Source organism: Koromonas soli, from assembly GCF_059726265.1.
Genome location: NZ_AP040872.1, coordinates 4,210,041 through 4,325,383 on the forward strand (window position 1 = coordinate 4,210,041; position 115,343 = coordinate 4,325,383).

The following is a 115,343-nucleotide window of genomic DNA, read 5'->3' on the forward strand; positions in this document are numbered from 1 at the left end:
GCGTCGGAGTGGTCGTTTGCGGATGCGCCATTGCGCGGTGTATATGCGCGTAATGATGTGTATCGCGAGATCACGGGATGGGAAAGCTTCCAGCCGTGGCTGGGAAACATCGAAACCATGGACGAGCAGAAGATCTGGCAATGTGCGGAGGAGATTCCGACGGCGTGGTATGGCGAGAGCTCCGATATGGAACGGCTGGTGGAGCAACTGATACGGCGGCGCACAAGAGTGGCGGACCTGATAGCCCAGTTTAGGAATTCAAATCGGGAGCCGTTCCCGAAATGGGTGGACGTGGTCCACTGAGTAGAGGATTGGGAGCGGGCGTGAGCAAACGGACGGACCATTGCGGATAGAGTAGGTTGCGATGTCCGGATCGCGCGAACGAGTCAGATTGAGGATGAGAGAACGGCGACAATGCGAGTTCTTCCTGCTGCGGTATGTGCCGGACGCGGTGAAGGACGAGTTTGTGAATGTGGGCGTCGTGTTGTTTGAAGCAAACGGCGGCTGGGCCGACGTGCGTTTTACGCGAGACTGGAAGCGGGTGCGGTGCATTGATCCGGACGCGGATGTGGAGTTGCTGGAAGCATTCGAGCGCGAGATCAAGGAGCGATTGATCGAGGGCGGAGCCAGCCAGGAATGGCTGCTGAAACGCATGGAAGACACGTTCTCAAACGCCATCCAGTTGACACCGACGAAAGCGGTGCTGGCCGATTCGCCGCAGGAAGAGATCGGGCGGTTGGCTGAGATGTATCTGGAGCGAGCGAAGAGAAGCACGCGCACGGCGAGCGGCCGGGTGCAGATTTTTCAGACGATGCGCAGGGAGTTCGACCGGCAGGGTGTGTGGGCGCTGATGCGGCACAATGTTGCGGTGAGCGAGTACACGCACAAGGGCGATCCGCTGAAGATCGACGCGGCGTACAGGCCGAACGGCACAGTGCATATGTACCAAGCGGTTTCGCTTGAAACGGATGTGAATGCGGCGAAGGTGCTGGCCTTTAGCTATCCGAAGATACGTGAGGGCGTGATGCGGGCCGAGAAGGCGGAGACCGCTCTGACGGCAATTGTGGAGAGCGAGATTGATCGCGAAGATGATGTGACGATGTTTGCGCTGGATACGCTGGCGGCAAGCCATATTATGGTGGCAACAGTGGCGGATCTGCCGAGAATCGGGTTGAGTATCCGGCAGAAGATGGGGTTGCAGTAGGGTTCGAGTTTAGAAGTTTTAAGTATTTCAAGGTTGAGGAGGACGCCAGAGGGCGTCCTTTTTTGTTGCGCGGAGGATGAATGAATATAGCGGAGAAGATCTGGGAACCGGTACGGCGGGCGGGATTGCGGGCGCTTGGGGGAGAGGCACCAGGGCGCAGGACCGCGCCGCTGCCCTCGGTTCTGCAGACCTATGGAGGGTCGAGACCGGAGCTGCTGCCGAAGAAAACACCAGAGGCACTGCGACGGTTTGCCGAGACGCCGATTGCCCGCAAGGCGATTAACACGATCAAGGACCGCGTGGCGGGGATGAACTGGCGCATTCAGCCGCGACGTGGGCGCGTGCTGGATGATGATATGCGGCGTCGCATCCAGGTGCTGACCGAGACGCTGGAGCAGCCGAATCCCGATGACTCGTTCCGCTCGTTTGCCGAGCAGGTACTTGAAGACATTATCGTGGGCGGCTATGGCGCAGTAGAGATGCGGTTGACCGAGGATGAGACGAAGCCGCTGGCTCTGTATCCGGTGGATGGGGCGACGATCCAGATGCGGGCGGACTGGAACGGCCAACCGGATGCGCCGCGCTATGTGCAGGTGACATCAGCGGTGGGCACGGGTCAGAAGGTCGAACTCAAGGATTGCGAGCTGTCGTACATTCGGCTGAATGCGAGGAGCCATACGCCATTTGGGCTGGGGCGGCTTGAGGTGGCGTTTGAGACGATTCACGAGTTCCTGAGCGCGCATCGCTTTGCGGCGAAGCTGGCGAACAACTCCGTGGTGCAGTTTGCGCTGTGGATGCAGGAGCAGGATCCGACGCAGCATGAGCGGCTGATCCGCTGGTGGCAGGACGAGATCGAAGGCACGGGCAAGGTGCCGATTTTGACGGCGGAGAATAAGCCGGAGGTTTTGCGCTTCGGAGTAGGCACGGATGCGGATTTGCGACTTGCATGGCAGGAGTTTCTCATACGGGTGATTGCCAGCGCGTTCGATCTGCCTCCGTTGCTGCTGGGTGTAGAGGCGGATGTGAATCGGGCGACGGCCGAGCAGTTGTCGAAGTCGGCATTCAGGACGGCAATCGTGCCGACGGCAAGATTGTTTGCCGAGCACATCACGCGGGATGCGGTCGCGAAGCGATTGGGATGGGACGATCTGGAATTCGTGTTCCTGGACCTGGATGCGACGGACCCGCTGGAACAGGCACAGATCGATCAGATCCTGCTGAGCAGTGGAGTGCTGACGGTAAACGAAGCGAGGGCGTCGAGGGGATGGCCGGCATTGGAAAATCCGGGGGAGAAACGATGAGGATGCAGTGGGAGGCGATGGCGCTGGCGATGCCGCAGGTGGATGGGCATCCGAATCGGAGGGAGTTTCGCGGAGTGTTGACGCTGGCGAATACGCCTTCGGACCGGGCTCCGAGCGGCGCGCGTGGGCATCGGGTGATGCTGACGGCGCAGGCGACGGAGAAGGCGCTCCCTTCGCTGCTGGGGATGGCAGTGGATTATGCGCCGGAGTTGGACAGGCATGATGCACGGAGAAAAGTGGGCATCATCACCTCTGCGGATTTGAGCGCTACGGGTGGCAAGGGGCAGCGAGTCGATGTCGCCGGGTACTTGTTCGCGCGCGATTTTCCCGAGGTGATCGATGAGATGACGCGTCGCAAGGGGCAGCTAGGAATGAGCTACGAAATAGCGGATGTGCGCGTGGTCGATGCCGAGGCTCCGGTGTGGGTGGCGACGGATTTCACATTCACGGGCGCGGCGGTGCTGCTGCGACACAAGGCGGCGTACAAGGACACGAGCGTGGAACTGGCGTAACGCGTCAGGTTTCAGAGTCTCGGAGTTTTAAGGTTTTAAAAGGTTTCAAAGTTTCAAAGTTTCACGAAGACCAGGAGGTTCGGCGAAGTGCCGAGCCTTTTTCTATTTGGGAGAAGAAATGGACGAAGGAAATCAGATGAGTCCGATGGAGCAATGTGCGGCGCAGTTGAGCAGTGCAGCGCAGGCGCTGGAAGTCGTGATCGGAAAGCTGGAGGCGCAGTATCACGCGCTGAACCAGAAGATCGATCGCATTATCGCGACCGTGGAAAAGGCGGCAGCCGAGGAAAGCGGAGAGTCGGAGGTTGCGGCCAGTGCTGCGAGCGGCGAGCAGTTGGCACAACTCGAAAAAGAGAATCGCGAGTTGCGGCAGAGAGCGGGGCGAAAGACGCTGGTGCCTCTCGTGAGTACGCTGCTGGCGAAAAGCGGCGTGGGTGAGGGTGTGGAGATGGATGCCGGTGCGCTGGACAAGGCACTCGGCGTGTTGACCGTGGAACAGCGCATTGCGGTGAAGGCTGAACTGGCGAGGGCGGGAATGATCGGCTAAATGAGAGGCGGCTTGAGGGGAGATTCAAGACCCCACCCCTGACTGCAAAAGGTGCGGTTAAGAGTGGGGCACCCTCTTCCGTTTCAGCCTACGCGGGGAACTCGCAAGGATTTCAAGACCGGGGCACGGAAGGTGCGACGGATAACCGAGCCGGATGGATTCCGGCAGAGAAGGAAGAGATAGAGAATGAATACGCAATTTGTGGATTTGCATGCCGCAGCAGACTTCATGGCGCCGGGCGCAGTTGAAATTGAACGCTATCAGTCGGAGATTTTCGACATCGTGCGCCGACGCGGCGCCTTTGGACAGCGCATCAAGAATGTTCCGGCGACCGGGCATCCGTCGCGCTTCTTTGAGCAGACGGCGATTGCGTCTCCGGCTGCGGCTAATGCGTTTGTCGATCCGCGCAACATCGTTGCCACAGTGAATGCTCCGAGCCGCGTGGAACGCTCGGTTCCGCTGAAGGCCCTGGTGTCGCAGATCAATTACAACCTGTTCGACATCGAAGTGGGTCAGCAGCAGGAGCAGTTTGCTTTTCTGCAGGCGAAGGACCTGGCCGATGCAGTCGATGGCCTGATGCGGACGCATGATGTCGCGTTGTGGAACGGCAACGACACCTCGCTGAGCGCGCCGACGACCCTGCAGTATTACGGCGCGGCGCAGCAGATTGCCGATGGCGGAAACGTCTCGACGGTGCCCACGACGGAGAGCATTGTCGATGGTCTGAAATCGCAAGTCGCAGCGATGGTTTCGAACTCGAGCTTCGAAGTTCGTCCGACGGCGATCTATGCCAATCCGGTATTGCTCGACCTGATCGACCGCGAGATGAAGCAGGAGTTCAACCTCGTGCTGTCCACTACACAGATTGCAGGCGGAGTGACCGTAAAGACCCTTTCTACGCAGACCGGCGAGCTGCCTCTGATTCCGGAATGGTCGCTTCCGTACACGGGCACTCCGGGCAGCGGATCGGCCACGCTTCCGGCTTACATCGTTACGGAAGACCTGATCGAGTATCACTGGCTGACCGATGCGAATCCGCGCGTGTTCCAGCTCGGAATGAGCGGTTCGCTGGCTCGCCAGTTGGTGGTCGTGAAATTTGGCGGGGTTGTGGTGAAGGGCGCGGGATACGCACATGCCAAGGTCATTGTGAACCGCTAATAACGGCTCCACGCTTGCTGGGAACGGCAGAAGTGGAGCACGAGTGGATTGGTGCGGCGGGAGTCGCGTAATGCATGCGGGGGAGGGGTTCGATCCTCTCCCGCAGCGCGAAAGAAGAGCGGAAGATGGCATACCTATCGGCGGAGGAATACGCGCTGTTCGGGTTGGAGGATACGACTCCGGACAGTTTGGTAAGTGCAGCGTCAGATTTGATCGATGCGCATTGCCGAAGGAAGGGTTTCGGTATTGCGCAATATGTGGAACGGTTCCGAGTGGGGCGATCGCGGACGGTGAGGGTTTCTTATCTGCCCCTGGCATCGGCCGATGGTGTGTCGTCGCCGATTGTGCAGGCCAGGGGACGCTACTCGTCGTATGTGCGTGAGTGGGCGGGATGGAACGATCTCGCACTGGAGATGGCAAGGACATTCACGGTGCCCGACCGCTGGATATCGGTTTCGCCCGATGCGTTGGACATCAATGCGCAGAGCGGTGAAGTGATTGTGGGGGCAGGACTGCTTTCCCCGGTGTTGGGCGATCTGGAAGTCACGTACACGGCGGGATACAGCGAGGTTCCGCAGGCAGTAAAACAAGCCTGCGCAAAGCTGGTGAAAAATGCATTGGCAACTCCGGCTCTGAATGTTTCGAGGCAGAGGATCGATCGCATGTACCTGGAATATTTCAGCGACACGCTGATGGATGCAGATGTAAAGCGGTTGCTTGGGCCATTTGTTGCGCAGAGGTTGGCATCGTGAGGAACTCGGCGGCAGGGTTGGAGCAGGCAGCACAGGCGATGTTACGGACGCTCGGTGGGCAGAAGGTTTTGCTGCTGGTGCCGCAGCCGATGGTGGTAACGGAGCAGACCGGACTTGGACTTGTTGTGCCGCTGGTGAATGAGATTGCAATTGAACCCGTGCTACTGGAGCAGGCGACCACGAAAGACGGGCATGCGCGGTTGGCGATTGCAACGCGAGAAACCATCAGAAAGGCGCTGCAAGCGGCAGGCGCTGCTGGCACGCTTCAGACGCTCGAGGCCTGCATGCTGCGAATTGATGGCAAGCAATTTCGAATCAAGAGTGCGACGGTGAAGCAGTATGGTGGCAGCGAGCTTATATACGAAATGGAAATCGAGGTCTAGATGCAGGCTGCGAAGGATACATTTCTGAGGACGATGGCAGACCGGCTTGCGGAGGTGAATCCGAAGCGCACGATGCAGGTGGGCGGTGCAGCGCGTCCGGCGGTGATGGCGCTAGAGAACGAAATTGAGATGCCGGAGAGCGAGCGTTGCGAGACGTTCCAATTTGGTTGGGGCGCATCGGGCGAGGTGTCCGCGGGGTCGAGGCTGATGTACATGGATGCGAAGGTGAGCTATGGCAGCCGAGGAAGCGATGCGATGATGCGCACGGACCGAGGCCGAATCCTGACCGCGATGGACTGCGAACTGTTGCAGATGTGCCGACAGCGACGCGCCGCGAAGTACGATTACACGCAGACTCCGGCGGTTGCGCTTGGATCGAATGTCTTCTGGACTCAGCCGGTGATGGAAGCAACACGCGAGGTGGATGGAGTGTTGCAGAGGACGGCGACAGTGCGGGTGTTTTTCTTTCCGGAGGGCCAGTGATGGAGCGAGCGGGAATGCAGGAATACTTCGGACAGGTGCGCGCGTTTTTTGCACCGGTGGATCGAACGAAAGAGACAGGCACGGTGTTCGATCCCTCGATCAGCTTTGATTTGGACAGCCCTCGCGCGCCGTGGGTGGACTTAGGAGTGGTGCGCAACTTCAAGAGATCAGCGAAGACAGCGATTGGAGCGGTGCGCACTGGGGCTGCGGGAATTGTGCAATCGCAGTTTCGCAAGCTGGTGGATGCGCGAGTGAGTTTCGACTTTTGTGAATGGGGCAAGCTGCAGATGGCGCTGGCCGCGAGTTCGCAACATTTGAACGTGCTGGAAAGCGCAGGCGGCGACTGGAAGGCTTCGGGTGGAGCGGCGAAGCCCGGCACCGTCGTGCAGACGGGCTCGAGCGCATCGCTGATTTTGCTCGATCCATCGCAACTCGGGAACTACTTGGTGGGTGAGTTGGTGGTTGTCGATGTGGATTACATGCCAGGAACACAGAGTCTGGGTACGGGGATCACGGGCGGAGTAGCGAAGGCGGGCGCGGGGATGGAAGTCGATGCGGTGCGGCGTGTGAGCTACAACGTGGGGCGAATCGCTGCGGTGACAGAGACAGAATTGCAACTCGACGCTCCATTGTTGGGTGGTACGCCGGTGAGTGGTGCGCGTGTGCAGAAGGTAGTCGGATTTGTGGATCGGGAGGGAGCGAGTTTCTTCCAGGAATGGTCGGCACTGTTTGTAATGGAAGAAGAGAGCGGTGGACGAGTGTGCTTTCACTATCCGCGATTGCAATCGGCTTCTCCGGCAGAAGAGATGATCACACAATTGACGGACGCCGAAGGGAAGACGGCGGGGTTCGCACAGGTCGCGCTTCATGCGGAATTCATCGCGTTAGGAGCGGTCGATGCAAATGATGGCGAGAGTGTCGTGTGCTATCGGTCATACATTCCGGCAAACGGCACACCCGCGTATTGAGGCGCGAGGCCTAACGCTGGTTGAGCAACTGCATGAGCGCGAGCAGGTCGGGTTCGACGTCGGTGATGGCATCGCGGATCTCGTCGAGGTCGCACTTTAGAGAGACGCTGAGGCTCGCGATGGAATCGTTGTGTTCGGGAGAGATGCTGAGGAAGAGCGGCAGCGTGTGCTCGGCGAAGTTGCGGCCAAGCACGGAGATGTGTGCCAGGTGACGGCTCAGACTCTCAAGACGCGAGTCTTCCGGAAATCCGAGCGCGACGAGCCGCTGGCGCAGTTGAGTTTGCAGTGACACGATCGAAACGGTTTCAGAGTCAGACATAGCGAAAAGGGGGCGAGCATCTCGCCCCTGTTCTTTTGATGCGAGCCCTGGAGGCAGGGTGCGGGCGAGAGGCGAAATGAGATTAAAGATCGACAATTTGGACGGGACGGGCGAAAAGGATTACACCGCGTTGCTCGACGCCGAGGTGCCGCCAAAGATAGTGCGCAAACTTAACCAGGCATCCGCAATGGTGGTGAGGCTCGCATGCGAGGGAACGAGTGTTACGGCCGCAGCAGGCAGCAAAGTGCGGCTGTATCGCGATAACGGAGAGTTTTGGTTTAGCGGATATCTGATTAGCGAGCCGGTTGCTGAGGTGCTGGGGCGCGGCTGTGCATCGCCGGTTTACAGATTGACGCTGCAGGCAGTCGGCGAAATGCTCGCGCTCGATCGTCGCCCCCTGAGTGAGCATGCAGAAATGGGTGGGATGACTGCGGGATCCGCGATTGCGGAATTGACCAAGGAAGCAAATGCTGCAGTCGACACCTGGGGTTTACAGCCTGTTGCAATCGCCAGTACATGCAGGGTTGAGAGCGGTGAGGTGTGGACGGCAAGAGCGGCAGAGATCGCGAATAGTGCGCGAGCCGTGCTGGAAGTAGAAGAGCGCGCAGCGACGTTGAAGCCTGTGGGCTCGGTTGTACGGACACTTTCGGATGAAGATCCGGGATTCTGTCCGGAGGGCCTGAAGGTAGTTGTCGCTGCTCCTGTGGCGAACGACATTACGGTCGTTGGTGAAACGGAGCCAGCTATGTATGTGCGCGATTGCTTTACCGCGACAGGGAAGCAGCAAGGGTTTGCTATGTCTCGATTGCCGTATCGATTGGAGAAGGCTCTGCATGTGGAAGACGACTTCCAGGGGGCTGCGCTCGACAGCTTGAAATGGATCAGCGACTTTCCTGGCTCGCTTACGTTTGGCGAGAGTGGAGTCTCCTCGGCGGGGCCTATAGCACTGCGATATCGAGACCGCCTCGAGATGGGAGGATTGCTTCTTCTGGAGCAGACCGGGGTCAGCTACACGGCGGGGGAAGGTGTGGTAGGTGGATTGTTCAGCGGCGGATTTGCGCTGAATTACTGCGTCGCCGGAGTACTGCTGAGCAATGGGCAGATACAGACCATCATTAACGGCGTGACGAATGCGCCAGCTCATCAGGTCTCGTCAGGCAAGCGATATGAGTTCCGCACGATGTTGTTCCATCCGGAACCGATTCGCGCGGGGCAAGTGTACTCGAGCAGCGTTCGCAATCAGGATAACGCTCGAACATCGCAGTCGTGGCGCGGGACCACGCACGTCGTACTCACGATGCGCGAGATCGATCCGGCGGACGCCTCCACGACAAGCGCAGCGCAGGTGGTGCTCTATGACGGTACGCTGCAAGACGTTCCGGCCTATGCGGATTATGCACCGCTGTGGGGACTGGACCTGACTTGCACGCTGGGGCACGCGAGCGCGGTCAATCAAGGCGCTGTCTGGGTGCAGTCCGCGGCACCGGGGCAGCCTTGGCGTACACGATTGATCGGCGATATCGCCGCGGGTGCGGAGTGTTACTTCACGTCAACCCCGGAATTGCATTTCAGCAGCGCGGCGCAACCGGTCGCAGGTGAACAGATCGAGGTGTTCTATCGCGCTCGCGGATTGGCTTGCGGACGAGTGGTGGATTCGGGGAGCGTGCAGGCTGTGCGCAACTCAGAGGACGACGGAACACGGGGGATTGTTGTGCGCGTTGGCGCGCCTGCTCCGCGAACGTCGTTGGATTGTGAACAGGCGGCGAGGGCCCTGCTGGACGACCTGACGAAGCCACAGTGCAGCGGTGAGTACCACGGCTGGCTTTCGCTGCTTCCGCAAGGCGCTCAAGACGTGCGTCCGGGCGAGCAGTGGAATATTTCCGCAACGAACCGGGGCGTGAATTGCACGGTGCTTGTGCGTGAGGTGGAGATTGAATTTCAGGATCTCACCGATATGCACGCGCAGTTCGCGACCCGGTTTGCAAATGAAAGCGCAGAGTCGATTGCGTTGAACTGGGGACGTACAAAACACAATGCTTTGATTTCCGTTGTCTCTAGTGAGCAGACGGAAGATGTCTCTTCCCGGCCAGCAGGATTGCCGGATGCGCGAGTCACGAATTGGAGTACGAGCGCCGTAACAATCGATACGGGGGTTGATCCGCTGCCGGGAGGTGGATTCGAGGTTCGCGTCGAAGGTGATTGGGGATGGGGGTCAACGATGGATCGCAATTTGATTGGGCGCTTTACGGCACGGACATTTACGCTGCCCAGGACGACGGTCACGCAGGAATTCTACCTGCGGCAGTTTGATGGGAACACTCCGGCAAAGTACTCCCCGTACGCCTCAGTGCTGCACCTGGATGCATGACAATGACGAATTTCGAAGAGAAGGTACTTCGCGATCTTGGCGAATTGAAAACGCACATGCGTTGGATCGTTGGCAACGGCAACGAAGGGAAGATACAGGAATTGGAAACGCGGATTCAGCGGCATGAGTCGGCGCTGCAGCGCGCCGCTGGGATTGGCGTGGCAGCAGGGATCGTGCTGACGCTTCTGCATATCACGCTGGATTCAATCAAGGTGCTACATCACTGATGACGAAAAGAGAATTTTTGCAACAGGCCTATGAGGCTGCATTGGAGAGTTCGAAGCAGAGCGGAATGCCTGCGATGGTAACGGCGGCGCAGGCGGCGCTGGAGAGCAATTGGGGGGAGTCCAGATTATCGCGGGAAGCGAATAACTACTTCGGAATCAAAGCACATGGAAAGCATGATCGCGTGGATATGAGCACGAGAGAGTGCAGCAATGGCGTGACAGTTTCGGTCAAAGCGGTTTTTGCGAAATATGAGTCGATGCTCGAGTGCTTCCAGTGCCGGGATGGGATTCTCTCGCGCAGTGCGGTTTATGCGGATGCAAGAGCGAGTCGCGCTGACGAGGAAGCGTTCATTCGAGAGATTGCAAAACATTGGGCAACGGATCCGAAGTATGCCGTAAAGTTACGGGCGATGTTGGTGGAAGTGAAGCAGATGTTGCGGGTGGAAAACGTAAGCGCGTGACGGTAACCTCCTGTTCGGCGGCAGGCACTCGTGTCTGCCGCTCTTTTTTTAAAGAAAACGGCGAGCCGAAGCTCGCCGCATAGATCCTTCTCAATCGATTACAGAATCGGCTCGCTCCAGTTTTCGAGAATGTTCTTGATCACCATCATGAACTGGTCGGCAACAGCTCCGTCGACCACGCGATGATCGAAACCAATCGCCATGGTGATCATGGAACGAACACCGATGGTGTCGTTGCCTTCCTTATCGGTCAGCACAACAGGGCGCTTCACAATCGCACCTAGATCGAGAATCGCAACCTGCGGCTGATTGATGATGGGAAGTCCGAAGTTTGCGCCGAAAATTCCGGGATTGGTGATGGTGAATGTTCCCCCGGACACTTCTTCCGGCTTCAGCTTCTTGGTGCGTGCGCGTTCGCCAAGATCGTTGAGAGCACGCTGCAATCCCACAAAGCTCAACTCATCGGCATGCTTGATAACAGGCACCAGCAATCCCCAGTCTAGTGCGACGGCGATGCCGATGTTGATATCACGCTTGTAGTTGATGTTGTCGCCCTCGACCGACGAGTTCATGATAGGCCATGCGCGGAGGGCTTGTGCAACGGCGCGAATGAAGAACGGGGTGTAGGTAAGCTTCAATCCCGTTCCTTGCTGGAACTTGTTCTTGTTCTTCTCGCGCAGTTTGACGATGCGGGTCATGTCGGCGTCGAACACCGTGTGCACATGAGCGCTCGTGCGGCGCGACAGAATCATGTGCTCGGCGATCTTCTTGCGCATCACCGACATGGGCTCAACCACGCCCGGTGTTCCAGCGAATTTAGAGGCAGGAGCGCTGACGGGAGCAGTTGGGGCGATCCCGGTCGGCGCCGCGATTGACGCCGTAGGTGCAGTTGCTGTGGCAGGTGTTGCAACAGGAGCGCCGGTCTTCGTGCGCTCGATGAAGGCCAGGATGTCGTCCTTCGTGACGCGTCCGCCTGCTCCTGTTCCTGGAATGCGCCGCAAATCGAGATTGTGTTCCGCAGCCAATTTGCGCACGAGCGGAGAGGTTCGTACTTCTTCGCTGGATGTCGATTCCATTTCGCGCGTGGGTGCCTGAGGGCCGGTCGCTTCGGCCGATACAGCTGTGTCAGGTTCGGTCTTTGGCGCTTCGGGCGCTGGCCCCGCGGCAGCTTCCGCCGCTCCTCCAATCACCGCGACCACGCTGTTTACCTGGACGGTGGTGCCAGCCTGAGCCTTGATTTCGGAGAGAACGCCAGAAGAGGGAGCTGGAATTTCCGCATCCACCTTGTCGGTTGAAATCTCAAACAGTGGCTCGTCGCGCGTGACCTGATCGCCCACGTTCTTCAACCACTTTGTGATGGTGCCTTCGAAGATCGATTCGCCCATCTGGGGCATTACAACGTTGGTGGCGGGGCCACTCGGTGCCGACGTCTTCGGCGGCTGCGTTGGAGCAGCGTTTGCAACGGGGTTTGGCTCGGGCGAGCCGACAGCCGGCGCAGTGGTTCTTTCAGCCGCTTTGCTGCCACCACCTGATCCGTTGCCGCCCGTCGCAGCCTCGTCAATCACGGCTACTACTGAATTGACCTGCACGGTTTTGCCTGCTTCTGCGACAATCTGCTTCAGCACACCGGAGGCGGGTGCAGGGATTTCAGCATCCACTTTGTCTGTCGAGATTTCGAATAAAGGTTCGTCCCGGTTGATCTTGTCGCCGGGCTGTTTCAGCCACTTTGTGATGGTGCCTTCGAAGATGGATTCGCCCATCTGAGGCATAACTACGTCAGTCGGCATTCTCTTCCTTCCGCACTGTTTCTGATCCTGCAAAAAGCCCAAATTCAGATTATATACGCCACTACACGGCTGCTAGACTCGGCAAAAACTTCGCGGCCTCATTCCAGTAGAGGCCGCAAAGCGCGCGCAGGATTCGCATTCGAAAGTAAATCGTGCTATCGCTGGGCTACGACGATATAAGTCCATTCTGTGATTACATCGCTTTTTACCACGCCCCAGCCGCTCTGTTCCAGCACGGCTTCCAACTCGGGACGCGAGATGCGAAATTCCAGCGGAGGCCCAGGCGGGCGCGTCGCATCTGGACGCCAATCGATGATCGCCAGCTTGGCATTCGGCGCTGCGATCCGCGTGAACTCCCGCAATGCCGCCGCCTGATCGTCTATCTCGTGCCACACTGCCGAGAGGAAAATCAGGTCACAGGATGCATCCGGCAGCCCTGTTGCACGATCCTCTCCAGCTATGATTTCCACGTTCTTTGGAGCATTAGTTGCCGAGACCTTAGCGCGCAATGACTCGCGCAGTTCAGGAGCAACATCCACGGCGTAAACTTTCCCCGGAGCGACTCTTCGTGCTATGGGCAGGGTGAAATACCCGCTGCCGGCGCCTATGTCGGCTACGTTCAGCATTCCGCAGGCGCCCACGGCGTCCATGATCGCCTCCACGGGGAACTGCTGTCCCCTGTCCGGCGATTCGAGTTTATCCACGCTTTTCGGATCAAATCGACGTTCGTTGGTCATTCAGCCTCGCGCTTTCGGGAACTCTTCAGAGCACAAGATAAGGCGTTCCCGGGTCATTCAGGATCGCTCGCGCATCGTCCGCATCTTCTTGGCGCACCTTGAGCGCAATCCCGCTGGTTATGCCGTTGTAAATGCCACCAGTTATGCGGCTCAGATGTTCATTCGAACTAAAGCACTCGATGCCAGCCGACTCCAGACGCCCGCGTGCAAACAGAAATTCCTGCTCCATCAGGAACCGTGCCACTACTACCAAATCGGGCCCCTCCGCGCGACGCATCATACATCGATTCTCCCATGGACGCCTCCGAAGCCCCAAAGTTCCTGTGATTCCAATCACACACCCTCACCCTGCTCGGGACTATACTTTCTAAGTCATGGCCTTCCCAATCAATCGCCAGCGCCGCATGCGGCGCACTGAAGCCCTGCGCTCATTCGTGCGCGAAACCCGTCTTACTCCCAAAGGATTCGTCTATCCTCTGTTCATCTGCCCGGGCGAAGGCATCCGCAAAGAAGTGCGTTCAATGCCTGGTGTGTATAACCTGTCGGTCGATGAAGCCGTCAAGGAATGCCGCGAGGTTTACGCGCTTGGAATCCCTGCCATCATTCTCTTCGGACTGCCCGAAGTAAAGGATGAGATCGCCACAGGTGCCTGGGCTGAAGACGGCATCGTGCAGCGCGCCGCTCGCGCCATCAAGGCCGAGGTGCCCAACCTCATCATCATGGGCGATGTCTGTCTTTGCGAATACATGTCGCACGGGCATTGCGGCATTGTGAAGAAGGTCAACGGCGGCACGCCTGAAACCGAATACGAAATCGTCAACGATGCCTCGCTCGACATCCTCGCCAAGACCGCTGTATCGCAGGCCAAGGCTGGAATTGACATCATCGCTCCGTCCGACATGATGGATGGACGCATCGATGCTTTGCGCACTGCACTCGATGCTCACGGCTTCGAGAACACGCCGATCATGAGCTACGCCGCCAAGTTCGCAAGCGGCTTCTATGGACCTTTCCGCGAAGCAGCCGATTCTGCTCCGTCGTTCGGCGACCGCCGCAGCTATCAGATGGATCCGGCGAACGCCCGCGAAGCCATACGCGAAATCGAACTCGATCTCGAGGAAGGCGCGGATATGATCATGGTCAAGCCCGCCATTTCCTACCTCGACATCATTGCTGAGGCTCACGCCCGCTTCGATGTTCCTCTTGGCGCGTACCAGGTCAGCGGCGAATACGCCATGATCAAGGCTGCCGCCCAGAACAACTGGATCGACCACGACCGCGTCATGCTCGAATCGCTCCTTAGCATCCAGCGCGCCGGAGCCTCCATCATCCTCACCTACTTCGCAAAGGAAGCAGCGAAGCTGATCGGGTAAACAAAATCAGCTTATTACCAGACGGAAAGGCCGCCCTTGAGCGGCCTTCTTATTGCGGACCATTACTGAAGCAAATTGAGAGTGTTTGTACCGTCGTCCACGAAATAGATACCTGCGTCGGCAACTGCAACAAGTCCGAAGAGCGTGCCTGCTCCGGGAGGCGGTCCGCTTGTGTGGTCAACCAGTCTGGCGGCCACTTGTCTCCCTTGAGGCGTAGTTTCGACTATCCTTCCATCGTTTCCGTTCGTCGTCAGGATGTTCCCGTTGGCCGCAAGAGTGAGTGCCAGCGGGTCATTGAGGAATTTGCCACTACTCACCGTCGCCCCAGTCCCAGCCGAAGTGCTGCGGGTAGCCGCATTGCTTATAGCGGCGATTCTGTTATTGAGGCTGTCGGCGACGTACAGCACATTCTGATTCACATCGAAACCTACTCCGGTCGGCCCGATCACGAGAGCCGCCGGGTCCGTTCTCTCCGAGAGGCCGGAGGCGATCACTGTTGAGGAGACCACCGTCGGCATGCTTTGTGCAGTTGAAAGCAGGATTCGCACCACTGTCCCTTCGTTGGCCACGTTGGGGCTGACTGCCACGGTGTCATTCAGAACGTTGGTCACAAACAGAAACGCAGATTTACTCCCTTCCGCGACTGTCATGTCCCAGGGACCATTGATGTTATTACCCACGATTGTCTCAACGACAGTTCCTGTGCTGTTCAGAACCAGAAGACATCCTGACTTCGCTGTTGCCGAAGTGCCGTCTGATGTCGGCAGGCTACCTACAATCACCCATCCTGAGCGAAGCACTGCGAGCGCCGTCGTGAGTCCGACCCCACCAGGGCATGGGCCTGGCAGGGTGGTGGCATCTATCTGCGCGAACAGAGAGACCGAACCTCCCGGCGAAATCTGAACGATGGTCGTTCCCGTGCCTTGTAGATTCTGAGAATTGTTGAAGTTGCTGATCAGGAGATTCCCCTCATGGAGATTCCCAACCGAATTCGGGATCCTGACAATCCCATATGGATTCACATCGCCATTCGCCGGAACTGTTGACGCGATGACAGAAACATGGCCACCTAACGACGGCCCCGCTGCCAGTGCTGCACTAGTGACTAATAGGATCGCAAGTATGATGACGCAACTTCTCGCGATCCGTGCTGTTGTGGCGTGAGCAGTTTTGTGCACTCGGCACCTCCTAAAGAACAGTCGGTGGCACCTGCCATGACTGGTTCTACGTAGGCGCACGAAGGTATCGCCAGGCCGGTTTCTTTTTGTCACGATAATGTCACGGGCGTGTTAATTGCGTGCAACATCCGGTGTTAGACCGTAGCCCAAAGAGGGCCCGTCCAACTCTGGGCAGCGCTCACCTCTGCCATATCACAGCCCAGCGCGGCTGACTCTCTTACGCCGCCCTCTTCGTCCTTCGTGACCTGAACGGCAGAATCAGATTAAGCGGCAGCACTCGTTCACGGCGGCGTTCTGCTTCGAGGTTTTTCGTTCTCGCCGTGAGCAGGTCATCCAGCGAGATCATGCCTAGCAGCTTGCGCCCATTGTTGCGTTCGATCACCGGAAATCGCGTCAGTCCTGTCTCTGCCATGCGATACACAACCACTCGTAACGGCTCATCCGGATGCGCGACTTTGGCTTCTGTTCTGAGCAGTTGTGAAAGAGAGCAACCTGATCCCTGCTGGCACATCTCCGTCATCTCCTGCCGAGTCACCACACCGACAAGTTGCTTCTCGCTATCCACAACAGGATAGAGCCGCTGCCGCTTCGGATGCGTATTCTGACTCAGCACTCTTGATAGTTCGTCGGTTGTGATCTCTGCCGGGAGGGCAACGATGTTCGTCCTCATCACCTCGCGTACAAATAAAATCTCTAGTGGATCTACCGAGTACTCGCGGCTCAGGTGATATCCGCGCCGCGCCACTTTTTCGGTCAGGATCGAACGTCGCAGCGCAAGCACAGTGAACAAATGCGAGATTACGCAGGCAAGCAACAGCGGCAGCATCGCATTCAGATCGTGCGTTAGCTCGATGGCAAAGACCACACCAGTAAAAGGAGACCGCATCGTTCCGCCCAGGATCGCTCCCATTGCGATCAACTGCCAGAATCCCGCGCCTTCATACGGAAGAAATTGTCCGGCGACGCCACCCAGTAATAGCAATGGCGCTAGCACCCCGCCCGATGTTCCTGAGCCCAATGCGGTCGCCCAGATCACGGACTTGACCAGCAGTATCCCAAGCAGAATGCCAGCCGTAGCTTTTCCGGCAAGCAGCACCCCAATGGTGTCGTAACCCACTCCGAGCGCTTGCGGAAAGATCAGTCCCCCCGCGCCCACGACCAGCCCGCCGATTGCCGGCCACCACATCCAATGGATCGGCAGCTTTGCAAAGAGGTCTTCAGCTGCATACACCGCGAAAGTGAGAAGCGCTGATAGCGCTCCGGCCATCAATCCCACAAGCACACACCCGAGCAGTCCCTGCGGACCGATGAAGGTCGGGTGTGGCGGAGTAGGGAATAGCGGTCCCATTCCGATGATGTACCGTCGCGTTGCGGTCGCGGCCACGCTGGCCAGCGCGACAGGGACGAGGCTGCGAGGCTTCCACTCGAATAGCAGCAACTCCACCGACAGCAGCACGGCAGCCAGTGGCGATGCAAACGTTGCAGCCATTCCTGCCGCCGCTCCTGAAACAAGCAGCGTTCTGCGTTCGGTACTGGTCAGGTGAAAGAGCTGCGCTATGAGAGAGCCGAACGCCCCTCCTGTCATGATGATCGGACCTTCAGCTCCGAACGGTCCGCCTGAGCCAATTGAAATTGCGGCAGAGATGGGCTTCAGCACGGCCACTCGCGGTTCGACCTTCCCGCCCCTTAGCAGAATTGCTTCGATGGCTTCTGGAATCCCGTGGCCTCGGATCTTTTCCGACCCATACCGCGCGATGACGCCGATGATTAATGCGCCCACTACTGGCACGAACAACCCGAGCCATCCCAGACGATTTCCCGCCGGCGAGACCAGCGCCGTGCTCCATCGCTGATAAAAGAAAAGGTTCGTGAACAGGCCGATGAGTTTCAGCAGAGCCAGCGCGACAAATGCGCTGATGATCCCAATCACAATCGCGAGCCCCGATATCGGCAACACACTCCAGTTTGTAGTGAAATCGCCGAGGAGTTCCGATCCATTCTGCTTGCTGGTAATGTCTTCTTCAGGAATGTACTTGCGAGTTCCCGCCATTTCCCCAAATGACCCCTTTAACCAACTAAGATGCTGCGATTGGCGGCCGCAAACCGCCTCTGCTCCTGAGTAAGTGCTAACTCAGCGTCTTCCGATTACAGGACAGCCACTCGCCTGCTATTCCTCCTTTCTAAGTTTTCTTCTGCACCCTCCAGGCTCATCGCAATTCTTCGAAATTCGTCTGCGTTCACGGTTCACCTTCCACTTTTGATCCCCGCATTCCTTAGTGTTTTAATTGTGATTCACTCGCACTCGCCCTTGGAGGACGAATTGAACACTGCTCGCGCCCGTTGCCGCCGCCTGGCGGCGTTGTTGCTCTTCTGCACGTTTGCTCTGTTTTCTATTGCGCAGGCCACGCCTGAGAAAAAGCCCGACGAACTCGCCGAATGGATCAAGGACAACTACACCAAGTACGAATACCGCATTCCGATGCGCGACGGTGTTCATTTATTCACCAGTGTTTACGTGCCCAAGGACGCAAGCGAGCAGCACACCTATCCCATCCTGTTTGATCGCACGCCTTACACAGTCGCGCCCTATGGCGTCGACCAATTCAAATCCTCGCTCGGTCCATCCGAGTTGTTCACCCGTTCCAAGTACATCTTTGTCTATCAGGACGTGCGCGGAAAATTCATGAGCGAAGGCACGTTCGTCGATATGCGCCCCTACATCGCGGACAAGAAATCACCCAAGGACATTGATGAGTCCAGCGACACCTACGACACGATCGACTGGCTGGTGAAGAACGTTCGCTCTAACAACGGACGCGTCGGCGTCTGGGGTATTTCCTATCCCGGCTTCTATTCATCGATGGCCGCTATCGACGCGCACCCCGCGCTCAAGGCCGTGTCGCCGCAGGCGCCCATTGCTGACTGGTTCGTCGGAGACGACTTCCATCACAACGGCGCGCTCTATCTACCGCACATGTTCAACTTCATGTACACCTTCGGACAGCCGCGTCCCGAGCCCACCACCAAATGGGCCGAAAAGATCGAACACGGCACGCCCGACGGCTACAGCTTTTTCCTTAATAATGTCGAGCCGCTCTCCAACGTGGATGCAAAGTACTACCACAACAAGGTCGCCTGGTGGGACGAGATCATCCAGCACCCCAACTATGACCAGTTCTGGCGTGCGCGATCCACGCCGCAGTTCTTGCGCAAGATCAAGCCTGCCATGCTCACCGTCGGCGGATGGTTCGATGCCGAAGATCTCTGGGGCGCGCTGCACACCTACAAGTCTGCTAACTCGCAGAGTCCCGATGGTGACGTGAAACTCGTCATGGGACCATGGTTCCACGGTGGTTGGGCGCGCGGCGACGGAGACCATCTTGGGAACGTCTGGTTCAGCGGCAAGCAGAGCGCGTTCTATCGCGAGAAGATTGAGTTTCCCTTCTTCGAGCACCACCTGAAGGGCACTGCCGATCCGCAACTTCCCGAGGCCTACGTCTTTGAAACCGGAACCAATCAGTGGAAGCGCTACGACGCATGGCCTCCCAAGCAGGCCAAGACTGCCGCGCTGTATCTCGGATCAAATGGCCAGCTCAGCTTCGACAAGCCCACTGCTGCGACTGAATTTGACGAATACATCAGCGACCCCGCCAAGCCGGTACCCTTCACCACGGCCACCGAGACCGGCATGACGCGCGAGCACATGACAGATGATCAGCGACAGGCCGGACGACGCACCGATGTGCTTGTCTATCAGACCGCGCCGCTTACCGAAGACGTCACGCTTGCCGGACCTCTTCACCCCGAACTCTTTGTCTCCACCTCTGGTACCGATTCCGACTTTGTCGTGAAACTCATTGACGTGTACCCCGACAGCTATCCCGACAATGAAAACAATCTCAAAGACGTTCACCTCGGCGGTTATCAGCAACTCGTGCGCGGGGAACTCTTCCGTGGACGCTTCCGCAACAGCTACGAAAAGCCCGAGCCATTCGAGCCCAACAAAGTTACGAAGATCTCCTACGAAATGCCCGACGTGAACCATACCTTCCGGCAGGGCCATCGCATCATGGTCCAGATTCAGAGCACCTGGTTCCCGCTCGTGGATCTCAATCCGCAGAAGTTCATTCCCAACATCTATCTCGCCAAACCTTCCGATTTCCAGAAGGCTACGGAGCGCATCTACCACTCCGGCGCGCACGAGTCGCGGGTGAACGTCCTCGTCCTACCTCAGTAATCCCGCAACACACGGGTGCCCCATCCTAAACTCGCGTTCCGAGTTTAGGATGGGGCTTTTGTTTTGCTGTCGTTCTTGCTTTCGCCTTTCATGTGCCATCCTGAGCGAAGCGAAGGGGAGCCCTTCCCCTTCGCAGACGTGCCACCCCGCATCGTTTACCTCGCGGCGAGTATCCTATCTACAGCATGATCTCCGTCCTTAACCTCGGCCGCTGCGACTACGCCACCGCGCTCCACCTTCAAGAAACACTCGTCGAACTCCGCAAGCAGGGTCGTATTCCCAACGTCCTTCTCTTCGTCGAGCACTCTCCGGTCATCACCCTCGGACGTAATGCTCGCGAGTCGAACATTGTTGCTTCCCGCGAGTTTCTCGCTTCCAAAGGCGTTGAGGTCTTCGAGATCAACCGTGGAGGCGACGTCACCTTTCATGGTCCCGGACAACTCGTTGCCTACCCTATCTTCGACCTGCGATCCTTCACGCCCAAGCTTGGAGTTATCGACTACGTGCGTCGTCTCGAAGATGTCCTCATGCGCATCTGCGCGCAGTACTCCATCGAAACGCAGCGCATCGCTGGCATGACCGGCGTCTGGACTCACGCCACGCCTCCTCCTCGCCTCACCCCACGCCTCATGAACCGCGATTACGTCCCATTAGAGGTGGAGACGAATTCAGGTGGAGACGAGCAACCTGCTCACAGTACTCACCACTCCGAGCGCAAGATTGCCGCCATCGGTGTCCACGTCTCGCGCGGAGTTACCTCCCACGGCTTTGCGCTCAACGTCACCACCGACCTTGATTTTTTCAAGCTGATCGTACCTTGCGGACTCACCAAGCCCGTCACTTCGATTGAATTCGAAACCGGCCTGCGCCCCTCGCTCGATGAAGTGATGACCCTTGCCTCGCGCACTTTCGGCGAACTCTTTCGCTCGCAAATGCTCTGGCTCGAGTCCATCCACGACCTCCTGCCCGAAATCTCCGAACCCACATCGGACAATCAAGACACTCCCGCCCGCGCCCCCGAAAATGAGCGACGGATCGCAGGGGACGACATCCATCTCGCTTAGGTGCTCATTTTTCTTGTAGGTTGCTGCTGAGCTGAGTACCATTCCTCATTCGCCATGGACCAGCCTGCGGAAACACCAGCCGAAATCACGCCAGCTCCAGCCGAGCTATCGGTTCCCCAGTTTCTTGCTCCTGCGCCAAAGAAGCGCGCTTTGTGGAAGTGGTCTCTCGCAGCGACCGCCGCATTCCTGGCATTCCTCATGTGGCAATGTGGTTCTGCGCTGTATTCGGGACGCGAAGCGGATGTCGCGGCGGTGACAGACTTTCATGCTGCGTTCAACGAAGGCCGGTACCCGGACATCCTGAGGAATGCAGACGAGAAAGTGTTCAATTCTGAGCGACGTGACGAGTTCCTCAAGATCCTTCAAGCAGTGCACGCCAAGCTTGGCAATGTCGCCGGTGCCAGCAACGTGGAGCGCATCAACGTGAACGCAACTACCAGCGGAACCTTCATCACCACGGTGCACCGCACCACCTTTGAGCATGATGTTGCGGTCGAGACCTTCACATGGAAGAAGTCAGGCAGCACCTTGCACCTATACGGTTACAACATCCAGTCCAACGCATTGATTCTGAATTAGCCTGCCGGCGCCTCTTTGCGCCTGCTTTCCTGCCGCGCCCAACCTGCATCTGCGATAATGACCATAGAGAGGAAACGCTCGCTAGCGCAGCCGTTCGCCGGTCTCGACCTCGCGAAACCTCGCTCACCTTGCGCAACCTCGCGAAACTTTGAACATGCCCACACCGCTTCTCCATTCCAGCGCCACTGCCCTCGAGTTCGAGCGCCTTCGCGACATCGTTCGCGGCAGCTGCCAGTCCGAACTTGGCCAGCAGGCCGTCAACGCCCTCGTGCCCACCGCCGACGCCGAGTGGATCGATCGCCAGCAGCAGCTCACCGCCGAGGTGCGTGCCTTCCTTCGCGCCGGCGGACGCTTCGATTTCGGCGGACTCATCGATCCCACGCAACTCGTCCAGCGCGCGCGCATCAGCGGAGCCACACTCGAGACCACCGAGCTCCGCGACGTCATCCTTCTCATCGACCGCGCCGCCGAGTGGCGCGAAACCGCGACGCACCCACCGCAAGCCATGCGCGACCCGTGGCCCGCCATCGAAGAGCTCTCTGCCGACATTGCCGATTTCACGCCCTTGCTGCGCTATTTTGCCAACAAGCTCTCGCCCGACGGCACGCTGGATGACAATGCTTCACCCGCGCTCACCAGCATCCGGCGCGAAATTGAGAAGCAGCGCCGTTCCATCCAGAACTCCCTGCGCAGCTTTCTTCGCCGCCTCTCCGAAGGCGACGCGCTTCAGGACGAGCTGGTCACCATCCGTGGCGACCGCTTCGTCATCCCCGTCAAAACCGAGCAGAAGCGCCGCGTGCAGGGTGTCGTCCACGGAGCCAGTTCCAGCGGCCAAACCGTCTTCGTCGAGCCCCTCGAAACCATCGAGCAGAACAACGAACTCGTGCGGCTTCTCGAAGACGAACAGGCCGAAATTCAGCGCATCCTCGTCGAGATGACTTCACGCATCGGCCAGCAATCGGAAGCCATTCTCGCCTCGGTCGAAATCCTGCGCGAACTCGAACTCCAATTCGCCAAAGCGCGTTTCGCCGAGCAGTACCAGTGCACCCGCGTCAAGCTTCTCACCGAAGACAGCGCCAACTCGCTCATCCTCATCAACGCTCGTCATCCCGTCATGGAGCGCAATTTGCGCTCGCGTGGTAAGTCTGTCGTTTCGCTCACGCTCGAGATGGATCGCTTTCAGCGCCAGCTCATCATCAGCGGCCCAAACACCGGCGGCAAAACCGTTTCGCTCAAAACCGCAGGCTTGCTCGCTCTCATGGCTCAGGCCGGAATCCCCGTCCCCGCCGAGCGTGCCGATCTCCCCATTTGCGATGCCGTGCTTGCCGATATCGGCGACTCGCAATCCATCGAGCAGAATCTCTCGACGTTCTCCGCACACGTCACCAACATCGATTTCATCTCTCACACCGCCACCGCGCGCTCACTCGTTCTGCTCGATGAACTCGGCTCTGCCACCGATCCCGAAGAAGGTGCTGCGCTTGCCGTCGCCATCGCCGAACATTTCCGCCGTCGTGGATCGCTTACCATCATCTCCACCCATCACACGGCGCTCAAAATCTACGCCACCAACTCGCAAGGGGTAGTGAACGCCGCCGTCGGCTTCGACGAGAAAACTCTCGCACCCACCTACGAGCTTCGCGTCGGAGTTCCCGGCGCATCCGCCGGAATCAACATCGCGCAGCAGATCGGGCTCAATCGCGAGATCATTGCCGACGCCCGTCAGCGTCTCAGCACGCAAACGCAGGACATCGCCGGATTCCTCGACCGCCTCCATTCCGATCTGCGCGACATTCAGAACGAGCGTCTCGAAATTCGCCAGCGCGAGCAGGAGATCGCACGCGAGCGCGCCCGCCTCGAAGCCGAGGGCCTCAAGGAGCAGCGCGATAAAATTCGTGAGTTAGAGAAGAAGCTCGATTCGCTCATGCGCGACTTCGAGTACCACGCCCGCGAAGCCGTCGCTGCCGTGCAGGATCGCGCTGCCGCCCAAAAGTTAAGTAAAGAAGCCGAGCGTCGCATCGCCAAAGCGCGCCGCGAGTTCCGCGAGCAATTCAATCAAACCGTCGTTGCCCACACCACCGGAGCCGACCGCGGTGACGAAAACGCCCGCCCGCACGTTGTCTCACGCGTTACAGTGGGTGACACCGTCCATCTCAAGTCCATCGGACGCAGCGGCAAGGTCGTTCGCAAACTCGATGACGAAGCCATCGAAGTGCAGGTCGGTCCCATGAAGATGCGCGTGCCGCTCGATGACATTGCCGCAGTCATTGCGCAGGCCGCCAACAATCCCGTGCAGGCTGCGCGCAGCAAAGGCATCAATGTCCGCCTGCGCGACGAAGACGAATCCGCCCCCACTGAGCTCAACGTCATTGGACACAATGTTGACGAGGCTACTGCCGAGGTCGAGAAGTTTGTGGATCGCGCTTTCCTCGCCGGACTCTCGCACATCCGCATCGTGCATGGCTCCGGCATGGGAATCCTGCGACGCGCTCTGCGTGACTACCTCAAGCGCCATCCGCAAGTCGTCAACGTCACCGAGCCTCCGCAAAACCAGGGCGGCGGCGGTGCCACCGAAGTAGAACTCAAGGTATGAAATTTCAAAACCTGTACATCACCCCAAAATTCACAATCGGATAAAACCGCAGCGGGTGTAATTCGCGACTGATCTTTCTCCGCTCTGCCGCGAGATTCGTTTCAAAATCGTCATACGACACCACCGACGCGCACGTTCGCGGATTGGGTGAGTTGCACGCGCTGCCTTGCATTGTCAGGTCAAACTGCGGTGTTCCTGCAAACGCCACTCCCGCCTCGATAGGAAACGTGAAGTGTCGTTTGCTTCGCGGAATCGCGTTCCCCCAACCTACGCTCAAGGTCGGCGCCACTTTGCGCGACAGCACAACCCTGCCAACTCCATGCAAAGGATCTTTTGAGCTGCTGTAGTAGTCCACGTCGTTGAAAGTGATCGTGCGCCCGCCTGGAACGAATGCCACTGCCCGCGCATTCATCTGCTGAAACACCGCTATTCCGCTGCTGATCCTGAAACCGTGGAGGAACGGATACACGTCATACGACAGCCGCACATCTCCTGTGCGGAGCCTCCCGTTGTATCCCACACTATCTCTCTTCAGGTCTGCCGAGATGCTCAGGAAATGTCCGTCCAGACGCAGGTTCGAACGGTTGTTCAAGATCGTGACCAGCTCGAATCCCGGCCCCATCGTGCCTGCCGAGAATCCCAGCGCAAATCTCGAAAATGGACGAATTGACTTCGGCACGCCGGCACCAGTGCTGACGTTCACCGCAATTGCGGCGGCTGCATCGTTATCACCTGCATAGGCACGGGGAGAAGGGAGGCAAACAACCAGCAGAACAGCGAATAAGGTTCTGATCCCACCACCAACAGCGGTCTTGCAATCCATACAAGGGGCTTCCTCTGCGCACTCAACTTACAGACATCGCAGACTCGGTATGGATGAGTCGGAGCAATTTCAGGTTGGAACAGAGATCGGCAGAAAGCGTGCGCTTACAAATGAAAATAAACAGCGGGTGCTCTCACTTCAAACCATCCACTGAATACAAGTCTGTCAGTATGCGCACATAGCCGTATGCATAGTGTTTTCCGTCGGGCGTAATCTGAACTGGCCCAATGTTTATCAATCCTGCGCGGTCATCCGGCATAAATTGGCGCACTTCTTTCTCCCCGCCTGTCGTCAGGTTCACCGCCATCAGCCGCACTGGAACGTCGCTCGCGCGATACATGTAAACCGTGTTGTCGTCTTCCGCCCATCCGGCAAAGCGATCCAGTCGCTCGCTAACCGGAACTTCGCGCAGCTCTCCTCCCTCGACGGGAGTCACGATTAGTTTCCCCTGCATATCTCTCAGCAACACTCGTTTTCCGTCCTGCGATGCACCGATTGCGATTGAGCCTTCGGGCCCTATCGGCGAAGTCTTGCCTGTGTTTTCGTCCATCACAAATGGTCGATTGGCATGGCCCGGTTCTGATCCGTTGAATACGATCTTTCCTCCCAGCAGCCAGAACGCAAATGTCCCGTGATTCAGAGAATCATTTTTCGTGAGATGCCGTTCCTCGCCCACGCCCAGCGGCACAGCAACCAACTGTCTCGGGGTGGCCATCGTCGCTATCAGCACCCACTTTTTGTCAGGAGAAAATGACAACGCAAAACCCTCTGCCAGCCGTGTCGGCAGCGAGCCATCCATCTTGCGCACATACACCGAGTAGTTTGGTCCTCCACCCTCACCCTGCTCGTCAAACAGCAACATCGAACCATCGTTTGAGAGTGCTACATTGCGCGTCCAGTCCAGAAAGCTGTAATCGTGCTCCTTGTCATCATTCGCTCCGCGCGCCGAAACCGAGCGCCGCGATGCATCCACCGTCATCAGCAGCTGTCCGCTGCGGCTCACATCATGCAAAATCACTCGCCCCAGCGGGCGCAGTACCAGCCGCTGTTTTCCTTCGGGTGTCACCGCATAGAGCGAGCTGTTGATTCCCGTATCGCTCGCCGTAAACAAGATTTCGTTTCCCTTTGCGCTCCACGCCAGCCCAACTGCGCTTGACCAGTCGCGCGAGAGGTCATGCTTCTTTCCCGCACTGTCTATCAGTGCGACTCTCCCCTGATCATCGCCAAACAGCAAATGATCGAAGAATGCCACCGATTTTCCGTCCGGAGATACGCGCGGCGAACTAATCCACCCTTGCGTGCGATACAGAACTTTCCCCACCGGATACTCAAGTCGGCATTCATTGCCCACATAGCGCGCCACAGCATACGAGTTCCCATCAGGAGCCCAGTCTGCCTCCTGCACGTCCTCAAGAATTGGCCTCGGCGTTCCGCCCGTCATCGGCACCCGCGCCAGCGTCCCCGCCGATGCCCAGTAAGTCAGGATTTTTCGATTGAGCACCACCAGCAGTTCACCATTCGCTGAGACCGCAACCGCGTCCGCCTTCGGCAGCCCGAGCGATGTTGAACCGATCGCCTCCGGCTTGGTCGAGAATGATTCCGCTTCGTTGCCCTCCCACTTCGCCGTGTACACAATCGTGTGTCCGTCCGGAGCGTACCTTGCGTACACAATGCTGCCGCGCCGAAACGTCATGCGATGAAACCTCGGCTGCGACTCGGGAGGATTCGTGTACCGCCCCAGCAGAAACGCCGCAATTCCCACCAGCAACGCCGTGCCTATTACCGCCGGCACCACTCCGCGCCACCTTCTGCGCGCTCGCTTCTCTTCGGTCGCAACCGCGCTGCTGCTATGCGAAATCGATTCCAGCGTGTACGCAATATCCTGTGCCGATTGCAGCCGGTCTTCAGGATTCTTCTCTAGGCAGCGTTCGACAATACTCTCCAGCGCTGGCGACACATTCGGATTCGATTGCGTTAGCTCCGGCGGTTCCTGGTTCAAAATGGCGGACATCGTCTCGGCAGCCGAATCGCCTTTGAACGCGCGCTTCCCGCTTAACATCTCGTACAGAATCGCGCCAAACGCAAACAGGTCTGCACGCGCATCCACCGTCTTGCCCCGCACCTGCTCAGGAGACATGTATCCCACCGTGCCCAGCACCGTCCCCGGTTCGCTCCCTACGGTTCCCATCATGGTGGAGTCGTCCGAAAGCCGCTCCGGACCGATCAGCTTCGCCAACCCAAAGTCCAGAATCTTCACTCGCCGGTCGCGTGTAATGAAGATGTTTTCCGGCTTCAGATCCCGATGCACAATGCCTTTGCCGTGTGCCGCCGCCAGCCCTCGGGCAATCTGCTGTGCATAGTCGATTGCTTTCCTTATGGGCAGCGGTCCTGCTCGCAACTGCTCGCGCAGAGTCTCGCCCGCGAGCAATTCACTCACAATGTAGGGAGAGCCGTCCTGACGTCCCACGTCATACACGGCCAGAATGTTCGGATGATTCAGACTGGCTGCCGCTCGCGCTTCCTGCTCAAATCTCTGCAGCCGCATTCCATCGGAGTGGAGCGATGCGGGAATGACTTTGACCGCCACCTCGCGGCCCAGTCTCGCATCGCGTGCGCGATACACTTCGCCCATACCGCCCGTGCCGACAGTCTCGAGCACTTCGTATGGTCCCAGCTTCGTGCCAGTGTTGAGCGCCATCCTTCTCACTCCCGCGTAGCCGACATTCTACCCGCATCCCGAGTGGCCGAATTGAGCGCACTTCTCTTTGCTGCCCACTATCGTGCGACTTCGGATCAACTTTGCGTAACCAATCTTTTGGAAATTCGAAAGCCGAGGAAGAACTGGGGGAGGGGAAGTTTCGTTCTTGCGCGGCAGGCTCTCTTCCCGCCGCGCATTTTGACAACGTTAAGCCGCCTCGCTCCAGGCGTCCGAACCGTGTTGTTTCACCATTTTGTTGTAAACACCCAAAATCAGGAACGGCGCAGCCCACTGTCCTACGAACAGCGCCCAATCAGTCTTATGCAACGCCTTCAGCGCGGCTGAAACAGCAATCGATCCGATTGCCAACGCCAGATAGCCGCTCGACGGAACTTTCGAAGTCTGAGCTTCGATCGCTCCAGTCACGACATCTTCCCTTTGTCCTTGGTACACCTTTGATTGCATCTGCTTTGCACCACTCGTTTCGTTGAATTTACGCCCTCCGAAACACATCGTTCCGGTTATCGGCGCATTAAGTGGATATGACGACATCCGCCTCGACCGGGACCGGGGCTGCTCAAACTCGTTGTCGCAAGCGTTAAAACTGTTGTCCGCTCCTAGGCTAGTTCAGCTCTAACCGACACGCCAAAATGCGCCGAGATCGTTTTGCCTTGCAATCCAGGAAAAACGATGTGAACGCCTATTGTTTAAAATGTCCTTACCCATGACATCGCGACTCGATCAGCAGATCAATTTCATCCTCGAAATCGACAAGCTCAAACAAATCCTGCGGCAAACGCCCGTCAGCGGCGATATTCGCCGTCAGGAAAACAGTGCCGAGCACTCCTGGCACATCGCTATCATGGCCTCGCTGCTTGCCGAGTACGCTCCCGAACCGGTCAACGTTTCGCGCGTCGTTGGCATGCTCCTCGTCCACGACGTCGTCGAAATCGATGCTGGAGACACCTTCGCCTACGACACCGTCGGTTACAGTGACAAGGAAGAACGCGAGCGACTCGCTGCAGACCGTCTCTTCGGTCTCCTCCCCGCCTCTCAGTCCGCCGAAGTCCGCGCTCTCTGGGACGAGTTCGAGGCCTTCTCCACCCCTGAATCCCGTTACGCCAATGCCCTCGACCGCCTGCAGCCTCTTTTGCTCAATTCCCGCACCGGCGGAGGCTCCTGGCGCAGCCACCACATCACGCGCGACAAGGTTCTAGCCCGCATGGAACCCATCCGCACCGGCCTCCCCGACCTCTGGCCCGTCGTCATGTCCATCGTTGATGACGCCTGCACCCGCGGCTGGATCACCTGCTCCTAACTTGCCTCTGCTGTTGCTTTTGCCTTTGCTGTTGCTGTTTCAGTCGCTCTTGCAGTTGCTCTTGCTTTTGTTGTTGCTTGTGTTTTTCGGTGTCATCCTGAGGCGAAGCCGAAGGATCGGGGTTGCTCTTGGTTTTGCCTTTGCTGTCGCTGTTGCTCTTGCTTCTGCTCTTGTTCTGAAGGTGTCATCCTGAGGCGAAGCCGAAGGATCCCAGCGCCGACTGCCTCTCCTCTTCCGCCCCAGGTCACCTACCACGGCTCCTGCGTCGGCGCCCCTACTGCCTTTCCCTAACTTTACCCCTCAGCGAAAACATTTACATGCACCAATCAAGTCGCATTTTGCACACCCCCTTAGGGCGAAAAACCCTATAATCACAGCTTTTCCACACATCACCTTGGGGCAGACTATAGCTGTGGCTAACCCCGGAGACTTCGCATATCAGGTCAAGCAGCAGGCCGACATCGTCCGCATCATCGGCGAGTACGTAAAGCTGCGCAAAGCCGGTGCCCAGAACTTCTCCGGCCTTTGCCCCTTTCACGGAGAGAAAACCCCATCATTTTCCGTCCACGCCACGCGCCAATATTTCCATTGCTTCGGTTGCGGAGTCTCCGGCGACGTCTTCACCTTCATTCAGAAGATTGAAAACATCACCTTCCCTGAAGCCGTTCGCGCCGTCGCCCAAAAGCTTGGCATCGCCGCCCCAAAGGTGCAGTTCAGCTCCCCTCAGGAGGCCAAGGAGGCCCGCACCCGCGGTCTTCTGCTCGATCTGCACGAGGCCGCCTGCCTCTGGTTTCAGGAACAGCTTCGCCGTCCCGAGGGTGCCGCCGCCCGCGAATACCTCCATGGTCGCGGACTCGATGACGACGCCATCGCTCGCTTCCGCATTGGTTTTGCCCCCGAATCCGGCTTCCTCCTGCGTGACAAGCTCAAGGGTCTTGCCGACGAAGACGCTCTCCGCGAGAGTGGCTTGTTCAGCTGGAAAGACCGTGAAGACTCCCGCTCCAGCGAGCCGGCCCGTCCTACCCCTGCCGCGCTCTACAGCAAGTTTCGCAACCGGGTGATGTTCCCCATCTGCAACGAGAACGGCAAGGTCATCGCCTTCACCGGGCGCACCCTCGCCACCGACGAAAAAGCTGGCCCCAAGTACCTCAACTCGCCCGAGACGCCCATCTACACCAAGTCTCGCGTGTTGTTTAACTTGCACTTGGCCAAGGAAGCCATTCGCCGCCTCGACTACATCATCCTCGTCGAGGGCCAAATGGATTGCATCTCGGTCTTCAACGCCGGATACCACAACGTCATCGCCTCCAGCGGCACCGCCTTCACCGAGGCCCAGGCGCGACTCCTAGCCCGCTTCAGCAAGAAGATCGTCGTCAACTTCGATCCTGACACCGCCGGAGCCGCAGCCGCCGAGCGCTCACTCTCCTTGCTCGTCAGCGAAGACTTTGAGATCCGCATCGTCTCCCTCGAGCAGGGATTCGATCCCGACCTCTACGTCCGCAAGAAGGGAACCGCCGCCTACGGGGCCGCGCTCCAGTCTTCGCAGAAGTATTTCGACTACCTCATCGAACGCGCTCAGGCACAGTTCCCCCGCACCGCCGAAGGCAAGGTCAAGGCCGTCAACTACCTTCTGCCCCACATTCAGCGCGTCACCAGTCGCATCGTTCGCGACGAGCTGGCGGCCGATGTCTCGCAGAAACTGCAAATCGACTCCGCCGTACTCCGGCAGGAACTTCGCCATGTCGCCACCGCGCGCACTTCCACGCACCTCACGCCCCCTCCCACCTCGCCGATTACCGAGGCTGAACGCCTTCTCCTTCAGGCACTTACCTGTGGCCCCGAGGTTTCGTTCTCCTACACCGACGAGAACGGTCAGGAGCAGATGTACAACCCTGCCGAGCAGGCCTACTACTCCCTCAGCTCCGAGCAGTTGCACAAGGGCCTTCGCGCCGAGGCTCTTATCGATGCCATCCTCAAGGGCCTTGCCGACGGTGCCGACCTCATGTCGCTGCCCCTTTCCGATGAGGATCGCACGCTGTTCATGTCCGTTATCATGAAGGATCACGAATCCCTCACCGCCGAGCTTCTCCACGGAGCCATCGACGCCCTGCGCCGACGCCAGCTCGAACATCGCCAGCGCGACCTTCGCCGCCAGATCGCTGAAGCCGAGCGCAAGAACGACCCCGCCGCCCTCGCCCGCTTCCTCCAGGAAAAGCAGCAAGTGGACTCCGCCCTCCGCCAAGCCAAAACTGTTTGAAGAACCTGCTTGCATTCATAGCCAAAAAGGGCCAAAATTCCGCACCAGCAAACCTGTGGGGGTGAGCCAATGGCACAACTGTGGACAATGAGGCGGCAGGACCGCGCAACTGACGAGGTAGAGGCTCGTCAAATCCTTACCAATGGCGAGTACGGAATCCTCAGCACCGTCGGCCCTGATGGCGATCCCTATGGCCTGCCCGTCAGCTATGTGTTCCGCGACGACGCCATCTACTTTCATTCCGCCCCCGAGGGACGCAAGATCGAGCACCTCAACGCCGTTCCGCACGTCAGCTTTTGTGTTGTCGGACACACCGAGGTTCAGCCCGAAATGTTCAGCACTCGATACCAGAGCGCCATTGCCTCCGGCGATGTCCGCGAGCTTGAGGGCGAGGAGAAGATGGCCGCGCTGCGCCTGCTGATCCAGAAGTATTCCCCCGAGTTCTTGGAGCAGGGAATGGAGTACGTTGCTTCGTCCCACTCCGCCACCCGGGTATTTGCCATCCAGGTCGCCCATCTCACCGGCAAGCGCCGCCGCTAGACGACTTCCGGTCGAGTGGCCCCCACTCGATCTCTGCTTGCTTTTTTGTTCCTGGACATCAGCTTTGCCTCTTATTTCACCCCTCAGAACGTCGCTGGATTCATCACAATTCCTTGCTTTTCCCCCTTCTGTCTGCAAAAATGTTGAAGTTCCCGAACCTTGGGGAGTTCTCCGCCATCTAAAGGCTTAAGGCCTTCTCGCCCAGATAGGCGACTTTGCCCGTTGCGGAGCGGGCACTCGTGTATTGCGTGGTTAAGGATGAGGGTTGTTGCGGCTCTTTGTCGGTCGGAAAGCGACCGAGAGGCCGACTTGTGTGCTTTACGGGCTTCCCTCGGCCCGACCAAATGTTTTCTTTCGGCTGCCTATGGCGCCAGTGAAGGGTATTACTCTTGGCTCTCGACGATAAATACGAAGATATCCAAAAGTTGATCGATACCGGCAAGGAGAAAGGTTTCCTCACCTACAACGAGGTGAATGACCTGCTGCCGAACGATATCAACTCCCCCGACGATCTCGACGACCTGCTCGGAATGATCGGCACTCAGGGAATCAATGTCCTTGAGGACACCAAGCTTCCCTCTGAAAAGAAGTTCGATTCCGACGAAGATTCCGAAGACGTCGAGCTTGATCTCACTCCCGGTGCGCTGGAAAAGACGAACGACCCTGTTCGCATGTACCTGCGCGAAATGGGCACCGTCCCCCTGCTCACCCGAGAAGGTGAAGTAGAAATCGCCAAGCGCATCGAGCGCGGCCAGATACGCGTTCTCAAGTCTCTATCGCGCTCGGCCATTGTCATCCGCGAAGTTCTCGCCATCGGCGATGATCTCAAGCGTGGCGTGCGTTCCGTCAAGGAAGTGGTGGTCTTCGACGAAGAAGAGATCACCGACGAGGTCATGAACAGCCGCCTCAAGGAGATCACTTCCAAGATCGACGACCTCGGCCGCCATTACAAGAAGGGCCTTGGCTTCGCCGCCAAGCTCAACGAACTTGGCCCCGCCGGCAAGGACAAGAAGAAGGCAAAGGACTATCGCAAGCTGCACTGGGCTCTCGGACGCGCCCAGGTCGAGGTCAGCCGATCGATCCGCAACCTGCGCTTCACCAATCAGGAGCGCAAGCGCCTCATCGACCGCGTCAACAAGACGGTTGAGAACATGAAGGCCTTGGATCGCCAGGTCCTCAACCTCGAAAAGCGCTGCGAGTTCACCAAGAACGAAGAGCAGAAGAAGGAAATCCGCAAGCAGATCAAGACCGTGCGCACCGACATGGAGCGCATCGAGGTCGAGGCCGGAGCCGTCTTCAGCGAACTCAAGCGCACTCAGCGCGAAATCATCCAGGGCGACATGGATGCCGAGCACGCCAAGCGCGAGCTCATCGAGGCCAACCTGCGCCTCGTCGTCTCCATCGCCAAGAAGTACACCAACCGCGGCCTGCAGTTCCTCGATCTCATTCAGGAAGGCAACATCGGCCTCATGAAGGCCGTCGACAAGTTCGAGTACCGCCGCGGCTACAAGTTCTCGACCTATGCCACCTGGTGGATTCGTCAGGCCATCACGCGTGCGATTGCCGATCAGGCCCGCACCATCCGCATCCCGGTGCACATGATCGAGACCATCAACAAGCTCATCCGCACCAGCCGCCAGCTTGTGCAGGAACTCGGTCGCGAGCCAACCTCGGAAGAGATCGCGCGCCGCATGGACATCCCTGTCGCCAAGGTCCGCAAGGTCCTCAAGATCGCGCAGGAGCCCATCTCACTCGAAACTCCCATCGGCGAAGAAGAAGATTCGCACCTTGGAGATTTCATCGAGGATCGCGCCGTCGTCTCGCCCGCCGAGGCCGTCATCAACGTGAACCTCAAGGACCAGACCTCGCAGGTCCTGCGCACCCTGACCCCTCGCGAAGAGAAGGTCATCAAGATGCGCTTCGGCCTCGAAGACGGCTCCGAGCACACGCTCGAAGAAGTCGGCCAGTCCTTCGCTGTCACCCGCGAGCGCATCCGCCAGATCGAAGCCAAGGCCCTGCGCAAACTGCGCCACCCCTCGCGCTCCCGCAAACTCCGCGCCTTCATGGACGGCGTTCACGACTAGCGCAACATCGCTTCAGCAACACAAAGGGCACGGCTTCCGCCGTGCCCTTACTTTTTCATTTTATTTGAGGTGTCACTGAGCGAAGCGAAGGACCTCGGGGTTGCATTTGCTCTTGCTCTTGTTCCTGCCCTGCTCTTGCTCTTGCTCTTGTTCTTGCTCTTGAGGTGTCACTGAGCAAAGCGAAGGACCTCGGGGTTGCATTTGCTCTTGTTCTTGCCCCTACTCTTGCTCTTGCTGTTGTTCTTGCGCTTGCTGTTGTTCTTGCTCTTGCTGTTGTTCTTGCCCTTGCTGTTGTTCTTGCCCTTGAGGTGTCATCCTGAGCGCAGCGAAGGACCTCGGGGTTGCTTTTGATCTTGCTGTTGCTGTTGTTCTTGCCCTTGAGGTGTCATCCTGAGCGCAGCGAAGGATCCCAGCACCGCTCAAATATCCACCGCTGCCCAAAAGGCTTCTCGGCCTCCATCCCTACCCTCGCGAAACCTTGAAACCCCGCCCTACTCATACCGCAACGCCTCAATCGGATCTAAATTCGCCGCCTTCCATGCCGGATAAATCCCAAACACCAGCCCAATCACCGCCGACGAAGTAAACGCAAACACCGTCCACTTTACGCTCATCGTTGCCGGCAGAGAAGGCATCAGCGCCGCAATGATGTAGGTAATCACGCCTCCGATCATTATTCCGATCACTCCGCCCAGCGCCGTCAGCACCATGGCTTCCAGCGTGAATTGCAACAGCACATCATGTCTGCGTGCGCCCACTGCCTTGCGCACTCCAATCTCGCGTGTGCGCTCCGTGACGGAAACCAGCATAATGTTCATCACTCCTACGCCGCCCACAATCAGCGCCACGCTCGACACGGCAAACATGAAGATGAACACTCCGCCCGTCACCTGGTTCCACACCTGCACAATCGAATCCTGGCTGAACACGGCAAAATTATCCGGCTGATCCGGCTTGAGCTTGCGCTTTCGCCTCAGCAGATCCCGCATCTCGTCCATCGCCTTCGCCATATCCGGCTGCGAAGTCGCCTTCACCGAAATCCAGTTCTGCTTCATCTCCGGATGCAGCTTCTTGAACGTCGCATACGGGAACATCACGATGTTGTCTTCCGGATTCGACCCGCCACTGAACGCGCTCTTCTTCTGCTCGGCCACGCCGATCACCTGGAATAACTCGCCCTCGACATTCACTTCCTTGCCCACCGGGTCGCCGTCGCCAAACAGCTCCTTTGCCGTATCCGATCCCAGCACCACCACCGGCATGCGCTGGTCATCTTCCGCTTGCGTGAACCACCGTCCCCGCGCCACCGCGTAATCGAACACCTCGCGCGAATCCGGCGTATTGCCTTCGAGGATCGCATTCTTCGCCGTCCTACCCGCGTACTTCACCGAATAGCTGCCCACCCCGAATTCCTGCATCATGATGCGCAGCGAGGGAGCCACAGCCTTCACATGCGGCAGGTCTCGCATCGCAATCGCGTCTTCATACGTCAGCTCTTTCCTGTTGAGCATCTCCGCCGTCGGTCGCCCAAAGTTGAACACATCGATATGAAATGCGAACACGATGTTCGATCCCATCTGCTGCACCATGTTCTGCACATTGCTGTTGAGCCCGCGCACCACCGAAGAGATCGTGATCACCGTCGTCACCCCGATCACAATTCCGAGAATGGTCAACCCCGAGCGCATCTTATTGCGCACCAGCGTCGTGAACGCCAACCGGAATATCTCTCTGTAATCTCCGTGCGATGCCATCAATCTCTCTTCCGTACTTCCGATGTGTTTACGAAGGTGTCATCCTGAGCGCAGCGAAGGATCCCAGCCCAGCTCAAATATCAACTTCCGCGTGAGAGGCTTCTGCAACGGGTGCCCCATTCAACGTTCCTTTCGTTGAGTGGGGCTTTTCCTCTTGCCTTCGGCTTTGGTGCCCCACCTCTGCCCGTCGTTGGCAGAGGTGGGTGTTTTGCCTTTGCCTTTGCTCTTGCCTTTTCCTTTGCTCTTGCTCTTGCCTTTGCTCTTGCTCTTGCCTTTGCCCTCGCTCTCGCCTTTGCTTCTCGTGTCACCCTGAGCGAAGCGAAGGGCCCCTACTCCATCGCCCTACCCGCCAGTCGCCTTCCTCACAACTCAAACCTCAACGCCGCAATCGGGTCCAGCCTCGCCGCCTTCTGTGCCGGATACACTCCAAAGAACACGCCCACCGACCCAGCCATCACCAACCCTGCCAATATGGTCCAGAGCTCCACATTGCTCGGCATCCCAATCAGGATCGTGACAGTTTTCGCCACGACAATCCCCAGCGTCACTCCAATCGCTCCGCCTACCAGCGCCAGTGTCGAGGACTCAATCAGGAACTGCCGCATTACATCGCCGCGCTTTGCTCCCAGAGCTTTCCTTATCCCGATCTCCCGCGTTCGCTCCGTCACCGACACGAGCATGATGTTCATAATCACCACGCCGCCCACCACCAGGGAGATCGATGCCAGCGCCACCGCCACCATAAAGAACGATCCACTCAGGTTCGCCCAAATCGACAGAAAGCTCTGGTTCGTCTCCGCCACAAAACTATCCGGCTGCCCCGGAGCGTCGTGCCGCCGCGCCCGTATCACTACCCTCACCTGGTCAATCGCAGCTTCCAGCGGAGCTCCCACGCCATCGGCCTTTGCCCAAATGCTCAGCGACTTCTGAGAGCCAAATTGGCTGAACCAGCTTGTCAGCGGAATCACCACCCAGTTGTCCTGGCTCTGCCCCAGCGTCTTGCCCTTCGGCTTCGCCACGCCGATCACGGTGTACACCCGCCCGTTCACCCGTATCTCTTTGCCCAGCGGATCGATGCCCGACATCAGGTTCTCCGCGATATCGTTCCCGATCACCGTAATGTTTGAACCCGCGTTCACATCGGCTTCCGTCAGGTTGCGCCCCGACCGCAAATCCAGGTCATAGATCGCGCTCATTCCCGGAGTCCATCCGCGCGCGGTCGTATCCGTGCTGTTCTGCTCGTTGTACTTCACCTGCACATTGCCCTGCCGGATCGACGCACCTACGTTGCGGCATGCGGTGCACGCTTCCTGTACTGCCAGGAAGTCCTCGTAATGAAGGTCTTTTCGCTTTTGCGCTTCCAGGTATTGATCGACGTTTGTAATTACATTCGGAGCCTTCGAAACAATGAATACGTCCGCGCCAAGGTTGAAGATCTTCTCCGCCACGTAACCATTGATCCCGTTGACAAAGGTCTCCACGGCAATCACCGTCGCTACGGCAATCACCACCCCCAGCAGCGTCAGCACCGAGCGCAGCTTGTTAGCCCACAGCGATTGCAGCGCAATGCGAATAGCTTCCAGCGTATTCATAGAATTGAGTAAACGCAGTGTACGCCAGCCGGAAGCGAACCGGAAGTTTTCAAGCCCGACGAGGGCCCCGCCGACACATTCTCCTCTCCATCATTCGCGGTTCGGCTCTGCAGCCCGCCTATTCATACCACCAAAGTTTTAGGAAGCGAAATTTTTACCGGCCCTCCTGTTCTATTTATATTCTTTCGCCCTTAGATGTTCACCTTTCGGTGGTTTTTCCAGCTACACTCTCCGGAGTAGGGCACTTATTCCAAGTTCCCGAATTGACTCCCCCGAATCCCGAAAGCACATGGACTGAAGAGAGGGCTCCAACTATGTATAGTCGCCGAGATTTCCTGAAGACGGCCATAATGGCCGGTGCCGCCTGTGGACTTTCCGGTTGCGGAACCTCGTCCGCCCACGGTTCTTCTTCTCCCCTCTTCGCCCAAAGCCCCGCTCTCAGGAAGTTCCTGTTGCAGCTCCCCGGCCTCGGCACGGGACTGCCAATTGCGACGCCCAATACCACCGCTGTTCCCGGAGTCGATCTCTACAACTTTTCTGCCGTACAGTACAAGCAGCTCATGCACCCTGACCTCGTCAACCCCACCACTCTATGGGGATACATGGATCAGGCCACGGGAAAGCCTTCCTACCTCGGCCCCGTCATCGCTGCCCGGCGCGGGCGTCCCGTCATGATTCGCATGAAGAATGCTTTGCCCAACAAGCATCTTCTTCCGGTCGATACCAGCCTGATGGGTGCCGGGAGCGGAACTGCCCAGAATCGCATTACCGTCCATCTTCACGGCGGCCTCGTTCCTTGGACCAGTGATGGCGGGCCGCATTCCTGGTTCACCCCTGGCGGCACCGGACCGAATGCGAATGCTGGTGAGAGCTTCCTCAACGCCATGGCCGGTGCCACCGGCCATGGCGAGTATTACTATCCCAACGGTCAGAGCGCGCGATTGATGTGGTTTCATGATCACGCACTCGCAATTACCCGGCTCAATGTCTATGCCGGACTCGTCGCCCCTTATCTTCTGACCGACGACGTCTTCGACGCCCTTACCAATGCGGGAATCGTACCCGACCTCGCGCACACCGTGCCGCTCGTCATTCAGGACAAGACATTCAAGGCTGTTCACGACCAATATGGTGGACCTGGAGATCTCTGGTCGCCTTCGGTTTACCAGATCGACTCACCGGATAACCCATCTGGCCGTTGGGAGCGCAACACGCCATCGGATGGCTTTTCCGACCTCGGCCTGCCCCCAACGCCGTCCTGCGTTCCCGAATTCTTCTCCGACACTCCGGTCATCAACGGCGTCGCATATCCCTACCTTCCGGTTGAGCCGCGCCGCTACCGCTTCATCGTGCTCAACGGCTCGCAAGCTCGCTTCTACAACCTCAACCTGTTCTACGAGAGCAGTCTTACTCCCGGTGAGCCCGACTTCACACGTGGCGGCCCGGCCTTCATCCAGATCGGTAACGAAGGCGGCCTTCTTCCCGCTCCCGTCGTTCACAACGCGCCTCCCGTGCTCATCCCCACGGCCTCGGATGACAGTTGCGATCCCAACGGACCTCACAGTCTTCTCATGGCGCCAGCCGAGCGTGCCGACCTCATCATCGACTTCTCAGGATGCCGTCCCGGAGACAGTCTCATCCTTTACAACGATGCTCCCGCTCCATTCCCCGGCGGAGATCCGCGCAACGACTATTTCACCGGCGATGACGACCAGAGAGAGGCAGGCGGTGCTGCCACCACCCAACCCGGCTTTGGTCCGAACACTCGAACCCTGATGCAGTTCCAGGTCACAGCCCTCAAGGGTGCGGCTGACCCTCTGAATTTCACCAGCACGCTCAATGCTCTTCAGTCTTCCAATGGACTCGCCAAGGCCTACAACGACTCCCGCATTCCATTTGGAGAAGTAGATCTTGACCCGGCCGCTCCCAACGTCCTCTTCCAGAACAAGACGCTCAACGAGGATTTCGATTCCTACGGACGCCTCATCCAGCGCCTCGGGACCGACCAGTCTCTCTACAAAGAAACCTTCGCCCGCAATTACATGGACGACCCCACCGAGATCTATCAAAACGGTCAGGTCGTCGTCTGGGACGTTTACAACACCACTGGAGACACCCATCCCGTGCACTTCCACCTCTCCAACGTGCAAGTGATCGGCAGCGCTCCATTCAGCGAAGTTGGAACCCCCGACGGTCCATTCACTCCACCCGATCCCAATTACCGTGGCTGGAAGGAGACGGTGCGCATGAATCCCGACGAAGTCACGCGCGTCATCATGAAATTCTCTCTTCCTGCTAACGTCCCATTCTCCGTGCCGGGCAGCCCCCGCCCCGGCCTGTTGCACGGACACGAATACGTCTGGCATTGCCACATCCTCGAACATGAAGAGCACGACATGATGCGTCCCCTCGTCATCCTGCCCTGACGTTCCGCGCACCATTTCAACTTGTCGCCCTCTCAGGCCTGTGACAAGTCCCCAGCACTCGGTGCCGGTACCCGGTGCCCCACCTCTGCCTTCTTTTGGCAGAGGTGGGTGTTTTGCTCTTGCTCTTGCTCTTGCCCTTGCCCTTGCTTTTGCTTTTGCTTTTGCTGTCGCCTTTGCTTTTGCTCTTGTTCCTGCCTTTGAACTTCGTGTCATCCCGAGCGAAAGCGAGGGACCCCTACCCCCTGCAGAAATCTCCAACTTCCGGGTGGCCCACTCAACGCTCTTTTCGTTGAGTGGGGCTTTTGCTCCTGCTCTTGCTTTTGCTCCTGCTCTTGCCTTTGCTCCTGCTCTTGCCTTTGCTCTTGCTCCTGCTCTTATCCTTGTCTTTGCTTTTGAATTAAAACCCATCCCCGCAACGCCCCTCTATCACATTCTTCTGTGACGCAACCCTATTTCCCGATTCTCCTCCGTCGTGTATCACACCTACTAAGCAGAATCTTGTAGCGGACGAGTCAAATTGAGCCTGCTCGGTCCGTGTGCTACGATGCTCTGCTTTAGATGTTCTTCCATATGTACCGCGAGGTGCATGGAGTTTTGCTCTTCCGCCCCAGCTTTGTTCTGTGGCGCGTTGCGTCCCAGGCGCGCATGGGTGGTGGAATAGCTGAGTGCAGCTAGCTGGTGCAGCTGGATTGCGCAGTAAGACGCTCGCCGCCTTTTCAGGTGGGCGCCGTAGGCGAATGGTTCTGCAACGCGTTCTCGTGTTTGCCGCCGCCGCTTTCGACGGAAATCCGTGTAGCTCGATGCAGAGTGTTCGAATCAAAAGCTCTCGGGAGTTATTCTGTGAAGACCTACGATGGTGAGAATGTCCGCAATGTGGCCTTGATTGGCCACTCCCACTCAGGCAAAACCTCTCTTGTGTCGGCCCTGCTCTTCACCGCCGGCAGTACTCCCCGGCTCGGCCGGGTTGATGACGGAACCACGACCACCGATTACGACGAAGAAGAAATTTCCCGGCAGATGACCATTTCCGCCTCCCTCGCCGCCGTCGAGTGGGGCAAGACCAAGATCAATCTCATCGACACTCCCGGCTTCAACATGTTTGTCCACGAAGCCGAGCTCGCCATGCCTGCCGTTGACGCCGCTCTCGTCGTCGTTGATTCCGTTTCCGGCGTTCAGGTCGTTACCCAGAAGGTCTGGAACTATGCCGACGCTCTCAAGCTTCCTCGCATCGTTGTCTGCACCCGCATGGATCGCGAGCGTGCCGACTTCGAGCGTGTCATGGAATCGCTCACCTCCACCTTCGGACGCAGTGTTGTCCCCGTGCAGCTTCCCATCGGTGCCGAGAAAAACTTCAAGGGCGTCATCGATCTCGTCAAGATGAAGGCCTACTACTACGAGCTCAGCGGCAACGGCCGAGCCCGTGTCGAAGACATCCCTGCCGACATGGCCGACCGCGCCAAGGCCGCCCACGAAGCTCTCATCGAACTCGTTGCCGAAGGCGATGACGAGCTTATGAGCGAGTTCTTCGACACCGGCACCATCGGCGAGGAGCACATCGTAAGCGGCATCCACAACGCCATCCGTGAAGACCGCCTCTTTCCGGTCCTCTTCGCCTCCGGCCTCGGCAACATCGGCAGCGACGAAGTCCTCGACTTCATCGTTGACTACGTCCCCACAGCGGTCGAGCGCGGCACCACCTCTGGAGTGTCCACCGCCGACAATGGTGAACCGCCGCAGCGCAAGATTTCCAAGACCGAGCCTCTTTCGCTCTTCATCTTCAAGACCGTTAGTGATCCTTTCGCCGGACGCATCTCTTACTTCAAGGTCGCCAGCGGCGTCCTGAAGAACGACGCTTCCGTGACCAACTACAACCGCGGCACCCTCGAGAAGCTCTCCCACATTTCCGTCGTGCAAGGCAAGCAGCTCATTCCTGTCCCTGAGCTTTCTGCCGGAGACATCGGAGCCGTTGCCAAGCTCAAGGAGTCACTCACCGGAGACTCTCTCGGCGACAAGGCCGCGCCCATCAAGTACCCCACCGTCACTTTGCCCGAGCCGGCCATCACCTTCGCCATCGAGCCCAAGACCCGCGCCGACGAAGACAAACTCGGCGTTGGCGTCCACAAGCTGATGGAAGAGGATGCCATGCTCCGCTTCTATCGCGATCCTCAGACCAAGGACTTCCTCATCGCCGGAACCGGCCAGCAGCACATCGAAGTTGTGGTCAGCAAGTTGAAGCGCCGCTACCACACCGAGGTCGTGCTCAAGGCCCCCAAGGTGCCTTATCGCGAAACCATCCGCGGCACCGCCGACGTCCAGGGCCGCCACAAGAAGCAGTCCGGCGGGCACGGCCAGTTCGGCGATTGCAAAATCAAAATGTCGCCGCTGCCTCGCGGAGCCCAGTTCGAGTTCGTCAACGACATCTTCGGCGGAGCCATTCCGAAGAACTTCATTCCTGCCGTAGAGAAGGGAATTCTCGAAGCCGCAGCCCGCGGATTCCTCGCCGGATACCCAGTCGTCGATTTCAAAGTCAACCTCTACGACGGCAGCTATCACGACGTGGATTCCAACGAACTCAGCTTCAAAACCGCTGGCCGCATCGCCTTCAAGAAAGCGATGGAAGCTGCCAAGCCCGCCCTGCTTGAGCCCATCATGCAGGTGGAAATCACCGTCCCTGACGAGTTCGCCGGAGCCATCATGGGCGACATGAACTCCCGTCGCGGACGTATCCAGGGCATGGACAACAAGGGCGGCACCACCGTCATCCGCGCTCACGCGCCCATGTCGGAGATGTTGACCTACGGCACCGACCTCACCTCCATGACCCAGGGCCGTGGCTCATTCAGCATGGAAATGGATCACTACGACTTCGTCCCCGCCGTGCAGCAGGAAAAAATCATCGCTGCCGCCAAGGCCGCCGGCGCTGGCCTCGAAGAAGAGGAAGAAGAGTAGTTCCCGACCACAATCACAAAGGGCAGCCACTCGGCTGCCCTTTCCAATCTCAACGTCCAAGGTGGGCACCACGCTATACCAGAGCGGGAGCCCCTGGCCATCCCTGAGCGAACCCAAGCACCGCGGGTGCCCCATATACGCTCGCCTCTTCTGGCGAGCGCATGCGGGTACTATCGAAGAACGCGCGAAGCGCGTTCCTAAGGTTCTTCTTTTGTTCCTGTCGTTATTCTTGCTGTTGCTGATGACTTGCTGTTGCTGCTGACCTTATTCTTGCTCTTGCTTTTGCCTCTGGTGTCATCCTGAGCGCAGCGAAGGACCTCGGGTTTGCTCTTGCTGTTGCTGTTGTTCTTGCTCTTGCTTTTGCTTTCGGTGTCATCCTGAGCGTAGCGAAGGACCCCAGCCGCCGTCGGCGTCTTCATCGCCACCCCAGGTCACCTACCACCCCACCTTAAAACAACAAATTCTGCCTTCTCGGCATTTCCACCCCGAAATGCTTATACGCCAACTGAGTCGCCACCCTCCCTCTCGGAGTCCGATCCAAAAAACCGATCTGAATCAGAAACGGCTCATAAATTTCCTCAATCGCATCAGGCTCTTCCGCCAGCGCCGCCGCCAGAGTATTCACTCCCACCGGCCCACCTTGATACTTCTCAATAATCGTCAGCAGCAGTCTCCGATCTACCTCGTCGAATCCATGCTGATCCACCTCGAGCAGTTCCAGAGCCGACTGTGCCGTTGCCCGGTCGATATGCCCTGTGCCTCGCACCTGCGCGTAATCCCGTACGCGGCGTAGCAAACGGTTCGCAACGCGCGGTGTCCCACGACACCGCATCGCAATCTCCATTGCCGCATCGTCGTCGATCCCTACATTCAAAATCTGTGTCGAGCGATTCAAGATGATCTTCAGATCGTCGTGGGAATAAAATTCCAGCCGCAGCACCAGCCCCAGCCTCGAACGCAGCGGAGCCGATATCAGCCCGATCCTCGTCGTCGCCCCCACAAACGTAAACGCCGGAATCTCAAACGAGTGCGTCCGTGCCGAAGGCCCTTGCCCGACCATGATGTCGAGCCGGCAATCCTCCAGCGCCGAATACAGCAGCTCCTCCAGCGCCGGCTGCAGCCTGTGAACTTCGTCCACAAAAAGCACCTGCCGCGCCTGCACGTTCGTCAGGATTGCCGTCAGATCACCCTTGATCTGTAGCGTCGGCCCCGATGTCTGCTGAAACGCCGCATCCATCTCGTTTGCAATGATGGTCGCCAGCGTCGTCTTTCCCAGCCCCGGAGGCCCGTATAGCAGAATGTGGTCCAGCGCCTCGCCTCGTGCCCGCGCCGCCGCAATCGCCACCGCCAGGTTCTCTTTGACCTTTGGCTGGCCAATAAACTCCTGCAATCGCTGAGGCCTCAGCTTCAGCTCAAAACCTTCTTCGCCCTCTAGCGGCCCTCCGGCCACCAGTCGCGCCTTGTCTTCCCGATTTCCCGCCATACTCGCGATGTTATATCCCCCGCCCCCAACCATCAATTCCGAATCAGAACAAACCCAAGCACCGCGGGTGGCCCATATTAGCTCGCCTCTTTTGGCGAGCTTATGTGGGTTCTAATCAAGACGGCGCGAAGCGCCCTCCAAAGGTGATCTTGCCCCTGCCAAACGTACCCCATGCTGAGCGATCATCCAATCGCAGTAGGGAGAGCGGAGATGGGGAAGGGGAGACGGGCGCGGTACACGCTGGAGTACAAGCAGGAGGCGGTGCGACTGGTTGAGTCTGGCCAGAGTATCGCTTCGGCGGCGCGAAGTCTGGGTCTGATTGAGCAAACACTGTCCAACTGGGTAAAAGCGCACCGGGAGGGCAAACTCAAGGGCGCCGACCATGGCAAGGCGGTCAGCGCCGAGCAGATGGAGATTAGCCGTCTGCGGGCCGAACTGGCGCGGGTCAAGATGGAGCGCGACATCCTGGAAAAAGCGACGGCGTACTTCGCGAAAGGCCAGAAATGAAATACGCCTTCATCCAACGCCACCGGCGTGTCTGGCCGATCCGTGTGCAGTGCCGGGTACTGCGGGTGAGCGTGGCCGGCTACCATGAACACTTTGCCCGTCGACGCAACGCTCTCCGCCACCTGAGCGACGAAGCACTGCTGGTGCACATCCGCGCGGTGTATGCCGAGCATCGCGGAGCCTACGGGTGGCCGCGCATCTGGCGGCAACTGCGCGAGCAGGGCGTGCGCGTCGGCAAACAGCGGATCCAACGACTGATGCAGCAGCACGGCATTCGAGCCCGCGGCAAACGGCGCTTCCGAGTGATGACTACGAACAGCCGGCACAACCTGCCGATTGCGCCGAACCTTCTGGATCGTAACTTCGCGGCCGCCGCTCCGAACAAAGTCTGGGTTGGAGACATCACCTACATTCCAACCGACGAAGGATGGCTGTACCTGGCGGTGGTGATCGACCTGTTCAGCCGCCGTGTTGTGGGTTGGTCTCTGCGCGATCATATGCGGAGCGAACTGGTGATCGACGCTCTCGAAATGGCTTGGTTCGAGCGCTGTCCGGGCAAACACAGCGGGCTGATCTTTCATAGCGATCGGGGCTGCCAGTATGCCAGCGATGAGTTCAGTCAGCGACTGAAAGAGCATGGAATCCAAGCGTCCATGAGTCGCAAGGGCAACTGCTGGGACAACGCCGTGAGCGAAACCCTGTTTGCCTCGCTCAAAGTAGAGCGGCTGCACGGCAAACGCTTCGCCACCCATCGCCAAGCGAAAGATGAAATCCTGAACTGGCTACGGTGGTATAACCAAACCCGGTTGCACTCAGCTCTGAACTACCTCAGCCCGATTCAGTTCGAACAAACACGAACCAAAGCAGGCTATGGAAAAGCAGGAAAGCAAAAAACGCTTTCCAACTTTCCCACAGCCACGACGACTACGGGGTACGCATTCTGAGGGCAAGGTCAAGGTTCTTCTGTTGTCCTTGCCCTTGGTCTTGTCTTTGCTTTTGCTGTTGCCTTGCTCTTGTCTTTGCTTTTGCTTTTAAGGTGTCATCCTGAGCGCAGCGAAGGACCTCGGGGTTGCTCTTGCCTTTGTCCTCGAATCCGTTTCAGCCCGAACCCTCACCACTCCCTCACTCCCTCGGACTCCCATGTAACACCCATGAAACATCCACCTAACCTACTGATGTTCCGCGAGTTCTCCCCGTCACCGTAACTCACCTTGAATAAACTTGTGTATCCTTCGCCCGCACACCACAATTCCCGTGTTTCAGGTCAGCAGATTTTTCTGTCCACAGGGTCCATCACTGCATGAGTCCGAATTCATCATTCCGCAGACACGTCCTCATCCTCGCCATCATCGTCGCTCTTCTCCCGTCGGCCATCGCACAAGTGCGTGTCAACCAGCACGGCCTCGCTGCCTCCAACAAGGGCACCACCCTGGAAATCACCGCCCTCCGCAACGATGTCCTTCGCATCCGGCACTCGCGCACCCGCCTGCTGCCCGAGGATGCCTCCTGGGCCGTGCTTTCCTCCGCGCGCAACGCCCGCGCCACCGTCACCCCCGTGCAGAACGGATTCCGCACCGCGACCCTGCGCGTGACGGTTTCTCCCGACCTTCGCATCACCGTCTCCGATCTCGCCGGAAACATCATCCAGCAGGATGCCGAGCCGGTTCGCTGGAATGGCAATTGGTTCCGCACCTATAAGAAAATGGATCCCAACGCCCACTTTTTCGGCCTCGGAGACAAGCCTGGCCCTCTCGACCGCCTCGGCCAGAGCTACACCATGTGGAACTCCGACGCCTTCGGATGGGATCAGGCCAGCGACCCCATCTACAAAAGCATTCCTTTCTTCATGGAGTTTCATTCCGGCCGCGCCCTCGGCATTCTCTTCGACAACACCTGGCGCTCATTCTTCGATTTCGGACACGAGCTCCCCGACCGTTATTCCTTCGGCGCTCCCAACGGCCCGCTCGACTACTACCTGATGTACGGTCCCGACCCCAAGCAGGTCGTCCAGAGCTATGCCTGGCTCACCGGCCCCACGCCATTGCCTCCGCTCTGGTCCCTCGGTTTCCAGCAGTCCCGCTATAGCTACGAAACCCAGTCGCGCCTCATGGAGGTCGCCAATCGCCTCCGTTCCGACCAGATTCCCGCCGACGCGCTCTATCTCGACATCGACTACCAGGTGAAGAACCGACCCTTCACCATCGATCGCGAAAAGTTCCCCGACTTCACCGGCATGGTCAAAAAGCTTTCCGCCGACAACTTCCATCTTGTCGTCATCACTGACCTTCACATCGCCAAGCTGCCTAACCAGGACTACGCTCCTTACGACCTCGGCCTCGCCGGAGATCACTTCGTCAAGAACCTCGACGGCTCCCCATACGTCGGCCCTGTTTGGCCCGGACCCTCGGTTTTTCCAGATTTTACGCAGCAGCGTTCGCGCACTTGGTGGGGCTCGCTTTATAAGGATTTCGTTTCCACCGGCATCTCCGGCTTCTGGAACGACATGAACGAGCCAGCCGTCTTCAGGTATCCCTCCAAGACCATGCCCGACGATGTTCAGCACCGCATCGACGAGCCCGGATTCCTCAAGCGCACCACCAATCACCTTGAGGTCCACAACATCTACGGCATGCAGAACTCGCGCGCCACCTACGAAGGCCTCCTCGCTCTCCAACCCGACGAGCGTCCCTTTGTACTCACCCGCGCCAGCTTCGCCGGAGGCCAGCGTTACGCCGCCACCTGGACCGGCGACAATTCTTCCAAGTGGCACCACATGCGCCAAACCACTCCGCAGCTTCTCAATCTCGGGCTCAGCGGCTTCGCCCTCTCTGGTGCGGACGTCGGAGGCTTCGGTGGCTCACCCTCGCCCGATCTCCTCACCCGCTGGATCGAACTCGGTGCCTTCCAGCCCATCGATCGCGACCACGCCGCCAAAGGCACTCGCGACCACGAGCCTTGGGTCGATGGCCCCGAACATGCCGCCATCCGCCGCCGCTTCATCGAGGAGCGCTACCGCCTCATGCCTTACCTCTACACCGTCGCCGAGGAAGCTTCCCGCAACGGACTTCCCATCGTGCGCCCGCTCTTCCTCGAGTTCCCGCACGCCACCAGCGACGGCCACCCCATTGACCTCGACGCCTCCGACGAATTCCTCTTCGGCCCCAATCTTCTCGTGCTCACCGCGCCCTCGCCCGACGAGACCACGCCTCACGAAATCCAACTTCCTCCGGGCATCTGGTACGACTACTGGACCGGCGAGCGCATGACCCACTCCGCCGTCGAGTCGCGTGATCTCGAGCGCCGCGACCAGCTCCAACCTCTGCGCCTCACCGTCACCCCGCGCCTCGATCATCTTCCCGTTTACGCTCGCGGAGGCAGCATCGTCCCCATCGCACCTCTTACCCCGAGCACGGCGGTCACGCCCAGCGGACCTTTGACCCTGCGCGTCTATTTGCCTCAGGCTGATTCCAACTCCACCGCCGACCTCTGTCACGGCGAGGTCTATCTCGATGACGGACACACCTTTGCCTACCGTCGCGGCCAGTACCTGCGCGAGCGTTTCACCTGCCGTGCCAACTCCGATGGCTCATGGACGCTCCGCGTCTCCGAGCATGAAGGCACGTATCAATCCTGGTGGAAGACCTTGCGTTTCGAGGTGTACGGCCTCAAGCCGTCGCAGAAACTTGCCGCCACTACTCATGGCGATCTGCCCTTGCAGCAGTCCGGCTCCATCTGGACCGCCGAGGTACAGGACGATCCCCACGGCGTCGAAGTGACATTGCGGTAAGAGTTAGGAATTCATAGCAGCAGAGGACTGATCATGAACCGACCGCGCCGCACATCCTTGCAGATCCTCAACATGAGTGCCGGATTCTTCGGCATCCAGTTCGGGTGGGGCCTGCAAATGGCCAACATGAGTGCCATCTACGAGTACCTCGGAGCCAAGGCCGACCAGATCCCCATGCTCTGGCTCGCCGCGCCGCTCACCGGCCTTCTCGTTCAGCCGCTCATCGGTCATGCCAGCGACAACACCTGGGGACGCCTCGGCCGCCGCCGCCCCTATTTCCTCGCCGGAGCCATCCTCAGCTCGCTCGCTCTGCTGCTCATGCCGCGCTCCTCCGCCCTCTGGATGGCCGCTGGACTCCTCTGGGTTCTCGACGCCTCCATCAACATCAGCATGGAACCGTTCCGCGCCTTCGTCGCCGACATCCTGCCCGAAGACCAGCGCACCTCCGGCTTCGCCATGCAATCCATCCTCATCGGTGCCGGAGCCATCGCCGCCTCGTCGCTCCCCTGGTTCCTCGGTAAGTATTTTCATTTCGCCGCCGACACCACCGCCCACGCCATCCCCATCACCGTGCGCCTGTCGTTCTATATCGGAGCTGCCGCCTTCTTCGGGGCCGTCCTCTGGACCATCCTCACCACCAAGGAGTACCCGCCCGAAGACCTCGCCGCCTTCCGACAGCAAAAAGCCGTCGCAGCCTCCGCTGGTCTCATCTCACGCCTGTCCACTTCGGCCCGTGAAATCCTCTCCGCCATCCGCGAGATGCCCCAGGTCATGCGCCAGCTTGCCTCGGTGCAGTTGCTCACCTGGCTCGGACTCTTCTGCATGTGGCTGTATTTCCCCGTGGCCGTCGCGCACAACGTTTTCGGCGCCGTCGACACTACCTCGCCGCAATACACCCGTGGCATCGAGTGGGCAGGGAACTGCTTTGGCTTTTACTCTGCCATCTGCTTCGTTTTTTCGTTCACGCTGCCGGTTCTCGCCCGCCACCTCGGGCGCCGCACCACTCACGGCCTCTGCCTTCTATGCGGCGGTGCCGGACTGCTCTCCGTCGCCCTCATTCATCAGCCCATACTCCTGTTTATTCCCATGCTCGGAGTCGGCATTGCCTGGGCCAGCATCCTCTCCATGCCTTATTCCGTGCTCTCCGCCTCACTCCCACCCGCGCGCACCGGAGTGTACATGGGCATCTTCAACTTCTTCATCGTCCTGCCCGAAATCATCGCGTCGCTGTTCTTCGGCTGGGTCATGAACCACGTCCTGCACAATAACCGCATGTCGGCCGTCATCGCCGGAGGCATCTTCCTCCTCATCGCCGCCCTCCTCATGCAGCGTGTCCAGGACACCGCACCCGCATTCGCCAATACAACTGCGGAGGAAGGCTCAGAGCCCATACGCATCTGACATGCTTCTAAAGGTGTCATCCTGAGCGCAGCGAAGGATCCCAGCACCTTTTCATTCTCCCCTGATGCTTGAGGTCACCAACCACGGGATAGTTGCTTTTGCTCTTGCTTCTAAAAGTGTCATCCTGAGCGTAGCGAAGGACCCCTACACCACCGCCTACTTATGCACCGCCACCAAGCTCGTCTCCACCGGAACCCCATGCGAGATCCTGATCTTCAACAGTGCCTCAAACGGTTTCAAATCTTCCGCCTTCTGCACTCCGAGCCTCGACAGTAACTCTTCCAGCGACTCCTCATGGCACAGAAACTCCACCGCGCCCTGCGTGCCAAACGTCGTCGTCCCCGCGATCGACAATACCAGCCGCGACGACTCGACACCGTGCTTTAAGCCCACGATGGCGTAATCTTCCGTAAGTGGTTGTCCCCCCGGACTCGCCAGCGACATACTTGGCTCGCCTGCCTGCGGCGTCATCGTTGCAATCGCCAAGTCTCCACTTCTCGCCCCCGACGCCACTCGCTGGAAGACGTAGTGCGTCGTGCTAGGAATATCTCTCAGCGTCAGGTTTTCCGCCGGAGACCCGAGGAATATCAGGTTGTTCTGCTTCAGGTCGTCGAGCGAAAACAAGCTTCCGCGCTTCACTCTCACTCGCCCGTGCAGCGTCGAGAAAACCTCGTCGATATTGTGAACCGCCAACACCTCACCCACGCCCGTGTAGTGGTCGAACACCTGCTCTCGAGCGTCGTTTGAGGAATTCGCGTATCGCAGTCCCGTCTCCGGACGCCCTACGAATGCTGCGTTGCTGAACACCACCCAAGGCTCTTCCGGAGTCGTCATAAACTGACCCCAGAACAACTTGTATGCCGCCGGAGCCTTTGCATCCGGAGCCATTGGCGTCACTTTCGACGGCGTCCGGTTCACCACTAAGAAGATGATGGCCGTTACCGCCACCAGCAGCAGGGAACTCAGCACCGGCAGCGCCAGTCGAAATTCGCGTGCGCCTTCCTGCGGTCTTACGGTTTCTGTGACCGCCGCCGACGGCTTTGCTTCCACCGTCTCAGCCGTCTTTTGCGCGTTTCGGGGGTTCTCGCGGAATTGTACGGCGTAGCTTCCCTTGGGCAGTTCGACGATGATCCGGTCGTCCTCGCCTTCGGAACTGTAGTAGCTTGCGAGCTTTGTCCGCAGTCGTCCGGCCTGGACGCGAATCACCGAGTCGAGTTGTGGATCGAAGTCTTCCGAGCGGTGAAAGACCTCCGTCGCGATCTGGTATTCCTTGATCGCCGTTCCCGGATGCTCGAGTGACTGTTCGGACAGATATCGCAGCAGTTTGCGTAGCGCCTCGGAGTTGTGCAGGGCTGCACTCTTCGACAAGCGGTCGATCTGCTCCAGAATCTGTTCTCGTGTGAACACGCCAGCTATCTTGTCACATCATGTAACAAAAGGTGAAACATTTTGTAAGTCAAAGATTTTAGACGCATTGCTTTGGTTACCGTGACAAACCAGCGGAAACTTGCATTACTCTATCCAGAGTTTCAGACTCCCCTACGGTTTTGTAAATGATGCAGAGTTCGACCACGGCTCGACCCAGGTGCGGAAATGATCTGGGCGGCCGACAACCTTCTCACCGGATACGCCCCATGAGCGTGACCCGGTGGAAGACACAAAACTAATTTTGGCGAGAGACATACGCGACCGGGCCAGCTACAGGATTTCAACCGACCACGCCCACTGCGTCCTCTCTTCGAATGCATTTGCCGTAGGGTTTTGGATTTTTGTTTTTTTGGAGGAACTATGAAGCAGTACGCCAAGAGGTTTTTTCTGGTAGCTCTACTGCTGCTCGTAACAGGCATCGTGGCCGTAGCGCAATCGGATACGGCTCGCCTGATAGGCACCGTAGTAGATCCGTCTGGTGCCTCCGTCCCCGGTGCCACCATCGTTGTGGTCAACACCGGCACCAATCGCACGGTCACCACGCAGAGCCAGGCTGACGGCTCCTACGTCATCAACGCCCTGCCGGTCGGCCCCTATAAGGTCGAGGCCCGCAAGGCCAATTTCCGCACCGAAACTGCGAACATCAGCCTGGAAATTTCCCAGGTAAAGGAAATCAACTTCAAGCTGCAGATCGGCTCCGCCGGTGAAACCGTCAACGTAACCGACGAGGTCGCGCTGGTGGATACCGCAACCTCCTCGACTGGAGAAGTGATCCAGGGCCGCCAGGTTGTCGATCTTCCTCTCAACGGACGTAACTTCACGCAGCTCGCACTTCTTACCCCGGGCGTCAGCCGCGGTGCCTATGGCGATGCCGCCATGGGTGGTTCCAGCGGTACTTCTGCCGAAACCTGGCGTAACTCGAACTCCGGCGGCGCGTCGCTTTCCGTGAACGGATTGCGTGCCCAGGCCAATAACTACGTTCTCGACGGCGTTGACAACAACGAATCGCTCGTCAACTCCATCCTGCTCTATCCGCCGGTCGAAGCCATCCAGGAATTCCGCGTCAACACCAGCGTCGCCTCTGCCGAATTCGGACGCGCTGGCGGTGGCATCATTCAGGTCATCACCAAGCCCGGAAGCAACTCCTATCATGGATCTGCCTACTGGTTCCGTCGCAGCGGCGCTCTCGATGCCAAGCCGTGGAATCAGCCTGACGGCACCACCATGCGTCGCAACCAGTTCGGCGCCAGCCTCAGCGGCGCTCTCTGGAAGGACAAACTGTTCGGCTTCGTCGATTACCAGGGCTGGCGTCAGTCCATCCCGGTCAGCGATGGCGTCACCCACGTTCCCAGCGCTCTGATGCGCAAGGGCGATTTCACCGAACTGCTCGGTGGCAATCAGACCATGGCGCCCAACGCCGCCGTTTGCCCCAACCTCTACACCAATGGCGCGCTCAACACTCCTTTCAGCGGCAACAAGGGATACATCTATAACCCGCAAACCTGTCTGCCGTTCGGCTGGGATGCTGTCAACAACATCCCCGGCCCGACCATCAACATCGTGCCGACGGCCAGTCAGAACGCCGTAGGAGTCAAGTACCTCAACGCCTACCCGCTTGCCAACGTCGCAACCGCCAACATCGCCAACGGTGACGGAAACTTCCAGCCCGGACGTCAGGGCCTCACCAACATGGACGACTATGACGCGCGTCTCGACTACGTGCTCAGCAAGAAGGACACGATTTTCGCGCGCTTCAGCTCCGGTCAAGACGTTTACACCGTAACCAATCGCCTTCAGGATGCCGATCACTCCCTGCCTTCTGGTTGGGGCTCGGGCATCAACCCGCAACACCCGCGTCAGGTTGCGTTGGGCTACACCCGCATCCTGTCCAACAGCCTCATCAACGAATTCCGCTTCGCCTACAATCGCCCGTTTTACGGACAGCTTCAGCCCGGATTCGGCGACAACATGGCCGAGAAGATGGGAATTCCTAACGCCAACACCAGCAGTCTGCTCGGCGGCATGCCGCTCATCGGTGGCTGGAAGGGTCAGATCGAGTACGTCGGCGACTACGGCCCGTACACGGTCAAGCAGGGAACCCAGCAGTATGCGGATACTGTGAGCTGGACTACCGGACGCCACAATTTCAAATTTGGCGCCAACATCATTCACCGCGCGGTTGATTTCGCGCAGTCCAACGTAGCCAAGGGCTACTTCCTGATCGACGACAACAACGGTTCGCAGTGGGGCAGCGGCCTCGGCTGGAACTACTCCAACTACGGAACGTTCACCGGCAACGAAATCTCCGAGCTCATGGCTGGATTCATGGGCGGCTACCAGATTGGCGTTTTCAACGGCTACTACAAGACTCGTAGCTGGGAAAACGGCTTCTTCGCCCAGGACGATTTCCGCGTCAACCGTCGCCTCACCCTCAACCTCGGCCTGCGCTACGACCTCATGACGTGGCCCACCGAAACCAAGAATCGCCAGTCCAACTTCGATCCTTCCACCGGAACGCTCATCGAAGCCGGAACTGCTTCTGGCTGGCCTACTGCCCTCATCAACACGCCGAAGGGTGATTTCGGACCTCGCGTCGGATTCGCCTACGACCTCAGGGGCAACGGCAAGACCGTCATTCGTGGCGGCTACGGCCTGTTCTTCTATCCTGATCGCGGTGGCGTTGGCGTGCAGCTTTCCAACAACCCTGACTACAACGGCAGCCAGACCTACGCAGCCTGCCCCGTCGAGGGAACCTGCGCCAACGGCAACCGTTTCACCCTCAGCGGTGCCGGAGCCCCTGGCAGCCTCGATCCAACCAAGGCTACTGGCGCGCTGCCCGTAGGCCAGATCACCTTCAACCCCAAGAACCTCGCGGGCGCGACGGTCATCTACTATCCCAAGAACAGCCCCAACTCCCACATCCAGCAGTGGAACGTCCAGGTTGAGCACGCGTTGAACAACAACACGTCCTTGAACCTCGGCTACGTGGGCACCAAGATGGGCAATCTTGGAACCTACTTCAACGCTAACAGCACCCCGCTTGCTGGCGGAAACGCCTGGTTCCCGTCCATCAAGCAGATCAACGAGTATGCGTTCATCGGCTCGGGCAATTACAACGCCATGCAGTTGCGCCTGAACCGCAAGATGACCACTGGCTTCCAGTTCACGGCGGCCTACACCTACGCGCACACTCTCGATAACTCCAACACTGCTCTTAACAACACCACCGGCAGCCGCATCTGGGTCGGAGCCGAGGGCAAGCCGCTTCTCGACTACAACTACGGCAATGCTGACACCGATCAGCGTCACCTCTTCGTGGCCAGCACCATCTATGAGCTGCCCATCGGACGTGGCCGTTCACACTTCAACAACATCCCCAAGGTCGCCGACTACTTCATCGGTGGATGGCAGTGGAGCAACGTTCTCAACCTGTCCACTGGCACCCCGGTTGACGTGTACTTCAACAGCACCGGTCGCCCCGACTATCACGGCGGATGCACCATCAATGCTGGCAACCAGAAGTGGTTCTCCTGCCCGTCAACTGCTTTCACGCATGCAGCTAGCGGCACGGTTGGAACTCTGGCTCGCAACTACTTCCACGGTCCCGGATACAAGACGCTGGACAGCACCTTGTCCAAGTCCGTCACCGTCAGCGAGCGTGTAAAGACTGAGTTCCGTATTCAGGCTTACAACCTGTTCAATACTCCTCAGTTCCAGAACCCCACTGGCAACATTGAAGACTCCAACTTCGGCAAGCTCACCGCCATTCGTCAGGAATCCTGGCGCGACGTGGAACTCGCCCTCCGTATTTCCTTCTAACTTGCACCACCCTTTGGGGACAGGTTCGCCTGTCCCCATTTTTGTAATCCTTTGCCGAAACCCGAGGCATTGCCGGCCATGATTCGCCTGAAGATCAGCAAGCTCATCCTTCTTACCGCACTCTTATCTCTTTTCTTCTCCGTCGCCGTTGCTCAGCCCTCTGTTCAAAAGCTCGAACCACCCAACTGGTGGGTCGGCCTACCGCACGACCCCATGCTCCTCGTCACCGGAGCCAATCTCCAGCAAGCCAAGGTCACCACCCAGTACAAGGGACTTTCCGTCGTCCGCACCCAGTCCAGTGCCGACGGACACCACCTGTTCGTCTGGATCCGCATCGCGCCCAATACCGTCCCCGGCAAAGCCGAACTCAACCTCGCCACTTCCTCTGGCACTACTCACATCGCGTTCCCGCTTGAGCGCCGCGAAAAGACTGCTGAAACCGGCCATGGCGTCCACCCCGACGACGTTCTCTACCTCATCATGCCCGACCGTTTTGCCGACGGAGACACCTCCAACGACGATCCCGCGCAGGCCCGCGGCCACTACGACCGCACCAATCCCCGCGCCTACCACGGAGGCGACCTCAAAGGCATTCAGCAGCACCTGCCTTACCTCAAGGAACTCGGCGTCACCGCTCTATGGCTCACCCCATGGTGGAAGAATGACTCCCGCGCCGCCGACTATCACGGCTATCACGTCACCGACTTCTATTCGGTTGAAGATCACTTCGGCACCCTCGACGACCTGCGCCAGTTCGTCGCCGCCGCCCACGCTTCAGGAATCAAGGTTGTGAGCGATTACGTCGCCAACCACACCGGCCCCGATCATCCCTGGGCGACCAATCCCCCAACCCCCACCTGGCTCCACGGCACCACCGCACACCACATGGAGCCCAAGTACGACTTCTGGCCGCTCGTGGACGTTCACTCCGTCGCCCGCGACCGCCGCCCCGTCGTCGAAGGCTGGTTCGCCGACAAGCTTCCCGACCTCAACCCCGACGACCCCTTGCTCGGTGAATACCTCGCCGACAATGCCATCTGGTGGATGGAAACCGCCCACTTCGACGCCTACCGTCTCGACACTTTCCCCTATTCCTCGCGCCAGTTCTGGAGCCAGTGGCATCGCACCCTTCGCCAGTGCTTCCCGCAGGCCACCACCGTCGGCGAAGTCTTCAACGAAGACCCCGTCATCACCTCTTATTTCGAGGGCGGACGACCCATGCAGGGCATCGACTCCGGCACCACCACCGTCTTCGATTTCCCGCTCTACGGAACCCTCCGCTCCGTGCTTCTGAAAAACCAGCCCGCCTCCAAGCTGGTCAATCTTCTTCAGCACGACTACCTCTACCAGCGCCCCAATGGCCTCTATACCTTCATCGGCAACCACGACATCCGACGCTTCATGAGCGAGCCTGAAGCCACCACGCCGAAGCTCAAGGCTGCCTTCTCGCTGCTCTTCACCCTGCGCGGCATCCCCGGCCTCTACTACGGAGACGAGATCGCCATGGACGGCAAAGACGATCCCGACAACCGCCACGACTTCCCCGGAGGCTTCCCCGGCGATCCCTCCAACGCCTTCACCGCCGCCGGACGCACCCCCGAGCAGCAGCAGGTCTTCACTCACGTGCAGCAACTCGCACACCTGCACCGTTCGCACCCCGCGCTCCAGACAGGCGACCTCACCACCGTCGCCTCATCCGAAAACTTCATCGCCTACCTTCGCACCCAGGACACCGACCGCCTGCTCATCGTCTTCAACTCCTCCACCTCCGAGCAGATCATCGAACTCCCTCGTCCCGACACACCCCTCATCGACCTCAAATCCATCTCTCCGCTCCTCGACGCTGCCCCCGCCACCATCGAAGCGGAAAAGATAACCATGCGCCTCGCCCCCACCTCCGTAGCGATCTACACCGTCACGCCATGAGGGGTAGCAATTCCGGTCGCACTACGCATGCGGAAAGATGAGTAGACGTTTCCCTTCACCCCGAACCCAAGCACCGCGGGTGCCCCATATAAGCTCGCCTCCTTTGGCGAGCTTAGTGGGATCTAACGAAGACCGCGCGAAGCGCGCTTCAAAGACTCTTCTTTTGTTTTCGTTGTTGCAGTTGGTTTTGCTTTCGTTCTTGTCTTTGCTCTTGCTTTGCTTTCGTTTTTCTCTTTGCTCTTGTTTTGCTTTCGTTTTTCTCTTTGCTCTTACCTTCTGTTTTTGCTTTTCGTTTGTCGGTGTCACCCTGAGCGAAGCGAAGAGCCCCCTAAGAATTCCCTCCACCGTGACCTCCATGCGATACACTTTCCCTTTTGCCACTCTGGAGAAGTCTGAATGCTACGCCGCTATCTCGTCGCACTGGTCTTACTCGCCTGTCTTCCGGCGGTCGCCCAAAAACGTGCTTTCACCTTTGAGGACATGATGAACCTCAAGCGTGTCGGCGACTTCACCATTTCGCCCGACGGACGCTGGGTCGCGTTTTCCGCCGTCGATGTTTCACTGGCCGACAACACCCGCAAGTCGCATCTCTGGATCGCGCCTCTTGCCTCCGGTCCCGCGCATCGCCTTACCGAACCCACACCGGGAACTGAAGACCGTCTTCGCTTCTCGCCCGACGGCAAGCAGGTGCTCTACACCGCCACCCGCAACGGAGCCTCACAGCTCTACGTGCAGGAATTCCAGTCCGACACCGGAACTCTCATCGGCTCGCCGCGCCAGTTGACCAACATTTCGACCGAAGCCGATGGTGCCATCTGGTCGCCCAATGGCAAGCAGGTCCTGTTCATCTCCGCCGTCTGGCCCACCTGCAAAGACGATGCCTGCAACAAGACAAAGGACACCGCCGTCGAGAAGTCCAAGGTCAAGGCGCACATCTTCGATCACCTCATGTATCGCCATTGGAACGCCTACGACAACGGCAAGCGCTCGCACCTGTTCCTCATCGATGCTGCCTGCACCGGCGCGTGTTCCGGACGCGATCTCACACCCGGCAACCACGACGTGCCGCCTTTCTCCCTCGGCGGACAGGACCAGTACCAGTTCTCGCCCGATGGCCGTGAGATCGTTTTCACCAGCAACCTCGACGAGGTTCAGGCTACATCGACCAATAGCGATGTATTCGTCCTCTCGCTTGCCGGAGAGAATGCTCAGCCCCGCAACCTCACTGCCGAAAATCACGGCTCCGACTCGACACCGATGTATTCGCCCGATGGCCGCTACATCGCGATCCGTTCGCAGTTCCGCGCCGGATACGAGAGCGACCGCTTCCGTCTTCGCATCATCGAGCGCGCCACCGGAAAGATCGTCAATCTGACCGAGAGCTTTGACCGCTGGATCGACTCCATTGCCTGGGCGCCCGACTCCAAGGGCATCTACTTCACTGCCGGAGACGCTGGCGAATCGCCCATCTACAGCATCCCGGTCACCGGAGGCGCGCCCCGCGAGATCGTTCGCGGCTACAACGACTCGCCCACTCCCACCGCCGATGGCAAGACGCTCGTCTTCGCGCGCAACTCCGTCCGCTACCCGAGTGAGCTGTTTTCTATCTCCGCTTCGGCCACAACCAAAACCGCAGCTCCCGTCGCGCAGCTCACGCACATGAACGACGCTGTGCTCTCGCAGGTCCAGATGCAGCCTGTCGAGCCCTTCTGGTTTACTGGCTCTGAAAACAAGAGGGTTCAAGGCTTCATCGTCAAGCCTCCCAACTTCGATCCCGCAAAGAAGTATCCAGTGAAGTTCCTCATCCACGGCGGCCCGCAAGGCGCCTGGGGCGACGATTGGAGCTTCCGCTGGAACCCCAATCTCTTCACGGCTTCCGGCTATGTGGCCATCATGGTTAACCCACGCGGCTCCACCGGCTACGGCCAGCAGTTCGTCGATGACGTCAATGGCGATTGGGGCGGACGTCCCTTCCAGGACCTCATGCTTGGCCTCGACTACGCCGAGCAGAACTTCTCTTTCATCGACCGCGACCGCGAATGCGCCCTCGGAGCCAGCTACGGCGGCTACATGGCCAACTGGATCCTCGGCCACAGCGATCGCTTCAAGTGCATCGTCTCGCACGACGGCATGTTCAACCCCGAGTCCGCCTACGGCACCACCGAAGAGCTCTGGTTCAACGAGTGGGAATTCAAAGGCACCCCATGGCGCAATCGTGATCTCTATCGCAAGTGGTCGCCCGCCCTCGCTGCTCCCAACTTCAAGACGCCCACGCTCGTCATCCACGGACAGCTCGACTACCGCCTCGACGTCAGCGAAGGCTTCCAGCTCTTCACCACTCTCCAGAAGCTCAACGTCCCCAGCCGAATGCTCTACTTCCCCGACGAGGGACACTGGGTCCTCAAGCCTCAGAACTCTCAGCTCTGGTACAAGACAGTGACCGACTGGACCGACTGGTTCATCGGCACCCCGGGCAAGCATCCCCACGATGCTCCTCCCCCGGTGGACTAAAAACAGCCGTCATTAACAAAACAGGCACCCATCCCTGGGTGCCTGTTCACTTTTCTACCAATCCTTGCCCGCCCGCCTCCTGCCAGTTACAACCCTGTACCGATCCGGCGCCGAGCTATTAACTATCTACTTAACTTCCGCCTCTTCCTGCTGCGGCGTCATCAGCGACTGCCGTTCCGCCGTTCTCAAGTCCTGCGCCGAAAGATGCGCTCCCGCCAGCAATAGCAACCCCGAGAAGAACGCCCAGAAAATCAGCGTTACTGATACCGAAAATGGCCCATAAGCCTCCGGAAAATCCAGCAACGGCAGGCACGCCACATAGATCAGCTTTGCAATCTCCCACGCCACGCCCGTAATGATTGCCGACGGCAACACCGCTCTTGGCGGCACTTTTCCATTGGGCAGCAGCCAGTAGATCAAAAAGAAGATCAACACACTGGCGACCATTCCAAACGCTTTCAGCGCTACAAACTGGATCGTGACGTTCACCCGATCAATCATCGAATACACCACGCCGGTGCCGATGTGATTGCTCAACCACACCTGCGCCTCCGCTGCTGGAGCCCACACGCCAGCGGTTCCCGCCACGCTCAGCAGCGCAAGCACACCGCATCCCAGCGCCAGTCCCAGCGACACCACCTGGTTCATCAAGTAATTTCGGGACTTAAATCCCCAAACCGAATTCAGCGCCACTTCCAGCGGCTCAAACACGCCTGTGCAGCTTATGAACAGCATCACGACCGAAACCAGTTGGATCTTGTGAGTCGCCGACATCGAGTCAACGGTCGCCACGATGAAGCGCTGATTATCAGGCAAATACGCCATCAGCATGCGCTTGATCGCCTTCACCATCGCGGGCGAATGGAAGAATCTTCTGCTGATCGTCAGCAGCAGTACCGCCGCGGGGAAGAACGACAGGATCGCGTTCGCAGCCACGGAAAATGCATACGTATGCACTTCCGTCGTGCCCAGGTACTTCAGCGTTGACCATCCATTGCGCCGCAGTGTCTGCAGCATGGAGGTTCGCAGTTGTTGAACCGTATCGCTCGAGACGGGAATTTCAGCGGCTACGACCGCAGCCGCGCCAGATGTGCTATCGCTTGTCATGATCTTCTCAGGCCATTGTAGCGAATCCAGCTCACCTCCATGGCCGCACCCTTCTCTCGAAAAACCTGAGTTCTCGTCTTCAATCGCACTAACAGAGCGCAAAAAATCGCGATTCGAGGTGTGATTCCATAAAAATGATCGGTGTGCGGAAAGATTTGCTTGCCATAGCGGGTAAGTTGCTGTAAATATGCCATGCTCTCTGAGTTGCCGTTTCAATGTTGTTCTAGTGGTTATGCGGTGCTGTAAAGGAAAGTAGATGTTTGAATTAGCAGTCGGCTTCTGCAGTCAAATCCGGATTCCAGCATCTTTTCCTCATCGCGACCGAGAGCCGCGGGGCTTGATGAAAAGCTGCTGGAATCCGGATTTGTTTGGTAGGGGATTTTCGACTGGCGTGGAAACTCAAAGGGGGGTTCCGCGTGATCACTGTTTCTCTTGCAAGATGTGAAAGGAGTAAGTCGTGAAAGAAAAAGGTACTGTTAAGTGGTTCAATGGCGCTAAGGGTTATGGCTTCATTCAGCGCAGTACGGGTGAAGATGTGTTCGTGCACTATTCTGTTATTCAGGAAAATGGCTATCGCACTTTGAACGAAGGCGAGACCGTCGAGTTCGAATGCGTAAAGGGACCGAAAGGCTTACAGGCTCAGAATGTGAGCCGTGGGTAGCTTCTAATCCTTATTCAAAAGCAAAAGGCCCTCATCCCCCGGAGGGCCATTTTCTTGGCCGCGATTCGATCTATCGACATCCGTCAATGTATCAGTAGGTCTCCAGCGAGACTACGTCGCCCTGCTGAGTTCCGCTCTTCTTGTAGTTGATCGAGGCTTCCGTGCCGCGCATGCCGCAATCGAAGTGATCGGTACCGATCAGCACAATGTCGTGGCGGTCGGCGATATGCATGCGCCAGGTCCCTCCGCCGGAGTTCACAGTCAACTCGGCTGCCGGCGGCGCGCTGCATTGCACGCTCACGATCCGCCCCTTCAGAAACTCAATCTTGCGCGCGTCCTCCTTCACCGCGGTGACGTTCTTCTTGGCAGCGGCTTCCGCTCGCTCGTCTTCTTCGATTGCCTCCTGCAGGTTGTCATACTTGCTGTGCTTTACGTTGGCTTCAGTTGCGGGAGTCGATCGGTTCCCCATTGCTTCCCACTGCTTTTCTGCCTTCTTCTGCTTACCGATTTCGCCTAACGCGTCTTCGCATTCGCGAGCTACGGCAGCATCTCCACCCGCACGTGCATACAACAGGAGAGTGTGTGCGGTATCGTGATTGCCGGCCGCTTCGTAGGCACGCGCCAGATTCAGATAGTACCGATCATTGCGCGGGCGCAGCGCCGACGCTCGCTGCAGGTCGGCCAATGCCTTGGGCGATCCCTCGCTCAAATTCGCGAGGCCGAGCAACTCGTAAGCCGGAGCATAGTTCGGATCGCGGTCTAATGCGGCTTTCAATTCGTGGCTCAAGCGCGTGTGGGCCGACTCCACGCGGATCGAATTTTCCTCACCCTGATTGATCCAGCGCGCATACAGATAGTGCATCGAAGGTTCGGTGTCATCCAGCGCGAGCGCGCGCCGAATGTGCTCGATTGCATTTTCCTGGTCATGACGCAACATAAAGGCCCATGCCAGTGCGCGATGAACTGCGACATTCTCCTGGTTCTGTCGCATGAAGGCCACCAGTTCGCGCAAAGTGCCGTCCGAGCCAGGGCCGAACAATGTTAAGCTCGCGTCGATCACATGAATATCGGCTGCTGAGACCTTCTGCGGCTTGAACAGGTTTGCGTCAATGCGTGGCGCAGGCATGTCCTTGGGTGCAATCTGCGCGAGCGACTCACGCACCTCGCGGTCGAGATTCGCGAAGTCCATCGAGAACGCTTCGCTCAGCGCGCGCTCCGGGGATACGCCACGCGACCCCACGGCATTCAGATAGGCTCCGGCCTGCGCCAGTCTGCTGTTATCGATTAACCACCGTACGACGGCCCACGACTCAGCCTCGAAAACTTGCTTCTGTGCTGCACTGAGGGTTGTAGCGTCTTTCAATTCGAACAACTGCTTGAGTGGAACCCAATCGCTCGCTTTTGGCATGGCCATTCCGGGCGGAACCGCTCCCAGACGCATCTGCTCGCCGTTGAAGCGTACTCCGGCCAGGTAGTTCGCGATGCCAGAATCAAACCATGGCTGCGCGCGCGGATAATTGTCGTCGAGAACCAGCCCGGAAATAGCTTTAGCGGCCGCCGTCCATGATTCAGGTTGTGACACGTCCGCTGTCACGATATTCGCCATCGGAGTGCGCACAAGCACATTGCTGGAGGAGGAGTTGTGTACCGCCCGAATGCGCAGCGGCGTGGCGAGGCTCACATCCTTGCGATGAAAAACCTGCCCGAAGATGGAGATCAGTTGCTCTCCGCGAAGCGCAGCGTCGCGGGCGGCGTGATCGCTGCCTTCGGAAAAGCTCACGACATGATCGGATTGCACCTTGAACCATTGCTGGGCTACAGAAACCGTCGTCCACTGCAGCAGCATGAGTACCAAGAGCAACCATCGCGCACGCATCGCAAGCCTCTCCTGACCGCGGGCTCTTCGAAACCGAGCTCATTCGGCTACAACGTTGGATGCCGGATCGGACGCCTCAGTGTCGACAGAGTTCCTGGAGCACGAGGCGCTGTTTGGCTGTAGGGCGCAGAAACTGCAGGCCTATGCGGAATCCTGTTCGCCGAATCACCACCGCCTCGAGACACAGCGGCGAATTGTAGTCGGGAATTGGCAGGCAGAGCATCACCCTTACGCCTTCCGGGAGTTCATGCGTAACGGTCAGCCCTGCGCCGGTGTGCGACAGGTCGCGTGTCCGGCCATGGATGATGAGGCACTCGCCGGAGGAGCGCACGGCGACCAATCGCGCCCGCAGATCCAAAGTTCGACGCGCGTATAGACGGCTCGCATAGATTGATGAATGGCTATGTTGGCGCAACATCGGCGGCCTCCAGCCGTGCAATGGCCCAGCGCGCATGTTCGGCTACCGCCGGGTCTTCGTGGTCAGCGAGCTCGCGCAGGCGTGCGAGATAACGGCGGTCGCCACTATTGCCCATAGCGATGGCTGCACTGCGCAGCAGTCCTTTGAGCTTGGTACGCTTCACGGGCGAGCCTCGAAAAACCTGACGGAACTCGTCCATGTTCATACCTGAAATCCACTCCAGAGAGGGATTGACGAGTTCGGTACGCGGCGCAAATGCAGGGTCGGCGGAACCAGGAGCGCGACGATTCCATGGACAGACATCCTGGCAGATGTCGCAACCAAAGAGATGCCGTCCCATCATTGCCCGCAGCTCTTCCGGCACCGCTCCGCGCTGCTCAATCGTGAGATAGGAGATACATCGTGTTGCGTCCAACCGGCGTGGTTCCAGAAAGGCCTGTGTCGGGCAGGCATCGATGCATCGTGTGCAACTTCCGCAGCGGTCTGCTGCAGGGAGATCGGGCGGCAACGCATGTGAGCTGAGAATGACACCAAGGAAGAGCCACGACCCAAGCTGCTGGTTAATGATGCAGGCGTTCTTTCCCGTCCAGCCGATGCCTGCATTCTGCGCCAACACACGCTCGATAACCGGGCCTGTATCCACATAGCACCAGGTGCGCGGAGTGTCGTTGCCGCCGTCGACGATGCGCGAGATCATTCGCGCCTCTATTTTGCGGAGGCGTTTCAGCAGCAGGTCGTGGTAGTCCGCCTCGACAAATGCGTAGCGGGAAATCCACCCGCGCTCCGGTTCATTGCACTCGGTCGAGTGCGGAGCCGCCGAGTTGTAGTTCGCGGCACAAACTACGACGGAACGCGCCCACGGAGCGACATGGCTGAGGGCGGCCCGACGCAAATCTCCGGCGTCGTTCCTCTTGGCTAGATATTCCATCTCGCCGTGATGTCCTGCGGCAATCCACTCGGGAAAGTAGTCAAGCTCGCGCAGGGGCGCGGCAGGCGCTACGCCACAAAGAGAGAAACCCTCTTCGATCGCAGCCTGCTTCACGAATTCAGCGAGTGTTTGCATGATGTCCGATGAAAGGGAAGTGTACCTGAAGCGGGGCGGCTGCAATAAACAAAGCCCCGCAAGGCGGGGCTGAAGTTCGCGAGATATCAAAACCGGACTAAATTCCCAGCTTCTTAACCTCTTCGTTGTAATACTTGTGATAGAGAATGTTCCACTCGGGAGTGCCTTCGGGGATGATTCGGCGTTGGCTTTCGATCTTGAGCCGTGCAGCCTTGTCGAGCTTCTCCTCGTTCATCAGCAGCTCTTCGAGAATGCGGCGCAGTTCCTGGCGAATATCGTCGTAGCCTTCAAGGAAATCGACGTCTTTCATGGCTGCGAGTTGTTCGGTCGAGGTGGAGGCGAGCTTGTTCAGCTTTTCACGAGTGAGTCTCATAGCACCGCCTTGTACTTGCGCACGAGTTCGTTTTTCACTCGCTTGAACATTTCCTGGTAGTTAGCGCCGCGATTGCGCATCTCGTCGGAATACGCATCGAGAATGACGCGAACTTCATCATTGATGCGGTCTTCGAGGCTTAGTTCCTCGATCATCGTGTTCTGGACGCGCTCGATGACTTTTTCGGGCTCGTGCGTCTGAATGAAGTGATTGTCTTGTAGCCGTTTGACGACTTGCCGGGCGAGATAGCCCACGTATTCTTTCGAAAAGAGCATGATTGTGTGTCGAAGCTAGCGGTATGAACAAAGAAATTTTAGCATAGTTGGATTCCCGCTTACCTTAAGCATCCAGGGGAATCAGCACCGGCCGCAGCAAACGATTGCGGCAGACACACACAATTTCCGGACGGTGCAGCTCTGCTGTACTTCGAGCAGAAACGCCTCGGGAGTATCATGAGGTCAGACGCGGGGGTGAGTTGCAGCGCCCCAGCCCATTTGTTAGAAAAGCAAAGTGATGATAGACGACCTTTCCAGTATTCAAGACGACGTGAACGCCTTTACCCAGGGCCTCGGCCTGAAGCGATTTCACGGTTATATTCCGGACGAGATGCCCAGCGTGTTGTGGGACGCCGAAGATGTCACGGAAAGCTGGAAGGACTTTGTCGAACTGGCAAGAGCCTCCGGGGCTGCTTTCCTAACCATCAACTCGGTTCAACTTGAGGCCGAGGATGTGGATCTCCTCATCTCCGAGCTTCGCCGCTCCAGCTACAGCCGCGAAGAAGACCTCGAGACGGCGCGCCAGCTCCGTTCCTACTTCGGACGCATTGGATTTATCCAGCTAGGATTCCCGTATCAGGGCGTGATGTTCCTATGCGAGCTCTCGACCGAGTGGTACGAGGGGTACAAGGCTCTGCAGGAAATGGCAGATGATCTGGGCGGCATCATGATTGATGGCGGATCGGAAGGCTCCGATGAGGACGAGCGTTAAACGTGCGCTGGATTCCTCGGGCTCCCGAAGCAGCGACGGATAGCAGAGATCTTGAGCAAACAGCGCGAAATCTTGCGGCTGCTATGGATCTGCCGCCCATTGTCGCTGGACTGCTCGTTCGACGTGGCATTTCCTCGGTAGATGAAGCCAGCCAGTTTCTCCACCCTTCACTCGATCAACTTCACTCCCCCATGCAGATGTTAGGCATGCTTGCGGCCGTCGAACGGCTGGAGCGTGCCATCGCGCAGCATGAGCCCATGCTGATCTACGGCGACTACGATGTGGACGGCACGATGGCGACTGTCATTCTTAAGACTGCTATCGAGCTGCTTGGAGGCCAGTGCAGTTTCCATGTTCCGCACCGTCTGCTTGAGGGGTATGGCATGCGCGATGAGGTCATCGAGCGTGCTGCTGCCGACGGCGTACGGCTGATCATCAGCGTCGATACGGGCATTCGCGCCTTTGCCGCCGCTGAAACCGCGACTCGCGTGGGTGTTGACCTGATCGTGACCGATCATCACCTCGTGGCGCAATCCGAAGGCGTGCCGAAAGCGCTTTCCGTCCTGAATCCGAATCAAGCGGATTGCGGCTATCCGTGCAAAGACCTCTGCGGAGCGGGGGTGGCTTTCAAGGTAGCGCAGGCTTTGCTGGAGCGCGCCGGACGTCAGCGGCTGATCCCTTCTTTCCTGAAAGTCGTGGCCATTGCGACCATCGCCGACTCGGTCCCCTTGCTGGGCGAGAATCGTGTGTTCGTTTCGCTAGGCCTTGATGGGCTTCGACGCGTTGTGAATCCGGGCCTCAATGCGCTAATGCAAATTTGCGAGCTGGACCACGGACGCGGATTGAGTACGACTGAGGTGGCGTTCCGCATTGCTCCACGAATGAATGCCGCCGGGCGCATGGACGTAGCGAAGGATGTGGTCGAGCTCTTCACGGTGAAGGACCCGATTCGCGCTCGCGAACTTGCGCAGCGGTTGAACGAGCTCAATGTGCAGCGTCAGCAGGAAGAGCAGCGCATCTCCGAAGCCGTGCTGCAACAAATTGAGGGAGATCCCGAACTGCGCGATGCGGCCTGCATGGTGGTCGATGGAGAAGGCTGGCATCGCGGCGTCATCGGAATCTGTGCCTCGCGTGTGGTTGATCGCTTTGGCCGGCCCGCCCTCGTGATTTCGCGTAATGGTGACGAGGCACATGGTTCAGGCCGCTCCATCGCCGGATTCCATCTGCTCAATGCGCTCGAATCTGCGCCGGAGTTGTTTCTGCGCTTTGGCGGACACGCACATGCAGTTGGTTTTGCGCTTCGTTCTGAAAATGTACCGGAATTGCGGCGCCGAATCGGTGAGTACGCGCGACAAACGCTCACTCCGGAGGACCTCGAACCCGTGTTGGAGTTCGATGGCGAGCTTCAGGTCGAGCAGGTGACGCCCCGCTTCTGGGAGTCGCTGCGCGCGCTGCAACCTTTCGGAATGGGAAATCCGGAGCCGGTTTTTGCTGCCCGGGGCGTCACCATGATTGGCGAGCCCAAGGTGATGCGCGAAAAGCATCTCAAGCTCAAGCTGCGTCGCAACGCGCAGTCATCACAGTCCACCGGCTTCGCCCGAGGACTCGACGCACTTGGCTGGCGCATGGCGCACCGTCTCGAGGCCGAGCCCCTGGCAGGCGGCGACGCGCTTGATGTGCTGTTCCGCATCGAGCAGAACACGCATCCTGACTTCGGCGGAGGTCTGCAGTTAGTGCTGTGCGATTATCGGCACGCCGAAGTGGCGGCAGCGAACTCGGCAGCATCCAATTCTGTGTAGCTCGAGTTGCTCGACTCACCTCATGCCCAGATACATCGCCTTCCTTCGCGCCATCAACGTCGGCGGCCACGTCGTGAAGATGGAGCAGTTGCGCGCCCTGTTTGAGGGCATGAAGTTCAAGAGTATCGAGACGTTTATAGCGAGCGGCAACGTCATCTTTGACACCCCAACCAAGCCCGCAGGCGAGTTGGAGGCAAAGATCGAGGCCGCGTTGCAGAAGGCACTCGGGTACGAGGTTGTCACCTTCGTCCGAACCGAGAAGCAGTTGCAGGCGATTGCCGAATACCAGCCATTTCCCGCCGCGGATACCTCTTCGGCCCCCACTTTTTGCGCCGGGTTCTTGAAAGCTCCGCTCGACGCTCCCCGCGTGCAGCAAGTGATGGCGCTCTCCGGCGAAAACGACTTGTTGCATGTTCACGGTTCCGAAATTTTCTGGCTCAGTCGCATGAAGCAGAGCGAATCGGTTTTTTCGAATGCCGTCCTGGAGAAGGCCTTGAAACTCCGCTCCACCTTTCGCGGCATGAATACTGTCCAGAAGATGGCTGCAAAGTACGCGTCGCGAACCCCCTGAGGCGGCGAGCTTTCGACGCAATCCATTAGACGATTTCCTGAATTCCGAGACGTGCGGGAGAGCTGGCGCTCGCGTACACTGGTTCAGTAATGGCCGTTTCTATCCCTCGCCTGCGAATCTGGTTTGCCGTCATGGGCCTGGCCATTGTGGCCGTGGTGGCGGGTTTCTATATTTACGCCCGCATTCAGATGCGCATCGCCATCAAGAACCTGCCCGGCAAGGTCGGCATCGACATCCAGCAGACAACCGAGGGGTTCACGTTCTCGAAGAGCGAAGGTGGTCGCACGCTTTTCACCATCCACGCCTCAAAGGCGACGAAGTTTCGCCAGGACGGACGCGCCGAGCTGCACAACGTGAACATCATTGTTTACGGCCGCAAGTCCGATCGCTTCGATCAGATTTACGGGGATGATTTCGAGTACGATCAGCAGGCCGGAACGGTCGTTGCGAAGGGACAGGTTCACATCGATCTGGAAGGCAACGCCGAAGGACAGAAGCTCGATGACCAGGCGCCTCCGCGCGAGATGCAGAACCCGATTCATCTCGAAGTGCAGGGGATGACCTTCAATCAGAAGACGGGCCTCGCGGAGACGGATGGCACTGTCGAGTTCCGCGTGCCGCAAGCTGCGGGTACGGCGAAGGGCGCGACTTACGACTCCAAGAAGAATGAACTGCTGTTGCACTCGGCCATCGACATCCAGACCGAAGGCAGCAACCCCACTCACATTCAGGCAGAGCGGGGCACGATCAGTAAGGATCCCCGCGTACTCACACTCGATGCGGTGAATCTGGCAGGCAGCGACCGGACGATCCAGGCAAATCGCGCGACCGTGGATCTGACGCAGGAAAACGCAATCCAGCACGTAATCGCAACCGGGAACGTGCGCATGAGCGACCGCGACGGCCTGCAAGTGCGCTCGCCACGTGCCGAGTTGCAACTCGGAGCGCAGAACACAGTGCAATCAGCGGTATTCTCCGGCGGTGTCGATTTCGAATCCACCAAGCAGGAGGCGAACGGACGTTCCGGCGAACTATTGCTGCATTTCGTTCCAGGCAAGCCGGCGAAGACTAAGGTAGTTCCGGCGAAATCTCCGACACCAATGGCCGCGACCGCTGCGGCGGTGACCAGCAGCACTCCGGCGATTCTGCAAAGTATTCAGGCAAGGCAGGGAGTCGTCCTGCGCCGCGCCGGGCAGAAAGGCGGCAAAAATCCACAGGAGTTTTCGATTGCATCGCCGGCAATGACCTTCGCCATTGGCAACGGACGCCTGTTGACCTCGGCGCAAACCGAAGGCCCAGGGCAGGTAGTGATGAACGGCACAGGCGCAAAGAATGCCGGCGAGCAGACGAAGATCGATGCGCAGCACTTTACGGCGCAATTCGGGGAGCAGAACCGTTTAAGCGTGGTGCATGGAACCGGTGCGGTTCGCGTCGTCAGCCGCGTTCCCGGACAGCCGGACAAGGTGAGCACCAGCAATGCGATCGATGCGCAGTTTACGCCTGCGGGCGAAATCTCGCGCATCGTGCAGGAGGGCGGTTTCCGCTACGTCGAGGGGCAAAGCTCGAAGAATGAACCGGGCGGACGCACCAGCACGGCGGAGCGCGCGGTTTACTCTCCGACTGATGACTCACTTACGTTGCAGGGAAGTCCCCGGATTGTCGATGGCGGCATCACGGTGACCGCAGATAGTCTGCGTTTGGTGCGTCGAAGCGGAGAAGCCTTTGCCCAAGGCAATGTCAAGACCACCTACAGCGAACTGAAGGTACAGCCCAATGGCGCGTTGCTTGCCACCTCCGACCCCGTGCATGTCACGGCCCACGCGATGAACGCACAGCAGTTGACCGGGCTTGCGCACTATACCGGAGGCGCCAGGCTGTGGCAGGGTGCGAACATCGTGCAGGCGCAGACGATCGATTTCGATCAGAAGGCACGCACCATTGTCGCGCAAGGGGATCGGAAGCATCCGGTCAGCAGCGTGTTCACGCAGGTGGATGCTAAAGGTAAGACGACCACCATGCTTGTTACTGCACCGAAATTGAGCTACGCCGATCAGGATCGCCAGGCGCGCTACTCTGGTGGCGTGATGGCGCGCGGTGAAGACGCCGTGCTGACGGCAGACCACATTGATGTGTCCCTGAACCCTGCCAACGCAACCCGCGTCGGCGGACCCAGCCAGCTTGACCACATTACGGCCAGCAAGCATGTCCTCGTGCAGCAGCAGGAGCGTCGCGCCGAGGGCGAGCAACTGGTTTACACCGCCTCGGCCGGCAGCTTCGTTATGACCGGAGGATCGCCTCTGCTCAGCGATCCTGTGAACGGCACGATCCGGGGCGAATCGTTGACCTTCTACAGCCACGATGATAGGGTGGTCGTCGAGGGCAGCGGTTCCTCGCGTGCCGTCACTCGTACTCACGTTTCCCGCTAATGCAGACGCTTTCCACTGAAGAGATTGCCAAGTCGTACCGCGGCCGCCGCGTCGTCAACGGAGTTTCGTTGTCGGTCAATCAGGGCGAGGTCGTGGGACTCCTCGGCCCCAATGGCGCGGGCAAGACCACGAGTTTCTACATGATCGTGGGCCTGATTCCGCCTGATTCGGGACGCATTATGGTGGGCGATGCCGAAATCACCGACGTGCCCATGTATCTGCGGGCGCGGAATTTTGGCATCAGCTATCTGCCGCAGGAGGCCTCGGTTTTCCGCAAGCTCAGCGTCGAGGAAAACATCCTCGCCGTCCTGGAAACGCAAAGCTCCAGCGGTCAGGAGCGACGCACCAAGATGGAGAGCCTGCTCGACATGCTTGGCTTGGCTCACATCCGTAAGAACAAGGGATACGCACTCAGCGGAGGCGAACGCCGCCGCGTTGAAATCGCACGAGCGCTCTGCATCAATCCCACGTTTATCCTGCTCGATGAGCCGTTCAGCGGCATCGATCCCATCGCCGTACTCGATCTTCAGAAGATCATTTTTACCCTCAAAGAGAGCGGCATCGGCATTCTCATCACCGATCACAACGTCCGCGAAACGCTCTCTGTCACCGACCGCGCCTACATCATCAATGAAGGCCGCATCTTCCGAACCGGAACCCCGGAGCAGTTGGGAAACGATCCCGAAGTAAAAAGGGTGTATCTCGGCGAGAGTTTTACCTTAGTTTAGCTACTCTGCAGGGCGAAACGTCACATCTAAGCATTTTGATTGCCGAACCCCGGTGTGAAACAGAGTTTCTTAGTTTAGAATCACGTTGGGAAATATCCCGTTCATTACTAGCTCATGGTATCTCTGCAGACAAAGCTGAACCTCAAGGTCACTCAACGCCAAATCCTGACGCCGGGATTGGTGCAGATGGTTTCTGTCCTCGCGCTCAACAAGCTCGAGCTTAAGGACATGATTAACGAGGAGATGGTCGAAAATCCGGTGCTCGATGAGTACATCGACACCGTGCCGACCATCGATGAGATCGCGGCCCGCGAGGAGCAGCGCGAGCGTGACAGCTCCGCCGCCGTTGCAGAGGAACCCAAGACTACGCCCGAGGAGCGCGATCCCTTCGAAGAGGTCGATTTTGGCTCGTTTTTCAATGAGTACCTGGACCCCGGTTATCGCAGCAACTCCGAGCTGGAGTCGATTGAAAAGCCTTCATTCGAGAATTTCCTTTCCAAAGCAACGACCCTAACCGACCACTTAATGTGGCAGCTTGGCGCCGTGCACGTGAAGGATGATGTGCTTGCCGCAGCCGAACTGATCATCGGCAACCTGAACGAAGACGGCTACTTACTCGCGACCGACGAGGAATTGCTGGAGCTCGGTGCCGGATCGTTGAGCGCGCTTGAGGGCGGTGCTGCGCTGGAGCAGGAATTGAGCGCATCGGACACCGTTGCAGGTGAAGGTGCCGTCACTGACGATGCGGCTGTGCGCCCCAAGCTGTTGCAGAAACCGGAAGTTCCGTCAAAGGCACTCTTTGGTCGCGATGCATTGCATGAAGCGCTCGACCTTGTGCGCCAGATGGATCCGGTGGGAGTGGCTGCACGGGAACTGCGCGAGTGCCTGATGGCTCAGCTGAAGGACCTGTTGCGCGTCCACGATGAACGCGGCGGCGAGCCCGACATGCCGGAACTGCTCGAAGACGCGATGGTGATCGTGGATAAGCATCTGCACAGTTTGCAGAACAAGCAGATCCGTGAGATCGCCCGCGCGATGGGCAAGAGCATGGAGCGTGTCGAGCGCTGCGTGACCCTCATCCGCACGCTCGATCCCAAGCCCGGCCTGCGGTACAACGTTCCAGAAACGCGCCTGATCGAGCCCGATGTCGCGATCATCAAACAGGGCGATGAGTACCTGGTGGTGATGAATGACGACGATCTGCCGCAGCTTCGTCTAAATCCGACGTACAAGAAGCTGCTCACCCGCGAAGGCAACGAAAAGGACGTTCGCAACTACGTCAAGGAGCGCTACAAGTCCGCCATCCAGCTCATCAAGAACATCGAGCAGCGCAAGCAGACGATCCTGAAGGTCTGCTATGCGATCATCGGACGCCAGCAGGAATTCCTAGATTTCGGCATCGATTACCTGAAGCCGATGATGATCAAGGAAGTAGCGGAAGAGATTGGCGTTCATCCGTCGACGGTGAGCCGCGCCGTGGCAAACAAGTACGCGCACACGCCGCAGGGCGTATTTGAGCTGCGCTATTTCTTCAGCGAAAGCGTGAACGGCCCCGAGGGCGGAGCGACTTCGCTGCTGATCCTGAAGCGCAGAGTCAAAAAGCTGATCGAGGAAGAGGATCCCTCGCGCCCGCTGACGGACGAACAGCTCACCCGCATCCTGCAATCGCAGGGTATTCAGGTGACGCGCCGCACGGTAGCCAAGTATCGCGAGGACATGAAAATTCCCTCGACCCACCAGCGGCGGGTAAAGAAGTAAATACTTTCCAGAATCCACAGACTGGAAGCGCTTCCCCACATCTGATATAACCAAACGCCCACGAGTTTTTTCGCGGGCGCTGGGCGGAGGTGTCCTTCTCCACCTGGTTTCGCTTCAGGGCCGGTTCAATTCTGCCGATATTTTGGTGTTGGCCCTGAAAACGTGCACACCCCAGCACGCAGCATGCTGGACGGTTCAAGGAGGGGAATTCGAATGAACGTGGAATACACAGGTAGGCAATTCGACATCACTCCCAAGATTCGCGAGGAAGTAGAGACTGGCCTGGCGAAGCTTGTAAAGATTGTGGGCAACAACTGTAGTAGCAAGGTCATACTGACGGCCGAAAAGCAGCGCCGCATCGCCGAAATCACATTGACCCGCCGCACCAAGACACTGGTCGGCCACGGCGAAGCCACCGACGTCATGGCTGCTATCGACGAGGCGCTCGAGCATATTGAAAAGCAGGCTTTGAAACTCAATACCCGCAAACGCGACGGCAAGCGCGCGGAGAAGCCGACCTGGAAGCGCGAAGCTCTTGAGCCAGAGATGCCCGTAGCCGCCGTCGGAGTCGGAGCTGGGGCCGTCACAGCCGTGCCTGTCGTCGTGCATAAGTTCCCGGCAAAGCCCAAGGTGAGCGAAGCACACCTGGTAAAGAGTGAAGACTCAGTGGCGCTGCAGCCCATGACTATTGAGGAGGCTGTAAAAGAGTGCGAGTTCCGGGATCGTGGTGTATTCGTCTTCCGCGACAAAAAGGGTCTGATACACGTTCTGCATCGTCGCAAGGACGGCAAGCTGGAACTGATCGAAGTGCCGTAACGCGAGCTGAATCAGTCGCACTACAGGTTTCAAGAGCGTGCGGTCGGGGAAGGATCTCCGGCGCACGCTCTTCGTGTTTCTTTGGCCTAAAAGATTCTCGGATAGCGCTGTAAACCCCGGTAACCTTTCTCCAGATCACAGTCTACTGCTACAGTTACGTTTATGGCACGATCGGCTCGCAAAGCTCGTTCCAAGGCAACTCCCAATCCAGCGCTTCCAGAACTGGAGCGCGATGCACCGGCAGGCAAAGGCAAGCTGGTGATGATCACCGGGCTCAGCGGCTCGGGTAAGATCACTGCGCTTAAGGTTTTTGAGGATATGGGTTACTACTGCGTGGACAACCTGCCCGCGGAGTTGATCCCCAGCTTTGCCCAGCTCATTACCGACTCGCGCGATAACAAGAATGCTGCCATCGTGGTCGATATTCGCGAGGGGAGCCGACTGGAGCAGCTTCCGGCAATCATTGCGGACGTCAAGAAGAAGCTCGACGTTACGCTGATCTACCTCGACACCAGCGACAAAGTTCTCGTCCGCCGGTTCAGCGAAACTCGCCGTCCTCATCCTCTTGGCTCGGCTGCATCGGTTACAAGTTCCATATCAAGCGAACGCAATCGCCTGGAGCAGATTCGCAATATCGCCGATCTTGAAATTGACACCTCGAAATTCAATGTTCACGAGCTGCGCACGCATCTGGTTGAACTCTTCCAAAAGGGTGAAGAGCGCCAGCCAATGCTGATTTCCACCCTCAGTTTCGGGTTCAAGAATGGAGTGCCCGAGAGCACGGATCTGGTTTTCGACGTGCGTTTTCTGCCGAATCCGCATTTCATTCCTGAGTTTCGGCCCTACACGGGAAGGCACCCGCAGGTCGCGAAATACATTCGCTCGTTTCCGCAGACGCAGGAATTCATCGATAAGGTGATGGACCTGCTGCTGTTCCTGCTACCGCACTACATCGCTGAGGGAAAGAGCTACCTGACGATCGGTTTCGGCTGTACCGGCGGGCAGCACCGCTCGGTGTTCATGGCCGAGGAGATCAAGAAGCGGCTGGCCAAGGCCGACTTCCGTGTGAAAGTGGAGCACCGCGACAGCCCGCGATAAACTCTCGCGTTATGGATTAGGGCATTTCCGGGGCTCGTCACCGCTTTCTTTCTGCCAAGCTTGCAGCAGAATCGCTGACCAGCAATTCTGCTGGAGCTCTGTTTTCCCGCAGCTTCTTCCAGTAGAATCAATGTTTGCACCCCAATTTTCCATTTCGGATGGGCCGCCATCCTATGAGTAGTTCATGCGCCGACTGATCCGCCTGATGTGGTACGTCCGGCCCTACTGGCCTCAGCTCATTGCCAGTGTTGTGCTGTTTTCGCTGGTCGGACTTCTGGAAGCGTTCCGTCTGGCTCTGTTCCGCCCTATTTTTGACCGTGTGCTGACGCCGGAAACTCCGGGCCGCTCGATGGCCCTGCTGACGATTCCAATCAGCCATCACACGATCTACCTCGAACAACTCGTTCCCAGTCATTTCCGCAATCCCTGGACCGTGGTGGCGTTTGCACTCGTCTCGTCCGTGTTCCTCAAGGGAATCTGCGACTATATCGGCACCTACCTGGTGAACTATGCGGGATTCGGTCTTGTTACCGATCTGCGCAACGAGATCTACAGCAGTGTCCTGCGCCGCTCGGCTGCATTTTTCCAGAAGCACCCGACCGGCATGCTGGTTTCGGCCATCATCAACGACATTGACAAGGTTCAATTTGCCATGTCGAGCGTGCTTGCCGAATTTCTTCAGCAGTTCTTCATCCTGCTGTTCACCGCGGGACTGGTAATCTCCGCCGGAGGCAAGCTGGCGTGGATACTTCTCGCCTTTGTGCCGCTGATTGTCTTCAGCTCGCGCAAGATCGGACGCCAGGTACGCAGCACCACCCGTCGGGGCCAGGATAAGCTGGCCGAGATACAGAACATCCTGCACGAGACCCTAACGGGCAATCGCATCGTCAAGGCCTTCAGCACCGAGATTTGGGAAACGATGCGCTTCAAGGCCGCTGCAAAGCGGCTCTTCTCGGCCAATATGCGATCAGTTGTCGCGATGGCCCTGAGCTCGCCTCTGATGGACCTGCTCGGCGCCGTGGCAATTGCGCTTCTGCTCAACCTGGGACGCAATAGCATCAATCACGGCAAGATGACCATCGGCCTTTTCATGACTTTCATTGTGGCGACCATGAGTCTGTATCAGCCGGTGCGCAAGTTTGCGGGTTTCTACAACAATTTCCAGCAGGCACTCGGTGCCTCTGAGTCGGTCTTCCGCTTCATGGATGCAAAGGACGAAGTGCGCGAAAAAGCCCTGCCGCGCAAGCTGACGGGCTTCCACGATTCCATCAAGTTTGAAGACGTGCGCTTCTGTTACAGCGATGGCGAAGACGCGCGCGAGGTGCTGAAGGGCATCAACCTTGATGTGAGGGCTGGCGAAATGCTGGCCATCGTAGGCGGCAGCGGCGCAGGTAAGTCCACGCTGGTGCACCTGATTCCGCGCTTCTTCGACGTGACCGGCGGACGCATTCTGGTGGATGGCATTGATGTGCGCGATCTTTCGCTGGCCTCCCTGCGCAAGCAGATTGGCATCGTGGCTCAGGAAACCATGCTGTTCAACGACACGGTGCGCAACAACATCGCCTACGGTCAGCCGCATGTTTCGCAGGATGACGTCGAGGCTGCCGCTCGCGCTGCGCTGGCGCATGATTTCATCCAGCGCATGCCCGAGGGTTACAACACGGTGATCGGCGAGCGCGGATTCCGCCTCTCTGGAGGCGAACGTCAGCGTCTGAGTATCGCCCGGGCATTGCTGAAAAATGCACCTGTGCTGATTCTCGACGAAGCTACCTCGGCGCTCGATTCTGAAAGCGAGTCGCTGGTGCAGGCGGCCTTGCAGAATTTGATGGCTGGACGTACTGTGTTCGTCATCGCGCACCGGCTCTCGACCGTGCGCCGGGCCGACCGCATCATTGTTCTTGAAAATGGTCAGATTGCCGACGAGGGTACGCACGACGATCTGCTGTCGCGGCTGGGCACCTACCGCCGCCTGTACGATTTGCAATTTGTGGATATGGACGCGCCGAAGCAGAGCGCTCCCGTGGAAGGAGTCGGAGAGTAGCTTATGTCCATTCGCTCGATGACCGGTTTTGCGCAGGTCAAAGGTCAGCATGATCAGACTGCCTATACCTTTACGGCCAAATCAGTAAATCACCGTTTTCTCGATCTTCATTTGCGCCTGCCGGCCAAATCCGAACTTTTCGAGCAGCAGTTGCGCAAGCTGTTCAAGGAGAAGATGCATCGCGGCCACGTCGAGGTCACGCTTTCGCTGGAATACGCAGGAGCCGCGGGAATCAGCATCAATCGCGAACTCGTAACCAGCTATGTGAAGGCCTTTCGCGCGCTCTCGTCAGAACTCGAACTGCACGCCGATGTTGATCTGAATGCGATCCTCCGCCTGAATGGTGTTCTAACGGCGTCAAGCGAAATGCCCGAAACGGCTGAGTTGCAAGCGGTTCTGTTATCCGCCGCTACCGACCTGATCGACGGGCTCAACGCCAATCGCCAGCTCGAGGGCGACCACACGCGAGCCGAACTTGAGACGCGGATGAATCAGCTCGAGCGCAACACAAGCGAGGTCGAGAAGCTGCGCGGCACTGTTCTTCAGGCACATCTCGAACGCATTCGCGCGCGCATGGCCGAGCTGGTTGCGGATAAGGCCGATCCCGACCGCATTCTGCAGGAAGCTGCGATGCTGGCCGAGCGCAGCGATGTGCAAGAGGAGATTGTTCGCCTGCAGACTCACATCAAGCATTTTCGTGCGCTGCTTGAGGAAGGCGCTGATGTCGGCAAGAAGCTCGATTTCCTGGTGCAGGAGATGAATCGCGAAGCCAATACCATGCTCTCCAAGACGACGGGTCTGGCTGGAGATGCGATGCGAATCACCGAGCTTGGCCTGGCGCTGAAAAGCGATATCGAAAAATCCCGTGAACAGGTGCAGAACGTCGAATGAGTCTTGTCTTCATCATTTCCGCCCCCTCCGGCAGCGGCAAATCGACGCTGGTCAATGAGATCAAGAAAAGTGTCGATCGCCTGGAATTCTCCGTGTCCTATACGACGCGACTGCCGCGCGGCAGTGAGGAAAACGGCCGCGAGTACTATTACACCAGCCGCGAAGTATTCGAGCGCATGATCAAGAACGACGAATTTCTCGAATACGCAGATGTTTTCGGCAACTACTACGGTACGGCAAAGAAGTTCCTGGACGATGCCATCCTGCGCGGTCATGACCTGCTGCTCGATATCGATGTGCAGGGCGCGTCGCAGCTTCAGGCCCGTTTGCCGGGTGCAATCAGCATATTCATCCTCCCGCCCACCAAGCAGGAATTGGAGGCGCGCCTGCGCCGTCGCAGCTCGGCCGAACGCATGACGGACGAGGCTGTGATCTGCCGCAGGCTGGAAACTGCCACCCGGGAGATTGAAAAATACGACAAATACGACTACATTCTGGTCAACGACCGGCTCGAAGACTCGAGTGATGCGCTAAAAGCGATCATTTTGACCGAGCGTCTTCGCGAGACCGGGCGTGAACCTTCGCGGGCGGACGAGCAAAAGCTCGCAGAGCTGGCGAAGGCCCGAAAACTGGAAAATGTGAAGCCGCACCTCGGCCCCATATTGGAGAGCTTTCGGAAAACAACGGTGTAACAACTCAGGGGGAAATACAGTGGAACTTCATCACGGGTTCGACAGTAATTATCGTTACATTCTGGTCACCGCGCGCCGCGCTCGCCAACTTCAGTCCGGTGCACATCCGATGGTTGAGACGAACGTCACCAAGCCTTGCCGCATTGCCGCCCTTGAAATCGAGGCCGACAAGGTGAAGTGGGAAACCACTCCGTTGCGGGTTGTGTCCGACGCGGATCTTGAGTCGGGCGTAGCGTAACAATCGCTTTAGAACTGAGGTTTACGGGACCCGCTCTCTGCGACGGCAAAGGTGGGTTCCGGGCCGGGCAGCTCGCGCCAAAATCTTTGGCGCGTCCTGCGGCATCAAAGATGTGCCACACCAGCACCGAGCGCTTTTCGTGATGCGCGATTCGGCAGCTGGCTTGTGTGCGTTTCGGCTTTCTACGATGAAGATCGCACTGGGAGTTTCGGGCGGCATAGCCGCATACAAGGCCGCTGAAATCGCGCGCCGCCTTCAGGACCGCGATATCCGCGTGCAGGTGGTCATGACCGCGTCGGCGCAGGAGTTCGTGCGCCCACTGACTTTTGCTGCGCTTACGGGCGAAAAAGTTATTACCGAGATGTTCTCCCAGCGTGACTCGAATTCGACCCTCGACTCGTCGGTTGAGCACATTGGCGTCGCGCAGGCGATCGACGCGCTGGTTGTGGCTCCTGCCACAGCCGCTACGCTTGCCCGCTTCGCCCATGGATTGTCGGAAGATTTCCTCTCGACGCTGTATCTGGCCACGACGGCTCCCGTGATCGTCGCTCCGGCAATGAATGTGAATATGTGGCGGCATCCAGCGACTCAGGCCAATCTCGCGATCTTGCGCTCGCGTGCGGTAACCGTGGTCGAACCTGGCGAGGGGTATCTCGCCTGCGGTATGACCGGAGAAGGCAGACTGGCCGATACAGCCGATATTGTCGAGGCAGTTGTCGCCCGGCTGGAACAGTCGCAGGATCTCAAGGGTGAGCACCTTCTTATCTCGGCCGGTCCGACCTATGAGCCGATTGATCCGGTGCGTTTTCTGGGAAATCGCTCGAGCGGCAAGATGGGTTATGCCATTGCAGAAGCCGCCCTGCGTCGTGGCGCGCGCGTAACGCTGGTCAGCGGACCTACGGCTCTCACGCCTCCGGCGGTTGAGGAGCTTGTGAATGTCGAAACCAGCGCGCAGATGCGCGAGGCTTTACTCGCCCGCTTCGGCCACGCCAGTCTTGTGATCATGACCGCGGCTGTTTCGGATTTTGCTCCGGCCACGGTCGCCGCGCAGAAGATCAAGCGCGAAGCCGCGATGAGTCTTGCGCTCGAGCCCACGGCTGACATTCTTGCCGAACTCGGCTCGCGCCGCGCGCCCGGGCAACTGCTCGTTGGCTTTGCCGCCGAAACACAGAACGTGGTGGCCAATGCGCGACAGAAGCTCGCGCGCAAGCATCTCGATGCCATCGTCGTGAACGATGTTTCGCAAGCTGGTATCGGCTTTGCCTCCGACCGCAACGCTGGCGAAATCATTACGGCAGAAGACTCCACGCCCGTGCCCGAAATGTCGAAGCGCGAGATGGCCGATCGCATTCTCGATGTTGTAGTAAAGCTGCGCGCCCGCCAGCAGACTCCGAAGGTGACCGCATAAGCATGGCAAAAGTTTTGGACGAGCAGAGCAGAAAGGCTGTTGCGGCCGCTGTGCGCTACTACCGCGATCTCGGCATCTATGACCTCTACAAGCGCGAAGTTCCCGAGGGAATGACGTTCGGGCGCGCGCTTGAGCGCGAAGGGCTGGCTGAGATTTCGATGGAGCCAGAGACGGCTGCGATTGCGGTCGAGGTGACTCCAACACCCGTCGCCGAAACGTCTGCATCGCAGCTTGCAGCGATTCTCGCCGACAAGCCCGCCGCGCTCCGCGTCATTCGCGAAGAAATCGGCGACTGCCAGCGATGCAAACTCTGCTCTGCCCGCACCAACATCGTTTTCGGCGTAGGCGACCCGCAAGCTCGCATGATGTTTGTCGGTGAAGGCCCGGGCGCGGATGAAGACGCGCAAGGTGAGCCTTTCGTGGGCCGCGCCGGACAGTTGCTCAACAACATGATCCAAGCCATGGGAATTCGCCGCGAAGACGTGCACATTGCGAACGTCGTGAAGTGCCGCCCGCCTCAAAACCGCACGCCTGAGCGCGACGAGTGCGAAGCTTGCGGAGTCTTCCTCCTGCGCCAGATCTCGGTCGTGAGGCCGGAGATTATCGTGGCACTTGGCGCGACGGCTGCCCGCTTCCTGCTTGGTGTCAACGACTCGATGGCGAGCCTGCGCGGACACATCTACGACTTCACTCCTGCCACGCATCCAGTTCTGCGCGAGGCGGCGTCGGCTCCCGAGCGCGATTCGGAGTTTTTGACAAAGCTTGCCGTTACGTACCATCCCGCCTACCTGCTGCGCGATCCGCGCCAGAAGAAAGAAACGTGGGCTGACCTCCAGATGGTGATGAAGTACCTGCGCATGCCGCTGCCGCAGCGCGCGGCTGAACGTCCGCAAGAGGGCTGATGTCCGCGCCATCGGAAGCCGCGCAGACGTCGCTGCTTCCTGAAACCCAGACCGTCTATTGCGATGTGGCGCTTCCGGTGCCGCTCGATGCAGTGTTCACCTACGATGCGGGCGCACTTGAACCAATTGTCGGCGGACGCGTTGTAGTGCCCTTCGGCCGCGGTTCGGAAAAGCGCCTTTCAGGCATCGTGACGCGTGTTCACGGCGAGCGTCCCGAGACGCGCAACATCAAGCGCATCCTCCAGGTGCTCGACACCGCGCCGGTGCTCGACGAAACGCTGCTCGCGCTGGGGCGTTGGATCTCGCAGTACTATCTGGCACCTATCGGCGAAGTGTATCGCACCATGCTGCCGTTGCAAGCGGAGTTCCGCCAGGCTCATGGCTATCGCATTACCGAGCTTGGAGCCGAGGCGCTTTTTGAATCCGCCAACGCCGGTTCCTCTCGCCGCTCGCAGAAAGATGTCGAGCACCAGATGGCCGAATATGCCGTGCTCGACGCCTTGTCTGAAGGTGAACTGGTGCGCGAAGAGCGATTGCGCTCCGCCGCGGGCGCGACGCGTGAAGTTTTACGCACCTTGCTGCAGAAGAAATGGATTGTGCGCGAAGACCTCTCCGGTGTGCGCGACGCGCGAAGAATCGTGAAGTTCGCTGTTTTGCGCACGGATCAAAGCGCGGCAAGCAAGAAGCTCAACGCCGCCCAGCAACTCATCGTTGACATGCTGCGCGAAGCTGGTGGACGACTGCGCATGGAAGAACTGCGCGAGGCTGGAACGTCGCCAAGCTCGCTGAAGACGCTCATCAAGCATGACGTCCTCGAGATCGTGGAAGAGAAGGCTGAGCAGGCCGTTCCGCAGATGAAGCCGCGTACAACGCTGGAGGAGCGCTTCACTTCACGTCAGAAGGAAGCGCTGGCCGAGATTCGAAAGAGCGTGGATGAGCGCCGGTTTCAGGTTGCGTTATTGCATGGCGTTACGGGCTCGGGAAAAACCGCTGTGTATCTTGCGGCCATGCAGTCGGTGCTGGCTGCCGGACGCGGTTCTATCCTGCTTGTTCCCGAAATCGGGCTCACCCCCGGAGTTGCCGCCGATCTCTACAGTATCTTTGGCGAAGAGATTGCCATCCTGCATTCTTCACTCAGCGATGCCGAACGCGCCGAGCAATGGCATCGCATTCGTCGTGGCGAGGCGCGCATTGCGGTCGGCACTCGTTCGGCCATCTTCGCGCCTGTGCAGGAACTTGCGCTCATCATTGTCGATGAGGAGCATGACAACAGTTACAAGCAGGAAGAAACACCTCGCTATCACGGCCGCGACGTTGCCGTGATGCGCGCCAAGTCACTCGGCGCCACGGTCGTTCTCGGCTCGGCCACGCCGTCGCTGGAGAGCTTTCAGAACGCGTCGAAAGGGAAGTACGCGCTAATCGAACTCCCGGATCGCGTGCAGCAGCGACCATTGCCTGAAGTTGAGTTGATCGACATGCGGCAGGAGTTCCAGGAAACCGGGCATGAGACTGTGCTCTCGCGCAAGCTGATCGAGGAGACGACGGCGCGTCTCGAACGCGGCGAGCAGGCGATGATTCTTCTCAATCGGCGTGGCTACTCTGCCTGGGTCATGTGTCGCGCTTGCGGAGACACTCTGCAATGCCGCGATTGCGCTGTGGCGATGACGTATCACAAGAAGCAGCATCGGCTGCTCTGCCACTACTGCGGATATCAGGCTCCGGTTCCGAAGACGTGTCCCAAATGCGGCAGCGACTATGTGCAGTTCCTGGGTACCGGGTCGGAGAAGCTGGAAGACATGCTGCACAAGGCATTTCCGACGGCGCGTATCGGAAGGATGGATCGCGACACAGTGCGCGGGCACGATGATTTTGAACGCATGCTGAGCGAGTTTCAGGCTGGCGACATCGACCTGCTTGTCGGCACCCAGATGATCGCCAAGGGACACGATGTTCACGGCGTCACGCTGGTCGGCGTCGTTGGAGCGGATTCCGCACTTGCCTTACCGGATTTCCGGGCGGCCGAGCGCACGTTCCAGTTGTTGACCCAGGTTGCCGGACGCGCCGGACGCGGCGAGATGCCGGGCAAGGTCGTTTTGCAGACGCACTTTCCCGATCACTATGCCGTGCAGTTCGCTGCCCACCATGACTACCAGGGATTTGCCGAGAAGGAGTTGCGGTTCCGGGGTTGGATGCACTATCCTCCTTTCGATTCACTGGCAAATATCGTCGTACGCAGCGATAAGCAGGAAGAGGCATTGCGCTATGCTGGCGTGCTTGGGAATTGGTTCCAGGGTGCCCGACATGAAGGGGTGCGCGTCATGGGACCTGCTCCGGCTCCCATCATGCGGTTGAAGAAGGACTATCGCTTTCACTTCGTGCTCAAGGGTGGCAGTCGTGAGCGCCTTAATTCGGTTTTACGGGCAATGCTTGTTGCGGCACAACACCACAAAATAGCGCGAACAAGCATCATAGTGGACGTTGATGCAATGTCGCTGTCGTAGGGCCAGCGATGGCATTTGGGCAAACTTTTTAAGCGAAATCGGGTTTTTACTTAGAAGCTAAGCACGACCGACTTGAGAGAATACTGGTAATAATAGGGAGCCCAATTTGCCATCCCGCCCGCACATCACTCCGGAGGCGTCGACTGCGTCAACTCAGGCGCCAGATCCCGGGGGATTCTCACTCAAGCTGGAGCTAACCATACCGGCGCGGGCGTCTGCGATTTCTCCGCTCGTAGAATCTGTGATGACCGCGGTACGCCGTCACGCGAAGTCGAAAGAGATGGCGATCGAAACGGCGTTACGCGAGGCGCTTGCAAACGCGATCAAGCACGGCTGCTGCGACAATCCAAGTCTCTATGTGCAGTGCTCTGTCGTGTTTGAAAACGATCACAGCGTGGTCATTATCGTTCGCGATCCCGGCCCGGGATTCGACCCTAAACGCCTTCCCGATCCCACCGAAGGTGAGCATCTTTACGAAAACCACGGCCGCGGGATTTATCTCATCAACCACTTGATGGACGAAGTGCATTTCAGGCGCCGAGGCGCTGAGATCCATATGCGCAGCCGCATCAAGTGAAGGCGCGATTGTTTTGTCATCCTGCCGCCGCTACTCTGAAAGCAGCACGTGAAAATTAGTGACTTGGACGGAGAGCCGTTTGTAGCTCACTGATCAAGCAGAGGAGTCCGTTGTATTTGGCGGTGTTGCGCGCTTTAACGGCTCGGCTCTCAATGCGTGGCAGCACTGCGACAGCCGATTACCGTGCTTTGAACTCCCTTGCCACCTGCGGAAACGACTTGTTCGCCACCGGAGCGGGTGTGAACGTTAGCAGCAGCATCGCCAGTGCGAATAGCGCAAGCTTTTTGCGGCCTCGTCCGATAGTCGGCCATCTTGGAACGCTCGGCTGTTGCAGTCCGCTCAAGGCCATCAGCACCGCCCAGATCATCCATCCCACCCAGAAGAACCAGGCCATCACCACGAGTGCGATGACGATGCCCCATGAGAGGAATTTGTGCACTCGCGGCGAAACCGCATAAACCAGGTGTCCGCCATCCAGCTGCCCGCCCGGAAGCAGGTTCAGCGCGGTGGCCAGCATGCCGGCCCAGGCCGCCAGCGCGACAGGATGCAGGTAGTAATGCGACAGAGCGCCTCCGCCGTGATGCAGCAGTGCGTGGCCGATTTGGAATACGAGCGGATACCCGAATTGCAGGTCCGGATCGGGATTGCCGGTGAGCGGGTGAGAGAGGGCAAGGCCAATGAGCATTGTCGGCACAGCCACTGCAAAACCAGCGATCGGGCCGGCGACTCCGATGTCAAAAAGCGCGGCACGCGACTCGATGTAGCCGCCGATTCGGATAAACGCTCCCATCGTTCCGATCAAGGTTGGCGCGGGTATGAAATACGGCAGCGAGGCCCGGACGCGATAGTGACGACAGTAGAAGTAATGTCCCAACTCGTGCGAGAGCAGGATTCCCATGATGGCCAGCGAGAAGGGAACACCCAGCAGCAGTTGCCGCGGACTTCGCCAGATCCACTGCACCGGGAACAGCGGCACCACTTCGTCGTCGCTGGTTTCAAAGGCGTCGAGGTTGTGATTGAAGTTGTATTGCAGGCGCGAGCCTACCAGCACCGTGGTGCCGAAGGTGAGCACCAGAAGCAGCAGCGGCAGCCAGAATCTCACCTTGTGCGTGCGTTCGCGAGGAAGCACAGCGGAAGCGTCGGGCGCCTCCGCAGGGACGGAGTTCCCGGGCAGAGAATCAAAGCTGGGTTCAGACATCTAGGAGTTGACGCTCGAACTTAATCGATCGACTGGAGTTCCTTGCCGGGCTTGAAACGCACGGCCTTCCCCGGAGGGATATTCACTTCGGCGCCGGTGCGCGGGTTGCGGCCGATGCCGGTCTTGCGCGGGCGCACGTTAAACACGCCGAAGCCGCGCAACTCGATGCGGTCGCCCTCGGCCAGAGCTTTCTTCATACTGCCGAAAACGGTTTCAACCGCGCGCTCGGCTTTCGTCTTTGTGACTCCCGTGCGGTTCACCACTTCGTTGATGATGTCCAGTTTGATCAAGCCACGGCTCCCGGCTATGGATTTAAAATCAAGGGCTTACCACTGATGCTAGAAAAAGCGGCTGGCCTTGTCAACGTCGCTCAGGCTTCGCGCAAGCCCAGTGGCGCGATATTACCACGACTTCCTCGCCTCCATGAAAGCTGAATGCTAAGATGGCCCTACAGAGATAATGCTGCCCCGCCGCACTCATTATGTTCATACTGCCGGTTCGTCCGGTTGCGCGGGGGAATGAGGATGCTGAGACCAGATGGCAATCAAGAGCGATCGTTGGATCCGCGAGATGGCGCTAAACCACGAGATGATCAGCCCTTTCTGCGAGAAGCAGGTACGCGATGGCGTCATCAGCTACGGGCTTTCTTCCTATGGCTACGATCTTCGCGTGGCCGATGAGTTCAAGATCTTCACCAATGTGAACTCCGCCGTGGTCGATCCTAAAAATTTCGACGAGCGTTCGTTCGTCACCATTCACGCCGAAAGCATTATGGTTCCGCCGAACTCCTTCGCCTTGGCGCGTTCGGTCGAGTACTTCAAGATTCCGCGCGATGTGCTGACCATCTGCGTTGGCAAATCCACCTATGCCCGTTGCGGCATCATCGTCAACGTCACGCCGTTTGAGCCCGAGTGGGAAGGTTTCGTCACTCTCGAGATCAGCAACACGACGCCGCTGCCCGCGAAAGTGTACGCCAACGAGGGCCTTTGCCAGATTCTGTTCTTCCAGGGTGATGAGCCCTGCGAGACTAGCTACAAGGACAAGGCGGGCAAATACCAGAAGCAATCGGGCATCGTGCTGCCCAAGTTGTAAGGGCGCGATGGAAACACTGCGACTTCGCCTCAACTCCCCGGTGCTCGCCACCGACCCAGCTTTGCTCAAGGCCGCCGAGATCATTCGCTCCGGCGGCCTTGTCGCCTTCCCAACCGAAACGGTCTATGGCTTGGGCGCGAATGCTCTCGACAGTCGTGCCGTCGAGAAGATCTTCGAGGCCAAGCAGCGCCCCCATTGGGACCCCGTCATCGTTCATGTTTCCGACATCACACAGGCGCGCGGATTGGTTGTCGAGTTCCCAGACGCGGTTGAGCGGCTAGCTGAAGCTTACTGGCCCGGTCCGCTTACGATGCTGCTGCGCCGCGCTGCGGTGATTCCTGCCGTTTGCACCGCCGGGCGCGAAAAGGTCGGCATTCGAATGCCTGCCCACCCGGTTGCACGTGCGCTCATCGCCGCCGCGGGAGTGCCGATTGCGGCTCCGAGCGCCAATCGCTTTGGACACACGAGTCCCACCACCGCCGAGCACGTACTGGCGGACCTTGATGGGCGCATCGATGCCATTCTCGATGCCGGTTCCAGCGATATCGGTCTCGAATCCACCGTGCTCGACCCTGCGGCGGAGCCTCCGATCATCTATCGCCCGGGCGGCATTACCCCGGAGCAGATTCGCCGCGTGCTGGGGGATGTCACGGTGGCCGAGCGCAAGATTTCAGATGAGGTTCCGCCGGAATCGCTCGAATCACCGGGACTTGGCATTCGCCACTACGCGCCGCGGGCGCGGGTCATTCTCGTAGAGAGCCAGACCGAACTGGCGGACACCGTTTCGCGCGAGTCGGCCAGCGCGCGAGTGGGAGTGCTGCTTCCGTCGGGGTGGAATGCGCCCGGACGTGCCGCGGAGATTCTTCCCTGGGGAAATTGGGATGAGCCTGAATCCATGGCACGCGACCTCTATGGGCAGTTGCGCGCGCTAGACCAACGCGGTGTGGATGTGATTGTGTGTCCGTTACCGCTTGCCACGGGGATCGGCCTCGCCATTCGAGATCGTCTTCGCAAGGCCGCCAAATAAGAAAGCCCGCGCTTGGCGGGCTCCCCTCGTTCGGAATAGAACTGCTTATTTCGAGATCTCGCCTTCTTTATATAAGTACCGGATGCTGCTTTTATAGATCAAAAGATTTGACTGCCCGCCGGAGCGGTTGAGCTTGATGCAGCTCTTGTCGTACCACTCGATGATGCCGTGCAGTTCCTCGCCCTCGCGCGTGACCACCACCATCGGAGTCCGGCTCTGCATTTGCTTCTGATAGTAGAAATTTTCGGCGTGCGTCTGTTCCACGGGCGCTGCCTTTTTGGCCGGGGCACCCTGAGTTCTGTCCGCAGCACGGTCAGCGATACGCTCGCCCCCCTGCGGGCGCGCGGGCCGTTCGCGACGCTCCGCGGCGGCTTCGATTCCGCGCGTGTGTTCGCGGCTAAGCGATGGGCGAATCAGCTTACGATTCCCGAAGTTGTCTGCGTCCTCTGGCGCCCGAACCACAGCGGTCGAGTCAGGTCCGTTTCTCATTGAAATCCTCTCCCCAAAGCGGGAGCAACAAAACACGTTGCGCGAAGCACCCGTTGATTCCCCGGACGTAGTCCTGCCCGCACATCTCAAGCTGCGAGAGCTGATTTCCTGGAAGGGAATTGCAGTGATTCGTTTCCACACCCTACCACACGCACAGGGCCAAAAACAATAACTGTTCTCCAGTCGTTCGTACGAGCTCAGGTGTTCTTTGGATGCCGGACGGTACAGAAATGTAGCGATGAGGATTAGATTTCAAGCGAGCTGGAATAACCGTCGAGCGAGAGCGAGCGCAGCAGGTTGCGGCGCATTCCGTTCTGGACATCTCCCAGTCCTTCACTGGCACGCACGATCCACTCAAACCTCACCTGCCCTGCGATGCGGGCGAGTTCGCCCTGTAGGTCCTGGTTGTGCATCAGTTCCGCCGAGTTTGACTTGAGGAAGAGCAAATCTTCGAGAATTGAGTAGAGCACGGCGATCAGCAGGTCGGTCTTCTCCTTGCCCTCGCCTCCAGCGCGGTAGCTTTCTGTCGCTCGGAACAGTGCCGAGTGGTCTTCGTCGCCCATCGCGGTAGTCAGCAGCAGGAGCGCGTCTTTTCGCGCCGCAAGGTATCCGTTCAGGTCAAAGCTACGTGCCCTGCCGACCGCACCACCGCACAATCTGGCCACCAGCTTCTTCTGCGCGGCAGTCCATTCCGTGCGCGTGGAGAGATCGGCGGCAATCTCCTCCGCGCTGAGCGGAGCTAGCCTCAGGGTGATACAGCGTGAGCGAATGGTGGGAAGCAGGGAATTGGAATTCTCGGCCAGCAGAAACAGCGTGGCGAACTCCGGCGGCTCCTCGAGGACCTTCAGCAGAGCGTTCGCCGCTTCCTTCATGAAGTTGGATTCAGAGAAGATGTAGAACTTCTGCTGGCCCTCGGAGGGGCGATAATACATTTCGCCGATCACGTGACGCACCTGATCCACTTTCACCAGCATCTGCGGCGGATCGGGCGGAATGATGAGTACCTCTGGGTATGTTTGTATGAAAATGCGAGTTTCGCGCTTGTCTGTCTCGCGAAGGCCTTCGCGTGCCTGCACCGCTTCGTTGAAGCGCTCGTCCAAGGCGTCGGCCTGAGCGATGCGTTCGCAGTTGTGGCACTTGCCACAGAAATCCGGCAATCCGTCCTGTGCTGTCGGCTTGTTCACGCAGTTCACGGCCTTGGCCACCATCTGCGCCAGTGTGAACTTTCCCGAGCCTCGCGGTCCGGTCACGATGATTGCATGTGGCAGGTGATCGCGCGCGATCATTTCGCGCAGCCTGTTCACCGTAGCGGCATTTCCGTGAAACTGTTCGAATCCCATTACACCTGCTTCGCCATCAACCGCTCGCGGACAGCGGCCACCACCTGCTTGTGCACTGCTTCCAGCGGACGCCGCGCGTCGATCAACACCACGCGTCCCGGTTCACGTCGCGCTATGGTCAGGAATTGCTGGTGCACGCGCTCGTAGAACGCCCGGTTCTCCATCTCGAACCGGTTTTCGTCCCCGTTGCCTTCGGAGGCCTGGTTGCGCCGGCGCGCCCGTGCAAGGCTCGCGCCCACATCATTATCGAGCAGCAGCGTGAGGTCGGGTTGCAATCCAAGGCATATCACGCGATGCAAGGTCAGCACGGCATCTGCTCCAAGCTGCCGTCCTGCTCCCTGATAGGCTTCTGACGAATCGGTAAAGCGGTCGCACAGTACCCATGCACCGCGATTCATTGCGGGCAGGATCATTTCCGAAATCTGCTGAGCCCGGGAGGCAAACATCAGCGCCAACTCGGCCAGCGGAGCGAGCCCATGGGTCCGCGAGTCCACCAATATGCTGCGAATACGTTCGCCGATCTCGGTGCCGCCGGGTTCCCGGGTCGTTATGACCTCAAGGCCTTCGCCACGCAGTACCTCGGCGAGCCTTTCCAGATGCGTACTCTTGCCGCACCCGTCCAGCCCCTCGAAGGTGATGAACCGCCCGCTTTTTCCTGCTCGCTGCACAGGGGAATGATAACAAAGCACGAGCTGCTCTCATCCATTTCATTCGCCTTCCATCTGTTACACTCGAAAACTCATTGCGCAGAGCGGTTCGTGCTCGTGCAAATCGGCCAGCCGCGTTCACGCTTCAGGGGCGACACTTTGGCCGTCCCAACAATCCCGATCAGGAGTTGCAAGTGCGAAAGCTTTTTGGTGCATCGCTATTGGTGGTTCTGGGACTAGGTTCCGTATTTGCCCAGAGTGGCCCCGCCCAGAGCAGTACGATCAAGACCTCGGGCTTTGCCGTGCAGGAAACGATCTCGGTCGATGCCACCGAGGCTCCGCGCAAAATCTTCCATGCGCGTATGACGATTCCCGCCACACCCGGCGATTTCGTCCTGCTCTATCCGAAGTGGATCCCCGGCGAGCATGGTCCTACGGGCCCGGTCGTGGACACTGCCGGAATCTTTTTCCGTGCCAATGGCCAGACGCTTCGCTGGCATCGCGATCCTGTGGACATGTATGCATACCACGTTGAGGTTCCGGCAGGTGTGACCTTCATCGAGGCCACCACCGACTTCCTCAGCCCCGTCGAGACCCCCGGAGGATTCAGCGCAGGTTCTTCGGCCACCGAAAAGTTGGCCGTTGTTTCCTGGAACTGGTTTGTGCTCTACCCCAAGGGGCGTGGCTCCGACGAAGTCGGCGTGAAGGCTTCGATCAAGCTGCCTTCGAATTGGCAATTTGGAACCGCACTGCCTCAGTCTTCGGCTGCCGCCGGCACCGTCGAGTTCGCTCCGGCCTCGCTGACGACGCTGATTGATTCGCCTGTGATCATGGGGCAGTTCCTCAAGAAAGTTCCTCTACAGACGGGCAAGACCCCGGCGCACGAGATGGACATTGCAGCCGATTCAGCGGCGGCGCTGGAGATGTCCTCGCAGCAGTCGAAGGCTTTTGACAATCTTGTCGCCGAAGCTGGAGCTCTCTACGGCGCTCGCCACTATCGCGACTACCACTTCCTGCTCACGCTCAGCGACCACGTCGCGCATTTCGGCCTGGAGCATCACGAATCCAACGACAGCCGCGTCGGCGAAGGCTATCTGACCGATCCCGCTCAGTGGACTCTGAACGCCTCGCTCCTTCCGCACGAATACACTCACTCGTGGAACGGCAAGTATCGTCGTCCCGCCGGGCTCGCCACACCCGACTACGAGCAGCCGATGATCGGCAGCATGCTCTGGGTATATGAGGGCCTAACCGAATACTTCGGCTACGTGCTCACCGGACGCAGCGGTCTGCAAACGCCCGAGCAGTGGCGCGAGCAGATGGCTTTGATTGCGATGACCTACGCACATCGCCCGGGACGCAACTGGCGTCCGCTCGAAGACACTGCCACTGCGGCGCAAATTCTCTATGGAGCGTCCGAGGCTTTCGGCAACTATCGCCGCAGCGTTGATTACTACGACGAAGGCGCGCTTATCTGGCTGGAGGCTGACACCATCATCCGCCAGAAGAGCAACAACCAGAAGTCGATGGACGACTTCGCACACCTTTTCCATGGCGGCCAGAACACGCCTCCCGAGGTCAAGACCTACACCTTCGACGATGTCGTGAACACTCTTAACCAGGTGCAGCCCTACGATTGGCGAGGCTTCCTGACTGACCGAATCATCAAGGTTGCCGAGCGCGCTCCGCTTGGTGGCATCGCCAACTGCGGCTGGATGCTGGTGTACACCGACCAGCCCAACACCATTCTCAAGATGCGTGAGCAGCAGAACCGCGGAACCGATCTCACCGCATCGCTCGGCCTCGCTCTTACCAAGGAAGGTACCGTGGTTGACGCCATCGAAGACGGTGTTTCCGCCAAGGCTGGCATCGGCCCGGGTATGAAGATCGTCGCCGTTAACGGGCGCAATTACACGCAGGAAATTCTGCTGGCCGGGATGCGCGAGGCTCAGAAATCGAAGCAGCCGATTCAACTGCTGGTCGAGAATACTGAGTACTACCGCACCTTCTCGATTCCGTACTTTGACGGCCCGCGCTTTCCGCACCTTGTGCGCGACAACGCCCAGCCCGACCTGTTGGGCAACATCATCAGGCCCAAGGTCACCACTCTTCCGACGCCTGTCCCGCCCGCAGCGGAGTAGCAAGCAGAACACAACCTGAACTGAAGCGCCCCGGACTCACCTCCGGGGCGTTTCCTTTGCGCATCCATCTATTGCGCACTCGAATTGCAAAGCAAGAAACGGATGGCACCACCGCTTGGGTCTGCGTAACGTAGGACCATGACAATCGCAATGGACGAAACAAAACTCTGGCAGGCCGTAAAGGAACGCGACTCATCTCTCGATGGCCAGTTTGTCTATGGCGTGCTCACGACGGGAGTCTTCTGTCGCCCGGGCTGCTCGTCGCGCACTCCTCTTCCCAGCAACGTGCAGTTCTACGCAACCGCCGCCGAGGCCCAAGCCGCAGGACTCCGACCCTGCCTACGCTGCAAGCCGCTCGAGGCTCGCACCCAGCCGGGTGCCGCCGCACAAGAGCGATTCCGCCAGGTGTGCGCCTACATCCGGCGCAACATCGAGAACCGTGCTGCGTTGAAGCTTCCCGCGCTCGCTCAGCGTTTCGGCATGAGCCCATTCCACTTCCAGCGCACGTTCAAATCCATCGTGGGCGTCAGCCCGCGCCAGTATGCGGAAGCAATTCGAATGCAGGCACTGAAGGGAAACCTTCGCACAGGTGAATCGGTCACAGAAGCTATCTACGATGCGGGATTCGGCGCAAGCAGCCGTGCCTACAGCGGCATTGACCTCAACCTTGGTATGACTCCGCGCCAATACCGTCGCGGCGGCGAACACGTCGAGATCTCTTATGTCACCGTGGACACGCCTCTCGGATTCATCATGATCGGCGCTACCGATCGCGGCTTGTGCTTCCTCGAATTCGGCAACTCCTGCCAAGAATTGCTGGAGTCGCTACGTCAGGAGTACCCTTCCGCCAATCTGTCGCCCATGGCTGAGCCCTTCTCGGCGGAGTTCACGCTCTGGATGCAGTCGCTCGCTGCATATCTCGAAGGCGAGCGGGCGCTGGCCAAAGTGCCGCTTGCTCTGCACGGAACCGCATTTCAACTCAAGGTCTGGCGCTACCTGCAAAGCATTCCCACCGGAAGCGTCCAGTCCTACTCTGAAGTTGCTGAGGCCATTGGACATCCGAAGGCCACTCGCGCCGTTGCCAACGCCTGCGGCGCCAACCACATAGCCCTCGTGATCCCTTGCCACCGGGTAATTCGCGGTGACGGAGGTCTTGGCGGCTATCGCTGGGGGATTGACCGTAAACGTGCCCTGCTGGATGCAGAGCGCCGGGTCGGGAAGCCGCGGCGCTGATAAGCAGGGCGGACAAATCCCATCCGCCCCCACTAGCTTTCCTGCATCCTATGAGAGACACTGGACGCTTCTGTTTTCGCGTTCGACACAGGAGGTCTGTATGCTCAAGGGATTTCGCGAGTTCATACTGCGCGGCAACGTCATTGACCTTGCTGTCGCCGTGGTCATTGGCGCTGCGTTCGGTGCGGTAATCACATCGTTTGTCGCCAATATCCTTACGCCCTTTATCGCCGCCATCGTCGGCAAGCCTGATTTCTCTGCGCTCGCTATCACCGTTAACGGCAGCAACATTCAGTACGGCCTGTTCCTGAACGCCCTGATCTCCTTCCTGCTCATCGGAAGCGCCGTGTACTTCACCATGGTTGTTCCCATGAACGCCTGGAAAGCCCGGCAGGCCCGGGGGCAGGCGACGCCCGATCCCACCACCAAAACTTGCCCTGCCTGCATGGAATCCATTGCCATCGCGGCCAGCAAGTGCAAATGGTGTGGTTCGGATCAGGGTGTGGCAGAGCGGCAACTAAGATAGCGAGGCACTCTGGCCGCAGGCTATAAGCCGTTCGCTTGCCACTACGGCCAAGTTCCGCGATAATAGATGCTTGCTGCAAGTGTGTGCCTGACGTGTGTCTGGTCATTCCTTTGTGGTAGAGCCCGTGGCAGGTGTCAATCTGCCGATTGTGTCCTGTAGAAAGGCGCGGCGGGCACAGCGTTCGAATCAAGGCCGGTCTGCCGGTTGCGATTTCCGGTCCTCGGGAGCAAAGCTCACCGTGGATGTCGAGCGCTGGAGTGAAACGAAGAGAGGAAATAAGCCTGTGTTAATGATTCGTCTTTCGCGCCGTGGGGCGCGTAAGCAGCCTGTCTATCGCATTGTCGTCATCGAAAAGGACCGCGCGCGCGACGGTCGCTCGATTGAAGTTGTCGGTCTCTACAATCCGCGCACAACCCCTGCAACGGTCGAACTGAAGAAAGATCGCATTGATTACTGGCTCTCTAAGGGTGCCCAGTTCTCGCCGACGCTTGAGCGTCTTTACAAGAATGCGCCCGCAACCCCGGCTCCGACTGAGCCGGTAGCTTAAGGGGTGCCGACGGTCATGTCCGCCAATCTGCCTGAACTAGCGAAAGAGCTGGCAAAAGCTCTCGTGGATGCTCCCGAGGAAGTCGCGGTCGATGTTTCCGGTGACAGCGAGTACGTAAAGCTGGAACTGGAAGTGGCCGAGGACGACTTGGGGCGTGTGATTGGCCGTTCCGGCCGAACCGCACGTGCGCTGCGCACCATTCTTTCCGCTGCGGCGGATAAGAACGGACAGCGTTGTTCGCTCGACATCCTCGAGTAGCCATGGCGCTGCAATCGGACGCGGCATTTGTAACCATTGCGCGCGTCATTCGAGTGCAAGGCCGAGTAGGTGAAGTCCTGACTGAGCTGTACACCGACTTCCCCGAAAAGTTCGAGCAGCGGCGCACGCTCTACGTCTGGTTTGCAGAGAAGGATCAGCGACGCGAACTGCATCTTGAGGATTTCTGGCCCCACAAGGGCGGCATGGTTCTCAAGTTCGCGGACGTGGATTCCATCGAAGAAGCGGAAACGCTGCTGCGGTCGGAAATCCAGATTCCTGCCACCGAACGCGCCGAGTTGGAAGAAGGCGCGGTTTACGTGAGTGAACTGCTGGGATGCCAGGTGGTGGAACAAAGCCGGGCAGAGGACGCGATCGGAACCGTTGTAGATGTAAATTTTGGGGCTGGGACGGCCCCGCTGCTCATCGTGAAAAACGATAGCGGCAAAGAGTTCATGATCCCCTTCGTCGAGAGCTTCACTGCGAAGCTCGACTTGAAGGCGAAACGGATCGAAATGCAATTGCCGGAAGGCATGCTGGAACTCGACGCTCCGCTCAGTGCGGGGAATAAGGTTCGTCGGCAGCCCCCGGCGAAGAGACAACGATAGGACAGAGGCCAGGAAGTGCGGTTCGAGATCGTCACCATCTTTCCGGACTTCTTCCGTGGTCCCTTGGATTACGGCATTGTGCGCAGAGCGCGCAACGCCGGGCTCATTGAAATCGGACTCCACGACCTTCGGGCATTTACCCATGACCGTCACCGCACGGTGGATGATCGTCCATTTGGCGGCGGCGAAGGGATGTTGCTGAAACCCGATCCGTTGTTTGACTGCGTCGAATCGCTCGGTATCGCGCCGCGCGAGGAGCGCATGAGAAGCACCGCAAGGGAATCGGTCATCATGCTGTCGGCCTCGGGAAAGATGTTTACCCAGGCTATGGCTCAGGAACTCTCGCGGTTGGACCGCATTACGTTCCTGTGTGGTCGCTACGAAGGAGTGGATGAACGCGTGACCGAACATCTCGCAGACCGCGAGGTGTCGGTAGGCGACTTTGTGTTGAGTGGCGGCGAGTTGGGTGCCGCGCTCATTCTCGACTGCGTCACCCGGTTGTTACCCGGAGCGCTGGGCAACGAAGCTTCCTGCAAGACTGAAAGCTTCAGCCAGGTGGTGGCCGAGCCAAAGTTCGACGAGCGCGGACGCCTCGAGCCGGATTCCACGGTCCATACCGGTGGGTTGCTCGACTATCCGCACTACACGCGCCCCGCGGAGTTTCGCGGGATACCGGTTCCGGATGTGCTGTTGAACGGGAACCATGAAGAGATCCGGCGTTGGCGGCGCCGCCAGGCACTGGAAAAGACGCTGAGAAATCGCCCTGACCTTCTGCAGAAGGTGGCGCTCAGTCCAGAAGATAAGGCACTGCTTCGCGAGATCGAGTGCGAAGCCAAAAAGGTTTAAGAAGATTACGGGACCGTCCGCGGCTCGCCGCCCGGGCACCCGAGAAGAGAAGAGGAAATCGAAATGTCGTCATCTCCCATCATTACCCGGATGCTTGCGAAAGTGCAGCGCACCGACCTGCCCAACTTCGCCGTGGGTGACACGGTTCGCGTTCACGTCAAGATCAAGGAAGGCGATAAAGAACGCGTCCAGATCTTCGAAGGCATCGTCATCAAGAAGGCTAATGGCCAGCAGCCCAGCTTCACCGTCCGCAAGATGAGCTTCGGACAGGGCGTCGAGCGTATTTTCCCGCTTGGCAGCCGCATCATCGAAAAGCTGGAAGTGGTTCGCTCCGCCAAGGTGCGTCGCGCCAAGCTGTACTACCTGCGCGCCCTCCGTGGCAAGGCTGCCCGTCTGAAGGAAGTCGAGCGCACCAAGTAGTTGGTGCGTCCACATCTGCCCTGCTGTTGGCGAATGTGGAATGCAAATATGGCAACAAGATCGCACGCCAGGGGCGAGGTGCATCCTCGTCCCTGGCTTTGTGCTGCCTTGATGTACTCCCGAACTACACAGAACGCGTAATCAAGCCGGTGTTCCAACCCCCTCCTGGTTCTCACTGAAGTTCCCTCCCTCTATGCCGATGAAGTGATTAAGGCGGTTTATCCCGATGATCGAACTTACTCGGCTCAATGGCCATTCCATCCTCATCAACGCTGAGCTCATAAAGTCTGTTGAGCAGAGCCCTGACACGGTGATCACGCTCACCACCGGAGACAAGATGGTGGTGCGTGAGGAGGCGCCAGAGGTGATGCGCCGATTCGTCGCATACCGGCGCCGTTTGCTCAAGCAAGATGAAGCTTTGTCTGCACCGGAATCCGAATCGTGTTCCGTGCCGGAGGAGTAGGTCGTGGACAAGGGAACAGTCGCCGGGGTCGTCGTCAGCTTCGGAGGAATTACCGCCGGACTATTGCTCGAAGGCGGAAAACTCAGCCAAATCTTTCAGCCCACCGCTGCGCTCATCGTCGCCGGAGGCACTGTCGGCGCGGTTCTGCTGCAGTTCCCACTGGGCACGGTCCTCGCAGCCGTCCGCAATCTTGCGAGCGTGATGTTTGAGCCTCGTTCCCGCGCCCGTGATGAGATTCATCGCCTCACGAATTTGGCACAGAAGGCACGGCGCGATGGCATCATTTCGCTCGACTCCGAACTCCCCCACATCTCTGATCCATTCATGCGACGAGCTCTCATGCTCGCCGTTGATGGAACCGAGTCGAGCGAACTCCGCGCCATCATGCAATTGGAACTCGATGCCAGTGCCGAGGTCGAGGAGGAGTTGTCGCGCGTATACGAAGCCGCTGGTGGTTTCGCTCCCACGATCGGCATCATTGGCGCGGTTCTTGGCCTTATCCAGGTGATGCAGCATCTCGACAAAATCGAGGAAGTCGGACGTGGCATCGCCGTTGCATTCGTGGCGACGATTTACGGAGTGGGATTTGCCAACCTGATAGCACTGCCGATTGCTGGCAAGCTGCGCCTTCGCTTGAGGGCGCGCCAGATCGTGCGCGAGCTCACGCTCGAAGGGGTGGTTTCCATCCTGGAAGGTATCAACCCGCGCATGCTCGAAGCCAAGCTCAACGGGTTTCTTCAGGACAAGTCCGACAGCAGCCTCGATAGTGCGGCACAGTCAAGGGCGGCGGGTGCGCGATGAGGCGTCGTGTTAACCAGCATGCCAATAACGAGCGTTGGATGGTTTCCTATGCCGACTTCGTTACCTTGCTGTTTGCATTTTTCGTTGTGCTGTACTCCTCGTCGCAGGTGGACAAAGCAAAGCTTGCGAAGCTCTCGAAGGCAATCACCGAAGGCTTTCAGCAGCTAGGAGTCGGCTCCGGATCAGGCACGCCGGTGATTCTCGTACCCGGCACGACCACGATTGAAGCGGTCCACCCAGCGCGCGCCCAGGATACGGCCGAGGCGATTCGGCACAAGCTTGAAGCCGACCTAGCCGAAGAACTCAAGCGCCACACTCTCTCCTTGCGCGAAACACCGGAAGGTATTGTGCTGAGCCTGCGCGAGGTTGGATTTTTCGACAGCGGATCGGCCGCTATGCGCGCCAGTTCGCTCGAAACGTTCGATCGCATTGGCCACGTGCTGGCTTCGGTGGGAAGCAATCTTCGTATTGAGGGACATACAGACAACGTTCCCATTCATACGGTTCAGTTTCTATCGAATTGGGAACTCTCCACTGCACGCGCCACAGAAATCATCCGGCTATTACTCACGCGCGAAGGCATTGGCCCCGAGCGCCTCTCTGCCGCTGGATACGCCGAGTATCATCCCATTGCCGACAATGCGACGGAAGATGGTCGCCGCCTAAACCGGCGGGTCGATATCGTCATCATCGCGCCTCATCAACTCCGTCCCAGCGATGCTTCCGGTTCTGCCCAGGGCGTTCGCTCGTCTTCTGGCGTTAGCCGCTAAAGATACGCCTCGACTCGGCCGATGAATGGAATAAGCGAATCCAAGCACGGACTAACTGATTGCCGATGTTGTCACAAGCCGATTTCGAAGGACGCATTGCCGGGCTCAACGAACTGCCCCCGATTCCGGCAATCCTGTTTCCGCTACTTAGTCAGCTCGATGGATGCGCAAGCGAGTCTGATTTGCAGAAGATCGTTCAGCTTGTTTCGCACGACAGCGCACTCGCGACGCAAGTCATCCATATGGCCAACTCCCCCCTGTTCGGCATATGTGGACGCATTTCCAACTTGCGTGAAGCTGCGGTTGCGCTGGGCATGACCCGACTGCGCGACATCGTGACCTCCTGCTGTCTCATGCAGATCTCCCCCCGGCAGAGCGGTCTCGATGTCGCGTCTTTCTGGGAACATTCGCTGGCATGCGCGCTCATTTCGCGTAGCCTAGCGCGCAAATTGCAATACGCAGATCCCGAGCGGGCTTATCTTTCCGGGCTGCTGCACGATCTCGGCATCCTGGTGAACATGCTTCTAATACCAGGAGAGTTCACGCGTATTTTTCAGACAGCGGCTCAGACGCGTCGTTCATTACGCGACGTAGAACGCGAGCAGATTGGCGTGTCTCACGACGTAACTGGAACCATGCTCTGTGTTCACTGGAAACTGTTTGACTATCTCCCCGAGGTGATCCGATGTCATCACGATGTGGGCAAAGCTACAGACGACCCGGCGCTCGTGGCGATTGTCAATGTGGCAGACACGATTTGCCGAACCTCAGGCCTTGGGTACGGATATGAAGAGGGTCTGCAGGTAACGTTGCGCGACGAGTTCGCGTGGAGGATTCTCTCGCACGAGCAGCCCGGCCTGCATTCGCTTGATGCGTCGGGCTTCAGCAGTGATGTGGAGAGTTATGTGAGAGAAGTCAGGAAGCTGATCTCGGTCCTATTCCGACTGTAACCTCGTTGGAAAACACCTGCGCAAGCTTTCTCATGAGGGTGTCAAGTTTGAACGGCTTCTGGAGATATTCGAAATGCGATTGTATGCCGCTCTCATGCATCAACACATTTTCCGTGTAGCCGGACATGAAGACGACGCGAAGCTGCGGCAGTGTCTTCAAGATCTCATCGGCCATGTCCCGCCCGTTCATGCCGGGCATCAGAACATCGGTTAGTAGCAGGTCAATGTGGCCGTCGTAATTGTGGCAGGTATCGATGGCTTCCTGCGGATCAGCACAGGACAGAACGCGATAGCCGGCGCGCTCAAGCACCTCGCGCATGATGTCGCGGATCATCTTCTCGTCTTCTACTAGAAGGATTGTCTTCTGGGCCAGTCCACTCCTGTTAGCACATGCGATCGGCTGTTCCGCGGTTGCTGCGCTTTGCATTTCGTTATCTCCTGAGATCTTGCAGTACGGCAGTTGTTCAATGTCGTTATGTATTCTTCGAAAAAATCTTTCCGACTGCATCCTTTGCATTCCACTTTTCGGAATTCATTGGAACTATTAAGTCCAAAATGGCCTTTGTTCCCAATTCGGATGGAAATCTTCTTCCGCCTTTACTTTTCGTTACAGTCTGAGCGCGGCTGTCTTATCAACCTGCTGCTTACAGGTGCTAAGATTTCGCAATCCGGCAAACTCGTGTATTCCTCACGCGAGAATCCTCCCGCCGTATCGAGGTTTGATTTGATGAATCACCTTCGCCATCTGGGGCGAACCAGGCTTGCCATTTCTTCTGTTCTGCTGATTGCTGTGACCGTTGCACCTGTGTTTGCGGCCACTTCTACTAGTCAGGACGCCGTGGATCTTCAGGTCGTAACGCGCATCCGCCAGGAAGCTATTCAGCACAGCAAGGTGATGCAGACTCTCTCCGAACTCACCGACCGGATCGGCCCGCGCCTCGCCGGTTCGCAGAACCTGAAGAACGCCAATCTCTGGACGGAGAAGCAGCTCGCGGATTGGGGGCTGAGCAATGCGCACATGGAAGGCTTCAACTTCGGACGTGGCTGGGCGTTAGATTCCATCTCGCTGCGCATGACGTCGCCTGATACGGCCGTTCTCATCGGTTTTCCAAAGGCTTGGACGCCTTCGACGAACGGTGTGATCAAGGGTGAGGTAGTTCCGGTCAAGATCAAGTCGATGGAAGACCTCGAGAAATATCGTGGCCAGTTGGCGGGGAAGATCGTCCTGCTCGGGGAACCTCGGGAACTGAAGCCCGAAGCGGAAGCCGCGCTCCATCGCTACGATGATGCCAAGCTCAAGGATCTTGCCGAGTTCCAGATGCCGGGCGCGCCGTACAAGGACCCTACGGGACGCGTGTGGACGCGCGAAGAGATGATGCAACGCCGCCGCCTGGCACTTGCCACTGAGAAGTTCCTTCAGGATGAGAAGGTGGCTGCCTCCATCGAGGGCAGCCGTGGAGACGAAGGCCTGCTATTTGTGCAAGGCACACAGAACTACAAGCCGGGTTCCCCGGATGGCGTCCTGCAAGTCGTCATTGCCGCCGAGCAGTTCAATCGCATGTCTCGCCTGCTGGATCGCAATGTTCCTGTGGCGGTAGAGCTTGATGTGAAGTCGCACTTCGAGTCGCCCGACAACGGACAGGTCTTCAACACGATTGCCGAGATTCCCGGCGCTGAAAAGAAGGAAGAGCTGGTTCTCATCGGCGGGCACCTGGATTCCTGGCACGCTGGCACAGGCGCGACGGATAACGCTACTGGCGTCGCGGTCGCAATGGAAGCCGTCCGCATCCTGAAGGCGCTGAACGTGAAGCCGCGTCGAACCATTCGCATCGCCCTCTGGGCTGCCGAAGAGGAAGGTCTGCTCGGCTCTCGCGCATATGTGAAGGAACACTTTGGCTATCCGGAAGAGCCGAAGGATGACACTCCGTCTTACTTGCGCACCACTCCGCTGCCCGTGGTGCTCAAGGCAGGACAGGAGAAGGTATCGGCGTACTTCAATCTCGATAACGGCACGGGCAAGATCCGCGGAATCTATGCGCAGGAAAACGCCGCGGTGGCACCGATATTCCAGCAGTGGGGCGAGCCATTTCACGATCTCGGATTCACGTCGGTTACGATGCGCAATACCGGATCGACCGATCACATTTCATTCGACGCGATCGGTATTCCAGGATTTCAGTTCATTCAGGATTCTGTTGAGTACGAGACGCGCACGCACCACTCCAACATGGATGTTTACGATCGCGCACAGCGTGAGGACCTGATCCAAGCTTCGATCGTAATGGCGTCGTTCCTGTACAACACTGCAATGCGTGATGAACCGTTGCCGCGTAAGCCTCTCGCGGTAGAGGCGAAGTATGAGCAGCCCGTGACGGCTGCGGCAGCAGTTAAGAAGGACGCAAAGAAGAAGAACTAGCACCGCTCGATATAAAAAGGGCGACCATTGTATCGCCGCCCTTTTTCCTTATTGTCGGGAAACTATCTTCCTGTTTTCACTGCTGCTGCGAGCTCTCGCAGCAGTCCTGCCGTTTCGTCCCATCCAATGCATGGATCAGTAATGCTCTGTCCGTAGGTCAGCGCCTTGCCGCCCACTAGTGATTGCGCTCCCGCAATCAGGCTGCTTTCGATCATGAGCCCAATGATCCGGTGCTCGCCGTTTGCGATCTGTCGTGCGACGTCGCGACACACCAGCGGTTGGCGCGTGTGGTCTTTCTGGCTGTTGGCGTGGCTGCAATCGATCATCACCTGCGGCTTCTGCTTGCACTTTTCCAGGCGCGCACAGACCTCGGCGACCGCTTCGGCCGTGTAGTTCACCATTTTGCTGCCGCCGCGCAGAATCACGTGGGTATCCGGATTTCCATTGGTCACAAAGATTGCCGACTGGCCATACTTCGAGTGGCCGAGGAAGGTGTGCGGTTTCGAGGCGGAGACCATCGCTTCAATCGCGATCTGAACATCGCCCGATGTGGCGTTCTTGAAACCCACAGGGCACGACAGCCCCGACACAAGTTGCCGGTGAATCTGGCTCTCTGTTGTGCGCGCGCCAATTGCTCCCCAGCTCACGAGGGCCGCCACGTACTGCGGCGAAATCATATCCAGGAACTCGGTTCCTGCCGGTACGCCCATCTCTGCTAAATCGAGCAGAAGCCTGCGCGCAATGCGCAACCCGTCATTGATCTTATAGCTCTGGTCGAGGTAGGGATCGTTGATGAGCCCTTTCCATCCAATCGTTGTGCGCGGCTTTTCAAAATAGACGCGCATCACTACGATCAGTTCGTTCGAGACCTCGTCCATTACGGACTTCAGCTTTGCCGCATACTCGCGCGCCGCCTTGGGATCGTGAATCGAGCACGGTCCCACCACCACGATCAGGCGCTTGTCAGTGCCCGCGAGCACATCGCAGACCGCTTTGCGCGTTTTGTACACGGTCGCCGAGGCCGCATCGGTCATCGGCAACTCCTCCTCGAGAAATGCGGGAGGCAGAACCACCTTTGTCCATTTAATCCTTAGATCATCTGTTGCATACATGGCACGTATCCGACACGAACATTGCGTCGCGAAAACCTTCGCGCCCGCTGCAATGCCCATTTCTCCGGTCCGGGAGTTGTATTTTGCAGGATGTAAGAGCGTAAAACGGATTCTGCCTCTCTGCAACCCCGCATTCGGACTCCGGGGCAGGGAAATCGGTTCACATTTTTGCGGGCCAGTGACTTTAGTCGCTGTCGGAGTTTTGCCCCGCCCGTAAGCTCGTCTCTGTAATCAGTTCGAAGGAGCTCATCACTAAATGTTCTGTTATCAGTGTGAACAAACCGCCAAAGGCCAGGGATGCTCGCAAATCGGCGTCTGCGGCAAAGACGACAACACCGCCACCTTGCAGGATCTGCTTGTGCACGTCCTGAAAGGCGTTTCCATGTATGCCCATCGCGCGGCCAAATTGGGCGTGCAAGATGCCGAAATCGATGAGTTCGTTGTTGAAGCTCTTTTCGCCACACTGACTAACGTGAATTTCGATCCTATTCGCGTTGCTGCCATCATCGCCGCCGCTGCGAAGACCCGCGATCGCGCGCGTGAGATTTATCTCGCCGCCGCAGCCGCCCAGGGTGTCGCACCTGAACAGTTCAACGGCGCGAGCAAATTTGTCCCTGCCCAGGACCTAGACGCACTGATTGCGCAGGGCAAACTCCACGATATTCCTGCCGCCCAGCTCGCCAGTGGAGACGAGGTGGCCAACCTGCAGGAAATGATTCTGTACGGCATTAAGGGTGTTGCCGCCTATGCGGAACATGCCCGCCAGCTTGGAGGTCGCGAAACTGCAATTTACGCGACCATTCACGAAGTGCTGGATTTCCTGACGAAGCCCTCGCCTTCGCTCGAGGACCTGCTCGGCTACGCACTGAAGGTCGGCGAACTGAACCTGAAGGTGATGGAGCTACTCGACAAGGCAAACACAGACGCCTTCGGCCATCCCACGCCGACTCCGGTTCGCATTCATCCCGTAGCGGGCAAGGCCATTCTCGTCAGCGGACACGATTTGGCTGACCTCATGGCGCTTCTGGAGCAGACCAAGGGCCTTGGAATCCAGATATACACTCACGGCGAAATGCTTCCTGCCCACGGCTATCCCAAGCTTAAGGCGTACTCACACCTGGCGGGCAACTACGGCGGAGCATGGCAGGATCAGGCGAAGGAATTTGCCGAGTTCCCGGGCGCCATTCTGATGACCTCGAACTGCATCCAGCAGCCGAAACCGAGCTACCAGTCTCGCATCTTTACCGCTGGCGTCGTGGCCTGGCCTGGCGTCACCCATGTGTCGCGTAAGGATTTCTCGCCTGTTATCGCAGCCGCGCTTGCCGCACCGGGCTTTGAGGAAAACGGTCCCGATGACACCATCCTCACCGGATTTGGGCATAACGCGGTGCTTGGCGTTGCTGACCAGGTGATCGGCGCAGTGAAGGCCGGCAAGATTCGTCACTTCTTCCTAATCGGTGGATGCGACGGTGCACGCGGCGGTCGCGACTACTACACGGAGCTCGCAGAATCCGTACCTGACGATTGCGTCATCCTGACATTGGCCTGCGGCAAGTATCGTTTCAACAAGCTGCAGTTCGGCGATATCGGAGGTATCCCCCGCCTCCTTGATATCGGTCAGTGCAACGATACGTACTCGGCCATTCAAATCGCAGTGGCTCTCGCCGGAGCCTTTGAGTGCGGCGTGAACGACCTTCCGCTGTCGCTGGTCCTCTCCTGGTACGAGCAGAAGGCTGTGGCTATCCTGCTGACGCTCTTGCATCTCGGCATTAAGAACGTCCGCATCGGACCCACACTCCCGGCCTTCATCACGCCCAAAGTGCTCGGCCTGTTGCAGCAGAATTACAACCTGATGCCGATTACCAACCCCGCACAGGACCTGGCTGCGATCCTGAAATAGCAGGCGATCCCCAGCAGAAATGAAAGCCCCGGAGCATAACACTCCGGGGCTGATTTTTGCTTTAGAGATGGGCGATTATGCTCCGGCCTTGCTCGACATCTCTTTGCCGAAAGATTGCAGAGCCAGGTATGCAGGACCAAAATGGCGAATGTGATCCTGCTGCTTGTCGAACTCGTCGAAATGCTTTTCCTCGTCTCGTACAAGCTCTTCGAATAGCTGCTTGGTTGCCGAATCCAGGTTTGCGCCACATTGCTGCGCGGCCTTGTTGTAGTCCTTGGCGCTCTGGCTCTCCATTTCGGCGGCCTTGGGAAGAATCTTCACCGGGTCGGTAATTGCCTCGACGGCAAAGGCGGGCACCATTTTCACGTCACCCTTCAGGAACAGGATTCGTTCTGCAAGCTTCTCAACGTGCCCCATCTCGGTGATTGCAGTGCGCTTAAACAATGATGCCAGTGGTCCAAAGCCCTGATCATCAAGATGGAAATGAAAATACATATACTGGTGAACTGTAGCAAGTTCGTCTGCCACTGCGTTGTTCAGCAATTCAATGCTCTTTTCGTGACTCATGATTCCTCCCACATAGAATGAATACCGTGAGCAGCAACCAAGAAGTCTAGCGCTTCGACAGGAAACAGCCAACCTATGTCCACAATCGAGCTTTCGAAGCAGGCCCGCACAGAAGCCATTGCGTCACTTAAGCGGTACTTCGAGGAGAATATGCCCGAACCACTCGGCGATCTTCCCGCTGGCCTGTTGCTCAACTACATTGTCGAAGAGATCGGTCCCGCCATTTACAACCAGGCGATTGCAGACACACAGGCACGTATTCAGCTGCGCATTTCAGACCTTAGCAGCGAACTCTACGCGGATGAGTTCCAGTACTGGCCACGGGTGGACAAGAAGCGCAAGAAACGTCGCTGAAATCTGAGACTGTAATTACGCAAAGCATATGAAAGCGTTCATTAGGATAGAGCGAACAAGCCGCACAAATAGACGTGTCATCAGGGCTGATATCTCCAGAGATCATTCAGGCTTCCGCCTGGTCCGCTAGATGCGTAACCAGTTCCGCCAAAGAGCCAGTGGTCTCCATTCCCATCAGTCCAACTGACTACGCTTGCTCTTGAGCCGGGAGCAGTATCGGCATTACCAGAGCTTTGCGTGCCATAGATCCCAAATTGATCTGCATATTTACTCCCGCTCACCCAAGTCCAACGATTAGTTGCGGAACTGTACTCCCAGAGATCGTTAAGGAATCCTCCAGGTCCTGCGTCAAAGCCATTTCCACCGAAAAGGAAAAGACTACCGTTGGAATCTCTCCAACCCGTAGCCCAAGCTCGTGCTCCGGGAATGTTATTTTGATCAGCAATACCCCGCATGCCGTAAACGCTACGTGCGTTTACTGTGCTGCTCCCGCTCATCCATGTCCAAGTGTTACCTGCAGGGCTAAACTCCCAGAGATCATTGAGTAGTCCACTCGAACTTCCACCTCCAAAAAGCCAGAGATTGCCAAAAGAATCAATCCAACTTGTAGAAAATGCGCGTGCCCCAGGCATGTTGTTTGCAAATGTAGCACCCTGCACATTTGCTAAATTGCTCCCGCTTATCCATGTCCACATCTTGGAGGAAGGAGTGAACTTCCAAAGATCGTTGAGATATCCGCCGGTCCCCACGGAATCAATGCCATGACCGCCGAATAGCCAAAAATTTCCGTTCTTGTCAGTCCAACTGGTACTTCCCTCGCGTGCTCCAGGAACGTTGCTATTGGAGCCAACGCTCTTCAATCCATATTCACCAGAGGCATTAGCCAGATTGCTTCCGCTTACCCATGTCCAGGTCTTTGTCGAAGGACTGAATACCCAAAGATCATTGAGAGGACCACCAGTCCCGATTGGGTCGGACGAGTCGATTCCTGTGCCTCCAAAAAGCCAAAAACTTCCACTGCTATCGACCCAACTTACGGGATTAGTACGCGGTCCAGGAACATTCGTCGTTGAGCCGATCCCTTGTGTGCCGTAAACGGCGGGAGCAAAAGCAACATTGCTTCCACTCACCCATGTCCACGTCTGTGTTGAAGGGTTGTACTCCCAGAGATCGTTGAAGACCCAAGCCGTTGCGGCGCTCGAGCTAATTGGAACTAAGCCGGCACCGCCGAATAGCCAAAAATTTCCATTTGAGTCAACCCAACTGACACTCCCATCTCGTGCTCCAGGAACGTTGTTAGGATTGGGAACTCCTTGAGTGCCGTAATTACCGAGCGAGGTTGCAGTAGTGCTGCCGCTAATCCAAGTCCAGGTTCCGGCACTGACCGGTGTAGACGGAGGTGTTCTTTCTGTATTGCCCCCACCACAAGAAGAGCAGAAAAGAAGGAGAACAAAGACAAATAAAAGCAAAGCAAGACGTGGCGGATGAGTCGTTCTCTTGACAGAGGAGTCGAACACTGGCATTTAGGCACCCTCTTCAGGTTCCGCAAAATCATCAACTCACGAATGTAGTAAGTCAAATCGTTTCCCGGGACAAAGCTTGCAGGCCACTCAGAAGTGCTGACGTTTCCAACAGCGTTCCCGATGTTTTGCAAAATGCAGGTGATGGTCCATCCCAGAATTGTAGGGCCAAAGCAGGGCATTGCCCGTCGCCAGAGAGCATCGCAGAAGAGAATGTACTCGGGTTCTACTTTCCTCATCTAATCAAGCAGCCTTTTCTCCGGGGGCGTGCTATAACAACCACCCGGGGATGCTTGCTCTGGACAGGGGAGGAATGTGGACGGCTTCGTCAAAGATCTCATTGGCTCCTATGGATACCTGATCCTCTTCGTGTTGGTCGGACTGGAGAGCCTCGGCATTCCGCTTCCCGGGGAGACAGCCCTGGTCATCGCTGGGGCGTTTGCTGCGTCGGGTCATCTCTCGATCTATGCAGTCATCGCCATTGCGGCAGGTGCCGCCATCCTGGGCGACAACGGCGGATATTGGATCGGCCGAAAGGGTGGACTCACCCTGGTACGGCGATACGGCCGGGTTGTCGGTCTGGACGATAAGAAGATTGAGCGCACCCACGCGTTTTTCCAGAAGCACGGCGCGAAGACCGTGTTCATCGGCCGTTTTATCGCGGTGCTACGCACCTGGGCGGCAGTGCTCGCGGGCGTTGGTGAGATGAACTACCGCACATTCACCCTGTTCAACGTTCTCGGCGGCATCACTTGGGCTAGCGTGTTCGGAACACTCGGTTACGTTTTTGGACGTAACTTAGCCGCGCTGGAGCATTTCCTCGGACGCGCCAGCTTCCTCGTGACTCTTTCGATCGTCGTTGTCCTGATATTCTTCATCTCCGCTCGCTGGCTTCGAGGCCGTGCCGGTGAGGTCCCAAGCCGCGCTCCCGATGGTCTAGCGAGCCAAAATTCGCCTCGCACTCATTATCCACGCGCAGTGCAATTCATTGTTGAACGATTTGGGCCTGCAGAATACTTCGGCGCTCATCTCCTGATCGGACTCATGATCAGTCTGGCTGCGCTCTGGATGTTCGGTGGCCTCATCCAGCACGCAATCGCTGACGATCCATTCACAAAGCTCGATTTCGCGCTGCTGGAGTGGTTCCACGCGCATGTAACTCCGCTCGGCATACAAGTTTTCGGGGTCATTAGTTGGCTGGGCGCACCGCAGATTCAACTTGGCCTGGGGATCATGGTGGCTGTTGCCTTGACTCTTCGTCGCAATTGGCTGCCCCTCGCGGGATGGACAGCAGCGATTGCCGGGGCTCATGTACTCGATCTGGCACTGCCGCAGATTATCCAGAGACCAAGACCTATTTCAGTACCGGACTTGTTGCCCGACTATATCTACCCGTTGCAGAGCGGGCATGCACTCGGGGCGCTAGTGTGCTACGGCATGCTCGCCTATCTGCTCGTAGTCTTGTGGAGAAAGGGAAGGCAACTGCAGGCTGCAATCGCGATAGTCGCCGTCCTGCTGATTTCGGCAATCTGGCTGAGTCGTCTCTGTCTGGGTTTCCACTACTTAAGTGATGTAGCTGGCGGCCTTCCAGGAGGAGTGTTCTGGTTGTCGGCCTGCATCACGGCGATTGAGATCACACGTCGATTAAGCAATGGTCAAGTTGCAGGGGCCAGCTGTCAGAATGGCGACTGAAGGGCTATTGCTGGGCGGGTGAATCTGTCGGGGTCAGATTGCTGCGGCCGACTCGCTGCCGCGCCTTTGAACGCGCTCGTTGCCACCAGCTATAAAGGCCCATTACCACGGAGCACACCAGCACGAGCCCGATGAACCACTTGGTCGAGCGCGCGAACACCTCCATCCAGTTGAAGGTGCGCAGTGACAGGACGCCTGCCAGCAGCATGAGCAAGATCCAAATCAGCGAGCCAATGCCGTTGTAGATGTGAAAACGGCTACGGGGCAGCCGCGCTGCTCCGGCGACGGGAGGTGCGAGGTGCGCGACACCGGGGATCCACTTGGCATAGAGCAGCGAGAAGCCTTTGAAGCGATCCAGCCCGTTGTAGGCCTTCTGTTCCATTGAGTCCGGCACAAAGGAGATGCGGCACATTGCGGCGATCACCTTGCGCCCCTTCCAGCGGCCCAGCTCATACCACATTGCATCGCCGAGCAGGCAGGGAACTGCCGTGGCAAACAACACCAGCCAGAACTGAAATGGATTGACGGCCACCATGGCACCTGCAGCCAACAGCAGAGGAGAGATGAATACCGGCAGTCCTAGCCGCTCACCCAAGGTCACCAGGAACATCCATAGAGCTCCGTGGCGGGCAAGCATATTGGCTTCTGACGGCATGAACATTGGTTGATCTCCCGAGCTTGGCGCGGCAGGCAAGCCGCATCCATACACACGCAAGGGACGCCACCATGGTGGAAGGCGTCCCCTTCTCTCAACAGTGTATCTGGAAATGGCCTAAACCTCTTCAGGCTCTTTACCGTTTTGGTGGGAATTCCTTACCTATACGCGGGAAAATGCCCCCAAGCGGCCGATCACCCCGCCTCGACCATTACGAGTGGCCGTCCGTCATCACCGAAGTACTTGTCCACCGGGAATCCGAGGCGTTCCCACCCGGCCAATCCCCCTTCGAGGGGGCGAACTCGGGTGATGCCAAGCTTGCGCAGCTCCGTTGCGACCTTCACGGCCGTTGCTTCGTTTGGGCAGGTGCAGTACACGACTATGACGCGATTCGTGGGAAGTTCACTCCAACGTTCGCTCACCTCGTTAGGACTCATCCTGAGAGCATTAGGAAGCGTTCGCGGGGCGGCCAGAAAGTCGAGAGGGTGCCGGAGATCAACGATTACGGGATTGCTACCGGATTCAATCTGCTGAAAGAGATCTTCAGGCGAAATGCGCGCGGCTCGTAGCGTCTCAAGGAAAAGCCGTCGCTGCCAATAGCTGCGAGCAGCCAGCACGACGGAAACCGTAATCGCCAGCGACACCGCCCATTGCGCCGTAATGACGAAAAGGCCCAGCCAGTCCACTGTACGAGTTGAGAGATAGCCTCCGGCGAGCAGCGCCGCAATCCATGTGATCGAACCAGCGGAATTGTAAAGATGGAAACGGAATCGCGGCATTCCCGCGGCACCCGCCAGGGGTTGCGCCATGCGACCCACGCCGGGGATCCACTTCGACCATAGCAACGAGAGCCCAGTGTGCTTTTCCAACGAGATTTGGGAACGCTGCACGCAGGTATCGGGTTGGAATGAGACTCGGCAGAGCACTCCAAGAAGGGCGTTGCCTTTCCAGCGCCCCAACTCGTACCAGACTGTGTCGCCGATGAGGCACCCGATGGTGGTGACCGTCAGCAGTGCGACCATGTGCATCTTGCCCATTGCGGCCAACGCTCCGGCCGCTACCAGCAGCGGAGTGACGAACAAAGGCAGGCCCAGTCGCTCCCCAAGAGTGGCGAAAAACAGCCAAAGCATTCCGTGCGCCGCAAGGAAATGAAGATTGGAGAGATGGCCCATAGCGCATTTCCTTTCGACGCAACTCAAGATCGCTGGTATGAGAGTGGAGGCAGCGTTCACTCTACCTTGATTAAGTAGATGCCTTGAAGCTTCGACAGGGTTCAAATCCGGGAGACGACGCGGTCGCTGTGCCTACGACTGTCGTCGCAGCTTCCCTGGACGGGTTCTGCGGGATATTATGTAGTCTCGCTCGGGACAGAGGAGGAAAGAATGATTCCCTTGCTCGGATTGGTTGCCATTCTCGTTGTCATCGGCCTGATTGTGGCGGCGATGTACAACGGCTTGGTGCAACTCAGGGTTCGCGCCGATAATGCGTGGTCCGACATCGATGTTCAACTAAAGCGACGCCATGATCTCATCCCCAACCTGGTCGAGACCGTGAAAGGATATGCGGCGCACGAGAAGGGTACGTTCGAAAACGTGGCTCGTTACCGCTCGGCTGCGATGGCCGCCACCTCTGCCGAGGATCGCGCGCAGGCCGAAGGTCAACTGACCCAAGCCTTGCGCGGATTGCTCGCGGTGGCCGAAGCGTATCCCGAGTTGAAGGCCAACGCGCAGTTCATCTCGCTGCAGCAACAGCTTGCTGCGCTGGAAGATGCGTTGCAGAACTCGCGGCGCTACTACAACGCGGTGGTGCGCGATCTGAACACGAAGATTCAGTCGTTCCCGACCAATATCATTGCGGGCATGTTCAACTTCCAGCAGCGCCAGTTCTTCGAAATTGCCGACGCAACCGAACGCGCCGTACCGACTGTGAAGTTCTAAGTAACAGGATGAAATTGAACCGCTCATTGAAGCCGTTGGACCCCAGCCGTAAGCGCTGGGGTTTCTTGATTGCGCTGTTGCTGCTGCTTGTCTCGCCGGCTCTCGCACGGTCGTGGAAGATCTCGCGATTCGACGCGCGCTACACGATTGCGGAAGACGGAACGGTGCTGGTTGACGAGGAAATCCATCCCTCGTTCGAAGGTGCGTTCAATGGCTTGCTGCGCGATATTCCGGTTGAATACCCCGGCCCGGACGGCACCAGCTACAAGTTGTTCGTTAAGGTAGATTCGGTTACGGATGAGAACGGCCAGAAGCTTAAGTTTGAGCAGAGTAGCCGAAATGTCCGCACCTGGAACGGAGCGACACATCGCTTCCTGGTGCTGAAGATATTTGCCGGAGGTACGGACACCGAACGCACGATTCACATCTCGTATCGTGTGCCGAACGCGGTTCGGTTTTTCAAGGACCACGACGAGTTCTTCTGGAACGTGACAGGCAACGACTGGAAGGTCCCGATCGATTCGGCTTCGGCATTTGTATCTCTGCCGGGCAGCGGGCCAGCAGGTCTGAAGGCGCAGGCTTTCACGGGCGAATATGGTGCACGCGGCCATGAGGCGACTAGCAGCGTCGAGGGAAGGAATGTCACGTTCGAGGCCACGAATCCGCTAGAGGCGCGCAGCGGGCTTACGATCGATGTTTACATCCCAAAGGGCGTCCTAAAAGAACCCTCATGGTTCACCTACGCGGTGTGGTTTGTTGGCGGGAACCCAGGCGTTCTGCTTCCGATCTGGGCATTTGTTGTGATGTTTGGTTTGTGGTGGTGGAAAGGACGCGATCCGGACCCCGGAATGTCTGTCGCGCCCATGTATGAGCCTCCAAAGGGATTGACTCCTGCCGAGGCGGGCACGCTCCTGGAAGATGCGATAGATGCTCGCGACATTACATCGACAGTCATCGATCTTGCCGTGAAAGGCTACCTCAAGATCATTGAGGTCGAGAATAAGGTTCTGTTCTTCAAGAACAAGGATTACGTGCTGCGATTAATGAAGCCACGGTCGGAGTGGGAGGGATTGGCCGCTCATGAGACGGAGGTTCTCAGCAACATGTTCCCGGAGGTTACGGCAGAGGAGACAACACTCTCCGGACTCAAGAATCGCTTCTATCTCGCACTGCCCTCGATTCGCAAAGAGATCATGGACTCGCTGACTACGAAGGAGATGTACTCCACCGATCCTGAATCAGCAAAAGGCTTGGTGCTCGTGGGAGTGCTGGCCATCGCCTTGCCATTTGTGTACCTGCAGGCGAAGGGAACACTTCATCTGACGAACTCACCCTCGGTGCTCATCGTGGGAGTAATTCTTACGGCGATCATCGTATTCCTGTTCAGTCGAATATTGGCCTCGAAGACTATGCGTGGAGCGCGCACTCGCGTGCAGTGCCTTGGCTTCAAGGAGTTCATGACCCGAGTCGATGGCGACCGCATTCGGCGCATGCCGCCGGACACGTTTGAGAAATTCCTGCCTTACGCCATGGCGTTCGGCGTCGAGCAGCACTGGGCCAAGGCATTTGAAGGGCTGATCAAAGATCCTCCTTCGTGGTATGTGGGCTCAGGCTATGGAACACCGGGCATGATGTGGAATCCCTTGATGTTCACGCACACAATGAGTTCGTTCTCATCGTCGGCCTATCAGGCGTTTGCTGCGGCTCCGCAGGCAAGCTCGACTGGGTCTGGATTTGGCAGCGGAGGCAGCTTTGGCGGTGGCGGAGGGTTCTCTGGAGGCGGCTTCGGCGGCGGAGGGGGAGACGCTTTTTAAAGCTTTGCCGCTGATTGAGGGCCAAGATGGCGCATTTTTTGTGCTGATCGCTCCCATCATCGGTCAATGGTGCCAACGCATAGGCGTCTCCGCACATCACACCTTTACGTTTTGACGTGAGGGAATACGATGTCCGAAGCTCTGCCTGAAAATAACGAAGGCCTGCCAGAACCAGAAGCGCGCCCACCCGTTGCACCTCCTGTCGAGGGCACCGCTCCGACGCTGACGGATCCCATCGATCAGCCGCTCCCGTTGAAACCCGAAATCGAGGGGCAGGAGAGAACTTCCAGATTTACCGTTGAACAGGGTGGCAGAGGCGCTATGTCCGGCACCGCTGAGCGAATTGGAAGTGCCGTCGGCATGGCTCAACGCCAGATGCGCCGCGGTCTGGAACTGGTGCGGCGCCCGGCAACAGGCGGTCAGAGTCCCGCGGAAGAACGCGCCGCGCAGCTCGCTCATGAAGGAAAAGAACGTGCGGCACAGCTGGTGGAGAACATTCAGGAGGAAGTTTCCGTTGCTGGCCGCCAAGCCGCGCAGAGACTCGATGAATGGAGCAAGGTATTCGGTGAACGACTGCAACGGTTCCGCCATCAGGCGCAGCGCACGTTTGCCGCATCAAGAGCCCGCGCCGAGGAGCTAGGCGACACTTATCCGCTACAAACAATTGCTGCCACAGCCGGGGCCTGCTTCATCCTTGGCGTGGCACTTCGTATCAGGAGGTCGCGACGTGGCTAGCCGTCCTAACTATTACCCACCAGAAAAATCCATAGCGCAGGTTCTGAGCGACTTCAAAGAGGAGCTGAAGGAGTTTGCGTCAACTCGCATCGAGATGCTTCGCTCCGAGATGAAGGAGAAGGTTGCCATCGCAAAGGCAGCCATTCCGGCCATTGCCGTGGGTGCGGTGCTGGCGCTGCTTGCGTTGGTCTTTCTCTGCGTGGCTCTGATCGCGGTGATTGCCATGGCGTTTGGTGGCGGGGCGGGAGCGTGGGCAGCGGGATTTGGAATCGTCGGAGGTCTCTTCCTCGTCATTGGTGGTGCGGCAATCGGCTTTGGAGTGAGCAGGCTCAAGGCTCGAAGCATGAAGCCCGAGCGCACTTTGCGCGTGCTAAAGCAGGATCAAATCTGGTTGCAGAATGAAGCGAGGAACGAGCGATGACCAACTCACTTCCATCCGATGAACTCGAACAGCGAGCCGCAAACCAGAGGGAGCGGCTTCATCAATCCGTCACCGAACTGCGCAGCAGTGTGCGTGAGAAATTAGACGTGCAAAGGGCGGCCCGTGCGCATGTCTGGAAAGCGTCGGCGGTTGGTGGACTGCTTGCCTTAGTGATCGGATATGGTATTGCTGGAGCGTTTACTGATTAGCGCCTTGAAGAGGTAAAAACCCACTTTCGTAACCTGCCTCTCAAACCTTGCGGGCAGAGGAATCGTAGTATGTACCCCCGTTAAGCAGTTGATTCCTCTGCGCCTAAGGCAAAATCCGTACTATCCTGATTTCCTTTTATCGTGTAATAATCCAAAGCAGCTACAAGTTACCTAAGTCATCGCAGCCGATGTTGCG

102 protein-coding genes (1 of these 102 only partly in view) are annotated in these 115,343 nt (G+C 58.2%); 71 read left to right on the top strand and 31 right to left on the bottom strand.

Features of this window, described 5'->3' with window-relative positions:
- The 10 genes from AC6IY8_RS18320 to AC6IY8_RS18365 all read left to right on the top strand — a co-directional run.
- Window positions 1-303 carry the 3' end of a HipA family kinase gene (locus AC6IY8_RS18320; RefSeq protein WP_497776208.1) on the top strand. It extends 471 nt beyond the left edge of the window, so 303 of the gene's 774 nt are visible here — the last part of the coding sequence; its start codon lies off the left edge, out of view; the stop codon is at window positions 301-303.
- 94 nt (window positions 304-397) lie between these two features.
- Window positions 398-1,204: a DUF3037 domain-containing protein gene (locus AC6IY8_RS18325; protein ID WP_497776210.1), complete on the top strand. Its 807-nt coding sequence runs from the start codon at window positions 398-400 to the stop codon at window positions 1,202-1,204.
- An 80-nt stretch (window positions 1,205-1,284) separates the two neighbouring features.
- A complete protein-coding gene (locus AC6IY8_RS18330) occupies window positions 1,285-2,505 on the top strand; it encodes a phage portal protein (RefSeq protein ID WP_497776212.1) in 1,221 nt (406 codons plus the stop codon).
- A complete protein-coding gene (locus tag AC6IY8_RS18335) occupies window positions 2,502-3,017 on the top strand; it encodes a hypothetical protein (RefSeq protein WP_497776213.1) in 516 nt (171 codons plus the stop codon). Before AC6IY8_RS18330 ends, AC6IY8_RS18335 begins: the two co-directional genes overlap by 4 nt.
- 118 nt (window positions 3,018-3,135) lie before the next feature.
- Window positions 3,136-3,561, top strand: a complete 426-nt coding sequence (locus tag AC6IY8_RS18340) for a hypothetical protein (RefSeq protein ID WP_497776214.1) — start codon at window positions 3,136-3,138, stop codon at window positions 3,559-3,561.
- Between the two features lie 186 nt (window positions 3,562-3,747).
- Entirely contained in the window at window positions 3,748-4,719 is a 972-nt protein-coding gene (locus tag AC6IY8_RS18345) for a hypothetical protein (protein WP_497776216.1), read from the top strand.
- 125 nt (window positions 4,720-4,844) lie between these two features.
- The gene (locus AC6IY8_RS18350; RefSeq protein WP_497776218.1) at window positions 4,845-5,471 is read left to right on the top strand and encodes a hypothetical protein; all 627 of its coding nucleotides are present in this window, start codon (window positions 4,845-4,847) and stop codon (window positions 5,469-5,471) included.
- A complete protein-coding gene (locus tag AC6IY8_RS18355; RefSeq protein WP_497776219.1) occupies window positions 5,468-5,854 on the top strand; it encodes a hypothetical protein in 387 nt (128 codons plus the stop codon). The genes AC6IY8_RS18350 and AC6IY8_RS18355 overlap by 4 nt, the downstream gene beginning before the upstream one ends.
- The gene (locus AC6IY8_RS18360; protein WP_497776220.1) at window positions 5,855-6,337 is read left to right on the top strand and encodes a hypothetical protein; all 483 of its coding nucleotides are present in this window, start codon (window positions 5,855-5,857) and stop codon (window positions 6,335-6,337) included.
- Window positions 6,337-7,305, top strand: coding sequence for a hypothetical protein (locus AC6IY8_RS18365; RefSeq protein WP_497776221.1), 969 nt, complete (start codon window positions 6,337-6,339; stop codon window positions 7,303-7,305). The genes AC6IY8_RS18360 and AC6IY8_RS18365 overlap by 1 nt, the downstream gene beginning before the upstream one ends.
- 10 nt (window positions 7,306-7,315) lie before the next feature.
- On the opposite strand, the gene AC6IY8_RS18370 is transcribed toward AC6IY8_RS18365, so the two are convergent.
- Window positions 7,316-7,597, bottom strand: coding sequence for a hypothetical protein (locus AC6IY8_RS18370; protein WP_497776222.1), 282 nt, complete (start codon window positions 7,595-7,597; stop codon window positions 7,316-7,318).
- 103 nt (window positions 7,598-7,700) lie between these two features.
- On the opposite strand from AC6IY8_RS18370, the gene AC6IY8_RS18375 reads away from it, so the two are divergent.
- The 3 genes from AC6IY8_RS18375 to AC6IY8_RS18385 are packed head-to-tail and all read left to right on the top strand — an operon-like array spanning window position 7,701 to window position 10,680.
- Complete coding sequence (locus AC6IY8_RS18375) at window positions 7,701-9,992, top strand: hypothetical protein (protein ID WP_497776223.1); 2,292 nt, start codon at window positions 7,701-7,703, stop codon at window positions 9,990-9,992.
- Between the two features lie 2 nt (window positions 9,993-9,994).
- Window positions 9,995-10,219: a hypothetical protein gene (locus AC6IY8_RS18380; protein WP_497776224.1), complete on the top strand. Its 225-nt coding sequence runs from the start codon at window positions 9,995-9,997 to the stop codon at window positions 10,217-10,219.
- Window positions 10,219-10,680 (top strand): glycoside hydrolase family 73 protein, encoded by a 462-nt coding sequence (locus AC6IY8_RS18385; RefSeq protein ID WP_497776225.1) that lies wholly within the window; start codon window positions 10,219-10,221, stop codon window positions 10,678-10,680. Before AC6IY8_RS18380 ends, AC6IY8_RS18385 begins: the two co-directional genes overlap by 1 nt.
- Before the next feature lie 98 nt (window positions 10,681-10,778).
- Here AC6IY8_RS18385 and sucB read toward each other — a convergent pair whose 3' ends face one another.
- The 3 genes from sucB to AC6IY8_RS18400 all read right to left on the bottom strand — a co-directional run bounded on the left by sucB (window position 10,779) and on the right by AC6IY8_RS18400 (window position 13,484).
- Entirely contained in the window at window positions 10,779-12,467 is a 1,689-nt protein-coding gene (gene sucB / locus AC6IY8_RS18390; RefSeq protein ID WP_497776227.1) for a 2-oxoglutarate dehydrogenase, E2 component, dihydrolipoamide succinyltransferase, read from the bottom strand.
- Window positions 12,468-12,622: 155 nt separating this feature from the next.
- On the bottom strand, window positions 12,623-13,204 hold the full coding sequence (locus AC6IY8_RS18395) for a class I SAM-dependent methyltransferase (RefSeq protein WP_497776229.1): 582 nt from the start codon (window positions 13,202-13,204) through the stop codon (window positions 12,623-12,625).
- Between the two features lie 25 nt (window positions 13,205-13,229).
- Window positions 13,230-13,484, bottom strand: a complete 255-nt coding sequence (locus AC6IY8_RS18400; RefSeq protein WP_497776231.1) for a putative signal transducing protein — start codon at window positions 13,482-13,484, stop codon at window positions 13,230-13,232.
- A 94-nt stretch (window positions 13,485-13,578) separates the two neighbouring features.
- Here AC6IY8_RS18400 and hemB point away from each other — a divergent pair, with 94 nt between their 5' ends.
- The gene (gene hemB, locus AC6IY8_RS18405; protein ID WP_497776232.1) at window positions 13,579-14,577 is read left to right on the top strand and encodes a porphobilinogen synthase; all 999 of its coding nucleotides are present in this window, start codon (window positions 13,579-13,581) and stop codon (window positions 14,575-14,577) included.
- Between the two features lie 62 nt (window positions 14,578-14,639).
- Here hemB and AC6IY8_RS18410 read toward each other — a convergent pair whose 3' ends face one another.
- Both AC6IY8_RS18410 and AC6IY8_RS18415 read right to left on the bottom strand, forming a co-directional pair.
- A complete protein-coding gene (locus tag AC6IY8_RS18410; protein ID WP_497776234.1) occupies window positions 14,640-15,755 on the bottom strand; it encodes a hypothetical protein in 1,116 nt (371 codons plus the stop codon).
- 217 nt (window positions 15,756-15,972) lie between these two features.
- On the bottom strand, window positions 15,973-17,805 hold the full coding sequence (locus AC6IY8_RS18415; RefSeq protein WP_497776235.1) for a chloride channel protein: 1,833 nt from the start codon (window positions 17,803-17,805) through the stop codon (window positions 15,973-15,975).
- A gap of 270 nt (window positions 17,806-18,075) precedes the next feature.
- On the opposite strand from AC6IY8_RS18415, the gene AC6IY8_RS18420 reads away from it, so the two are divergent.
- The 4 genes from AC6IY8_RS18420 (at window position 18,076) to AC6IY8_RS18435 (ending at window position 24,228) form a co-directional block, all read left to right on the top strand.
- Window positions 18,076-19,992 carry a CocE/NonD family hydrolase gene (locus AC6IY8_RS18420; protein ID WP_497776236.1) on the top strand — a complete coding sequence of 639 codons (1,917 nt, stop codon included), beginning with the start codon at window positions 18,076-18,078 and terminating at the stop codon, window positions 19,990-19,992.
- A 185-nt stretch (window positions 19,993-20,177) separates the two neighbouring features.
- A complete protein-coding gene (gene lipB / locus AC6IY8_RS18425) occupies window positions 20,178-21,056 on the top strand; it encodes a lipoyl(octanoyl) transferase LipB (RefSeq protein WP_497776237.1) in 879 nt (292 codons plus the stop codon).
- A gap of 54 nt (window positions 21,057-21,110) precedes the next feature.
- Window positions 21,111-21,635 carry a hypothetical protein gene (locus AC6IY8_RS18430; protein ID WP_497776238.1) on the top strand — a complete coding sequence of 175 codons (525 nt, stop codon included), beginning with the start codon at window positions 21,111-21,113 and terminating at the stop codon, window positions 21,633-21,635.
- A gap of 154 nt (window positions 21,636-21,789) precedes the next feature.
- Window positions 21,790-24,228 carry an endonuclease MutS2 gene (locus tag AC6IY8_RS18435; protein WP_497776240.1) on the top strand — a complete coding sequence of 813 codons (2,439 nt, stop codon included), beginning with the start codon at window positions 21,790-21,792 and terminating at the stop codon, window positions 24,226-24,228.
- A 4-nt stretch (window positions 24,229-24,232) separates the two neighbouring features.
- Here AC6IY8_RS18435 and AC6IY8_RS18440 read toward each other — a convergent pair whose 3' ends face one another.
- The 3 genes from AC6IY8_RS18440 to AC6IY8_RS18450 all read right to left on the bottom strand — a co-directional run bounded on the left by AC6IY8_RS18440 (window position 24,233) and on the right by AC6IY8_RS18450 (window position 28,175).
- The gene (locus AC6IY8_RS18440) at window positions 24,233-25,051 is read right to left on the bottom strand and encodes a hypothetical protein (protein WP_497776241.1); all 819 of its coding nucleotides are present in this window, start codon (window positions 25,049-25,051) and stop codon (window positions 24,233-24,235) included.
- A gap of 133 nt (window positions 25,052-25,184) precedes the next feature.
- Entirely contained in the window at window positions 25,185-27,749 is a 2,565-nt protein-coding gene (locus tag AC6IY8_RS18445; RefSeq protein ID WP_497776242.1) for a protein kinase domain-containing protein, read from the bottom strand.
- Window positions 27,750-27,956: 207 nt separating this feature from the next.
- On the bottom strand, window positions 27,957-28,175 hold the full coding sequence (locus AC6IY8_RS18450) for a hypothetical protein (RefSeq protein ID WP_497776243.1): 219 nt from the start codon (window positions 28,173-28,175) through the stop codon (window positions 27,957-27,959).
- Between the two features lie 298 nt (window positions 28,176-28,473).
- Here AC6IY8_RS18450 and AC6IY8_RS18455 point away from each other — a divergent pair, with 298 nt between their 5' ends.
- The 4 genes from AC6IY8_RS18455 to rpoD all read left to right on the top strand — a co-directional run bounded on the left by AC6IY8_RS18455 (window position 28,474) and on the right by rpoD (window position 33,948).
- Window positions 28,474-29,067, top strand: a complete 594-nt coding sequence (locus AC6IY8_RS18455; RefSeq protein WP_497776244.1) for an HD domain-containing protein — start codon at window positions 28,474-28,476, stop codon at window positions 29,065-29,067.
- 412 nt (window positions 29,068-29,479) lie between these two features.
- A complete protein-coding gene (dnaG, locus tag AC6IY8_RS18460) occupies window positions 29,480-31,324 on the top strand; it encodes a DNA primase (protein ID WP_497776245.1) in 1,845 nt (614 codons plus the stop codon).
- Between the two features lie 69 nt (window positions 31,325-31,393).
- Complete coding sequence (locus tag AC6IY8_RS18465; protein WP_497776247.1) at window positions 31,394-31,864, top strand: pyridoxamine 5'-phosphate oxidase family protein; 471 nt, start codon at window positions 31,394-31,396, stop codon at window positions 31,862-31,864.
- Between the two features lie 389 nt (window positions 31,865-32,253).
- Entirely contained in the window at window positions 32,254-33,948 is a 1,695-nt protein-coding gene (gene rpoD, locus AC6IY8_RS18470) for an RNA polymerase sigma factor RpoD (protein ID WP_497776249.1), read from the top strand.
- Window positions 33,949-34,439: 491 nt separating this feature from the next.
- Here the strand turns inward: rpoD and AC6IY8_RS18475 are convergent, their stop codons facing one another.
- Together AC6IY8_RS18475 and AC6IY8_RS18480 are read right to left on the bottom strand one after the other, a co-directional pair.
- Window positions 34,440-35,702, bottom strand: coding sequence for an ABC transporter permease (locus AC6IY8_RS18475; RefSeq protein ID WP_497776250.1), 1,263 nt, complete (start codon window positions 35,700-35,702; stop codon window positions 34,440-34,442).
- Between the two features lie 362 nt (window positions 35,703-36,064).
- Complete coding sequence (locus AC6IY8_RS18480; RefSeq protein WP_497776251.1) at window positions 36,065-37,294, bottom strand: ABC transporter permease; 1,230 nt, start codon at window positions 37,292-37,294, stop codon at window positions 36,065-36,067.
- 314 nt (window positions 37,295-37,608) lie between these two features.
- On the opposite strand from AC6IY8_RS18480, the gene AC6IY8_RS18485 reads away from it, so the two are divergent.
- The 3 genes from AC6IY8_RS18485 to fusA all read left to right on the top strand — a co-directional run bounded on the left by AC6IY8_RS18485 (window position 37,609) and on the right by fusA (window position 42,669).
- On the top strand, window positions 37,609-39,720 hold the full coding sequence (locus AC6IY8_RS18485) for a multicopper oxidase domain-containing protein (protein WP_497776252.1): 2,112 nt from the start codon (window positions 37,609-37,611) through the stop codon (window positions 39,718-39,720).
- A gap of 61 nt (window positions 39,721-39,781) precedes the next feature.
- Entirely contained in the window at window positions 39,782-40,162 is a 381-nt protein-coding gene (locus AC6IY8_RS18490; protein WP_497776253.1) for a hypothetical protein, read from the top strand.
- 398 nt (window positions 40,163-40,560) lie between these two features.
- On the top strand, window positions 40,561-42,669 hold the full coding sequence (gene fusA / locus AC6IY8_RS18495) for an elongation factor G (protein ID WP_497776255.1): 2,109 nt from the start codon (window positions 40,561-40,563) through the stop codon (window positions 42,667-42,669).
- A gap of 448 nt (window positions 42,670-43,117) precedes the next feature.
- Here the strand turns inward: fusA and ruvB are convergent, their stop codons facing one another.
- Window positions 43,118-44,152: a Holliday junction branch migration DNA helicase RuvB gene (gene ruvB, locus AC6IY8_RS18500; protein ID WP_497776256.1), complete on the bottom strand. Its 1,035-nt coding sequence runs from the start codon at window positions 44,150-44,152 to the stop codon at window positions 43,118-43,120.
- 210 nt (window positions 44,153-44,362) lie between these two features.
- Here ruvB and AC6IY8_RS18505 point away from each other — a divergent pair.
- The 3 genes from AC6IY8_RS18505 (at window position 44,363) to AC6IY8_RS18515 (ending at window position 49,847) form a co-directional block, all read left to right on the top strand.
- Window positions 44,363-45,603 (top strand): IS3 family transposase gene (locus tag AC6IY8_RS18505; protein ID WP_497775837.1). Its coding sequence is split into 2 segments (ribosomal slippage): window positions 44,363-44,621 and window positions 44,621-45,603, totalling 1,242 coding nucleotides; the frame shifts between segments, so codons are not numbered across the junction.
- Window positions 45,604-45,959: 356 nt separating this feature from the next.
- A complete protein-coding gene (locus AC6IY8_RS18510; protein WP_497776259.1) occupies window positions 45,960-48,446 on the top strand; it encodes a glycoside hydrolase family 31 protein in 2,487 nt (828 codons plus the stop codon).
- Between the two features lie 33 nt (window positions 48,447-48,479).
- Window positions 48,480-49,847, top strand: coding sequence for an MFS transporter (locus AC6IY8_RS18515; RefSeq protein ID WP_497776261.1), 1,368 nt, complete (start codon window positions 48,480-48,482; stop codon window positions 49,845-49,847).
- Between the two features lie 156 nt (window positions 49,848-50,003).
- Here AC6IY8_RS18515 and AC6IY8_RS18520 read toward each other — a convergent pair whose 3' ends face one another.
- Window positions 50,004-51,254: a hypothetical protein gene (locus AC6IY8_RS18520; RefSeq protein WP_497776262.1), complete on the bottom strand. Its 1,251-nt coding sequence runs from the start codon at window positions 51,252-51,254 to the stop codon at window positions 50,004-50,006.
- Between the two features lie 381 nt (window positions 51,255-51,635).
- Between AC6IY8_RS18520 and AC6IY8_RS18525 the strand changes: the two genes are divergently transcribed.
- Window positions 51,636-55,094: a carboxypeptidase-like regulatory domain-containing protein gene (locus AC6IY8_RS18525; RefSeq protein WP_497776263.1), complete on the top strand. Its 3,459-nt coding sequence runs from the start codon at window positions 51,636-51,638 to the stop codon at window positions 55,092-55,094.
- A 78-nt stretch (window positions 55,095-55,172) separates the two neighbouring features.
- Entirely contained in the window at window positions 55,173-57,020 is a 1,848-nt protein-coding gene (locus AC6IY8_RS18530; RefSeq protein WP_497776265.1) for an alpha-amylase family glycosyl hydrolase, read from the top strand.
- Between the two features lie 21 nt (window positions 57,021-57,041).
- Here AC6IY8_RS18530 and AC6IY8_RS18535 read toward each other — a convergent pair whose 3' ends face one another.
- Complete coding sequence (locus tag AC6IY8_RS18535; RefSeq protein WP_497776267.1) at window positions 57,042-57,365, bottom strand: hypothetical protein; 324 nt, start codon at window positions 57,363-57,365, stop codon at window positions 57,042-57,044.
- 51 nt (window positions 57,366-57,416) lie between these two features.
- On the opposite strand from AC6IY8_RS18535, the gene AC6IY8_RS18540 reads away from it, so the two are divergent.
- Complete coding sequence (locus AC6IY8_RS18540) at window positions 57,417-59,531, top strand: dipeptidyl-peptidase 5 (protein ID WP_497776269.1); 2,115 nt, start codon at window positions 57,417-57,419, stop codon at window positions 59,529-59,531.
- A 126-nt stretch (window positions 59,532-59,657) separates the two neighbouring features.
- Here AC6IY8_RS18540 and AC6IY8_RS18545 read toward each other — a convergent pair whose 3' ends face one another.
- Window positions 59,658-60,638, bottom strand: a complete 981-nt coding sequence (locus AC6IY8_RS18545) for a YihY/virulence factor BrkB family protein (RefSeq protein WP_497776271.1) — start codon at window positions 60,636-60,638, stop codon at window positions 59,658-59,660.
- 457 nt (window positions 60,639-61,095) lie between these two features.
- On the opposite strand from AC6IY8_RS18545, the gene AC6IY8_RS18550 reads away from it, so the two are divergent.
- Window positions 61,096-61,299 carry a cold-shock protein gene (locus AC6IY8_RS18550; RefSeq protein WP_497776272.1) on the top strand — a complete coding sequence of 68 codons (204 nt, stop codon included), beginning with the start codon at window positions 61,096-61,098 and terminating at the stop codon, window positions 61,297-61,299.
- 91 nt (window positions 61,300-61,390) lie between these two features.
- On the opposite strand, the gene AC6IY8_RS18555 is transcribed toward AC6IY8_RS18550, so the two are convergent.
- The 5 genes from AC6IY8_RS18555 to AC6IY8_RS18575 all read right to left on the bottom strand — a co-directional run bounded on the left by AC6IY8_RS18555 (window position 61,391) and on the right by AC6IY8_RS18575 (window position 65,304).
- Window positions 61,391-63,175, bottom strand: coding sequence for a tetratricopeptide repeat protein (locus AC6IY8_RS18555; protein WP_497776273.1), 1,785 nt, complete (start codon window positions 63,173-63,175; stop codon window positions 61,391-61,393).
- A gap of 76 nt (window positions 63,176-63,251) precedes the next feature.
- A complete protein-coding gene (locus tag AC6IY8_RS18560; RefSeq protein ID WP_497776275.1) occupies window positions 63,252-63,593 on the bottom strand; it encodes a PilZ domain-containing protein in 342 nt (113 codons plus the stop codon).
- Window positions 63,577-64,656 (bottom strand): tRNA epoxyqueuosine(34) reductase QueG, encoded by a 1,080-nt coding sequence (queG, locus tag AC6IY8_RS18565; RefSeq protein ID WP_497776277.1) that lies wholly within the window; start codon window positions 64,654-64,656, stop codon window positions 63,577-63,579. Before queG ends, AC6IY8_RS18560 begins: the two co-directional genes overlap by 17 nt.
- A gap of 97 nt (window positions 64,657-64,753) precedes the next feature.
- Complete coding sequence (locus tag AC6IY8_RS18570; RefSeq protein WP_497776278.1) at window positions 64,754-65,029, bottom strand: DUF507 family protein; 276 nt, start codon at window positions 65,027-65,029, stop codon at window positions 64,754-64,756.
- Window positions 65,026-65,304: a DUF507 family protein gene (locus AC6IY8_RS18575; protein ID WP_497776280.1), complete on the bottom strand. Its 279-nt coding sequence runs from the start codon at window positions 65,302-65,304 to the stop codon at window positions 65,026-65,028. The genes AC6IY8_RS18570 and AC6IY8_RS18575 overlap by 4 nt, the downstream gene beginning before the upstream one ends.
- Before the next feature lie 238 nt (window positions 65,305-65,542).
- On the opposite strand from AC6IY8_RS18575, the gene AC6IY8_RS18580 reads away from it, so the two are divergent.
- The 16 genes from AC6IY8_RS18580 (at window position 65,543) to AC6IY8_RS18655 (ending at window position 84,462) form a co-directional block, all read left to right on the top strand.
- Window positions 65,543-66,016 carry a hypothetical protein gene (locus AC6IY8_RS18580; RefSeq protein WP_497778647.1) on the top strand — a complete coding sequence of 158 codons (474 nt, stop codon included), beginning with the start codon at window positions 65,543-65,545 and terminating at the stop codon, window positions 66,014-66,016.
- A 2-nt stretch (window positions 66,017-66,018) separates the two neighbouring features.
- Window positions 66,019-67,815, top strand: coding sequence for a single-stranded-DNA-specific exonuclease RecJ (gene recJ, locus AC6IY8_RS18585; protein ID WP_497776282.1), 1,797 nt, complete (start codon window positions 66,019-66,021; stop codon window positions 67,813-67,815).
- 22 nt (window positions 67,816-67,837) lie between these two features.
- Window positions 67,838-68,386 (top strand): DUF1697 domain-containing protein, encoded by a 549-nt coding sequence (locus AC6IY8_RS18590; protein WP_497776284.1) that lies wholly within the window; start codon window positions 67,838-67,840, stop codon window positions 68,384-68,386.
- An 89-nt stretch (window positions 68,387-68,475) separates the two neighbouring features.
- Window positions 68,476-70,812: an LPS export ABC transporter periplasmic protein LptC gene (lptC, locus tag AC6IY8_RS18595; protein ID WP_497776285.1), complete on the top strand. Its 2,337-nt coding sequence runs from the start codon at window positions 68,476-68,478 to the stop codon at window positions 70,810-70,812.
- Window positions 70,812-71,540, top strand: a complete 729-nt coding sequence (lptB, locus tag AC6IY8_RS18600) for an LPS export ABC transporter ATP-binding protein (protein WP_497776286.1) — start codon at window positions 70,812-70,814, stop codon at window positions 71,538-71,540. Before lptC ends, lptB begins: the two co-directional genes overlap by 1 nt.
- Window positions 71,541-71,654: 114 nt before the next feature.
- A complete protein-coding gene (rpoN, locus tag AC6IY8_RS18605; RefSeq protein ID WP_497776287.1) occupies window positions 71,655-73,298 on the top strand; it encodes an RNA polymerase factor sigma-54 in 1,644 nt (547 codons plus the stop codon).
- Window positions 73,299-73,511: 213 nt separating this feature from the next.
- Window positions 73,512-74,114 (top strand): ribosome hibernation-promoting factor, HPF/YfiA family, encoded by a 603-nt coding sequence (hpf, locus tag AC6IY8_RS18610; RefSeq protein WP_497776289.1) that lies wholly within the window; start codon window positions 73,512-73,514, stop codon window positions 74,112-74,114.
- 162 nt (window positions 74,115-74,276) lie between these two features.
- On the top strand, window positions 74,277-75,212 hold the full coding sequence (gene rapZ, locus AC6IY8_RS18615) for an RNase adapter RapZ (protein ID WP_497776290.1): 936 nt from the start codon (window positions 74,277-74,279) through the stop codon (window positions 75,210-75,212).
- A 184-nt stretch (window positions 75,213-75,396) separates the two neighbouring features.
- Window positions 75,397-77,253: an ABC transporter ATP-binding protein gene (locus AC6IY8_RS18620; protein ID WP_497776291.1), complete on the top strand. Its 1,857-nt coding sequence runs from the start codon at window positions 75,397-75,399 to the stop codon at window positions 77,251-77,253.
- A 3-nt stretch (window positions 77,254-77,256) separates the two neighbouring features.
- The gene (locus AC6IY8_RS18625; RefSeq protein ID WP_497776293.1) at window positions 77,257-78,144 is read left to right on the top strand and encodes a YicC/YloC family endoribonuclease; all 888 of its coding nucleotides are present in this window, start codon (window positions 77,257-77,259) and stop codon (window positions 78,142-78,144) included.
- The gene (gene gmk / locus AC6IY8_RS18630; RefSeq protein WP_497776295.1) at window positions 78,141-78,836 is read left to right on the top strand and encodes a guanylate kinase; all 696 of its coding nucleotides are present in this window, start codon (window positions 78,141-78,143) and stop codon (window positions 78,834-78,836) included. The genes AC6IY8_RS18625 and gmk overlap by 4 nt, the downstream gene beginning before the upstream one ends.
- A 19-nt stretch (window positions 78,837-78,855) precedes the next feature.
- Entirely contained in the window at window positions 78,856-79,074 is a 219-nt protein-coding gene (rpoZ, locus tag AC6IY8_RS18635) for a DNA-directed RNA polymerase subunit omega (protein WP_497776297.1), read from the top strand.
- A 187-nt stretch (window positions 79,075-79,261) separates the two neighbouring features.
- Window positions 79,262-80,482, top strand: coding sequence for a bifunctional phosphopantothenoylcysteine decarboxylase/phosphopantothenate--cysteine ligase CoaBC (gene coaBC / locus AC6IY8_RS18640; protein ID WP_497776299.1), 1,221 nt, complete (start codon window positions 79,262-79,264; stop codon window positions 80,480-80,482).
- Window positions 80,483-80,484: 2 nt separating this feature from the next.
- Complete coding sequence (locus AC6IY8_RS18645; protein ID WP_497776301.1) at window positions 80,485-81,384, top strand: uracil-DNA glycosylase; 900 nt, start codon at window positions 80,485-80,487, stop codon at window positions 81,382-81,384.
- A complete protein-coding gene (gene priA / locus AC6IY8_RS18650) occupies window positions 81,384-83,885 on the top strand; it encodes a primosomal protein N' (protein ID WP_497776302.1) in 2,502 nt (833 codons plus the stop codon). Before AC6IY8_RS18645 ends, priA begins: the two co-directional genes overlap by 1 nt.
- Window positions 83,886-83,991: 106 nt before the next feature.
- Window positions 83,992-84,462, top strand: coding sequence for an ATP-binding protein (locus tag AC6IY8_RS18655; protein ID WP_497776304.1), 471 nt, complete (start codon window positions 83,992-83,994; stop codon window positions 84,460-84,462).
- Window positions 84,463-84,640: 178 nt separating this feature from the next.
- Here the strand turns inward: AC6IY8_RS18655 and AC6IY8_RS18660 are convergent, their stop codons facing one another.
- Together AC6IY8_RS18660 and AC6IY8_RS18665 are read right to left on the bottom strand one after the other, a co-directional pair.
- A complete protein-coding gene (locus AC6IY8_RS18660; RefSeq protein WP_497776305.1) occupies window positions 84,641-85,660 on the bottom strand; it encodes a site-2 protease family protein in 1,020 nt (339 codons plus the stop codon).
- A 20-nt stretch (window positions 85,661-85,680) separates the two neighbouring features.
- Window positions 85,681-85,950, bottom strand: a complete 270-nt coding sequence (locus AC6IY8_RS18665; protein WP_497776306.1) for an HU family DNA-binding protein — start codon at window positions 85,948-85,950, stop codon at window positions 85,681-85,683.
- Window positions 85,951-86,197: 247 nt separating this feature from the next.
- On the opposite strand from AC6IY8_RS18665, the gene dcd reads away from it, so the two are divergent.
- The gene (gene dcd, locus AC6IY8_RS18670; RefSeq protein WP_497776307.1) at window positions 86,198-86,752 is read left to right on the top strand and encodes a dCTP deaminase; all 555 of its coding nucleotides are present in this window, start codon (window positions 86,198-86,200) and stop codon (window positions 86,750-86,752) included.
- A gap of 7 nt (window positions 86,753-86,759) precedes the next feature.
- Window positions 86,760-87,779 (top strand): L-threonylcarbamoyladenylate synthase, encoded by a 1,020-nt coding sequence (locus tag AC6IY8_RS18675; RefSeq protein ID WP_497776308.1) that lies wholly within the window; start codon window positions 86,760-86,762, stop codon window positions 87,777-87,779.
- A gap of 45 nt (window positions 87,780-87,824) precedes the next feature.
- On the opposite strand, the gene AC6IY8_RS18680 is transcribed toward AC6IY8_RS18675, so the two are convergent.
- From AC6IY8_RS18680 to tmk, 3 genes are all read right to left on the bottom strand, one after another.
- Window positions 87,825-88,268: an Hfq-like protein gene (locus AC6IY8_RS18680; RefSeq protein WP_497776310.1), complete on the bottom strand. Its 444-nt coding sequence runs from the start codon at window positions 88,266-88,268 to the stop codon at window positions 87,825-87,827.
- A 245-nt stretch (window positions 88,269-88,513) separates the two neighbouring features.
- Window positions 88,514-89,608 carry a DNA polymerase III subunit gene (locus AC6IY8_RS18685; RefSeq protein ID WP_497776312.1) on the bottom strand — a complete coding sequence of 365 codons (1,095 nt, stop codon included), beginning with the start codon at window positions 89,606-89,608 and terminating at the stop codon, window positions 88,514-88,516.
- A complete protein-coding gene (gene tmk / locus AC6IY8_RS18690; protein ID WP_497776314.1) occupies window positions 89,608-90,297 on the bottom strand; it encodes a dTMP kinase in 690 nt (229 codons plus the stop codon). The genes AC6IY8_RS18685 and tmk overlap by 1 nt, the downstream gene beginning before the upstream one ends.
- Window positions 90,298-90,449: 152 nt before the next feature.
- Between tmk and AC6IY8_RS18695 the strand changes: the two genes are divergently transcribed.
- The 12 genes from AC6IY8_RS18695 (at window position 90,450) to AC6IY8_RS18750 (ending at window position 99,815) form a co-directional block, all read left to right on the top strand.
- Entirely contained in the window at window positions 90,450-92,396 is a 1,947-nt protein-coding gene (locus tag AC6IY8_RS18695) for a M61 family metallopeptidase (protein WP_497776315.1), read from the top strand.
- A gap of 150 nt (window positions 92,397-92,546) precedes the next feature.
- Window positions 92,547-93,629 (top strand): bifunctional DNA-binding transcriptional regulator/O6-methylguanine-DNA methyltransferase Ada, encoded by a 1,083-nt coding sequence (ada, locus tag AC6IY8_RS18700; RefSeq protein ID WP_497776317.1) that lies wholly within the window; start codon window positions 92,547-92,549, stop codon window positions 93,627-93,629.
- Window positions 93,630-93,729: 100 nt separating this feature from the next.
- The gene (gene mscL / locus AC6IY8_RS18705; RefSeq protein ID WP_497776318.1) at window positions 93,730-94,155 is read left to right on the top strand and encodes a large conductance mechanosensitive channel protein MscL; all 426 of its coding nucleotides are present in this window, start codon (window positions 93,730-93,732) and stop codon (window positions 94,153-94,155) included.
- A gap of 289 nt (window positions 94,156-94,444) precedes the next feature.
- Entirely contained in the window at window positions 94,445-94,702 is a 258-nt protein-coding gene (gene rpsP / locus AC6IY8_RS18710; RefSeq protein WP_497776319.1) for a 30S ribosomal protein S16, read from the top strand.
- Window positions 94,703-94,717: 15 nt separating this feature from the next.
- Window positions 94,718-94,960 carry a KH domain-containing protein gene (locus AC6IY8_RS18715; RefSeq protein WP_497776320.1) on the top strand — a complete coding sequence of 81 codons (243 nt, stop codon included), beginning with the start codon at window positions 94,718-94,720 and terminating at the stop codon, window positions 94,958-94,960.
- Between the two features lie 2 nt (window positions 94,961-94,962).
- A complete protein-coding gene (rimM, locus tag AC6IY8_RS18720; RefSeq protein ID WP_497776321.1) occupies window positions 94,963-95,565 on the top strand; it encodes a ribosome maturation factor RimM in 603 nt (200 codons plus the stop codon).
- 15 nt (window positions 95,566-95,580) lie between these two features.
- On the top strand, window positions 95,581-96,411 hold the full coding sequence (gene trmD, locus AC6IY8_RS18725) for a tRNA (guanosine(37)-N1)-methyltransferase TrmD (RefSeq protein ID WP_497776323.1): 831 nt from the start codon (window positions 95,581-95,583) through the stop codon (window positions 96,409-96,411).
- Between the two features lie 63 nt (window positions 96,412-96,474).
- A complete protein-coding gene (gene rplS / locus AC6IY8_RS18730; RefSeq protein ID WP_497776324.1) occupies window positions 96,475-96,831 on the top strand; it encodes a 50S ribosomal protein L19 in 357 nt (118 codons plus the stop codon).
- Between the two features lie 226 nt (window positions 96,832-97,057).
- Window positions 97,058-97,294, top strand: a complete 237-nt coding sequence (locus AC6IY8_RS18735) for a flagellar FlbD family protein (protein WP_497776326.1) — start codon at window positions 97,058-97,060, stop codon at window positions 97,292-97,294.
- A gap of 3 nt (window positions 97,295-97,297) precedes the next feature.
- Window positions 97,298-98,095 carry a flagellar motor protein gene (locus AC6IY8_RS18740; protein ID WP_497776328.1) on the top strand — a complete coding sequence of 266 codons (798 nt, stop codon included), beginning with the start codon at window positions 97,298-97,300 and terminating at the stop codon, window positions 98,093-98,095.
- Entirely contained in the window at window positions 98,092-98,865 is a 774-nt protein-coding gene (locus tag AC6IY8_RS18745; RefSeq protein ID WP_497776329.1) for a flagellar motor protein MotB, read from the top strand. The genes AC6IY8_RS18740 and AC6IY8_RS18745 overlap by 4 nt, the downstream gene beginning before the upstream one ends.
- Window positions 98,866-98,930: 65 nt before the next feature.
- Window positions 98,931-99,815: an HDOD domain-containing protein gene (locus AC6IY8_RS18750; RefSeq protein ID WP_497776331.1), complete on the top strand. Its 885-nt coding sequence runs from the start codon at window positions 98,931-98,933 to the stop codon at window positions 99,813-99,815.
- Here the strand turns inward: AC6IY8_RS18750 and AC6IY8_RS18755 are convergent.
- Entirely contained in the window at window positions 99,781-100,242 is a 462-nt protein-coding gene (locus AC6IY8_RS18755; RefSeq protein WP_497776333.1) for a response regulator, read from the bottom strand. The genes AC6IY8_RS18750 and AC6IY8_RS18755 overlap by 35 nt on opposite strands.
- A 150-nt stretch (window positions 100,243-100,392) precedes the next feature.
- Between AC6IY8_RS18755 and AC6IY8_RS18760 the strand changes: the two genes are divergently transcribed.
- Window positions 100,393-102,231 carry a M20/M25/M40 family metallo-hydrolase gene (locus tag AC6IY8_RS18760; RefSeq protein WP_497776334.1) on the top strand — a complete coding sequence of 613 codons (1,839 nt, stop codon included), beginning with the start codon at window positions 100,393-100,395 and terminating at the stop codon, window positions 102,229-102,231.
- A 62-nt stretch (window positions 102,232-102,293) separates the two neighbouring features.
- Here AC6IY8_RS18760 and AC6IY8_RS18765 read toward each other — a convergent pair whose 3' ends face one another.
- Complete coding sequence (locus AC6IY8_RS18765) at window positions 102,294-103,343, bottom strand: 3-deoxy-7-phosphoheptulonate synthase (protein ID WP_497776336.1); 1,050 nt, start codon at window positions 103,341-103,343, stop codon at window positions 102,294-102,296.
- A gap of 256 nt (window positions 103,344-103,599) precedes the next feature.
- On the opposite strand from AC6IY8_RS18765, the gene hcp reads away from it, so the two are divergent.
- Window positions 103,600-105,243: a hydroxylamine reductase gene (gene hcp, locus AC6IY8_RS18770; RefSeq protein WP_497776338.1), complete on the top strand. Its 1,644-nt coding sequence runs from the start codon at window positions 103,600-103,602 to the stop codon at window positions 105,241-105,243.
- Between the two features lie 75 nt (window positions 105,244-105,318).
- Here hcp and AC6IY8_RS18775 read toward each other — a convergent pair whose 3' ends face one another.
- Window positions 105,319-105,810 (bottom strand): bacterioferritin, encoded by a 492-nt coding sequence (locus tag AC6IY8_RS18775; protein WP_497776339.1) that lies wholly within the window; start codon window positions 105,808-105,810, stop codon window positions 105,319-105,321.
- A gap of 75 nt (window positions 105,811-105,885) precedes the next feature.
- On the opposite strand from AC6IY8_RS18775, the gene AC6IY8_RS18780 reads away from it, so the two are divergent.
- Window positions 105,886-106,164 carry a DUF2164 domain-containing protein gene (locus AC6IY8_RS18780; RefSeq protein ID WP_497776340.1) on the top strand — a complete coding sequence of 93 codons (279 nt, stop codon included), beginning with the start codon at window positions 105,886-105,888 and terminating at the stop codon, window positions 106,162-106,164.
- 80 nt (window positions 106,165-106,244) lie between these two features.
- On the opposite strand, the gene AC6IY8_RS18785 is transcribed toward AC6IY8_RS18780, so the two are convergent.
- A complete protein-coding gene (locus tag AC6IY8_RS18785; RefSeq protein WP_497776342.1) occupies window positions 106,245-107,687 on the bottom strand; it encodes a Kelch repeat-containing protein in 1,443 nt (480 codons plus the stop codon).
- A gap of 312 nt (window positions 107,688-107,999) precedes the next feature.
- On the opposite strand from AC6IY8_RS18785, the gene AC6IY8_RS18790 reads away from it, so the two are divergent.
- The gene (locus tag AC6IY8_RS18790; protein WP_497776344.1) at window positions 108,000-109,376 is read left to right on the top strand and encodes a bifunctional DedA family/phosphatase PAP2 family protein; all 1,377 of its coding nucleotides are present in this window, start codon (window positions 108,000-108,002) and stop codon (window positions 109,374-109,376) included.
- Between the two features lie 4 nt (window positions 109,377-109,380).
- On the opposite strand, the gene AC6IY8_RS18795 is transcribed toward AC6IY8_RS18790, so the two are convergent.
- Together AC6IY8_RS18795 and AC6IY8_RS18800 are read right to left on the bottom strand one after the other, a co-directional pair.
- Window positions 109,381-110,031, bottom strand: a complete 651-nt coding sequence (locus AC6IY8_RS18795; protein WP_497776345.1) for a DedA family protein — start codon at window positions 110,029-110,031, stop codon at window positions 109,381-109,383.
- 194 nt (window positions 110,032-110,225) lie between these two features.
- A complete protein-coding gene (locus AC6IY8_RS18800) occupies window positions 110,226-111,203 on the bottom strand; it encodes a rhodanese-like domain-containing protein (RefSeq protein ID WP_497776347.1) in 978 nt (325 codons plus the stop codon).
- Between the two features lie 210 nt (window positions 111,204-111,413).
- On the opposite strand from AC6IY8_RS18800, the gene AC6IY8_RS18805 reads away from it, so the two are divergent.
- The 5 genes from AC6IY8_RS18805 to AC6IY8_RS18825 all read left to right on the top strand — a co-directional run bounded on the left by AC6IY8_RS18805 (window position 111,414) and on the right by AC6IY8_RS18825 (window position 115,147).
- Window positions 111,414-111,968, top strand: coding sequence for a LemA family protein (locus AC6IY8_RS18805; RefSeq protein WP_497776348.1), 555 nt, complete (start codon window positions 111,414-111,416; stop codon window positions 111,966-111,968).
- A gap of 8 nt (window positions 111,969-111,976) precedes the next feature.
- Window positions 111,977-113,782: a DUF2207 domain-containing protein gene (locus AC6IY8_RS18810; RefSeq protein ID WP_497776349.1), complete on the top strand. Its 1,806-nt coding sequence runs from the start codon at window positions 111,977-111,979 to the stop codon at window positions 113,780-113,782.
- A gap of 129 nt (window positions 113,783-113,911) precedes the next feature.
- The gene (locus AC6IY8_RS18815) at window positions 113,912-114,517 is read left to right on the top strand and encodes a hypothetical protein (protein ID WP_497776350.1); all 606 of its coding nucleotides are present in this window, start codon (window positions 113,912-113,914) and stop codon (window positions 114,515-114,517) included.
- Window positions 114,510-114,938, top strand: coding sequence for a phage holin family protein (locus AC6IY8_RS18820; protein WP_497776352.1), 429 nt, complete (start codon window positions 114,510-114,512; stop codon window positions 114,936-114,938). Before AC6IY8_RS18815 ends, AC6IY8_RS18820 begins: the two co-directional genes overlap by 8 nt.
- Entirely contained in the window at window positions 114,935-115,147 is a 213-nt protein-coding gene (locus AC6IY8_RS18825) for a hypothetical protein (RefSeq protein WP_497776353.1), read from the top strand. The genes AC6IY8_RS18820 and AC6IY8_RS18825 overlap by 4 nt, the downstream gene beginning before the upstream one ends.
- Window positions 115,148-115,343 lie beyond the last annotated feature (196 nt).

Excerpts from the sequence above, each read along its gene's own strand:
- AC6IY8_RS18330 (WP_497776212.1), top strand. The coding sequence starts at position 1,285 with ATGAATATAGCGGAGAAGATCTGGGAACCGGTACGGCGGGCGGGATTG.
- AC6IY8_RS18385 (WP_497776225.1), top strand. The coding sequence starts at position 10,219 with ATGACGAAAAGAGAATTTTTGCAACAGGCCTATGAGGCTGCATTGGAG.
- rpsP (WP_497776319.1), top strand. The coding sequence starts at position 94,445 with ATGATTCGTCTTTCGCGCCGTGGGGCGCGTAAGCAGCCTGTCTATCGC.
- AC6IY8_RS18675 (WP_497776308.1), top strand. The coding sequence starts at position 86,760 with ATGGAAACACTGCGACTTCGCCTCAACTCCCCGGTGCTCGCCACCGAC.
- AC6IY8_RS18480 (WP_497776251.1), bottom strand. The coding sequence starts at position 37,294 with ATGAATACGCTGGAAGCTATTCGCATTGCGCTGCAATCGCTGTGGGCT.
- rpoN (WP_497776287.1), top strand. The coding sequence starts at position 71,655 with ATGGTATCTCTGCAGACAAAGCTGAACCTCAAGGTCACTCAACGCCAA.
- AC6IY8_RS18785 (WP_497776342.1), bottom strand. The coding sequence starts at position 107,687 with ATGCCAGTGTTCGACTCCTCTGTCAAGAGAACGACTCATCCGCCACGT.
- AC6IY8_RS18815 (WP_497776350.1), top strand. The coding sequence starts at position 113,912 with ATGTCCGAAGCTCTGCCTGAAAATAACGAAGGCCTGCCAGAACCAGAA.
- AC6IY8_RS18750 (WP_497776331.1), top strand. The coding sequence starts at position 98,931 with ATGTTGTCACAAGCCGATTTCGAAGGACGCATTGCCGGGCTCAACGAA.
- hemB (WP_497776232.1), top strand. The coding sequence starts at position 13,579 with ATGGCCTTCCCAATCAATCGCCAGCGCCGCATGCGGCGCACTGAAGCC.
- AC6IY8_RS18440 (WP_497776241.1), bottom strand. The coding sequence starts at position 25,051 with ATGGATTGCAAGACCGCTGTTGGTGGTGGGATCAGAACCTTATTCGCT.
- AC6IY8_RS18755 (WP_497776333.1), bottom strand. The coding sequence starts at position 100,242 with ATGCAAAGCGCAGCAACCGCGGAACAGCCGATCGCATGTGCTAACAGG.
- AC6IY8_RS18745 (WP_497776329.1), top strand. The coding sequence starts at position 98,092 with ATGAGGCGTCGTGTTAACCAGCATGCCAATAACGAGCGTTGGATGGTT.
- hpf (WP_497776289.1), top strand. The coding sequence starts at position 73,512 with ATGAACGTGGAATACACAGGTAGGCAATTCGACATCACTCCCAAGATT.
- AC6IY8_RS18340 (WP_497776214.1), top strand. The coding sequence starts at position 3,136 with ATGGACGAAGGAAATCAGATGAGTCCGATGGAGCAATGTGCGGCGCAG.
- AC6IY8_RS18735 (WP_497776326.1), top strand. The coding sequence starts at position 97,058 with ATGATCGAACTTACTCGGCTCAATGGCCATTCCATCCTCATCAACGCT.
- rimM (WP_497776321.1), top strand. The coding sequence starts at position 94,963 with ATGGCGCTGCAATCGGACGCGGCATTTGTAACCATTGCGCGCGTCATT.
- AC6IY8_RS18620 (WP_497776291.1), top strand. The coding sequence starts at position 75,397 with ATGCGCCGACTGATCCGCCTGATGTGGTACGTCCGGCCCTACTGGCCT.
- AC6IY8_RS18800 (WP_497776347.1), bottom strand. The coding sequence starts at position 111,203 with ATGGGCCATCTCTCCAATCTTCATTTCCTTGCGGCGCACGGAATGCTT.
- AC6IY8_RS18325 (WP_497776210.1), top strand. The coding sequence starts at position 398 with ATGAGAGAACGGCGACAATGCGAGTTCTTCCTGCTGCGGTATGTGCCG.
- AC6IY8_RS18825 (WP_497776353.1), top strand. The coding sequence starts at position 114,935 with ATGACCAACTCACTTCCATCCGATGAACTCGAACAGCGAGCCGCAAAC.
- AC6IY8_RS18515 (WP_497776261.1), top strand. The coding sequence starts at position 48,480 with ATGAACCGACCGCGCCGCACATCCTTGCAGATCCTCAACATGAGTGCC.
- dcd (WP_497776307.1), top strand. The coding sequence starts at position 86,198 with ATGGCAATCAAGAGCGATCGTTGGATCCGCGAGATGGCGCTAAACCAC.
- AC6IY8_RS18560 (WP_497776275.1), bottom strand. The coding sequence starts at position 63,593 with ATGTTGCGCCAACATAGCCATTCATCAATCTATGCGAGCCGTCTATAC.
- AC6IY8_RS18375 (WP_497776223.1), top strand. The coding sequence starts at position 7,701 with ATGAGATTAAAGATCGACAATTTGGACGGGACGGGCGAAAAGGATTAC.
- AC6IY8_RS18575 (WP_497776280.1), bottom strand. The coding sequence starts at position 65,304 with ATGCTCTTTTCGAAAGAATACGTGGGCTATCTCGCCCGGCAAGTCGTC.
- AC6IY8_RS18335 (WP_497776213.1), top strand. The coding sequence starts at position 2,502 with ATGAGGATGCAGTGGGAGGCGATGGCGCTGGCGATGCCGCAGGTGGAT.
- sucB (WP_497776227.1), bottom strand. The coding sequence starts at position 12,467 with ATGCCGACTGACGTAGTTATGCCTCAGATGGGCGAATCCATCTTCGAA.
- lptB (WP_497776286.1), top strand. The coding sequence starts at position 70,812 with ATGCAGACGCTTTCCACTGAAGAGATTGCCAAGTCGTACCGCGGCCGC.
- AC6IY8_RS18485 (WP_497776252.1), top strand. The coding sequence starts at position 37,609 with ATGTATAGTCGCCGAGATTTCCTGAAGACGGCCATAATGGCCGGTGCC.
- AC6IY8_RS18715 (WP_497776320.1), top strand. The coding sequence starts at position 94,718 with ATGTCCGCCAATCTGCCTGAACTAGCGAAAGAGCTGGCAAAAGCTCTC.
- AC6IY8_RS18465 (WP_497776247.1), top strand. The coding sequence starts at position 31,394 with ATGGCACAACTGTGGACAATGAGGCGGCAGGACCGCGCAACTGACGAG.
- AC6IY8_RS18810 (WP_497776349.1), top strand. The coding sequence starts at position 111,977 with ATGAAATTGAACCGCTCATTGAAGCCGTTGGACCCCAGCCGTAAGCGC.
- AC6IY8_RS18510 (WP_497776259.1), top strand. The coding sequence starts at position 45,960 with ATGAGTCCGAATTCATCATTCCGCAGACACGTCCTCATCCTCGCCATC.
- AC6IY8_RS18525 (WP_497776263.1), top strand. The coding sequence starts at position 51,636 with ATGAAGCAGTACGCCAAGAGGTTTTTTCTGGTAGCTCTACTGCTGCTC.
- lipB (WP_497776237.1), top strand. The coding sequence starts at position 20,178 with ATGATCTCCGTCCTTAACCTCGGCCGCTGCGACTACGCCACCGCGCTC.
- coaBC (WP_497776299.1), top strand. The coding sequence starts at position 79,262 with ATGAAGATCGCACTGGGAGTTTCGGGCGGCATAGCCGCATACAAGGCC.
- AC6IY8_RS18685 (WP_497776312.1), bottom strand. The coding sequence starts at position 89,608 with ATGGGATTCGAACAGTTTCACGGAAATGCCGCTACGGTGAACAGGCTG.
- AC6IY8_RS18660 (WP_497776305.1), bottom strand. The coding sequence starts at position 85,660 with ATGTCTGAACCCAGCTTTGATTCTCTGCCCGGGAACTCCGTCCCTGCG.
- AC6IY8_RS18365 (WP_497776221.1), top strand. The coding sequence starts at position 6,337 with ATGGAGCGAGCGGGAATGCAGGAATACTTCGGACAGGTGCGCGCGTTT.
- AC6IY8_RS18415 (WP_497776235.1), bottom strand. The coding sequence starts at position 17,805 with ATGGCGGGAACTCGCAAGTACATTCCTGAAGAAGACATTACCAGCAAG.
- AC6IY8_RS18760 (WP_497776334.1), top strand. The coding sequence starts at position 100,393 with ATGGAAATCTTCTTCCGCCTTTACTTTTCGTTACAGTCTGAGCGCGGC.
- AC6IY8_RS18625 (WP_497776293.1), top strand. The coding sequence starts at position 77,257 with ATGTCCATTCGCTCGATGACCGGTTTTGCGCAGGTCAAAGGTCAGCAT.
- AC6IY8_RS18645 (WP_497776301.1), top strand. The coding sequence starts at position 80,485 with ATGGCAAAAGTTTTGGACGAGCAGAGCAGAAAGGCTGTTGCGGCCGCT.
- rplS (WP_497776324.1), top strand. The coding sequence starts at position 96,475 with ATGTCGTCATCTCCCATCATTACCCGGATGCTTGCGAAAGTGCAGCGC.
- AC6IY8_RS18530 (WP_497776265.1), top strand. The coding sequence starts at position 55,173 with ATGATTCGCCTGAAGATCAGCAAGCTCATCCTTCTTACCGCACTCTTA.
- lptC (WP_497776285.1), top strand. The coding sequence starts at position 68,476 with ATGGCCGTTTCTATCCCTCGCCTGCGAATCTGGTTTGCCGTCATGGGC.
- AC6IY8_RS18780 (WP_497776340.1), top strand. The coding sequence starts at position 105,886 with ATGTCCACAATCGAGCTTTCGAAGCAGGCCCGCACAGAAGCCATTGCG.
- gmk (WP_497776295.1), top strand. The coding sequence starts at position 78,141 with ATGAGTCTTGTCTTCATCATTTCCGCCCCCTCCGGCAGCGGCAAATCG.
- AC6IY8_RS18590 (WP_497776284.1), top strand. The coding sequence starts at position 67,838 with ATGCCCAGATACATCGCCTTCCTTCGCGCCATCAACGTCGGCGGCCAC.
- AC6IY8_RS18555 (WP_497776273.1), bottom strand. The coding sequence starts at position 63,175 with ATGCGTGCGCGATGGTTGCTCTTGGTACTCATGCTGCTGCAGTGGACG.
- AC6IY8_RS18435 (WP_497776240.1), top strand. The coding sequence starts at position 21,790 with ATGCCCACACCGCTTCTCCATTCCAGCGCCACTGCCCTCGAGTTCGAG.
- AC6IY8_RS18345 (WP_497776216.1), top strand. The coding sequence starts at position 3,748 with ATGAATACGCAATTTGTGGATTTGCATGCCGCAGCAGACTTCATGGCG.
- AC6IY8_RS18580 (WP_497778647.1), top strand. The coding sequence starts at position 65,543 with ATGATAGACGACCTTTCCAGTATTCAAGACGACGTGAACGCCTTTACC.
- AC6IY8_RS18795 (WP_497776345.1), bottom strand. The coding sequence starts at position 110,031 with ATGCCGTCAGAAGCCAATATGCTTGCCCGCCACGGAGCTCTATGGATG.
- AC6IY8_RS18545 (WP_497776271.1), bottom strand. The coding sequence starts at position 60,638 with ATGACAAGCGATAGCACATCTGGCGCGGCTGCGGTCGTAGCCGCTGAA.
- AC6IY8_RS18540 (WP_497776269.1), top strand. The coding sequence starts at position 57,417 with ATGCTACGCCGCTATCTCGTCGCACTGGTCTTACTCGCCTGTCTTCCG.
- rapZ (WP_497776290.1), top strand. The coding sequence starts at position 74,277 with ATGGCACGATCGGCTCGCAAAGCTCGTTCCAAGGCAACTCCCAATCCA.
- AC6IY8_RS18475 (WP_497776250.1), bottom strand. The coding sequence starts at position 35,702 with ATGGCATCGCACGGAGATTACAGAGAGATATTCCGGTTGGCGTTCACG.
- AC6IY8_RS18455 (WP_497776244.1), top strand. The coding sequence starts at position 28,474 with ATGACATCGCGACTCGATCAGCAGATCAATTTCATCCTCGAAATCGAC.
- hcp (WP_497776338.1), top strand. The coding sequence starts at position 103,600 with ATGTTCTGTTATCAGTGTGAACAAACCGCCAAAGGCCAGGGATGCTCG.
- AC6IY8_RS18380 (WP_497776224.1), top strand. The coding sequence starts at position 9,995 with ATGACGAATTTCGAAGAGAAGGTACTTCGCGATCTTGGCGAATTGAAA.
- ada (WP_497776317.1), top strand. The coding sequence starts at position 92,547 with ATGGACGAAACAAAACTCTGGCAGGCCGTAAAGGAACGCGACTCATCT.
- AC6IY8_RS18400 (WP_497776231.1), bottom strand. The coding sequence starts at position 13,484 with ATGATGCGTCGCGCGGAGGGGCCCGATTTGGTAGTAGTGGCACGGTTC.
- AC6IY8_RS18430 (WP_497776238.1), top strand. The coding sequence starts at position 21,111 with ATGGACCAGCCTGCGGAAACACCAGCCGAAATCACGCCAGCTCCAGCC.
- AC6IY8_RS18570 (WP_497776278.1), bottom strand. The coding sequence starts at position 65,029 with ATGAGACTCACTCGTGAAAAGCTGAACAAGCTCGCCTCCACCTCGACC.
- priA (WP_497776302.1), top strand. The coding sequence starts at position 81,384 with ATGTCCGCGCCATCGGAAGCCGCGCAGACGTCGCTGCTTCCTGAAACC.
- AC6IY8_RS18360 (WP_497776220.1), top strand. The coding sequence starts at position 5,855 with ATGCAGGCTGCGAAGGATACATTTCTGAGGACGATGGCAGACCGGCTT.
- AC6IY8_RS18765 (WP_497776336.1), bottom strand. The coding sequence starts at position 103,343 with ATGTATGCAACAGATGATCTAAGGATTAAATGGACAAAGGTGGTTCTG.
- mscL (WP_497776318.1), top strand. The coding sequence starts at position 93,730 with ATGCTCAAGGGATTTCGCGAGTTCATACTGCGCGGCAACGTCATTGAC.
- AC6IY8_RS18395 (WP_497776229.1), bottom strand. The coding sequence starts at position 13,204 with ATGACCAACGAACGTCGATTTGATCCGAAAAGCGTGGATAAACTCGAA.
- AC6IY8_RS18805 (WP_497776348.1), top strand. The coding sequence starts at position 111,414 with ATGATTCCCTTGCTCGGATTGGTTGCCATTCTCGTTGTCATCGGCCTG.
- AC6IY8_RS18350 (WP_497776218.1), top strand. The coding sequence starts at position 4,845 with ATGGCATACCTATCGGCGGAGGAATACGCGCTGTTCGGGTTGGAGGAT.
- queG (WP_497776277.1), bottom strand. The coding sequence starts at position 64,656 with ATGCAAACACTCGCTGAATTCGTGAAGCAGGCTGCGATCGAAGAGGGT.
- AC6IY8_RS18775 (WP_497776339.1), bottom strand. The coding sequence starts at position 105,810 with ATGAGTCACGAAAAGAGCATTGAATTGCTGAACAACGCAGTGGCAGAC.
- AC6IY8_RS18680 (WP_497776310.1), bottom strand. The coding sequence starts at position 88,268 with ATGAGAAACGGACCTGACTCGACCGCTGTGGTTCGGGCGCCAGAGGAC.
- AC6IY8_RS18445 (WP_497776242.1), bottom strand. The coding sequence starts at position 27,749 with ATGGCGCTCAACACTGGCACGAAGCTGGGACCATACGAAGTGCTCGAG.
- ruvB (WP_497776256.1), bottom strand. The coding sequence starts at position 44,152 with ATGGCGGGAAATCGGGAAGACAAGGCGCGACTGGTGGCCGGAGGGCCG.